General features: G+C 43.8%; 94 protein-coding genes, 1 tRNA gene, 1 other RNA gene, 2 pseudogenes and 1 riboswitch. Of the genes and pseudogenes, 84 read left to right on the forward strand and 14 right to left on the reverse strand.

Annotated features, from left to right (window positions below):
• Nucleotides 1–195: 195 nt before the first annotated feature.
• The 5 genes from arcA (at nucleotide 196) to HMPREF9380_RS07015 (ending at nucleotide 6682) form a co-directional block, all read left to right on the forward strand.
• Nucleotides 196–1425 (forward strand): arginine deiminase, encoded by a 1230-nt coding sequence (gene arcA, locus HMPREF9380_RS07035; protein WP_002932852.1) that lies wholly within the window; start codon nucleotides 196–198, stop codon nucleotides 1423–1425.
• A gap of 50 nt (nucleotides 1426–1475) precedes the next feature.
• Nucleotides 1476–2492, forward strand: a complete 1017-nt coding sequence (gene argF / locus HMPREF9380_RS07030; protein WP_002900826.1) for an ornithine carbamoyltransferase — start codon at nucleotides 1476–1478, stop codon at nucleotides 2490–2492.
• A 166-nt stretch (nucleotides 2493–2658) separates the two neighbouring features.
• The gene (gene arcC / locus HMPREF9380_RS07025) at nucleotides 2659–3606 is read left to right on the forward strand and encodes a carbamate kinase (protein WP_002932855.1); all 948 of its coding nucleotides are present in this window, start codon (nucleotides 2659–2661) and stop codon (nucleotides 3604–3606) included.
• A gap of 205 nt (nucleotides 3607–3811) precedes the next feature.
• A complete protein-coding gene (locus tag HMPREF9380_RS07020) occupies nucleotides 3812–5323 on the forward strand; it encodes a YfcC family protein (protein ID WP_002932857.1) in 1512 nt (503 codons plus the stop codon).
• Between the two features lie 21 nt (nucleotides 5324–5344).
• Entirely contained in the window at nucleotides 5345–6682 is a 1338-nt protein-coding gene (locus HMPREF9380_RS07015; protein ID WP_002932858.1) for a dipeptidase, read from the forward strand.
• Nucleotides 6683–6821: 139 nt separating this feature from the next.
• Here HMPREF9380_RS07015 and HMPREF9380_RS07010 read toward each other — a convergent pair whose 3' ends face one another.
• Genes HMPREF9380_RS07010 through HMPREF9380_RS07000 form a run of 3 tightly spaced genes read right to left on the reverse strand, consistent with a single transcriptional unit; the run spans nucleotide 6822 to nucleotide 8526 of the window.
• Nucleotides 6822–7292 (reverse strand): arginine repressor, encoded by a 471-nt coding sequence (locus HMPREF9380_RS07010; protein ID WP_002896068.1) that lies wholly within the window; start codon nucleotides 7290–7292, stop codon nucleotides 6822–6824.
• Between the two features lie 16 nt (nucleotides 7293–7308).
• On the reverse strand, nucleotides 7309–8337 hold the full coding sequence (gene queA, locus HMPREF9380_RS07005; protein WP_002932862.1) for a tRNA preQ1(34) S-adenosylmethionine ribosyltransferase-isomerase QueA: 1029 nt from the start codon (nucleotides 8335–8337) through the stop codon (nucleotides 7309–7311).
• Between the two features lie 9 nt (nucleotides 8338–8346).
• The gene (locus HMPREF9380_RS07000) at nucleotides 8347–8526 is read right to left on the reverse strand and encodes a hypothetical protein (protein WP_002897949.1); all 180 of its coding nucleotides are present in this window, start codon (nucleotides 8524–8526) and stop codon (nucleotides 8347–8349) included.
• A 134-nt stretch (nucleotides 8527–8660) separates the two neighbouring features.
• Between HMPREF9380_RS07000 and nagB the strand changes: the two genes are divergently transcribed.
• The 27 genes and pseudogenes from nagB to HMPREF9380_RS06870 all read left to right on the forward strand — a co-directional run bounded on the left by nagB (nucleotide 8661) and on the right by HMPREF9380_RS06870 (nucleotide 33506).
• The gene (gene nagB / locus HMPREF9380_RS06995) at nucleotides 8661–9368 is read left to right on the forward strand and encodes a glucosamine-6-phosphate deaminase (RefSeq protein ID WP_002932867.1); all 708 of its coding nucleotides are present in this window, start codon (nucleotides 8661–8663) and stop codon (nucleotides 9366–9368) included.
• 150 nt (nucleotides 9369–9518) lie between these two features.
• Nucleotides 9519–10874 (forward strand): DUF1958 domain-containing protein, encoded by a 1356-nt coding sequence (locus tag HMPREF9380_RS06990; RefSeq protein ID WP_080555437.1) that lies wholly within the window; start codon nucleotides 9519–9521, stop codon nucleotides 10872–10874.
• 94 nt (nucleotides 10875–10968) lie between these two features.
• Nucleotides 10969–12138, forward strand: coding sequence for an MFS transporter (locus HMPREF9380_RS06985; protein ID WP_002932868.1), 1170 nt, complete (start codon nucleotides 10969–10971; stop codon nucleotides 12136–12138).
• Nucleotides 12139–12250: 112 nt separating this feature from the next.
• A complete protein-coding gene (locus tag HMPREF9380_RS06980) occupies nucleotides 12251–13201 on the forward strand; it encodes a competence protein CoiA (RefSeq protein ID WP_002932869.1) in 951 nt (316 codons plus the stop codon).
• 170 nt (nucleotides 13202–13371) lie between these two features.
• The gene (locus HMPREF9380_RS06975) at nucleotides 13372–13758 is read left to right on the forward strand and encodes a DUF1310 family protein (protein WP_002932870.1); all 387 of its coding nucleotides are present in this window, start codon (nucleotides 13372–13374) and stop codon (nucleotides 13756–13758) included.
• A gap of 1 nt (nucleotide 13759) precedes the next feature.
• The gene (locus tag HMPREF9380_RS06970; protein WP_002932871.1) at nucleotides 13760–13945 is read left to right on the forward strand and encodes a hypothetical protein; all 186 of its coding nucleotides are present in this window, start codon (nucleotides 13760–13762) and stop codon (nucleotides 13943–13945) included.
• A gap of 129 nt (nucleotides 13946–14074) precedes the next feature.
• Nucleotides 14075–14461 carry a DUF1310 family protein gene (locus tag HMPREF9380_RS06965; protein ID WP_002932872.1) on the forward strand — a complete coding sequence of 129 codons (387 nt, stop codon included), beginning with the start codon at nucleotides 14075–14077 and terminating at the stop codon, nucleotides 14459–14461.
• 167 nt (nucleotides 14462–14628) lie between these two features.
• Nucleotides 14629–15015 carry a DUF1310 family protein gene (locus tag HMPREF9380_RS06960; RefSeq protein ID WP_002932877.1) on the forward strand — a complete coding sequence of 129 codons (387 nt, stop codon included), beginning with the start codon at nucleotides 14629–14631 and terminating at the stop codon, nucleotides 15013–15015.
• Nucleotides 15016–16656, forward strand: a pseudogene (locus HMPREF9380_RS0110990) (hypothetical protein). It begins immediately after the preceding gene.
• A complete protein-coding gene (locus HMPREF9380_RS06955) occupies nucleotides 16653–17027 on the forward strand; it encodes a hypothetical protein (RefSeq protein WP_002932880.1) in 375 nt (124 codons plus the stop codon). Before HMPREF9380_RS0110990 ends, HMPREF9380_RS06955 begins: the two are co-directional and overlap by 4 nt.
• A gap of 35 nt (nucleotides 17028–17062) precedes the next feature.
• On the forward strand, nucleotides 17063–17371 hold the full coding sequence (locus tag HMPREF9380_RS06950; protein WP_002912043.1) for a hypothetical protein: 309 nt from the start codon (nucleotides 17063–17065) through the stop codon (nucleotides 17369–17371).
• A 162-nt stretch (nucleotides 17372–17533) separates the two neighbouring features.
• Nucleotides 17534–19336 (forward strand): oligoendopeptidase F, encoded by a 1803-nt coding sequence (pepF, locus tag HMPREF9380_RS06945; protein WP_032907283.1) that lies wholly within the window; start codon nucleotides 17534–17536, stop codon nucleotides 19334–19336.
• Between the two features lies 1 nt (nucleotide 19337).
• Nucleotides 19338–20021 (forward strand): O-methyltransferase, encoded by a 684-nt coding sequence (locus tag HMPREF9380_RS06940; RefSeq protein ID WP_002932885.1) that lies wholly within the window; start codon nucleotides 19338–19340, stop codon nucleotides 20019–20021.
• Between the two features lie 118 nt (nucleotides 20022–20139).
• A complete protein-coding gene (gene prsA, locus HMPREF9380_RS06935; RefSeq protein ID WP_002932886.1) occupies nucleotides 20140–21165 on the forward strand; it encodes a peptidylprolyl isomerase PrsA in 1026 nt (341 codons plus the stop codon).
• 140 nt (nucleotides 21166–21305) lie between these two features.
• Entirely contained in the window at nucleotides 21306–21887 is a 582-nt protein-coding gene (locus HMPREF9380_RS06930; protein WP_173361587.1) for an LURP-one-related/scramblase family protein, read from the forward strand.
• 38 nt (nucleotides 21888–21925) lie between these two features.
• Nucleotides 21926–24544, forward strand: a complete 2619-nt coding sequence (alaS, locus tag HMPREF9380_RS06925) for an alanine--tRNA ligase (RefSeq protein WP_002932897.1) — start codon at nucleotides 21926–21928, stop codon at nucleotides 24542–24544.
• Nucleotides 24545–24785: 241 nt separating this feature from the next.
• A complete protein-coding gene (gene argC, locus HMPREF9380_RS06920; protein WP_002932900.1) occupies nucleotides 24786–25808 on the forward strand; it encodes an N-acetyl-gamma-glutamyl-phosphate reductase in 1023 nt (340 codons plus the stop codon).
• 17 nt (nucleotides 25809–25825) lie between these two features.
• Nucleotides 25826–27019, forward strand: coding sequence for a bifunctional glutamate N-acetyltransferase/amino-acid acetyltransferase ArgJ (gene argJ, locus HMPREF9380_RS06915; RefSeq protein ID WP_002932902.1), 1194 nt, complete (start codon nucleotides 25826–25828; stop codon nucleotides 27017–27019).
• A gap of 11 nt (nucleotides 27020–27030) precedes the next feature.
• Nucleotides 27031–27768, forward strand: coding sequence for an acetylglutamate kinase (argB, locus tag HMPREF9380_RS06910; protein ID WP_002932906.1), 738 nt, complete (start codon nucleotides 27031–27033; stop codon nucleotides 27766–27768).
• 2 nt (nucleotides 27769–27770) lie between these two features.
• The gene (locus HMPREF9380_RS06905) at nucleotides 27771–28913 is read left to right on the forward strand and encodes an acetylornithine transaminase (RefSeq protein WP_002932909.1); all 1143 of its coding nucleotides are present in this window, start codon (nucleotides 27771–27773) and stop codon (nucleotides 28911–28913) included.
• A gap of 147 nt (nucleotides 28914–29060) precedes the next feature.
• The gene (locus HMPREF9380_RS12140) at nucleotides 29061–29393 is read left to right on the forward strand and encodes a hypothetical protein (RefSeq protein ID WP_002921810.1); all 333 of its coding nucleotides are present in this window, start codon (nucleotides 29061–29063) and stop codon (nucleotides 29391–29393) included.
• 18 nt (nucleotides 29394–29411) lie between these two features.
• Nucleotides 29412–29621, forward strand: coding sequence for a helix-turn-helix transcriptional regulator (locus tag HMPREF9380_RS06895; RefSeq protein WP_002896031.1), 210 nt, complete (start codon nucleotides 29412–29414; stop codon nucleotides 29619–29621).
• Nucleotides 29622–29718: 97 nt separating this feature from the next.
• Nucleotides 29719–30483: a DUF3169 family protein gene (locus HMPREF9380_RS06890; protein ID WP_002932915.1), complete on the forward strand. Its 765-nt coding sequence runs from the start codon at nucleotides 29719–29721 to the stop codon at nucleotides 30481–30483.
• A gap of 28 nt (nucleotides 30484–30511) precedes the next feature.
• Nucleotides 30512–31054: a DUF3267 domain-containing protein gene (locus HMPREF9380_RS06885; RefSeq protein ID WP_002932917.1), complete on the forward strand. Its 543-nt coding sequence runs from the start codon at nucleotides 30512–30514 to the stop codon at nucleotides 31052–31054.
• Entirely contained in the window at nucleotides 31051–31752 is a 702-nt protein-coding gene (locus HMPREF9380_RS06880) for a CPBP family intramembrane glutamic endopeptidase (protein WP_002932918.1), read from the forward strand. The genes HMPREF9380_RS06885 and HMPREF9380_RS06880 overlap by 4 nt, the downstream gene beginning before the upstream one ends.
• A gap of 21 nt (nucleotides 31753–31773) precedes the next feature.
• Complete coding sequence (locus HMPREF9380_RS06875) at nucleotides 31774–32427, forward strand: CPBP family intramembrane glutamic endopeptidase (RefSeq protein WP_002932925.1); 654 nt, start codon at nucleotides 31774–31776, stop codon at nucleotides 32425–32427.
• A gap of 161 nt (nucleotides 32428–32588) precedes the next feature.
• Nucleotides 32589–33506, forward strand: coding sequence for a diacylglycerol/lipid kinase family protein (locus HMPREF9380_RS06870; protein ID WP_002932927.1), 918 nt, complete (start codon nucleotides 32589–32591; stop codon nucleotides 33504–33506).
• Nucleotides 33507–33617: 111 nt separating this feature from the next.
• On the opposite strand, the gene nrdF is transcribed toward HMPREF9380_RS06870, so the two are convergent.
• The 3 genes from nrdF to nrdH all read right to left on the reverse strand — a co-directional run bounded on the left by nrdF (nucleotide 33618) and on the right by nrdH (nucleotide 37271).
• Nucleotides 33618–34577, reverse strand: coding sequence for a class 1b ribonucleoside-diphosphate reductase subunit beta (gene nrdF, locus HMPREF9380_RS06865; RefSeq protein WP_002900761.1), 960 nt, complete (start codon nucleotides 34575–34577; stop codon nucleotides 33618–33620).
• 155 nt (nucleotides 34578–34732) lie between these two features.
• Nucleotides 34733–36892, reverse strand: coding sequence for a class 1b ribonucleoside-diphosphate reductase subunit alpha (nrdE, locus tag HMPREF9380_RS06860; RefSeq protein ID WP_002932932.1), 2160 nt, complete (start codon nucleotides 36890–36892; stop codon nucleotides 34733–34735).
• 160 nt (nucleotides 36893–37052) lie between these two features.
• Complete coding sequence (nrdH, locus tag HMPREF9380_RS06855; protein WP_002897920.1) at nucleotides 37053–37271, reverse strand: glutaredoxin-like protein NrdH; 219 nt, start codon at nucleotides 37269–37271, stop codon at nucleotides 37053–37055.
• Nucleotides 37272–37867: 596 nt separating this feature from the next.
• Here nrdH and HMPREF9380_RS06850 point away from each other — a divergent pair.
• From HMPREF9380_RS06850 to HMPREF9380_RS06715, 28 genes are all read left to right on the forward strand, one after another.
• Nucleotides 37868–38131 carry a phosphocarrier protein HPr gene (locus HMPREF9380_RS06850; RefSeq protein ID WP_002896017.1) on the forward strand — a complete coding sequence of 88 codons (264 nt, stop codon included), beginning with the start codon at nucleotides 37868–37870 and terminating at the stop codon, nucleotides 38129–38131.
• Nucleotide 38132: 1 nt separating this feature from the next.
• On the forward strand, nucleotides 38133–39866 hold the full coding sequence (gene ptsP / locus HMPREF9380_RS06845; protein WP_002896016.1) for a phosphoenolpyruvate--protein phosphotransferase: 1734 nt from the start codon (nucleotides 38133–38135) through the stop codon (nucleotides 39864–39866).
• Nucleotides 39867–40100: 234 nt separating this feature from the next.
• Nucleotides 40101–41525 carry an NADP-dependent glyceraldehyde-3-phosphate dehydrogenase gene (locus HMPREF9380_RS06840; RefSeq protein ID WP_002900753.1) on the forward strand — a complete coding sequence of 475 codons (1425 nt, stop codon included), beginning with the start codon at nucleotides 40101–40103 and terminating at the stop codon, nucleotides 41523–41525.
• A 385-nt stretch (nucleotides 41526–41910) separates the two neighbouring features.
• Complete coding sequence (glgB, locus tag HMPREF9380_RS06835) at nucleotides 41911–43821, forward strand: 1,4-alpha-glucan branching protein GlgB (protein ID WP_002932948.1); 1911 nt, start codon at nucleotides 41911–41913, stop codon at nucleotides 43819–43821.
• A 6-nt stretch (nucleotides 43822–43827) separates the two neighbouring features.
• Nucleotides 43828–44970, forward strand: a complete 1143-nt coding sequence (locus HMPREF9380_RS06830) for a glucose-1-phosphate adenylyltransferase (RefSeq protein ID WP_002897914.1) — start codon at nucleotides 43828–43830, stop codon at nucleotides 44968–44970.
• Nucleotides 44960–46099 (forward strand): glucose-1-phosphate adenylyltransferase subunit GlgD, encoded by a 1140-nt coding sequence (gene glgD / locus HMPREF9380_RS06825; RefSeq protein ID WP_032907288.1) that lies wholly within the window; start codon nucleotides 44960–44962, stop codon nucleotides 46097–46099. The genes HMPREF9380_RS06830 and glgD overlap by 11 nt, the downstream gene beginning before the upstream one ends.
• Nucleotides 46096–47526, forward strand: coding sequence for a glycogen synthase GlgA (glgA, locus tag HMPREF9380_RS06820; protein ID WP_002932950.1), 1431 nt, complete (start codon nucleotides 46096–46098; stop codon nucleotides 47524–47526). The genes glgD and glgA overlap by 4 nt, the downstream gene beginning before the upstream one ends.
• 212 nt (nucleotides 47527–47738) lie before the next feature.
• Nucleotides 47739–50135 (forward strand): glycogen/starch/alpha-glucan phosphorylase, encoded by a 2397-nt coding sequence (locus HMPREF9380_RS06815; protein WP_002932951.1) that lies wholly within the window; start codon nucleotides 47739–47741, stop codon nucleotides 50133–50135.
• Between the two features lie 142 nt (nucleotides 50136–50277).
• Nucleotides 50278–50778, forward strand: a complete 501-nt coding sequence (locus HMPREF9380_RS06810) for a phosphatase PAP2 family protein (RefSeq protein WP_002932954.1) — start codon at nucleotides 50278–50280, stop codon at nucleotides 50776–50778.
• 124 nt (nucleotides 50779–50902) lie between these two features.
• Nucleotides 50903–51844 carry a mannose-6-phosphate isomerase, class I gene (gene manA, locus HMPREF9380_RS06805; RefSeq protein WP_032907290.1) on the forward strand — a complete coding sequence of 314 codons (942 nt, stop codon included), beginning with the start codon at nucleotides 50903–50905 and terminating at the stop codon, nucleotides 51842–51844.
• Between the two features lie 264 nt (nucleotides 51845–52108).
• Nucleotides 52109–52309, forward strand: a complete 201-nt coding sequence (locus HMPREF9380_RS06800; RefSeq protein WP_002896005.1) for a F0F1 ATP synthase subunit C — start codon at nucleotides 52109–52111, stop codon at nucleotides 52307–52309.
• Between the two features lie 35 nt (nucleotides 52310–52344).
• Complete coding sequence (gene atpB / locus HMPREF9380_RS06795; protein ID WP_002896002.1) at nucleotides 52345–53061, forward strand: F0F1 ATP synthase subunit A; 717 nt, start codon at nucleotides 52345–52347, stop codon at nucleotides 53059–53061.
• Nucleotides 53062–53079: 18 nt separating this feature from the next.
• Nucleotides 53080–53574, forward strand: coding sequence for a F0F1 ATP synthase subunit B (gene atpF, locus HMPREF9380_RS06790; protein ID WP_002932967.1), 495 nt, complete (start codon nucleotides 53080–53082; stop codon nucleotides 53572–53574).
• On the forward strand, nucleotides 53574–54110 hold the full coding sequence (locus HMPREF9380_RS06785) for a F0F1 ATP synthase subunit delta (RefSeq protein WP_002932970.1): 537 nt from the start codon (nucleotides 53574–53576) through the stop codon (nucleotides 54108–54110). The genes atpF and HMPREF9380_RS06785 overlap by 1 nt, the downstream gene beginning before the upstream one ends.
• A 15-nt stretch (nucleotides 54111–54125) precedes the next feature.
• Nucleotides 54126–55631: a F0F1 ATP synthase subunit alpha gene (gene atpA / locus HMPREF9380_RS06780; protein WP_002895997.1), complete on the forward strand. Its 1506-nt coding sequence runs from the start codon at nucleotides 54126–54128 to the stop codon at nucleotides 55629–55631.
• Nucleotides 55632–55646: 15 nt separating this feature from the next.
• On the forward strand, nucleotides 55647–56528 hold the full coding sequence (locus HMPREF9380_RS06775; RefSeq protein ID WP_002932972.1) for a F0F1 ATP synthase subunit gamma: 882 nt from the start codon (nucleotides 55647–55649) through the stop codon (nucleotides 56526–56528).
• A 38-nt stretch (nucleotides 56529–56566) separates the two neighbouring features.
• Nucleotides 56567–57973, forward strand: coding sequence for a F0F1 ATP synthase subunit beta (gene atpD, locus HMPREF9380_RS06770; protein ID WP_002895993.1), 1407 nt, complete (start codon nucleotides 56567–56569; stop codon nucleotides 57971–57973).
• A gap of 7 nt (nucleotides 57974–57980) precedes the next feature.
• Nucleotides 57981–58403 carry a F0F1 ATP synthase subunit epsilon gene (locus HMPREF9380_RS06765; RefSeq protein ID WP_002904155.1) on the forward strand — a complete coding sequence of 141 codons (423 nt, stop codon included), beginning with the start codon at nucleotides 57981–57983 and terminating at the stop codon, nucleotides 58401–58403.
• 176 nt (nucleotides 58404–58579) lie between these two features.
• Nucleotides 58580–58810: a DUF1146 family protein gene (locus tag HMPREF9380_RS06760; protein WP_002895990.1), complete on the forward strand. Its 231-nt coding sequence runs from the start codon at nucleotides 58580–58582 to the stop codon at nucleotides 58808–58810.
• A gap of 67 nt (nucleotides 58811–58877) precedes the next feature.
• Nucleotides 58878–60158: a UDP-N-acetylglucosamine 1-carboxyvinyltransferase gene (gene murA, locus HMPREF9380_RS06755; RefSeq protein WP_002917491.1), complete on the forward strand. Its 1281-nt coding sequence runs from the start codon at nucleotides 58878–58880 to the stop codon at nucleotides 60156–60158.
• Entirely contained in the window at nucleotides 60151–60333 is a 183-nt protein-coding gene (locus tag HMPREF9380_RS06750) for a DNA-directed RNA polymerase subunit beta (protein WP_002895988.1), read from the forward strand. The genes murA and HMPREF9380_RS06750 overlap by 8 nt, the downstream gene beginning before the upstream one ends.
• A gap of 58 nt (nucleotides 60334–60391) precedes the next feature.
• Nucleotides 60392–61252, forward strand: a complete 861-nt coding sequence (locus tag HMPREF9380_RS06745; protein ID WP_002932978.1) for a DNA/RNA non-specific endonuclease — start codon at nucleotides 60392–60394, stop codon at nucleotides 61250–61252.
• A gap of 176 nt (nucleotides 61253–61428) precedes the next feature.
• Entirely contained in the window at nucleotides 61429–62148 is a 720-nt protein-coding gene (locus HMPREF9380_RS06740; protein ID WP_002932981.1) for a matrixin family metalloprotease, read from the forward strand.
• Between the two features lie 4 nt (nucleotides 62149–62152).
• Entirely contained in the window at nucleotides 62153–62518 is a 366-nt protein-coding gene (locus HMPREF9380_RS06735; protein WP_002932983.1) for a hypothetical protein, read from the forward strand.
• A gap of 99 nt (nucleotides 62519–62617) precedes the next feature.
• The gene (locus HMPREF9380_RS06730) at nucleotides 62618–64513 is read left to right on the forward strand and encodes an ABC-F family ATP-binding cassette domain-containing protein (RefSeq protein ID WP_032907293.1); all 1896 of its coding nucleotides are present in this window, start codon (nucleotides 62618–62620) and stop codon (nucleotides 64511–64513) included.
• 45 nt (nucleotides 64514–64558) lie between these two features.
• Nucleotides 64559–64915: a hypothetical protein gene (locus tag HMPREF9380_RS06725; RefSeq protein WP_002932987.1), complete on the forward strand. Its 357-nt coding sequence runs from the start codon at nucleotides 64559–64561 to the stop codon at nucleotides 64913–64915.
• 4 nt (nucleotides 64916–64919) lie between these two features.
• Nucleotides 64920–65783: an Rgg family transcriptional regulator gene (locus tag HMPREF9380_RS06720; protein ID WP_002932988.1), complete on the forward strand. Its 864-nt coding sequence runs from the start codon at nucleotides 64920–64922 to the stop codon at nucleotides 65781–65783.
• Between the two features lie 78 nt (nucleotides 65784–65861).
• A complete protein-coding gene (locus HMPREF9380_RS06715) occupies nucleotides 65862–67043 on the forward strand; it encodes an MFS transporter (RefSeq protein ID WP_032907295.1) in 1182 nt (393 codons plus the stop codon).
• A gap of 18 nt (nucleotides 67044–67061) precedes the next feature.
• Here the strand turns inward: HMPREF9380_RS06715 and HMPREF9380_RS06710 are convergent, their stop codons facing one another.
• Genes HMPREF9380_RS06710 through murT form a run of 3 tightly spaced genes read right to left on the reverse strand, consistent with a single transcriptional unit; the run spans nucleotide 67062 to nucleotide 69466 of the window.
• Entirely contained in the window at nucleotides 67062–67319 is a 258-nt protein-coding gene (locus HMPREF9380_RS06710) for a LapA family protein (RefSeq protein ID WP_002902722.1), read from the reverse strand.
• 18 nt (nucleotides 67320–67337) lie between these two features.
• Entirely contained in the window at nucleotides 67338–68123 is a 786-nt protein-coding gene (gene gatD, locus HMPREF9380_RS06705) for a lipid II isoglutaminyl synthase subunit GatD (RefSeq protein ID WP_002932990.1), read from the reverse strand.
• Nucleotides 68123–69466: a lipid II isoglutaminyl synthase subunit MurT gene (gene murT, locus HMPREF9380_RS06700; RefSeq protein WP_002932991.1), complete on the reverse strand. Its 1344-nt coding sequence runs from the start codon at nucleotides 69464–69466 to the stop codon at nucleotides 68123–68125. The genes gatD and murT overlap by 1 nt, the downstream gene beginning before the upstream one ends.
• Before the next feature lie 232 nt (nucleotides 69467–69698).
• On the opposite strand from murT, the gene cdaA reads away from it, so the two are divergent.
• The 7 genes from cdaA to HMPREF9380_RS11910 all read left to right on the forward strand — a co-directional run bounded on the left by cdaA (nucleotide 69699) and on the right by HMPREF9380_RS11910 (nucleotide 76190).
• Nucleotides 69699–70547, forward strand: a complete 849-nt coding sequence (gene cdaA, locus HMPREF9380_RS06695; RefSeq protein ID WP_032907297.1) for a diadenylate cyclase CdaA — start codon at nucleotides 69699–69701, stop codon at nucleotides 70545–70547.
• A complete protein-coding gene (locus HMPREF9380_RS06690) occupies nucleotides 70535–71299 on the forward strand; it encodes a CdaR family protein (RefSeq protein WP_002902728.1) in 765 nt (254 codons plus the stop codon). The genes cdaA and HMPREF9380_RS06690 overlap by 13 nt, the downstream gene beginning before the upstream one ends.
• A gap of 94 nt (nucleotides 71300–71393) precedes the next feature.
• Nucleotides 71394–72746, forward strand: coding sequence for a phosphoglucosamine mutase (glmM, locus tag HMPREF9380_RS06685; protein WP_002932996.1), 1353 nt, complete (start codon nucleotides 71394–71396; stop codon nucleotides 72744–72746).
• 128 nt (nucleotides 72747–72874) lie between these two features.
• Nucleotides 72875–74410, forward strand: coding sequence for an Ig-like domain-containing protein (locus HMPREF9380_RS06680; RefSeq protein WP_002932998.1), 1536 nt, complete (start codon nucleotides 72875–72877; stop codon nucleotides 74408–74410).
• A gap of 117 nt (nucleotides 74411–74527) precedes the next feature.
• Nucleotides 74528–74656, forward strand: coding sequence for a DUF4044 domain-containing protein (locus HMPREF9380_RS11420; RefSeq protein ID WP_002895969.1), 129 nt, complete (start codon nucleotides 74528–74530; stop codon nucleotides 74654–74656).
• Nucleotides 74657–74706: 50 nt separating this feature from the next.
• A complete protein-coding gene (gene obgE, locus HMPREF9380_RS06675) occupies nucleotides 74707–76017 on the forward strand; it encodes a GTPase ObgE (protein ID WP_002933001.1) in 1311 nt (436 codons plus the stop codon).
• Between the two features lie 11 nt (nucleotides 76018–76028).
• Nucleotides 76029–76190, forward strand: a complete 162-nt coding sequence (locus tag HMPREF9380_RS11910; RefSeq protein ID WP_002895966.1) for a hypothetical protein — start codon at nucleotides 76029–76031, stop codon at nucleotides 76188–76190.
• A gap of 86 nt (nucleotides 76191–76276) precedes the next feature.
• Here the strand turns inward: HMPREF9380_RS11910 and HMPREF9380_RS06665 are convergent, their stop codons facing one another.
• Together HMPREF9380_RS06665 and HMPREF9380_RS06660 are read right to left on the reverse strand one after the other, a co-directional pair.
• Nucleotides 76277–76828: an ECF transporter S component gene (locus HMPREF9380_RS06665; protein ID WP_002933004.1), complete on the reverse strand. Its 552-nt coding sequence runs from the start codon at nucleotides 76826–76828 to the stop codon at nucleotides 76277–76279.
• A gap of 13 nt (nucleotides 76829–76841) precedes the next feature.
• Nucleotides 76842–77813, reverse strand: a complete 972-nt coding sequence (locus HMPREF9380_RS06660) for a nucleoside hydrolase (protein WP_002933007.1) — start codon at nucleotides 77811–77813, stop codon at nucleotides 76842–76844.
• 120 nt (nucleotides 77814–77933) lie between these two features.
• Nucleotides 77934–77978: riboswitch (PreQ1 riboswitch) on the reverse strand.
• Nucleotides 77979–78110: 132 nt separating this feature from the next.
• Here HMPREF9380_RS06660 and HMPREF9380_RS06655 point away from each other — a divergent pair.
• From HMPREF9380_RS06655 to whiA, 4 genes are read left to right on the forward strand one after another with little or no spacing between them, the layout of a single operon-like run.
• A complete protein-coding gene (locus tag HMPREF9380_RS06655) occupies nucleotides 78111–78491 on the forward strand; it encodes a RidA family protein (protein ID WP_002929929.1) in 381 nt (126 codons plus the stop codon).
• Between the two features lie 55 nt (nucleotides 78492–78546).
• The gene (gene rapZ, locus HMPREF9380_RS06650) at nucleotides 78547–79437 is read left to right on the forward strand and encodes an RNase adapter RapZ (RefSeq protein ID WP_002933011.1); all 891 of its coding nucleotides are present in this window, start codon (nucleotides 78547–78549) and stop codon (nucleotides 79435–79437) included.
• Nucleotides 79434–80411 (forward strand): YvcK family protein, encoded by a 978-nt coding sequence (locus HMPREF9380_RS06645; protein ID WP_002895961.1) that lies wholly within the window; start codon nucleotides 79434–79436, stop codon nucleotides 80409–80411. Before rapZ ends, HMPREF9380_RS06645 begins: the two co-directional genes overlap by 4 nt.
• A complete protein-coding gene (gene whiA, locus HMPREF9380_RS06640) occupies nucleotides 80408–81319 on the forward strand; it encodes a DNA-binding protein WhiA (RefSeq protein WP_002933012.1) in 912 nt (303 codons plus the stop codon). Before HMPREF9380_RS06645 ends, whiA begins: the two co-directional genes overlap by 4 nt.
• A 33-nt stretch (nucleotides 81320–81352) precedes the next feature.
• On the opposite strand, the gene HMPREF9380_RS06635 is transcribed toward whiA, so the two are convergent.
• Nucleotides 81353–82321 (reverse strand): NAD(P)/FAD-dependent oxidoreductase, encoded by a 969-nt coding sequence (locus tag HMPREF9380_RS06635; RefSeq protein ID WP_002933013.1) that lies wholly within the window; start codon nucleotides 82319–82321, stop codon nucleotides 81353–81355.
• Nucleotides 82322–82432: 111 nt separating this feature from the next.
• Nucleotides 82433–83749 carry an FAD-containing oxidoreductase gene (locus HMPREF9380_RS06630; protein ID WP_002933014.1) on the reverse strand — a complete coding sequence of 439 codons (1317 nt, stop codon included), beginning with the start codon at nucleotides 83747–83749 and terminating at the stop codon, nucleotides 82433–82435.
• A gap of 189 nt (nucleotides 83750–83938) precedes the next feature.
• On the opposite strand from HMPREF9380_RS06630, the gene HMPREF9380_RS06625 reads away from it, so the two are divergent.
• From HMPREF9380_RS06625 to rpsU, 6 genes are all read left to right on the forward strand, one after another.
• Nucleotides 83939–84295, forward strand: a complete 357-nt coding sequence (locus HMPREF9380_RS06625; protein WP_002933015.1) for a DUF1304 domain-containing protein — start codon at nucleotides 83939–83941, stop codon at nucleotides 84293–84295.
• Between the two features lie 114 nt (nucleotides 84296–84409).
• Nucleotides 84410–84787, forward strand: a complete 378-nt coding sequence (locus HMPREF9380_RS06620) for a BlaI/MecI/CopY family transcriptional regulator (RefSeq protein ID WP_002933016.1) — start codon at nucleotides 84410–84412, stop codon at nucleotides 84785–84787.
• A 15-nt stretch (nucleotides 84788–84802) separates the two neighbouring features.
• Nucleotides 84803–86260: a M56 family metallopeptidase gene (locus HMPREF9380_RS06615; protein ID WP_002933018.1), complete on the forward strand. Its 1458-nt coding sequence runs from the start codon at nucleotides 84803–84805 to the stop codon at nucleotides 86258–86260.
• Between the two features lie 377 nt (nucleotides 86261–86637).
• Nucleotides 86638–87369, forward strand: a complete 732-nt coding sequence (locus HMPREF9380_RS06610) for a polyphosphate polymerase domain-containing protein (protein WP_002906906.1) — start codon at nucleotides 86638–86640, stop codon at nucleotides 87367–87369.
• A gap of 11 nt (nucleotides 87370–87380) precedes the next feature.
• Complete coding sequence (locus HMPREF9380_RS06605; protein WP_002933020.1) at nucleotides 87381–88064, forward strand: DUF4956 domain-containing protein; 684 nt, start codon at nucleotides 87381–87383, stop codon at nucleotides 88062–88064.
• A 147-nt stretch (nucleotides 88065–88211) separates the two neighbouring features.
• Nucleotides 88212–88388 carry a 30S ribosomal protein S21 gene (gene rpsU, locus HMPREF9380_RS06600; RefSeq protein WP_000048054.1) on the forward strand — a complete coding sequence of 59 codons (177 nt, stop codon included), beginning with the start codon at nucleotides 88212–88214 and terminating at the stop codon, nucleotides 88386–88388.
• A 113-nt stretch (nucleotides 88389–88501) separates the two neighbouring features.
• Here rpsU and mscL read toward each other — a convergent pair whose 3' ends face one another.
• Nucleotides 88502–88885, reverse strand: a complete 384-nt coding sequence (mscL, locus tag HMPREF9380_RS06595) for a large conductance mechanosensitive channel protein MscL (protein ID WP_002933021.1) — start codon at nucleotides 88883–88885, stop codon at nucleotides 88502–88504.
• 154 nt (nucleotides 88886–89039) lie between these two features.
• On the opposite strand from mscL, the gene dnaG reads away from it, so the two are divergent.
• The 7 genes and pseudogenes from dnaG to HMPREF9380_RS11430 all read left to right on the forward strand — a co-directional run.
• A complete protein-coding gene (gene dnaG, locus HMPREF9380_RS06590) occupies nucleotides 89040–90824 on the forward strand; it encodes a DNA primase (protein ID WP_328270366.1) in 1785 nt (594 codons plus the stop codon).
• A gap of 2 nt (nucleotides 90825–90826) precedes the next feature.
• The gene (gene rpoD, locus HMPREF9380_RS06585; protein WP_002933023.1) at nucleotides 90827–91939 is read left to right on the forward strand and encodes an RNA polymerase sigma factor RpoD; all 1113 of its coding nucleotides are present in this window, start codon (nucleotides 90827–90829) and stop codon (nucleotides 91937–91939) included.
• A gap of 118 nt (nucleotides 91940–92057) precedes the next feature.
• Nucleotides 92058–92396 (forward strand): metal-sulfur cluster assembly factor, encoded by a 339-nt coding sequence (locus HMPREF9380_RS06580; protein ID WP_002933024.1) that lies wholly within the window; start codon nucleotides 92058–92060, stop codon nucleotides 92394–92396.
• Nucleotides 92397–92477: 81 nt separating this feature from the next.
• Nucleotides 92478–92826: a transfer-messenger RNA gene (gene ssrA, locus HMPREF9380_RS11425) on the forward strand.
• 166 nt (nucleotides 92827–92992) lie between these two features.
• On the forward strand, nucleotides 92993–93832 hold the full coding sequence (locus tag HMPREF9380_RS06575) for a DUF695 domain-containing protein (RefSeq protein WP_002933026.1): 840 nt from the start codon (nucleotides 92993–92995) through the stop codon (nucleotides 93830–93832).
• A gap of 38 nt (nucleotides 93833–93870) precedes the next feature.
• Nucleotides 93871–93958: transfer RNA gene (locus tag HMPREF9380_RS06570), tRNA-Ser, on the forward strand.
• A gap of 158 nt (nucleotides 93959–94116) precedes the next feature.
• Nucleotides 94117–96665: pseudogene (locus HMPREF9380_RS11430) on the forward strand (accessory Sec-dependent serine-rich glycoprotein adhesin); the annotation flags it as partial.

The following is a 96665-nucleotide window of genomic DNA, read 5'->3' on the forward strand; positions in this document are numbered from 1 at the left end:
CAAAAATATATAATGCATAAATATTCAAGAAAACGCTTTAAAGAAGAATATTATAAAAATAAAAATAGAAAAAAGCAAAGGATTTGGCATTTGCAATGTAGACTTTTTCTTGAAAGCGGTAGCATTAAATGCTAGAATAGTACATGTAAACGGGCTTAGAAAAACCTAAACCGCAAAGAAAAAGGAGGATAGTAGATGTCTACACATCCAATTCGTGTTTTCTCAGAAATTGGAAAACTGAAAAAAGTTATGTTGCACCGTCCTGGCAAGGAGTTAGAAAACTTGCAGCCGGACTACTTAGAACGTCTTCTTTTTGACGATATTCCTTTTTTGGAGGATGCACAAAAAGAACATGATAACTTTGCTCAAGCGCTTCGTAATGAAGGAGTTGAGGTGCTCTATCTTGAGCAGCTGGCTGCTGAGTCACTGACTTCTTCAGAAATCCGCGAGCAATTCATCGAAGAATATCTGGAAGAAGCCAATATTCGTGGCCGTGAAACCAAGAAGGCTATTCGCGAACTGCTCCGTGGTATCAAAGATAACCGAGAGTTGGTTGAAAAAACGATGGCAGGAGTTCAAAAAGTTGAATTGCCAGAAATTCCTGAAGAAGCAAAAGGCTTGACGGACTTGGTGGAATCTGATTATCCATTCGCTATTGATCCAATGCCAAACCTTTACTTCACACGTGACCCATTTGCTACGATTGGTAATGCTGTATCGCTCAACCACATGTATGCAGATACTCGTAATCGTGAAACTCTCTACGGTAAATACATCTTCAAATATCACCCAGTATACGGTGGAAATGTTGAACTTGTATATAACCGTGAAGAAGATACACGTATCGAAGGTGGGGATGAACTGGTTCTTTCAAAAGATGTGCTGGCGGTTGGTATTTCACAACGTACAGACGCAGCTTCTATCGAAAAACTCTTGGTCAATATCTTCAAGAAAAATGTTGGCTTCAAGAAAGTTTTGGCTTTTGAATTTGCCAACAACCGTAAGTTCATGCACTTGGATACTGTCTTCACTATGGTTGACTATGACAAGTTCACGATTCACCCAGAAATCGAAGGCGATCTTCGCGTTTACTCTGTGACTTATGTTGATGATAAACTTAAGATTGTTGAAGAAAAAGGTGATTTGGCAGAAATCTTGGCAGAAAACCTTGGTGTAGAAAAAGTTCACCTGATTCGCTGTGGCGGTGGCAATATCGTAGCTGCTGCGCGTGAGCAGTGGAACGACGGTTCTAACACCTTGACCATCGCACCTGGTGTAGTAGTAGTGTATGATCGTAATACAGTTACTAACAAGATTTTGGAAGAATACGGCTTGCGTTTGATCAAGATCCGCGGAAGTGAATTGGTTCGCGGTCGTGGTGGACCACGCTGTATGTCTATGCCGTTTGAACGTGAAGAAATTTAGAAATCCAGTATTTTACTGATACTCAAAGAATAGAAAGAGGAAATAATAGAATGACACATTCAGTATTCCAAGGACGTAGCTTCTTAGCAGAAAAAGACTTTAGCCGTGCTGAGTTAGAATACCTTATCGGTCTTTCAGCTCACTTGAAAGATTTGAAAAAACGCAATATTCAACACCACTATCTTGCTGGCAAGAATATCGCTCTCTTGTTTGAAAAAACATCTACTCGTACTCGCGCAGCTTTTACAACAGCGGCTATTGACCTGGGAGCACATCCAGAATACCTTGGTGCTAACGATATCCAGCTTGGCAAGAAAGAATCTACAGAAGATACTGCTAAAGTATTGGGCCGTATGTTTGACGGGATTGAATTCCGCGGCTTTAGCCAACGCATGGTAGAAGAATTGGCAGAATTTTCAGGTGTTCCAGTCTGGAATGGTTTGACTGACGAATGGCACCCAACTCAAATGTTGGCTGACTACTTGACTGTTCAAGAAAACTTTGGCCGTCTGGAAGGCTTGACATTGGTATACTGTGGTGATGGACGTAACAATGTTGCCAACAGCTTGCTGGTAACAGGAGCTATACTTGGCGTCAACGTTCACATCTTCTCACCAAAAGAACTCTTCCCAGAAAAAGAAATCGTTGAATTGGCAGAAGGCTTTGCGAAAGAAAGCGGCGCACGTATCCTCATCACTGAAGATGCTGACGAAGCAGTTAAAGGTGCAGACGTACTTTACACAGACGTTTGGGTATCTATGGGTGAAGAAGATAAGTTTGCAGAACGCGTTGCCCTCCTCAAACCTTACCAAGTAAACATGGATTTGGTGAAGAAGGCTGATAATGAAAACTTGATTTTCTTGCACTGCTTACCAGCATTCCACGATACAAATACTGTTTACGGTAAAGATGTCGCTGAAAAATTCGGTGTAGAGGAAATGGAAGTAACAGACGAAGTCTTCCGTAGCAAATATGCTCGTCATTTTGACCAAGCAGAAAACCGTATGCACACAATCAAAGCGGTTATGGCTGCAACTCTTGGAAACCTCTACATTCCAAAAGTATAATCTTATATAAGAAACCGTCTACCAACAGCTATGAGGGCTGCGACTAATAGCTTTAGTCCGGTCCTCTTTTATATGATAAGAAATGATCATTTTCTTATTGAAAATTAAATAATCTACTAAAATAAATTGGAAGCGCATTCATTGAAGCGCATTTAAGGAGAATTTAATGGCAAATCGTAAAATCGTTGTAGCCTTGGGAGGAAATGCCATCCTTTCATCTGACCCATCAGCGAAAGCACAGCAGGAAGCCTTGGTGGAAACTGCTAAACACTTGGTGAAATTGATTAAAAACGGGGATGACCTTATCATTACCCATGGAAATGGTCCACAGGTAGGGAACTTGCTGCTGCAACAGTTGGCAGCAGACTCTGAAAAGAATCCTGCCTTCCCACTAGACTCTCTTGTGGCTATGACAGAAGGCAGCATAGGCTTCTGGCTGCAGAATGCTTTGCAAAATGCTCTCTTGGATGAAGGTATCGAAAAGAATGTTGCTTCTGTTGTGACGCAAGTAGTAGTTGATAAGAACGATCCAGCTTTTGTCAATCTCAGCAAGCCAATCGGTCCTTTCTACTCAGAGGAAGAAGCAAAAGCGGAAGCTGAAAAGAGCGGAGCGACTTTCAAAGAGGATGCTGGCCGTGGTTGGCGAAAGGTCGTTGCTTCACCAAAACCAGTCGATATCAAGGAAATTGAAACGATCCGTACGCTTTTGAATCAAGGTCAAGTAGTAGTAGCTGCGGGTGGCGGCGGAATTCCTGTCGTCAAAGAAGAAAATGGCCATCTTACTGGTGTTGAAGCCGTTATTGACAAAGATTTTGCTTCTCAACGCTTGGCAGAGTTGGTTGATGCTGACCTCTTTATCGTCTTGACGGGTGTGGACTATGTCTTTGTTAACTACAACAAACCAGATCAAGCAAAGCTGGAGCATGTGAATGTTGCTCAGTTGGAAGAATACATCAAGCAAGAACAATTTGCTCCAGGCAGCATGCTTCCAAAAGTAGAAGCAGCTATCGCCTTTGTCAATGGCCGTCCAGAAGGTAAAGCAGTTATCACATCTCTGGAAAATCTTGGTGCTCTGATTGAGTCTGAGAGCGGCACGATTATTGAAAAAGGCTAGGCATAGAACTGATTGAAAGTCGATAGCAGCTGAAATCTGTCGCTGCTGCAAGTCTTTTCCTGAAAATCTTTGATTATTTTCAAAAACACTGGCTTTTTCAATGTTAATATGGTAAAATAAAAACAAAGTAAGCGTTTTCTTGTTTGCTCATACAGGGGAATGCAGGTTCGTAACCTCGTTAAAAAATTTTTAGGAGGGAATACAAATGAGTGAAAAAACAAAAAAAGGGTTTAAGATGCCTTCATCTTACACCGTATTGTTGATAATCATTGCCATTATGGCAGTTCTGACTTGGATTATCCCAGCAGGGGCTTTTGTAAAAGGTGTTTATCAGCCTCAGCCACAAAATCCACAAGGGATTTGGGATGTCCTGATGGCACCGATTCGTGCAATGCTGGGTACGCATCCAGAGGAAGGATCCTTGATCAAGGAAACTACTGCAGCGATAGATGTTGCCTTCTTCATCCTCATGGTCGGTGGTTTCCTTGGTGTTGTCAATGAAACTGGCGCTTTGGATGTGGGAATTGCCTCTATCGTTAAGAAGTACAAGGGTCGCGAAAAGATGCTGATTGTTGTCTTGATGCCTCTCTTTGCTCTTGGTGGTACTACCTACGGTATGGGTGAGGAAACCATGGCCTTCTATCCGCTTTTGGTACCGGTGATGATGGCGGTTGGTTTTGACAGTCTGACTGGGGTGGCTATTATCCTGCTTGGTTCGCAAATCGGATGTTTGGCTTCTACGCTAAATCCATTTGCAACGGGTATCGCTTCAGCGACTGCTGGTGTTGGTACCGGTGAAGGGATTGCTCTCCGTCTTATCTTCTTGTTTGTCATGACAGCTCTCAGTACTTGGTTTGTTTATCGCTATGCGGATAAAATTCAAAAGGATCCGACCAAGTCACTGGTTTACAGTACTCGCGAAGAAGATTTGAAACACTTCAACGTTGAAACTTCTTCATCTGTTGAGTCAACACTGAGCAAAAAGCAAAGACTTGTCTTAGTATTGTTCATTTTGACATTTGTCCTTATGGTATTGAGTTTCATTCCTTGGACAGATCTCGGTATTACTATCTTTAAGGACATCAATACCTGGCTGACAGGTCTTCCAGTACTCGGTAAGATTGTTGGTTCATCTACTTCCGCACTGGGAACTTGGTACTTCCCAGAAGGAGCTATGCTCTTTGCCTTCATGGGAATCTTGATTGGTGCTGTTTACGGTCTCAAGGAAGACAAGATTATCTCAGCTTTTATGAACGGTGCAGCTGACCTGCTTAGCGTAGCCCTGATCGTAGCAATCGCTCGTGGTATTCAAGTTATCATGAATGACGGTATGATTACAGACACAATTCTCAACTGGGGCAAACAAGGACTCAGCGGTCTGTCATCACAAGTATTCATCGTCTTGACCTACATTTTCTACCTGCCAATGTCCTTCCTTATCCCATCATCATCTGGTCTGGCCAGTGCAACTATGGGAATCATGGCTCCGTTGGGAGAATTTGTCAATGTCAAGGCAAGCTTGATCATCACAGCTTACCAGTCTGCTTCAGGTGTGCTGAACCTAGTTGCTCCAACTTCTGGTATCGTTATGGGAGCTTTGGCACTCGGACGTATCAATATCGGCACTTGGTGGAAATTTATCGGCAAGCTGATTGTAGCTATCATTGCTATCAGTATTGGTCTCTTACTCCTAGGAACTTTCTTACCGTTCCTATAAGCTAGAAGCTGAGGTGATTCCATGAAAAATTTTATAACGGAAGAAGTTAAAGAAGATTTTCTTGAATCTTTGAAAACAATCGTTTCTTATCCTTCAGTACTGAATGAAGGTCAAAATGGAACACCTTTTGGACAAGCTATCCAAGATGTCCTAGAAAAAACTTTAGAAATCTGTCGGGGGCTAGGTTTTACAACCTACCTCGACCCTAAAGGTTATTACGGATATGCAGAAATCGGTCATGGAGCTCAGCTCCTGGCCGTTCTCTGTCATTTGGATGTTGTTCCATCAGGTGATGAGTCGGACTGGCAGACGCCGCCTTTTGAAGCCACTGTCAAAGATGGCTGGATTTTTGGTCGTGGGGTGCAGGACGACAAGGGACCTTCCATGGCCGCTCTTTATGCTGTAAAAGCATTGCTGGACAGTGGAGTGGAATTTAAAAAGCGGGTTCGCTTTATCTTTGGTACAGATGAGGAGACACTTTGGCGTTGTATGGGTAGATACAACCAGCTAGAAGAGCAGGCTACACTTGGCTTTGCACCAGACTCTTCCTTCCCTTTGACCTATGCTGAGAAGGGGCTTCTGCAGCTTAAGCTAGAAGGACCTGGCTCTGATACTTTAGAGCTCGAAGCTGGTCAAGCTTTTAATGTCGTTCCTGCCAAGGCTTCCTATTCAGGCAGCCTACTAGAGTCAGTCGTCACAGGGCTGGAAGATTTAGGCTATGAATATAAGCGAACGGCAGAAGAAGTAACGGTTATCGGCTTGCCTAAGCACGCCAAGGATGCTGCCCGAGGAATTAACGCCATTATTCGCCTAGCTAAGGTCTTGCAGCCCTTGGATTCGCATCCGGCTCTTGTCTTTCTGGCTCAGGCGGTTGGTGAAGATGCGACAGGCAGCCATCTCTTTGGGGCTGTGTCTGACGAACAGTCGGGCTTTCTTTCCTTTAATGTTGCCGGTCTTACTTTAACCTCTGACCGCTCTGAGATTCGGATTGACATGCGGGTTCCGGTCTTGGCAGACAAGGACAAGTTGGTTGAAAAGCTGGCAGAAATAGCCAGTCAATACGAGCTGACCTATCAGGAGTTTGATTACTTGGCTCCGCTCTATGTACCATTGGACAGTGAGTTGGTCAGCACCCTGATGGCAATTTATCAGGAGAAAACAGGAGACAACAGTCCAGCTATGTCTTCTGGCGGAGCGACCTTTGCTCGTACGATGCCTAACTGTGTTGCCTTCGGCGCTCTCTTTCCAGGAGCCGACCAGACAGAGCATCAGGTCAATGAACGATTGCGCTTAGATGATCTATATCGGGCCATGGATATTTACGCGGAAGCCATTTATCGTTTGGCTACAACACCTTAAATGCTGACTTTTTAAAACCCTCTTCAAATCTTATTTATACTGCCTTGCTCTGGTCAAGTATGGCTTGCTGATTTGCTAATGGGTTTCATTGAGACAAAAATCGTAAATAGAAAAAGCTGAGGTAATGTTGTCTCAGCTTTTATTTACTAAAGAAGAATGGTGGGGTGAATTCCTTGAGCTTCTCAAAGCAGTCAAGAGCCCCTTGATCATCTTCGCAGATAATCAGACAGACGTCATCACCGCAGACAGTAGCAACAATCTGTGGCAGCTCTAGAGCGTCTAAGATTGCACCGAAAGATTGAGCCAACCCAGGCAGGGTTTTCATGACGACTTGATTTTGAACTGGCCGCAGCATGACCAAAGCATCCTCCATATAGAAACGAAGGCGTTTTTCCCAACGGGATGGTGCGATGCTATTGATGATATAGTAGGAAGTATCGTTCTCACTGACCTTGACCAGATTGAGTGCTTTCATATCTCGTGAAAGAGTGGACTGGGTTACAATGACGCCGTTTGCTTCCAAATGCTCCTGAAGTTCTTGCTGGGTATGGATTTTTTTCTCCATGATTAAGGAGCGGATAAGACGGTGTCTGCTTTCAATTTTATTCATAAATTTTCACCTATAGTTATTTGATAAACATAGCATCACCAAAGCTGAAGAAGCGATAGCGCTCAGCAATAGCGTGTTCATAAGCTTCAAGTGTTAAGGAACGTCCGGCAAAGGCAGAGACTAACATGACCAGAGTTGACTTGGGCAGGTGGAAGTTGGTTGAAAAAGCATCAACGACCTTCCAATCGTATCCCGGCTTGATAAAAATATTAGTCCAGCCAGAGTCAGCCTGAATCTGACCCTGGAATTTACTGCCAATCGTCTCCAAGGTGCGGATAGATGTCGTGCCGACTGCAATGACACGTCCGCCATTTGCCTTGACCTGACGCAGTGTCTGGGCAGCTTCCTCGGACAGACTGTAAAATTCGGAGTGCATCTCGTGATCATCTAAGCTGTTTACAGAAACCGGTCGGAAAGTTCCTAGTCCGACATGAAGGGTTAGATAGACCAACTTGACTCCCTTGGCTGCAATCTGCTCCAATAGCTCCTCTGTGAAATGAAGTCCAGCAGTTGGCGCAGCAGCAGAGCCGTTTTCTTTGGCATAGACAGTCTGGTAGCGTTCGCGGTCTGCCAGTTTTTCGTGGATATAAGGCGGCAGCGGCATTTCTCCCAAACTTTCCAAGACTTCTAGGAAAATCCCTTCATAGCCAAAGCGTACGATTCGACCGCCATGGTCAAGCTCCTCTACCACAGTAGCAGTTAAGCGGCCATCGCCAAAGGAAATGTGAGAACCTACTCTGAGGCGCTTGGCTGGCTTGGCTAGCACTTCCCAATCATCGCCCTGGGTATTTTTGAGTAGCAGCAGCTCGACATGGCCCCCTGTCTCAGGCTTGATACCATAAAGGCGGGCAGGCAGGACACGTGTATTATTCATAACTAGGGCATCGCCGGGCTGGAGCTGATCAATAATCTGGTCAAAGTGCTGGTCGGAGAAGGCTCCCGTTTCTTTATCGACCACAAGTAAGCGGGAAGCATCCCTTTTTTCTAAAGGCGTTTGAGCAATCAGCTCTTCGGGCAAGTCAAAATCAAAATCAGCGGTATTCATTGTATCTCCTTATATTGTTTTCATCAGCCAGAGTAGATAGGCAGCGAGTAGAAAGGGACTAGCTGTAAGCAAGCCGCCCAAAATCAAACTTACAATCTGCCAGCCTGGTTGTTTTTTCATGAGGAAACTCAGGCTGCAGAGTAAGACTCCGACTAAAAATAAAATCAATAAAACAATCAGTAAAAACATGTCTCTATTATAACACGATTTGCTGCAAAAGGAAGCGAGCATGACTAAAAAGTATGTCTATTTTGCAGACTTTTTCTTGACAAAAATTGGTCTATACCATATAATAAAATTAAGAAAAGAAGTGGAGGTAGAAAATGAAAATTATTCAAGTGGAAAACCAAGTAGAAGGTGGAAAAGTGGCTCTCGAACTGCTCAAGGAAAAACTAGCTCAGGGAGCAAAAACGTTGGGATTAGCTACAGGTAGCAGCCCAGAAGGATTTTACAAGCAGATCGTTGAGAGTGACCTTGATTTTTCAGAGATATTCAGTGTCAATCTGGATGAATATGTTGGTTTGCAGGAGGACGATCCTCAGTCTTATCGCTATTTCATGAATCAGCACCTCTTTAACCAAAAGCCTTTTAAAGAAAGCTTCCTGCCTAATGGCGCAGCGAAAGATTTAGAAGCAGAAGTGGCGCGGTACAATCAGCTTCTCGCAGAGCATCCTGCTGATTTGCAGATTTTGGGAATTGGTACGAATGGCCATATCGGCTTTAATGAGCCGGGAACTAGTTTTGACAGTCAGACTCACTTAGTGGATCTGACACCGTCCACCATTCAGTCCAATGCTCGATTCTTCGACAAGATGGAAGATGTTCCGACTCAGGCCATTTCCATGGGGATTGGCAACATTCTCAATGCTAAGTCCATCATTCTCTTTGCTTACGGTTCAGCTAAGGCCAAGGCTATAGCAGGGACTGTTGAGGGTGAGGTGACGGAGGAGCTGCCTGGCAGTGCTCTCCAGAAGCATCCAGATGTTGTGATTATCGCTGATAAGGAAGCGCTTAGCTTGTTAAATCACTAAGATTTTAATGCTATTGCTATAAAACTGGTTTTGCCAGATAAAAGTCTCTTAATTTCCTATCTATTTTTTAGGTAGGATTTTTAGATTTATGGTTAACTTTGCGTAAAATATGATATACTAGATAGGTATAATTGTTCTTTGGAGGATCCTGTGAAGAAAAAGCTTTTGTTATTGGGAATTGCGTTCCTGACCTCTTTAGCGCCACTAGCTGCTAGGGCTGATGAATTGGTGGATATGGCTAAAAAGATGTATCCGCATGATAATGTTCAGGCGATTAATCGTCCCAAGTCTTCTCTCGTTATTGACGGCAGTACAGGTGATGTTGTCTGGGAGGATAATGTCGATGAGGTGCGTGATCCCGCTAGTATGAGTAAGCTCATGACGCTTTACTTGGTCTTTGAAGCGATTAAGGAAGGAAAAATCAGCGAAAAGACGGTCATTACAGCTACACCTCAGGATCAGGCTACCGCTAATATTTATGAAATTTCTAATAATAAAATTGTCGCTGGTGTGGATTATACCGTATCTGAGCTGATTACCATGACAATCGTGCCTTCATCCAATGCGACAACCGTTATGCTGGCCAATTATTTATCGGACAATGATCCAGATGCTTTCTTGGATCGGATGAATGCCAAAGCTCAAGAGCTGGGCATGACGAATACCAAGTGGTTCAATGCCAGCGGTGCAGCAGCGGTTTCTTTTAAGGGCTATTATAACCCCCAAAACTACGATAATTATGCCAGCAATCAGACAACAGCCCGTGATTTGGCGATTCTGGCTTACAATTTTGTCAATCACCATCCTGAGATTCTAAACTACACTAATAAAGCCAAGGTTACGGTTAAAGCTGGAACTCCTTACGAGGAGACCTTTGAAACCTATAATTACTCCCTGCCGGGTGCTAAATACGCACTCAAGGGCGTAGATGGTATGAAGACGGGCTCTAGTCCTAACGGTGCTTTCAACTATATCGCGACCATTAAGCGTGGAGATCAGCGCATGATTGCTGTGATTATGGGAGTCGGTGACTGGTCTGACCAAGACGGTGAGTATTACCGCCATCCTTTTGGTAATGCTTTGATTGAGAAGGCTTATGCGGACTACGAGTACAAAAAACTCTTATCCAAGGGTGAGCAGGAGATTGATGGACAGAAATATAAGCTGCCTGAGGATTTCTACGCTACTGTTAAAAAGGGAACCGAGCCTAAAGTCAAGGTTGAAAATAATGTTCTCAAGGCTGAGAATGGCTTGAAGACCTTGTCTAGCAAGATCTCTGATGAAATGAAAGTCGAGAAAGTTGAGAATCCAGTTGCTCAGGCTATTGAGAATGTGACTGGCAGCAAGTCGGAAAGCAAGCCTTGGTATGGTGTGTTCTTCAGCGATAAGATGTTAATTCTGTTGCCTGTTGGCATTCTGTTGATCATTCTGTACTTTGAATACCGCAGTCGCCAAAAACGCAAGGCTGCAAAGCAGGAACGCCGTAGAAATACAGATGTTGAATAAAGGGAATGTCCTCTGTCACATACGAACGGAATGACTTTTCAAGCTAAAACTCAGTTCTTTTGCTGAGTTTTCTTTCTGTTTTAAGGAGATTTTCATGCTAAAAAAGTTTCACAACAGCTATCTAGCTCATTTTTTACTCTTTAATTTTTTCTTTCTAGCCTATTCTCTTTTTTCGACTCTGATATCAGTCTATATGCAGGACTTAGGCTATTCTAATGCCCAAGTATCTATGGTAGTGTCAGCTTCCTTCTTTGCTTCCATGTTGGCTCAGCCGCTGTTTGGGATTCTCAGCGATGCTTTGGGGATTAAAAAGATCTTCCTTTTTAGCTTTCTAGTTATGATGGTTGGGGCTGTATTTTTCATGAAAGCGACTCAGCTTTGGCAGTTACTGGTCTGGTATAGTCTGGTCCTCATGCTGGTTAACGGGGTCAATCCAGTCATGGATGTTCTGGCAGCTCAAAGTCCTTATACTTATGGTAAGATTCGGATTTGGGGGACCATTGGCTATGCTTTAGGCTCTCAGCTGGCAGGATTGATCTATCAAAGAGTCGCACCGCAGGCTATTTTCCCAGTCTTTATTGGCATGATGCTTATCAGCAGCATAGGACTTTTGGGAATCCAGCCCAAGCACGACCGAGCAGCCCTAGAAAGCAGGAATACCCGCAAGCAGACAGGTCTGGGGAAGCTCTTGACCAACAAAACCTATCTCTTTTACCTGCTTTTGGTCGCCCTTTACTCTGGAGTGGGGAATACTGGTCATACCTATATCCCTGCCATGCTACAGCATAGTGGCTTAGAGGTGGATATGGCTTCGACTGTTGTTGCCCTATCAGTTCTGGTTGAAGCGCCTTTTATCTTTTATTCCTATCTCTTTATGGACAAGATTTCGATGAAGAAGCTTCTTTATATCTGTTTGGGAATCATCTTTCTCCAGTACAGCGTTTATGCCTTGGAGCTAGGTTTGATTTCGAAAATCGGGATGACTCTTTTTTCCAAGCACGTGACGGGCATGGTTTTGATTATGGTGACCCTAAAAATCGTAGCCAGCTTGGTCGATGAAAAATACCTAGTTACAGCCATTGCTTTGGTCCAGACAGCCCGCAGTCTAGGAACCATTCTCATTCAAAATCTGGCCGGCCACTTTCTGGACAGTTGGGGCTACGAAGGAATGAACCTCTTTCTAGCAGCTATTATCTGCTTAGTCTGTCTCCTGGCCCTCTTTCTAAAATTGCCAGAACGAAAAGGAAACCAATTATTTGGATAATGAAAAACGAGTCGGAGAGATGTTCTCTTGACTCGTTTTTTTGTCTAGATAGTTTCTCTGTCTTTTTGCGAATATTTTAGTAAATGAGAGAAATTTTAGAGGGGGCTAGGATATGTTTGTGGCGAGAAATCATAAGGGGCTTTTGTGTAATGCTCTGGAGGAGAAGATTGAGAAGGGGGCTGATTTCGTCTGCCCGGCTTGTTCAGGGGCAGTCCGTTTTAAAAAAGGGAAGGTTATGAAGCCGCATTTTGCGCATGTTTCGCTAGAAGAGTGTAGTTTTTATAGGGAAAATGAGAGTGCTGAGCACCTCAACCTTAAGGCGGAGCTTTTTCGCTGGGCTGTCCAGACAGAAGAAGTTGAGGTGGAGGCTTTTTTACCTGCTCTGCAGCAGATTGCTGATTTGCTGGTTGATAAAAAACTGGCTCTTGAAGTCCAGTGCAGTTCTCTAAGAATAGAACGACTGCAGGAACGGACGCTTTCTTACCGCCAGCATGGCTATCAGGTCCTCTGGCTCTTGGGGCGAAAACTTTGGCTCAAGGATTCCCTAACCCGCCTGCAGAAGGATTTTCTCTATTTTAGTAAAAATATGGGCTTTCATATCTGGGAGCTGGATCAAGAAAAGCAAGTTCTGCGTCTCAAATACCTGATTCACGAAGATCTGCATGGAAAAGTCCAGCACAAGACCAAGAACTTTCCTTTTGGTCACGGCCGGCTTTTGGATATTTTGCGTTTGCCCTTTCAAAAGCAGGAGATGAATAGCTTTCTAGCTCAGCAAGATCCGCAGATCTGCAATTATATCCGCCATCAGCTTTATTACCAACAGCCTAGATGGATGCGGCTGCAGGCTCAGCTCTATCAGGCTGGAGATAATCTCTTGACTAAGACTGCAGAGGATTTTTATCCACAGGTTCGGCCGATACAGGCTGCCTCCTTCTGTCAGATAACTACTGACCTGACTGACTATTACCAGCAGTTTGAGAACTATTATGCCAATCTCCAGCAAAAAAATCTGCAAATTGTTTATTCACCGGCCTTTTATGAGATGATAAAAGAAAATTGCTAAGTATCGTTAGTTTCTCATTGATGAAGCCATCAACTTTTAGCTATCCTTTCAGTTTTATAATATTTAAGAATCCTGTATAATATAATAAAGTAATAAGTTAGATAGTTAAAAATTCTAAATCGTGCTAATCCAGTAGGCTTTAGAAAATATGAGAAGTGAAAGGTGCTATCATGAAGAAAATTTTTGTCATTTTTCTGACTATCATCACACTCAGTTCAGCTATGTTTTTAGGAGGGTGCAGTATGCTAAACAGTCGGTCAGAAAAAGAAGAAATGATTCAGATTGCGGAGAGTAAAAAGATGAAGAAAGCCTTGGAAAATTTTCTCAAAGGTTTAGATTCTAAAGCTTTGACACCAGAAGGAAAGATTAAATCCTATGAAATTCAAAAGGATAAGTTAGATTATAATCCCATGGGTGGACTAAATGTTTACATAATTATTAATGGGAATGAAGTTTTGAATATTGATATGACTGTTCAGGAAGAAGATACTGGAGAATATGAAGTTGTATCATATGGTATTCCACAAGAATTGAGTGAGTTATTAGAAGAGGATTAACATGGCTAATAATGCAGAGTACAATGATAAGCAGAATGTTGCAGCAGCTTTGGTAGAGTATCGTGAATTAGAATTTGGGAGAAATTATTCAATAGCAGGTAAGAATGGATACATTGGTAATCTTTCTCAGGTATACGACAATGTAAATCGCCATGAAGAACAAATTTTTATCTTTATGAATCTTTAAAAATAATTCCGCCTTCATATTCTTTGGAAAAATAGTATAACAATTAATATAAGTCGTTAATCTAAATGTGGCTTGTCATTTTCGTTAAGACATTAGCTTTACCAAAGATGAGAAGCGAAAGGAGCTGTCATGAAGAAAATTTTTGTAATCTTTCTGAGTATCATTATGCTCAGTTCAGCTATGTTTTTAGGAGGCTGCAGTATGCTAAATAGTCGTTCAGAACAAGAAGAAATGCTTCAGATTGCGGAGGGGAAGAAAGCGCAGAGAGCAATAGAAGAATTACTAAGACAGGAAGATCCTAAAGCATTGACAGAGGAGGGGATTATAAAAGAATATTCAATTAACAAAAATGAATTAGACTATAATCCAATGGGGGGATTAATCATTGAACTTATAATCAATGATGACCCAGAATTAACTATTAAAACAACATTGATGGAAGAGTCTGATGGGAAGCTAGAACATACAGGATATGTAATCTCTGGTGAGCTTGCAAAGAAGTTGAGGGGAGAATGACATGACATATGATAAAGAATTTTATATTTATGAATCTCCGATGATTCCGTTTTCATATTCTCGATAAAAATAGTATAATAATCAATATAAAACATTAATCTAAATCTAGTTTCCCATTTTTGCTAAGGATCCAGCTTTAGCAAGGATGAGAAACGAAAGGAGCTGTCATGAAGAAAATTTATGTAATATTTCTGAGTATTCTAACGCTCAGTTCTGGCATGATTTTAGGAGGTTGTAGTATGGTAAACAGTCATTCAGAAAAAGAAGAAATGATTCAGATTGCAGAGAGTAAAAAGATGAAGGAGGCGATTGAGAATGAGTTGAGAGCACTAGATCCTAAAGCTCTGACAGCAGAAGGGAAAATTAAATCTTATGAAATTCAAAAGGATAAGTTGGAGTACAATCCTATGGGAGGAATGTTGGTTTATGTGGTTCTCAATAATGATCATGAGTTAAATATGAGTATGACGGTATTAGAAGAAAAGACGGGTGAGTATAGAATAGCGAGTTATTTTGCATCTGATGAACTTGACAAACTTGTTGGAGGTATATAAATGGATGGCTACTTAAATCCTATTGATGGCACAGGATATACTGATAGACAAAATGTAGATATTGCTATGTTTGAATATGCCAAAGATATAACTGTTGGAAAAAAAGCTAAAGTTGGTGATGTTGGCTACATAGGCACCGTCTCTCAAATTTACGACAATGTAAATGGCCATGAAGAGCAGGTCTATGTGCTAACTAATAAAGAAAGTGGCTTAACAGAAGCTGAAATCCAAGACTCTAATGGGAGTTTGCGTGGTGCTGTTCCCTACTCAGCTTCGGATGCTGAGCGTGCTCAGGTGCAGGATGTGACAGTCATGATGCAGGGCTCTCAGACCAAGACTCACACTCCTAAGTTGATCCACGATACTGTTACGGATTGGCTGCCTACAGACTTTGTGACGGCGTCTCACCGTCTGGGACCTGTAGGTGCAGTAGAATATGCTACCCCTTTCGTTTATCGTCATTCAAAAAATATTATTACTCAAAAAAGCCGAGAAGAACTAGATAAGGCAGATCGAGACGTAAGTAATAAGATAGGAAATGTAGTCGGAATCTTTAATAAAGATGCTGGTCAAGCAGTGAAGCAGAGCCTTAATTCTTTCAATAAAAATCCCTTTAATGAGCTGAGGAAGAATGTTATATCAAATCTTGCAGGTGTTTCTGGCGGAACTTTCACGACAGGAATTGCTGCACCAAATATTATGGTAGCTGCTAGTTATCTCAAACAGACACAAGAGTTTCCTCCTGCTCAGTTTAAGGATGCGGCTAAGCATCTTAAGGAAACCATTCGTAAGTATCCGAATGCCAAGATTGATCTTTACTGACACTCTTTGGGTTCTATGGATATCCAGTATGCTCTATCCACTCTGACAGAGGAGGAGATGCGCCATATTGGCACTGTCCATATCTACAATGGCCCCAATATCTATCCTCTCTTAACCAAGGAACAGCAGGAAAGACTGGATAGTGCTAAGTATAAGATCTTTAATCATATCGACCATAAGGATATCGTCAGCTTAGGCTACAGCTTATCTGGCAGTGAAAATGCTGCTGGCATTGTACGCCATATTGCGACTGTCGAAAAAGAAATCGGCGATCAGCATATGATGGAGGGCTATATCTACGATAAAAATAAAAATTTTGTGCTTATGGATGGGACGGGTAAGACGACTATCAAGGATACCATCAAAGCAAATATGATTCCTTACCAGAATATGAAGAAGTATCTGTCTAAGGGGGGATTTAGCAGTAATGAAAAGATTTATCTGGACAGTGTTCAAGCCCAGGCAACTGTTCAAAATTTAGTAAATGTGACCAAACTAGGCTATGACACGTTGCAGCAGGCTAGAGATCAGGTTGTTAGCGAAGCGGAAAAGCTAGCAGAGCAGTTGGGAAAGGTTCCTCAGGGCTTCAGTCTTAGTCCAGACGAGGTGACTGCAGCCTATCAGGCTGGAGGTGCAGATTATCAATCATTGGTCGGATCTTTACAAGAGCACTTTGAAAGTCGATTGTCTAAATTTCAGATGCTTCTAACTATCTTTGAAGTTTTGCAAGGTCAGATTGAAGCTGGAATTGAGCAGCTGCTGGCTAAAGATCAGACATTAGCAGGAGATTTTGAGCAATGGAACCAAATCAATCAATGAAGCAGGATATAGCTAAAAAAGAAAAAGAGTTGGAGGAGCTTTACTCAGAACTTCAGCGTGAACGTTTGAAGATTGATAAAGAACGAGATATCATACTATCTAAGAAAAAAGCTTTTTCCGACATGCTACAAGAAGAGTATGAAATGGCGACTGCTATTTTACGGAAACAAGAAAGGGACACTAGTATCGAATGGCAAGCTTTAAATCAGTATATAGAATCCTATGATGTGTTGGCAGAAGAGGCTAGCAGCGAGGAATTGAAAAATCTTGATTTAAAAGATGAGAAAGTTTTGGAAACATTCTCTAAGCAGAGACGCCGTTCAGAATGGGAAATTGAAGATAGCTATTGTCGCCTTCGTGATTCTAAATAAATTTGCTGTTTAGAGTAGAGGAAAGGAAAAAGTCTATGTTTATATCAGAAATAGCTTCAGCACCAGTAAAAAGTTACTTTTCACCATCTAAAACAGCCGATTTGACAGAAATTAGGAAAGCAATAGAAAAGCAAATTATAACGAATGTTTTAGCTCCTCTTTTGTTAGCTCAAAAAAGCAGCCTTCAAAGCAATTATGATACTCTTTTTACCGATGTCGCAAAGACTGTTCAGGAGAGTGTGAAAGTAGCTGCAGATCAGATAGATAGCTCGATGAAAGGGCAATTTTCTAAAAAAGTTGTAAGCGTTATAGACAACAGCGGTACGAAATTTGAAGAAATTTAGCAATGAACTCTTTGGAATCTAATTTTTCTTTGGTCAGGAATTAGGTTCAAAGAGTTTTTTTATTAATTAAGTCTGTCTGCCTAGCTACTATGTGATTTTGGTACTTGAGTTTTATAAAAAGTGGAATTTTGTGATAGAATAGGGGAGTCGGAGGATTTTTTTATGGCAAAACAAAGAAATAAAATTGAAGAAAAATATACTTGGGATTTGAGTACCATTTTCCCAACAGATGAAGCCTTTGAAGCGGAGTTGGCGCAGGTTTCAGAAGAAGTGAAGAAAGCAGCTGGTCTGGCTGGGCATTTGCTGGATTCAGCGGATAGTCTCTTAACAACGACTGAAATCCAGTTGGACTTGATGCGTCGTATTGAAAAGCTTTATTCTTATGCTCACATGAAGAATGACCAGGATACACGTGTGGCTAAGTACCAAGAGTATCAGGCTAAAGGCATGACTCTTTACAGCGACTTTGGTCAAAGCTTTGCTTTCTATGAGCCAGAATTTATGGCGATTACAGAAGAGCAGTACCAAGCTTTCTTGGCTGAGCAGCCAGCCTTGCAGCAGTATCAGCATTATTTTGACAAGCTTTTGAAAAAGAAAGCCCACATCCTAACACAGCGTGAAGAGGAGCTATTGGCTGGTGCTGGTGAAATTTTTGGTGCAGCGGGCGAAACCTTTGCTATCTTGGATAATGCAGATATCGTCTTTCCGATGGTGCATGATGAAGATGGAAATGAAGTTCAGCTCAGCCACGGTAACTATATCACTCTGGTCGAGTCTAAGAACCGAGAGGTCCGCAAGGAAGCTTACGAGGCTCTCTACAGCGTCTACGAGCAGTATCAGCATACCTATGCTAAGACTTTGCAGACCAATGTCAAGGTTCACAATTACAATGCGAAAGTCCGCAAGTTCTCATCTGCCCGTGAAGCAGCCTTATCAGCTGATTTTATTCCAGAAAGTGTATACGATAGCTTAGTTTCAGCTGTCAATAAGCATTTGCCTCTTTTGCAGCGTTATATCGCTTTACGAGCAAAGATTTTAGGCATTTCTGACTTGAAGATGTATGATATGCACACACCTTTGTCAGAGACAGACTACAAGTTCACTTATGAGGAAGCCTTGGCTAAGTCTGAGGAAGTCCTGGCAATTCTGGGTGAGGATTATTTGAGCCGAGTGAGGACAGCTTTTTCAGAGCGCTGGATTGATGTTCATGAAAATCAAGGCAAGCGCTCAGGAGCATACTCAGGCGGTTCTTATGATACCAATGCCTTTATGTTGCTCAACTGGCAGGACACGCTGGATAATCTATTTACCTTGGTGCACGAGACAGGCCATAGTATGCACTCAAGTTATACCCGTGAGACCCAACCTTATGTTTACGGTGATTACTCTATCTTCCTAGCTGAGATTGCTTCGACGACTAATGAAAACATCCTGACAGAGAAGCTCTTGGAAGAAGTAGAAGACGATGCTACCCGCTTTGCTATCCTCAATCACTTCTTAGATGGCTTCCGAGGAACGGTCTTCCGTCAAACCCAGTTTGCTGAGTTTGAGCATGCGATCCACAAGGCTGATCAAGAAGGTCAAGTTTTGACCAGCGAGTTTCTCAATGAAGTCTACGCTGAATTGAACGAGAAATACTATGGATTGAAAAAAGAAGATAATCCACAGATTCAGTATGAGTGGGCACGGATTCCGCATTTCTACTATGATTATTATGTTTTCCAATATTCGACAGGATTTTCAGCGGCTTCTGCCTTGGCTGAAAAGATTGTCCATGGCAGTCAGGAAGACAAGGATAAGTATCTGGACTATCTCAAAGCTGGGAACTCTGACTACCCACTTAATGTAATCAAAAAAGCAGGTGTGGATATGGAAAAAGAAGACTACCTAAATGCTGCTTTTGCTGTCTTTGAGCGTCGCTTGGACGAATTCGAAGCCTTGGTCGAGAAGTTGGGACTGGCATAAGATGGTCGAGACTTATAATCAAAACTCCAATCCCAATATGCGTCGGCCGGTGGTCAAAGAAGAAGTCGTAGACTTTATGAGACAGCGTCTCCAGCCAGTCACTGGTGGCCTCAAAGAGTTGGAGGATTTTGCTAGAGTTGAAAATGTGCCCGTGATTCCTCATGAGACAGTGGCTTACTTCCGCCTGCTACTCGAAAGTCTCCAGCCAGAGAAGATTTTAGAAATCGGTACGGCTATTGGTTTTTCGGCCCTTTTGATGGCCGAGCATGCTCCTCAGGCTCAGATTACGACTATTGATCGAAATCCAGAGATGATTGAGCTGGCTAAGGTTAATTTTGCTAAGTATGACAGCCGTCAGCAGATCACTCTGCTGGAAGGTGATGCAATGGATTTGCTTGAGACACTGGATGATTCTTACGACCTTGTCTTTATGGACTCTGCCAAGTCCAAGTATGTGGTCTTTCTGCCCCAAATCCTCAAACGCCTTAATCCTGGTGGCCTGATCCTCATTGATGATGTCTTTCAAGGCGGAGATGTTGCCAAGTCTTTTGAGGACATTAAGCGTGGCCAACGGGCAATTTACCGAGGTCTGCATAGTCTTTTTGACGCAACTCTGGACAGTCCAGATTTGATTGCGAGCCTACTTCCCTTGGGAGATGGGTTGCTTATGATTAGAAAAAAATGAGATCTCTATTTTTTAACTAATATTTAAAAGTTTTTTGCAAAATTTTAGATATCAAATTAAAAATATGGTACAATAGAGAACGTTAAATTATTTAAGAATAAAGGAGTAAAAATCTATAATGAAGAAAAAAATTTTTGCAGGAGCTGTAACACTCTTGTCAGTCGCTGTATTAGCAGCATGTTCCAACTCAGAAGGCAAGGACATCGTGACCATGAAAGGAAATACGATTACTGTCAATGAATTCTACGATCAAGTGAAAAACAATGGTGCGGCTCAGCAGGTCTTGCTGCAAATGACTATCAAGGAAGTTTTTGGTGAAAAATACGGAAAGAATGTTACAGATAAAGAGGTTAACGAAGCATTTGATAAGATGAAAACTGCTTACGGTACATCTTTTGCGCAAGTACTTGCTCAAAGTGGACTAACCGAAGAAACATATAAAGACCAAATTCGAACAAATAAACTTGTTGAGTACGCTGTTAAAAAAGCTGCTGAAAAAGAGCTGACTGATGAAAATTACAAGGCTGCCTTTGAAAACTACACTCCGGAGGTAACAGCTCAAATCATTAAGATTGATAGCGAAGACAAGGCAAAAGAAGTCTTAGAAAAGACCAAGGCGGAGGGTGCAGATTTTAGTCAAATTGCTAAAGAGAACTCTACCGATACTGCCACTAAGGATAAAGGCGGAGAAATCAAGTTTGATTCTAGTTCAACTGATGTTCCTGATGCAGTTAAAAAAGCTGCCTTTGCTTTGGAAGAAAACAGCGTTTCAGATCTTGTAACTGTCCAGAATTCTCAATATTCAGCAAGTTATTACATTGTTAAGTTGGTTAAGAAGTCAGAAAAATCTTCTAACTGGAAAGATTACAAAGATAATTTAAAAAAGATTATTGTAGCTCAAAAAGAAAATGATACTAGCTTTATTCAGTCTGTCGTAGCTCAGGAACTTAAAGAAGCTAATATCAAAGTTAAAGATGATGCTTTCCAAAGCCTCTTTGCACAGTATATTGAAACAACTGGTTCTTCATCCTCAGCTTCTTCATCGGAAGCTTCATCAAATGCTACCAGTAGTTCAGACTCTGCTGAGTCTAGCTCAGCAGCTGAAAGTAGTTCAACAGAAGCTTCATCCTCAGCCGCAGAATAAGGTTGACGAAAAGAGAATAAGCAAGTATAATAAGACTGGTGAGAATTGATTTTTCAAGTTCTTAGTTCAGAGAATTGGCGGTGCTGCGAGCCATCTGAGACGGGGAATCATGCTACTCATCTTGAAAAATAGAATACGAAATGAGAATGACAAGTTCATTGAATGAAGGTGGTACCGCGGTTTTTCGCCCTTCGGACAAGGAACTTGTCTTTTATGTTGACTATGGAGGTAGCATAATGAAAACCTATCTTGTCAAACAGAAATTTCGCTTAGGCGGCGAACGCTTTGATATCAAGGACGATCGAGGAAATGTGGATTATCAAGTGGAAGGCTCTTTCTTCCAGATTCCTAAGACCTTTACTATCTATGATAGTCAGGGTCAAATCGTCAGTCAGATTACCAAGACCCTTTTAACCCTCCTGCCCCAGTTTGAGATCAAACTCAGCAGTGGGCATAGCTTTTATATCCGTAAGAAATTCTCTTTTTTGCGTGATAAATATAAATTTGATAATTTGGGTCTTCGAGTTGAAGGGAATATCTGGGATTTAAACTTTTGTCTGCTGGATGACAGCAATCAAGTCGTTGCAGAGATTACCAAGGAGCTCTTCCATCTAACCTCTACTTATCAGGTGAATGTCTATGATGAGGCTTATTCAGATTTGGTCATTTCCCTCTGTGTCGCTATTGATTATGTCGAAATGCTGGAAAGTTCGTCCTCGTAATGCAATTATTTTTAGAAAAAAATTAAGGAGAAAAATAAATGAAACAAATGTCAAGTGCTCAGGTTCGTCAAATGTGGCTGGATTTTTGGGCAACTAAAGGTCATGCAGTAGAACCATCTGTCAGCTTGGTGCCGGTCAACGATCCAACCTTGCTCTGGATTAACTCTGGTGTAGCAACCCTTAAGAAATACTTTGACGGAACCATTATTCCAGAGAATCCTCGGATTACCAATGCTCAAAAGGCCATTCGAACCAATGATATTGAAAATGTCGGAAAAACTGCCCGCCACCATACTATGTTTGAAATGCTGGGCAATTTCTCTATCGGCGATTATTTCCGTGATGAAGCGATTGAGTGGGCTTACGAGCTTTTGACTAGCCCTGAGTGGTTTGATTTTCCCAAAGACAAGCTCTACATGACCTACTACCCAGACGATAAGGACTCTTACAACCGCTGGATTGCTATGGGCGTTGAGCCTAGTCATTTGATTCCGATTGAGGACAACTTCTGGGAAATCGGTGCTGGACCTTCTGGGCCGGATACAGAGATTTTCTTTGATCGGGGTGAGGCTTTTGATCCAGAAAATATTGGGGTCCGTCTCTTAGAAGAAGATATTGAGAACGACCGTTATATCGAAATCTGGAATATCGTCTTGTCACAATTCAATGCTGACCCTGCTGTGCCTCGTAGTGAGTACAAGGAATTGCCACATAAGAACATTGATACGGGCGCAGGTTTGGAGCGTTTGGTCGCTGTTATCCAAGGGGCTAAGACCAACTTCGAGACCGACCTCTTTATGCCAATCATTCGTGAAGTAGAAAAACTGTCTGGCAAGGTCTATGACCAAGATGGCGACAATATGAGTTTCAAGGTTATCGCAGACCATATTCGTTCGCTTTCCTTTGCCATTGGTGATGGCGCACTCCCTGGAAATGAAGGCCGTGGCTATGTCCTTCGTCGTCTGCTCCGCCGTGCTTCAATGCATGGTCAAAAATTGGGTATCAATGAGCCATTCCTTTACAAACTTGTACCAACTGTGGGCAAGATTATGGAAAGCTACTACCCAGAAGTTCTTGAGAAGAAAGACTTTATCGAAAAGATTATCAAGAGTGAGGAAGAATCTTTTGCTCGTACTCTGCACTCTGGTCAACACTTTGCAGAAACAATTGTGGCAGATTTGAAAGCTAAGGGACAAACTGTTATTGCTGGTCAAGATGCCTTTAAACTCTACGATACTTACGGTTTTCCGCTGGAGTTGACTGAAGAAATTGCTGAAGAAGCAGGCATGACTGTGGACCGTGCTGGCTTTGAAGCGGCTATGAAAGAGCAGCAGGATCGTGCGCGTGCTTCTGTCGTCAAGGGTGGCTCAATGGGCATGCAAAATGAAACCCTGCAGGCCATCACCGTAGAGAGTGCCTTTAACTACGAAAAAGAAGAGCTGACAGCTGAACTCCTTGCTATTGTAGCGGATGATGCAGCAGTGGAGTCTGTTGAGACAGGCACAGCTGCCCTCATCTTTGCAGAAACGCCATTCTACGCAGAAATGGGTGGTCAGGTGGCCGACCACGGTCAAATCTTTGATGGAGCAGGCAATCTGGTAGCGCAAGTTACGGATGTACAAAAGGCACCAAATGGTCAGCCGTTGCATACTGTAGAAGTTTTGGATCCTCTGGCTCTGGGTCAAAGCTATAAACTGGAAATTGACCACAGCCGTCGCCATCGTGTGATGAAAAATCATACGGCAACTCACCTTTTACATGCAGCCCTGCATAATGTTCTTGGTAACCATGCAACCCAAGCAGGCTCTCTGAACGAAGTAGAATTCCTGCGCTTTGACTTTACGCATTTCCAAGCAGTGACAGCAGAAGAGCTGCGTGCTATCGAGCAAGAAGTCAATGAGAAAATCTGGGAAGCCCTTGCTATAGAGACAGTAGAGACAGATATTGACAAAGCTAAGGAAATGGGTGCCATGGCGCTCTTTGGCGAAAAATATGGTAAAGAAGTTCGTGTCGTAACCATCGGAGACTACTCTGTCGAGCTTTGCGGAGGAACCCACGTAGGCAATACTTCTGAAATCGGTATTTTCAAGATTGTCAAAGAAGAGGGGATCGGATCTGGAACTCGCCGTATCTTGGCAGTCACCAGCAAGGAAGCTTTTGAAGCCTACCGTGAGGAAGAAGAGGCGCTCAAGGATATCGCTGCGACTCTCAAGGCACCGCAAATCAAGGAAGTACCTCACAAGGTAGAAGCGCTGCAAGAGCAGCTGCGTCAACTCCAAAAAGAGAATGCAGAGCTCAAGGAAAAGGCAGCAGCAGCGGCCTCTGGTGAAGTCTTCAAGAATGTTCAAGAGGCAAATGGACATAGCTTTATCGCTAGTCAGGTCTCTGTGTCTGATGCAGGTGCCCTGCGTACCTTTGCGGACACTTGGAAGCAGAAGGACTATTCAGATGTTCTCGTACTGGTCGCAGCAATTGGAGACAAGGTCAATGTTCTTGCAGCCAGCAAGACTAAGGACGTACATGCTGGTAATCTGATTAAGGAATTGGCACCGATTGTAGATGGTCGAGGCGGCGGTAAGCCAGATATGGCTATGGCTGGTGGCAGCAAGCAATCAGCTATTCCAGACCTGCTAGCAGCAGTTGCTGAGAAGTTGTAATATGAGATAACAGATAGATGAAAAGGTCTGCTCTTTGGGCAGACTTTTTTCTGTGCTCTCGGCTCCCTTACTTCTCTGTATGAAAAGCAAATAGGCCGCTTTTCGGCAAGAAAGTATGAATTGTTTTAGAATAAATAATGATATTTTCAAAAATATTGCATAAAAATACAGAAAATACTTGACAAAGGGAAAATATACGAGTAAAATAAAACGCATATTTATACGGAGGTGTTTTAAAAATATGCGTATTTCGATTGTAGGAATTACTGGTTACTCAGGAATGGAACTCCTCCGTATTTTACTGCAACATCCGCAGGCAGAAGTCGTTGCCCTTCATGCCAGTCAAGATATGGAGGCTCTTGTGTCAGAGCTTTATCCTCATTTGAAGGGGATTTGCGACTTGAAAATAGAAGCTTTTGACAGTCAGGAAATAATGCGACGAGCAGATCTTGTTTTCTTTGCAACGTCAAGCGGAGTGGCTAAAGATTTGTCAAAAGACTTTGTAGAAGCAGGATTTCCAGTCATTGACCTATCTGGTGATCATCGTTTGCCAGAGAATATTTATAAAAAATGGTATCAGAAAGAGCCGGCTGAAGACTATGTTCAAAAAGCGTTTATTTATGGGCTGTCTGAATTTACAGATATCAGAGGGAAGCGATTTATTGCTAATCCCGGCTGCTATGCGACGGCTACAGAGTTGGCCTTGATTCCCTTGCTGCAGGCTCAGGCTATTGAGCTGGACTCCATTATTGTTGACGCCAAGAGTGGCTTGACTGGGGCGGGGAAAAATCCAGCTGCATCCAGCCATTTTGTTCATGTGCACGACAATTATGTGACTTACAAACTGAATCAGCATCAGCATATTCCTGAGATTGTGCAACAGTTGCAGCGTTTTGATAAGGGATTGCAGCAGATTCAGTTTTCAACTTCCCTCATTCCTGTCAATCGTGGCATCCTAGCGACGGTTTACAGCAAATTGAAAGAACCTTTGACTCGAGAAGAGCTGGCTGCTATTTACCAGGAATGCTATCAGGATAAGCCTTTTGTCCGTATTCAAGCTGCTTTGCCGAATTTGCATCAGGTTGTCGGTACTAATTATACAGATATTGGTTTTGACTATAATCCTGTGACAAATATTTTAACTGTCGTGGCTGTGCTGGATAATCTGATCAAGGGGGCTGCTGGTCAGGCAGTTCAAAATATGAATCTGATGCTGGGTTTCCCTGAAACAGATGGCCTGCTCAGTCAACCGTCCTATGTCTAGATGAGAAAGGGTTAGATATGAAGATTATTGATGGAACGATTGCCAGTCCGCTAGGCTTTTCGGCTGACGGTTTACACGCTGGCTTTAAGAAAAAGAAGTTGGATTTTGGTTGGATTGTGTCAGAAGTACCAGCCAGTGTGGCAGGAGTTTATACGACTAATAAGGTCATTGCTGCTCCGCTTCTAGTGACCAAAGCCTCAATTCAAAAGAGCCAGAAATTGCAGGCAATAGTGGTTAATTCTGGTGTTGCCAATTCCTGTACAGGCCAGCAGGGTCTGGACGTCGCCTATAAAATGCAGCGATTGACTGCCAAAAAGCTGAAGATTGAGCCCGACTTGGTAGGTCTGGCTTCTACAGGAGTCATCGGCGAGCAGCTTCCAATGGATGCTCTGAAAAATGGTCTTTCTCAGATTATGGTGAGTGGTAAGGCAGATGATTTTGCTGAGGCTATCTTGACGACGGATACTTGCACTAAGACCTGTGTAGTCACAGAAGAGTTTGGCTCAGACCTGGTGACTATGGCGGGGGTGGCCAAGGGCTCGGGCATGATTCATCCGAATATGGCGACTATGCTGGCCTTTATCACCTGTGATGCTAATATTTCCAGTGCTACCTTGCAAAAGGCTCTCAGTCAGCATGTGGAGACGACTTTCAACCAAATCACCGTGGATGGAGATACATCGACCAATGACATGGTATTAGTCATGGCGAACGGCTGCCGGCAAAATGAAGAAATTCAACCAGATACGGAAGAATTTGAAAAGTTTTCCAAGATGCTCCGCTATCTTATGGCTGACTTGGCTAAGAAAATTGCCAAGGATGGCGAGGGAGCGACCAAGTTGATTGAAGTCAATGTTCGGCATGCCAAGGATGAACAGAGTGGCCGTATGATTGCTAAGAGTGTCGTTGGATCTAGCCTGGTCAAAACGGCTATTTTTGGTCAAGATCCCAATTGGGGCCGAATCTTAGCAGCTATCGGCTATGCGGGAGCAGATGTCTCGGTGGATTATATTGATATTTGGATTGAAGGGATTCCAGTTATGCAGGCTTCTAGCCCTGTGGCTTTTGACCCCGAGGAGACTAGTGATGCCATGGCTGGAGAGCTGCTGACCTTGACCATTGACCTACACGATGGTGACGCTGAAGCTCAGGCCTGGGGCTGCGATCTATCCTATGATTATGTGAAAATCAATGCCCTCTATAGAACCTAAGGAGAAATGCAATGAAAGATGTGATTGTTATAAAAATTGGTGGTGTTGCTGCGCAAAAGCTGTCTGATAAGTTTATCAAGCAAATGCAAGCATGGATAGCAGCTGGTAAGAAAATCGTTGTCGTTCACGGGGGCGGTCTGGTCATAAATCAACTCATGAAAGAGCGCCAGCTGGCTACTCGCAAGGTTAAGGGGTTGCGGGTAACAGCTAAGTCTGACTTACCCATTATTGAGCAGGCCTTGCTAGGTCAAGTCGGCCGGACGCTGACACAAGAACTGAACGACTCAGATATTGAAAGCCTTCAGCTGGTTTCACATTTGGGAAAGACAGTTTCGGCGGACTTTATCGACAAAGACCTCTATGGCTATGTCGGTGATGTGACGGCCATTAAAACTGCCTATCTAGAGCAGCTGCTAGCTGAGGACATAGTCCCAGTGCTGGCTTCGCTAGGAGAAAATGCGGCTGGCGAGCTCTTAAATATCAATGCAGACTATATAGCAGCGGCAGTTGCCAGCAGCTTGCAGGCAGAGAAGCTAATCCTGATGACAGATATAGAAGGAGTTTTAGAGGATAAAAAAGTTCTGCCTCAGCTTCTGACCAGTCAGGTTTCCAAGAAGATTCAGACAGGTGTCATCAAGGGCGGCATGATTCCTAAGATTGAGAGTGCTGTTCAGACTGTGCTTTCCGGTGTCGGGCAGGTTCTGATTGGTGACAATCTTTTGACGGGCACCTTGATAGCAGAGGGATAACGATGACTTATTTATTTGAAAACTACAAGAGGGCACCTATTGAGTTTGTTAAAGCAGAGGGGTCCTATCTGATTGACAGTGAGGGAAAGGCTTATTTGGACTTTTCATCGGGGATTGGCGTAACCAATCTTGGCTTTCACCCGCAGGTCCAGCAGACTTTGATCCAGCAAGCAGGGCGCATCTGGCACAGTCCCAATCTCTATCTTAGCTCTCCGCAAGAGCAGGTGGCTCAGGAACTGGCAGGTTCTTATGATTATTTGGCTTTTTTCTGTAATAGCGGAGCAGAAGCCAATGAAGCAGCTATTAAGCTAGCCCGCAAAGCTACTGGCAAGCAAGGCATTATAACTTTTCAGCAATCCTTTCACGGTCGGACCTTTGGCGCTATGGCCGCAACAGGACAGGATAAGATTAAGGAAGGATTTGGTGATGGGGTGCCTCATTTCAGCTATGCGGTTTACAATGATCTGGCCAGCGTAGAAGACTTGGTCAATCAGGATACGGCAGCTGTCATGCTGGAATTGGTCCAAGGAGAATCAGGCGTTCATCCAGCAGAAGTAGCTTTTGTCAAAGACTTGGCTGATTTTTGCCAACGAGAGGGGCTTTTGCTGATTGTTGATGAGGTCCAGACAGGCATGGGGCGTACTGGCCAGCTTTATTCCTTTGAGCATTATGGGATTGTACCGGATATTGTGACGCTGGCTAAGGGTCTGGCCAATGGCCTGCCTGCTGGCGCCCTATTGGGAAAATCCAGCTTGGCTCCCGCTTTTGGACCTGGCAGTCATGGTTCTACCTTTGGTGGCAATAAATTAGCTATGGCAGCTGCCTTGGAGACCTTGCATATCATGAAAGAAGCGGGTTTTCTAGAAGAAGTCAGATCTAAGAGTGATATCTTATTGGAGAAGCTCCAGCTTGCTTTTCAGGACCATCCAAAGATTTTTGCTGTTCGCGGTTTGGGCATGATGATTGGGATTGAAACAAGTGCCAGTCTGTCAAGGATTGTTGAAGCCGCTCGTCAGAAAGGCTTGATTATCCTGACAGCCGGAGAAAATGTTATCCGTCTCCTGCCGCCTTTGACTATCAGCAGGGAGGAAATCCAGCAGGGGATTGCTATTTTGAAAGAAGTATTTTCCGAATTAGATGAATAAAGGAAAAGGATTCAGTGTGAGCTGGATTCCTTTTTTGTCTATGATAATGGTGTTCTTGACAATGATTATTATTTTTTTGACAAATATACTTGTCAAAAAGAAAAGAATCTGTTACAATAATTTTGAACAGGAAATGGAGGGACGCTTATGAATGCATTCTTATGGTTCTTGCTTCCGATGACTTTTATGGTTTTTATCTTTGGGATTGATTCTTCCAATAAGCTAAAACGGATGCAGGGACGGATAAAGTCTTTAGAAAGAAAAAGAAAGGGGAACAAAACAATGTCACAATTTTTAAAAGAAATGATTGGAAAGAAGCCGACAATTATGAGCGAGTCAATTGGAACCAATAACTGGCTGGTAAACTGGCTGGTAGTGGATGTGGATGAAGAATGGGTCAAGCTGAGCATGACAGATAAAAAAGGTCAGACCAAGACCAAGCTGATTCGTATTGAAGACATTCGGTCTATCGAGCTTTAGGAGAAGTGGGGGATTTTAATGAAATTAAGAAATCGACTCAAGGAGTTGAGGGCGCGTGACGGTCTCAACCAGACAGAACTGGCTAAGCTGGCCGGTGTTTCCAGGCAGACAATCAGCCTTATAGAGAGAGGCGAATATACCCCGTCGATTGTGATTGCCCTTAAGATTGCCCATATTTTCAATGAAAACGTTGAGAATGTCTTTCGGCTGGTGGAGGAAGCAGAATGAAGAACCAATTAAGATTCATTTCAACAGGAGCTAAAACAGTCCTTCAGCCTCAGCATTCTTGTATCATCTATTGTAAAAAAATAAAGGAGAAGAAGTCGTGAAAGAGCAAAAACGTATATCTACACAGAAAAGAGTTTTATATAATGTCCTTATATTTCTAGCTGGAGCTTTAATAGGTGGTCTGTCTATTTTGTTTTCTGAAACTGGTCTGCTAAAAAACATCAGTTGGTCGACTATTTTTTCTGTTCAACTGCTGCGCCAGCTAGGTAGGGCCAGCCTTATCATCCTCTATCCCTTGGTCTTTTTCTTGATTTATCGGACTCGTAAATACAATGAAGCCTATGAAAAAGAAGCAGATGAGGATAAGAATTATGAATGGTACCGGCTAACCTTTAAAAATCTGGAATATGCGACTATTGTCTTTAATATCAGCAGTGCTATCGTTCTTTTTACGATTTTAGTTGGAGTTGTTTTTATTGGAAATATTACTAATCATAAGAGCCCTCTTCAGTGGAGTTTTATAGATTATGCGATTGCCTTTCTTTATATTATTTTGCAAGTTGTCTTTTTAAAGACAGTTCAGAAGGTGCGGCACTATAAGCTATCAGCCTTTCCGACTACTGAGGAAATAAAAGAATTTGCCCTCTCTTATGATGAGTCAGAGCTGCAAGCCAATTATGAACAGTGCTATCTCATTCTCTTCAATGTAAATCAGAGACTTCTGCCAGCCCTCTATGTTATTTTAGGGATACTGGGAGCCTTCACACCTCTCAATGTTGTTTCTGGCTTTGTCGTCATCGTGGTAATCCATATCTATATCAATCTTATGTATTATCCAATGGTAAGAAAATATTTCAAATAAGCTTATTTCTCGATGAAAGGCGGAAATTATGAAACTACTGAAAGAACTTGATTTTATCCATAATAAAAAGGTCAATCTGGCTCTGAATATAACGGCTGTGCTGCTAATCTTCCCTTTTCTAGCCCTCTTTACCTGGATTGCCATTCTGATGTATGGCAAGGGCAGCGAAGTTTTTCATTTCTTTGACTTACTCTACCTCCTTGTTCTAATGGTCATCCATGAGCTGATCCACGGCTTTTTCTTCAAGGTCTTGGGAGATGAAAATACCAAGGTCAAGTTTGGTTTTAAGAGCGGCATGGCCTATGCGACCAGCCCAGGGAGTCGTTACAGTCGGAAAAGGATGCTTGTCATCATCCTGGCACCTTTCTTTCTGATTAGCCTAGCCCTGACCTTGATCTATGCCTTGCATATTCTGACTGCGACCTCTTATATCGTTCTTGCTAGCTTCCATGCAGCTGGCTGTGCAGGAGATTTTTTCCTCGCTGCCACTATTCTCCAGCAGAAGGGAGATATTGCTGTTGAGGATACGGAAGTCGGTATCAATATTTATCAAAAGGAGAATACAAAATGAACAACTTCAAATCAATTGCTTTAGGACTTGGAAAATGGATAGGCTTAATTGCTCTTAGCCTCCTTATAAATGTTGCTCCAATGCTATTCTTAAGGCTCGGGAAGAATTTACCTATTTATGCAGAAATCTTATTGGTAGCCTTGTATTTGATTTTAGTTTTCCTGATTTTTCGTGTCTTATGGCGGCGATATCAGAAGCATGTGCCTGAAGAAAAGAAGAAATTTAAACTGTCTGGCAAGGATATCGGTTTTGCTTTTCTATTCTTTTTCCTTGCCAGAGTGGCTGCTATTATCGGTGTTTATCTCAATCTCATCCTGAGCGGCAATTCCCAGACCAGTAATGACAGCGCCATACAAGGGCTGGGGGGAATGATGTCTTCGCAGCATATCTTCTTTGCCTTGCTCTTTGTTGCGACGATTGCTTTTATTGCTCCTATCATGGAAGAATTAATTTTCCGCGGTTTTGGGACTGCCTTCTTTTTCAAGAATAATCAAAAAGTTTTGGCTGCCATTGTGACTTCTGTAGTCTTCACTTTGCCTCATATCACTCAATTGACAGAGTTCCCAATTTATTTTGCACTTGGACTGGTTCTTTATTTATCCTATGCTCGTCGGGGGAATATAAAAGATTCCATGTTGGTTCATATCCTGAACAATCTCCCCATGGCTATAATACTGCTGCTAGCTATGTTTAAGTAAATCAATCTATAAGGAATCACTATGAAATTAAAAACTTTCTTTACTAATTTTGGCCTTTATATTCTTGTCCTCTTGGCCTATTTCTATATATTTTCGGATATAGTTCTCTTCACTATAGGTTCTCTGACAGGAGGAACTTCTCAACTATTGATTTTGCCGATTTTTGTCATACTTGCAAGTCTCTATTCTTTTGCCATGTGGAAATGGTACCAGAAAGATTTGAAACTGGAAATCAAAAATACCAAGCTAACCAGTTCTATCTGGCTTCCCATTATCCTCTTGCTTGCTTTTATCATCTTCCAGCAGCTCGTTCCTATTGAATCTTCTGCCAATCAGAACACTGCTGTACAGTTGATTCAGCAGCAGCCAGCCTTTGCTTTCCTATACATGGTAATCTTTGCTCCTATTCTCGAAGAGTTGCTGACACGAGGATTTTTGGCTAAGTTTCTCTTTCCCGACCAAAATAGCTTAGCGATAATCCTGCTTTATTTAACTGTATCTGCCAGCTTTTTCTCTCTTCTGCACATGCCGGGCAGTCTAGTCCAGTTTCTGGTTTACTTCATCTTGGGGGCAATCTTTGGCCTAGGCTATCTAGCTAAGAAGGACCTACGCTACTCAATGGGACTACATCTCGCCAATAACCTTATTGCCCTTGTTCTCATTGTCTTCTTTTAATAGAAAAACGAAATATAAGACAGTACTTCCAAAGTTAGGCAGAAAAATCTAACGGCAGAAGTGTTTTTCTGTGGAATGGAGTTTAAATACCAAACTGCTTTTCTGGTCTCTCGAAAGCCAGCAGTTTCAAATTCTTGTGAAAGTGTTTTCCAGATGGTATAATGAGCTATCAAATGAAAAGAGGTTTCCTTATGTCTAAAGTCCTATTAATTGTCAACCCTAGCTCGGGAGGCGAAAAAGCCAAGTCCTATGAAGACTTGGCAAGAGAAAAGCTGGCAGAATGTTTTGATGAGGTAGTGGTTAAGCATACTGAAAAAGGCGGAGACGCAGCAGCTTTTGCTAAGCAAGCCGCAGAAGACCATTATGATAGCGTCTTTGTCATGGGTGGCGATGGAACTGTCAATGAAGGAATCAGCGGCCTGGCTGAACTAGACTATCGTCCGACTTTTGGCTTCTTTCCACTAGGTACGGTCAATGACTTGGCGCGTGCTCTCGGCATTCCCCTAGACGCTGAAGAAGCTATCCAAAATCTGGATATCAATAAAGTCAAGCCACTTGATATCGGCAAGATTAATGACCAGTACTTTATGAATGTGGTTGCCATTGGAACTATTCCTGAGTCGATTAACAATGTGGATTCTGAAGACAAGACTAAGTGGGGCAAGTTTGCCTACTTTATCTCTGGCTTCAAGCAGTTGATGGATACTAGTTTTTACGAATTTCACTTGAAGATTGATGGAGAAGAGCGTACGATAAAGAGCAGTACACTCTTGATTGGCTCTACCAACTCAATCGGAGGTTTCGAGAGCATTCTCCCTGAAGCCACTGTCAATGACGGCTTGCTCCATCTCTTGTACCTTAAGGATAAAAATCTCTTGGACACTTTGGTTTCTGTTCCAGATTTGATTTTGGGCAATGGTGAAGAAAGTGACAATATCGAGTATCTGACCTTCAAGGAAATCACAGTTGAGTTGGCTGACAATAACGCAGAGCTCAGCGTTAACGTTGACGGAGATGAGGGCGACCAACTGCCAGTGACGATTCGTGTCTTGCCATCTCATTTGAATGTGTATTACTAATTATTTTGGGAAGATCAGAAAAGCTAGATGATGTTTGCTTTATCTGTTCTCCTTGCTAGTTTAGATTACAAACCCCCTCTTTCCGTATTTTGGAAAGAGGGGGTCTTTGTCTTATAATCCGTAATTATAGTCGTCATCCTGCATGGCTTCAACTTCGCCCAGCAGGTAGCCGTTACCCACTTGGGAGAAGAAGTCATGGTTGGAAGTACCGGTTGAGATACCGTTCATGACGATAGGATTGACATCGTCCGCTGAGTCTGGGAAGAGGGGATCCTGTCCCAGATTCATCAGAGCCTTGTTGGCATTGTAGCGCAGGAAGGTCTTGACCTCTTCGGTCCAGCCGACTGTGTCATACAGGCTTTCAGTATAGCCTTCTTCATTTTCATAGAGGGTGTAGAGCAGGTCATACATCCATTCTTTGAGTTTTTCTTGCTCGTCTTCTGGTAGTTCATTAAAACCTAGCTGGAACTTGTAGCCGATATAGGTTCCGTGGACAGACTCGTCACGGATGATCAGCTTGATAATCTCAGCAACGTTAGCCAGCTTGTTATTACCCAGATAGTAGAGCGGAGTGAAGAAACCAGAATAGAAGAGGAAGGTTTCCAAGAAAACGCTGGCTATTTTCTTTTCCAGAGCTGTACCATTCAGGTAAATTTCGTTGATAATCTCAGCTTTCTTTTGCAAGTATGGATTGGTGTTGGTCCAAGCAAAGATTTCATCGATTTCTGACTTGGTATTGAGCGTAGAAAAGATAGAAGAGTAAGACTTGGCGTGAACGGACTCCATAAATTGGATGTTGTTGAAGACAGCTTCTTCGTGAGCAGTGCGTACATCCTTGCGCAGAGCATCCACACCAGACTCAGACTGGAGGGTATCCAGCAGGGTCAGGCCACCGAAGACCTTGCCAACCAGGTCTTTTTCCTTGTGAGACAGCTTTCTCCAGTCATCCAGGTCATTGGATAGGGGAATCCGCGTATCCAGCCAGAATTGCTCAGTCAGTTTTTCCCAGGTGGACTTATCGATCACATCTTCGATAGCGTTCCAGTTAATGGCTTTGTAGTAAGTTTGCATTCTTTCTCCTTTAGTAGATGGTACGACCTGATGTGGCATCAGCTATCCCTTCTTGGATACTGTCCTAATGCTTCACGATTTTACCTTTCTGACAATGATGAGGAAAGTAAAATGTGACATGGTCGAATTTCCTTTTCTTTTTCTAAAATCTCTTGTTAGATGACACAGCTTTCACATTGGTTGGCACCTACTTCGCCGCCATCATCAGTGAAGGTGCGGACATAGTAGATGGACTTGATACCCTTATTGAAGGCATAGTTACGCAGGATAGAAAGGTCGCGGGTCGTCTGCTTGCTTTCTTTTTTCCATTCGTAGAGGCCTTTAGGGATATCGCTGCGCATAAAGAGAGTCAGGGAAAGACCTTGGTCCACATGCTCAGTTGCGGCTGCGTAGACATCGATAACCTTGCGCATATCCATGTCATAGGCGCTGGTATAGTAAGGAATAGTCTCAGTTGACAGACCAGCAGCAGGATAGTAGATCTTACCGATTTTCTTTTCTTGACGTTCTTCGATCCGCTGAGTAATTGGATGGATTGAAGCAGAAACGTCATTGATATAGCTGATAGAGCCATTTGGTGCAACAGCTAGGCGGTTTTGATGGTAGAGACCATCAGCCTTGACCTTGTCGCGCAACTCAGCCCAATCTTCTGCAGATGGGATAAAGATGCCAGCGAAGAGTTCTTTGACACGGTCAGACTTAGGAACAAATTCATCCGTCAGGTATTTGTCAAAGTAAGTTCCGTTAGCATAGTCAGATTTTTCAAAGTTATCGAAGGTCACGCCACGCTCGCGAGCGATATTGTTAGACTCAACCAAAGTCCAGTAGTTCATGAGCATGAAGTAGATGCTGGTGAACTCTACAGCTTCCGCTGATCCGTAATCGATCAACTGCTGAGCCAAATAACTGTGTAGCCCCATAGCACCTAAACCAAAAGTATGAGCTAGGCTATTTCCGTGATCGATAGAAGGCACAGCTGTAATGTGTGAACTATCAGTAACGAAAGTAAGAGCGCGAGTCATAGTTCGGATGGATTTTCCAAAGTCAGGCGAAGTCATCATGTTGACAACGTTGGTAGAACCTAAGTTACATGATACATCTGTTCCCAAGTGGAGATACTCTTGTGCATCATTCAAAAGACTAGGTTCTTGCACTTGCAGGATTTCAGAGCAAAGGTTACTCATGATGATTTTACCGTCAATTGGATTTGAACGATTAGCAGTATCGATGTTTACGACATAAGGATAGCCAGATTCTTGTTGGAGTTTAGAAATTTCTGTTTCCAAATCACGAGCCTTGATCTTGGTTTTAGTGATATTTGGATTAGCGACCAACTCATCATATTTTTCAGTGATGTCAAGGTAGGCAAATGGCACTCCGTACTCGCGTTCAACAGAATATGGGCTGAAGAGGTACATTTCTTCATTTTTGCGTGCTAATTCGTAGAACTTATCCGGAATGACAACGCCGAGTGAGAGGGTTTTAACCCGAACTTTTTCGTCGGCATTTTCTTTCTTGGTAGAAAGGAAGGCGATGATATCTGGGTGGAAGACATTGAGGTAAACAACCCCAGCTCCCTGACGTTGGCCCAACTGGTTAGAGTAAGAGAAGCTGTCCTCGAAGAGTTTCATAACAGGAACAACCCCAGATGCAGCTCCCTCATAGCCCTTGATAGGTGCTCCGGCTTCCCGCAGATTGCTGAGGGAAATACCGACCCCGCCTCCGATACGAGACAATTGCAGGGCAGAGTTGATGGAGCGACCGATTGAGTTCATATCATCTGTTACTTGGATGAGGAAGCAAGAAACCAATTCACCACGACGGGCCCGACCAGCGTTGAGGAAGCTTGGTGTAGCTGGTTGGTAGCGCTGGTGGATAATCTCATTTGCAATATCCTTGGCAATGGCTTCATCTCCGTTGGCAAAGTAGAGGGCGTTGAAGAGTACCCGATCTTCCATGCTTTCTAGATAGTATTCACCATCATTTGTCTTCAGTGCATACTGGTTGTAGAACTTATAAGCAGCCATGAAAGATTTAAACTTGAAATCTTGAGCATGGATAAAAGTAGTCAGCTCCTCGATGTATTCCGGAGAATAGAGCTGGATAAATTCCTTTTCCAAATAGTTTTCTTCTATTAAATATTTAATCTTTTCTGTGATAGAAGAAAATTGCTTGGTGTTTGGCTCAACGTTTTCTTTAAAAAAAGCTTTTAAGGCTTCTTGATCTTTATGAAGCATAATCTGACCATTAACTGGACGGTTGATTTCGTTGTTGAGTCGGAAGTATGTTACATCCTCTAAATGTTTGAGTCCCATGTTTTTCCTTTTCTATATAAATAAGATAATTAGCTAGCGGAAAAATATCCGCCTTACAAAAGAAACGGCCCCTATGAGCATAGGAGCTGCAGTTTGCCCTGATAATCTGTCTTTTAGTTTATCTCCCAATCAAGGCGCGCCGCCCTCAAAATAAACTACATTAAGACAGTTTTTTCAATTTACCAGGTTGGAAACCAGAAAATGCCTCAGTTGCTGTCTGAATCACAGGAGCAGCGTTGAAACCAAGATCTTTGACATGGTCAATGAATTCTGGCTGTTCATCCAAGTTGATTTCGCGGTATTCTACATGATTAGTATCTAAGAAGCGCTTGGTCATTTTGCACTGAACGCAGTTGTTTTTTGAGTAAATAGTTACCATTAAAAATTCCTCTAAACTTTCGTTTTTTCTTTTAAATAATACGAAACTAGTATATCTAAAAGAAAATAGAATGTCAATAGTTTTGAACTAAATATTGTGTGATATTTTGTTATAGGATAGATTACAATACAATATATAGTGATTGTATAAGCGGTGAAAAGAAGTGAAAAATTGCAGAAAAGGAGCAAAATGCTGATGCGGCAATGCTTAAACAAGTCTTAAAATGTTAGAAAAATGACTAGTAGCTTTTCCGCCAAAAACAAAAATCCAATATCTTGTGTTACAGAATTTAGGGAATCACTAGGAGGAGTGGAGGGGGAGTTTATATTCTTATTTTATAACAATTAGTTTCTATAAAATAAGAAATTTATGATTAAAAACTTGGTGGAAGCCATTTTTGAATAAAGCTTGGGGAATGTGGGATTTAGCTCGAAAATTCTCTCTTCAATATAATAAGAAGAGTTTTCATTTCCCAAGAAATATTTTGTAAGCGGGCTATAAAATTCTTGAAAAAGATTTCAAAAGGTGATATAATATCAACTTGTAAGGGTTATCACAATAACTCAAAAAGAATTATTTAAAAGGAGAGTCTAACTATGGCTTCTAAAGATTTCCACATTGTAGCAGAAACAGGTATTCACGCACGTCCAGCAACTTTGTTGGTTCAAACTGCTAGCAAATTCGCTTCAGACATCACGCTTGAATACAAAGGTAAATCAGTAAACTTGAAATCTATCATGGGTGTTATGAGTCTCGGTGTTGGCCAAGGAGCTGATGTTAAGATCTCAGCTGAAGGTGCAGATGCAGACGATGCCATCGCTGCAATCTCTGAAACAATGGAAAAAGAAGGATTGGCTTAATATGACAGAAATGCTTAAAGGAATTGCAGCATCTGACGGTGTTGCCGTTGCTAAGGCATATCTATTAGTTCAACCGGATTTATCATTTGAGACTGTTTCAGTCGAAGATACGAATGCAGAAGAGGCTCGTTTGGATGCAGCTCTTGAAGCTTCACAGAACGAGCTTTCTGTTATCCGTGAGAAAGCAGTAGATAGCCTTGGTGAGGAAGCCGCTCAGGTATTTGATGCTCACTTAATGGTACTTGCTGACCCTGAAATGGTTGGGCAAATCAAAGAAACAATCCGTGCGAAAAAGACCAATGCAGAAGCTGGTCTGAAAGAAGTAACGGACATGTTTATCACTCTCTTTGAAAACATGGACGACAATCCATATATGCAGGAACGTGCGGCAGATATCCGCGACGTGACGAAGCGTGTTCTTGCTAACCTTTTGGGCAAGAAATTGCCAAACCCAGCGTCTATCAATGAAGAATCAGTTGTGATTGCTCATGACTTGACTCCTTCTGATACAGCACAGCTGGATAAAAAATTTGTTAAAGCTTTTGTAACCAATATCGGCGGCCGGACAAGCCACTCTGCTATCATGGCTCGTACGCTTGAAATCGCGGCAGTATTGGGAACTAATAACATTACTGAGCTTGTAAAAGATGGCGATGTGATTGCAGCTAACGGTATCACTGGTGAAGTGATTATCAACCCAACTGAAGAGCAAATCGCAGCATTTAAAGCAGCTGGTGAGGCTTATGCTAAGCAAAAAGCTGAATGGGAATTGCTTAAGGATGCTCAGACTGTGACTGCAGATGGCAAGCACTTCGAATTGGCAGCCAATATCGGTACGCCAAAAGACGTTGAAGGTGTCAATGCTAACGGTGCAGAAGCAGTTGGTCTTTACCGGACTGAGTTCCTTTATATGGATTCTCAAGACTTCCCGACAGAAGATGAGCAGTATGAAGCATACAAGGCTGTGCTTGAAGGCATGAATGGAAAACCAGTTGTTGTTCGTACGATGGATATTGGTGGAGATAAGGAGCTTCCTTACTTCGATATGCCGCATGAAATGAACCCATTCCTTGGTTTCCGTGCTTTGCGTATCTCTATCTCTGAAACTGGCGATGCTATGTTCCGTACACAAATCCGCGCTCTCTTGCGTGCTTCTGTACATGGACAATTGCGCATCATGTTCCCAATGGTAGCCCTTCTAACAGAATTCCGCAAAGCTAAAGCGGTTTATGACGAAGAGAAAGCTAAGCTGCAAGCTGAAGGCGTTGCAGTAGCAGACAATATCCAAGTGGGGATTATGATTGAAATCCCAGCAGCAGCTATGTTGGCGGATCAATTTGCCAAGGAAGTAGACTTCTTCTCTATCGGTACTAATGACTTGATCCAGTACACTATGGCAGCTGACCGGATGAATGAGCAAGTCTCTTACCTCTATCAACCTTACAACCCATCTATCCTTCGCTTGATTAACAATGTTATCAAGGCAGCTCATGCTGAAGGCAAGTGGGCAGGTATGTGTGGAGAAATGGCCGGGGATCAAACTGCGGTGCCATTGCTCGTAGGTATGGGCTTGGATGAATTCTCTATGAGTGCGACTTCTGTTCTTCGGACTCGTAGCCTCATGAAGAAGCTGGATACGAAGAAGATGGAAGAACTGGCTCAGCGTGCACTGACTGAATGTGCAACGATGGAAGAAGTTCTTGAGCTTGAAAAAGAATATCTGGACTTCGATTAATCTGAAAATTAAGATCAGGGAGATTTTCCTGGTCTTTTTTAGTTTTCTTCAGGGCATAGTGAAGTTTGTGCAGAAAGTTGAAATCAAAGAAAACAGAAAATAAGCAGATCTAAATATGAACAAACTTAGATAATCTATCTTAATTGTGAAAAAATTCTTTAAATTTATAACTTTTGGTTGAAATTTTCAGAAAATTTGGTAAAATAATATTTAATAACATTTTGGAGGGGACAAGTGACACAATATAAAAACTATATAAATGGAGAGTGGAAAGTTTCTGAAAATGAAATTACCATCTCATCTCCTATCAACAATGAGATTTTAGGAACTGTGCCTGCCATGACTCAGACAGAGGTTGACTATGCGATGGCGAGCGCTCGTGCGGCTTTGCCAGCTTGGCGAGCTCTTTCAGCAGTTGAGCGTGCAGCTTATTTGCATAAGGTTGCGGATATTTTGGAGCGCGATCAGGAGAAGATTGGCGAAATTCTTGCAAAAGAAGTTGCCAAGGGTATCAAAGCGGCAGTCGGAGAGGTAGTCCGGACAGCAGACTTGATTCGCTATGCGGCTGAAGAAGGCATTCGTATTCATGGTCAGGTTATGGAAGGTGGCGGCTTTGAAGCTGCCAGCAAGAAAAAATTGGCTGTGGTTCGTCGTGAGCCTGTAGGAGTTGTACTGGCCATTGCGCCATTTAACTACCCAGTCAACCTGTCTGGTTCCAAAATTGCTCCTGCCCTTATCGGCGGAAATGTCGTGATGTTTAAGCCACCTACTCAAGGTTCAATCTCTGGTCTGCTCTTGGCTCAGGCTTTTGCTGAGGCTGGTCTGCCTGCTGGTGTTTTCAATACCATCACAGGACGTGGTTCAGAAATCGGGGATTACATCATTGAGCATAAGGAAGTAAACTACATTAACTTTACTGGCTCCACTCCAATCGGTGAGCGCATCGGTAAGTTGGCTGGTATGCGTCCAATTATGTTAGAATTGGGTGGTAAGGATGCTGCAGTCGTGCTAGAAGATGCTGACTTGGAGCATGCAGCTAAGCAGATTGTTGGCGGGGCATACAGTTATTCCGGTCAGCGCTGTACGGCTATTAAACGTGTCATTGTCATGGAGAGCGTAGCAGATAAATTAGCGGCGCTGATTAAGGCAGAGGTAGAGAAACTGACGGTTGGTGATCCCTTTGATAATGCGGATATCACACCAGTCATTGATAACGCATCAGCAGATTTCATCTGGGGCTTGATTGAAGATGCTCAAGAAAAGGGAGCGTCAGCCTTGACAGAAATCAAACGTGAAGCAAATCTCATCTGGCCTGCCTTGTTTGACCATGTGACACTGGATATGAAATTAGCTTGGGAAGAGCCATTTGGTCCTGTTCTTCCGATTATTCGTGTGACTTCCGTTGAAGAGGCTATTCAGATCTGTAACCAGTCAGAGTTTGGTCTTCAATCTTCAGTCTTTACAAATGATTTCCCTAAAGCATTTGAAATTGCTGAAAAACTGGAAGTGGGTACTGTACATATCAATAATAAGACCCAACGTGGTCCAGATAACTTCCCATTCCTTGGAGTTAAGGGATCTGGAGCAGGAGTGCAAGGGATTCGTTACAGTATCGAAGCGATGACACAAGTGAAATCCATTGTGTTTGATGTGAAATAATGAGAAAGGCGGCTTTGTGCGGCCTTTTTTCTTACCTTGATGAACTTGTAAATTTAACAAGATTATCGAACCATTTGAAAAGAATTAATCATTTATATGTTTAATTGCTTATTATTTTAAAATGTAAATTTACATATTGGTCTATATCTTTATGAAAATTTTCATCTTTTTCTTGTTTTGGATAGCTCCTATATTTAGCGAAAAAGGAATTAAAATATACTGAGAGGCACAAAATGCAGTGTTTTCTCTCTTATTTATTACTAATTTCAGCTAATGTTCGGTTTTAGTGATTTTCCGTAAGGATATTTGAAATTTACTTGAAAAAGAGATAAAAATAATGTAGAATAGTATTATAGAAAACGCTTACAAATAGAAAGGTGATTGCATGGATAAGAACGAAGCATTAAGAACCTTTACAACAGGTGAAAACTTTCATTTGCAGCATTATCTAGGGGCGCATCAGGAAGAAGTGGACGGCAAGTCTGGCTACTCATTCCGCGTTTGGGCGCCTAATGCTCAGAGTGTCCATTTGATTGGAGATTTCACCAATTGGTATGAAGAGCAGATTCCTATGGTCCGAAATGAAGCGGGCGTTTGGGAAGTCTTCACGGAGCTGCCTAAGGAAGGTGATATATACAAGTACAATATCAAGCGTAGCAGTGGTCAGGAAATTTTGAAAATTGATCCGCTAGCTATTTATCTGGAAGAGCGTCCGGGCACGGGAGCAGTCATTCGCACTATTCCTGAGAAGAAGTGGAAAGACGGTCTTTGGCTGGCACGCCGGAAGCGCTGGGGCTTCTTCTCTCGGCCGGTCAATATCTATGAAGTGCATGCTGGTTCGTGGAAACGCAATGAAGACGGCAGTCCTTATAGCTTTGCCCAGTTAAAAGAAGACTTGATTCCGTATCTGGTGGAGATGAACTACACGCATGTGGAATTCATGCCGCTTATGGCTCACCCGCTGGGACTTAGCTGGGGCTATCAGCTTATGGGCTACTTCGCCTTTGAGCATACCTATGGCACACCTGAGGAATTTCAAGACTTCGTCGAAGAATGCCACTTGAACAATATCGGTGTCATTGTGGACTGGGTACCAGGTCATTTCACTATTAATGATGATGCTTTGGCCTACTATGATGGGACACCGACTTTCGAGTATCAGGATCACGACCGGGCTCATAACTATGGATGGGGAGCTCTCAACTTTGATTTGGGCAAGAATCAAGTTCAGTCTTTCTTGATTTCCAGTATTAAATTCTGGATTGATTTTTATCATCTGGACGGAATTCGGGTTGATGCTGTCAGCAATATGCTCTATCTGGACTATGACAGCGGTCCTTGGCAGCCAAATAAAGATGGCGGTAATCGCAATTATGAAGGCTATTACTTCCTGCAACGCCTCAATACGGTTATCAAATTAGCCCATCCTGATGTCATGATGATTGCAGAGGAAAGCTCCTCAGAGACCAAGATTACTGGCATGAGAGAGCTGGGTGGTCTTGGATTTGACTACAAGTGGAATATGGGCTGGATGAATGATATCCTTCGTTTCTACGAAGAAGATCCGATTTATCGTAAGTACGATTTTAATCTAGTGACCTTCAGCTTTATGTACGCTTTCTCTGAAAACTTCCTCCTGCCATTCTCGCATGATGAAGTGGTTCATGGCAAGAAGAGTCTCATGCACAAGATGTGGGGTGACCGTTACAATCAATTTGCAGGGCTCCGCAACTTGCTGACCTATCAGATCTGTCATCCGGGCAAGAAATTGCTCTTTATGGGATCAGAATTCGGTCAGTTCCTAGAATGGAAGTCGGAAGAGCAACTAGAATGGTCTAATCTGGATGATCAGATGAACAAGAAGATGCAGGGCTTCACTGCTGCACTCAATGCCTTCTATAAAGACAATCGTCCGCTTTGGGAGATTGATCTGAGCTACGATGGCATCGAAATCATTGATGCGGATAATACCGATCAAAGTGTCCTCTCCTTCATCCGTAAGACAGAAAAAGGAGACATGTTAGTTTGTGTATTCAATATGGCACCGGTAGAGCGGAAGAACTTTACCATCGGTGTTCCAGTGGAAGCCATTTATGAAGAAGTATGGAACACTGAATTAGAAGAATGGGGAGGTGTTTGGAAGGAACATAATGAAACAGTTCAGTCTCAAGAAGGACTTTGGAAAGATTATCCACAGACCTTGACCTTTACGTTGCCAGCTCTTGGAGCCAGCATCTGGAAGATCAAGCGTCGGATTGCTCGAAAAAATGTTAAAAAAGATTCCACAAAGGAGTAATAGTCTATGAAGAATGAAATGCTAGCTTTGATTCTTGCCGGCGGGCAAGGAACTCGTCTTGGAAAGCTCACACAGAGTATCGCAAAACCTGCGGTACAGTTTGGCGGTCGCTATCGTATTATTGACTTCGCCTTGTCTAACTGTGCCAACTCCGGTATTCATAATGTCGGTGTCATTACTCAATACCAACCACTAGCTCTGAACAGTCATATCGGAAATGGTTCTAGCTGGGGGCTCGATGGTATTAACTCGGGCGTGTCCATTCTTCAGCCTTATTCTGCGAGCGAAGGAAATCGTTGGTTTGAAGGTACCAGCCATGCGATTTATCAAAATATCGACTATATTGACAGCATCAATCCTGAATATGTCCTGATTTTGTCTGGGGACCATATCTACAAGATGGACTATGATGACATGCTTCAATCTCACAAGGACAACAATGCCAGCTTGACAGTAGCCGTTCTGGATGTGCCTCTCAAAGAAGCCAGCCGTTTTGGTATTATGAATACAGATGCTAATAATCGGATTGTTGAATTTGAAGAAAAACCAGAACATCCTAAGTCAACCAAGGCTTCTATGGGGATTTATATCTTTGACTGGCAGCGTCTGCGCAATATGCTGGTAGCTGCTGAAAAGAGCAATGTGGATATGTCTGACTTTGGTAAGAATGTTATCCCTAACTACCTAGAATCTGGCGAAAGCGTTTATGCTTATGACTTTGCAGGCTATTGGAAAGATGTTGGTACAGTAGAGTCTCTCTGGGAAGCCAACATGGAATACATCAGCCCAGAAAATGCTCTGGACAGCCGCAATCGTCGCTGGAAGATTTATTCTCGCAACTTGATTTCTCCGCCAAACTTCATCAGTGAAAATTCCCATGTGGAAGATTCGCTGGTCGTTGATGGCTGTTTCGTTGACGGTACAGTAAAACACTCTATCCTTTCTACTGGTGCTCAAGTCAAAAAGGGCGCAGTCATTGAAGACTCTGTCATCATGAGTGGAGCTGTTATTGGCAAAGACGCTAAGATCAAGCGGGCCATTATCGGCGAAGGTGCTATCATCTCTGATGGTGTAGAGATTGATGGTACAGAGGAAGTATATGTTGTCGGATACAACGAGAAAGTGGGGGTACCAAAAGATGAAGATTGATAAATACTCAGCAATTTTAGGAAATACAGTCGGCTTCCATGATATGTCAACTCTGACAAATCATCGTCCAGTAGCCAGCTTGCCATTCGGTGGGAAATACCGCTTGATTGACTTCCCGCTTTCAAGTCTTGCCAATGCTGGTATCCGCAGTGTCTTTGGTATCTTCCAGCAGGACAATATCAGCTCTGTCTTTGACCATATTCGTTCGGGTCGTGAGTGGGGTCTGTCTACCTTGCTTAGCCACTATTACCTAGGAATCTACAATACCCGTGTAGAAAGCTCTACAGTCGGTGAGGAATACTATAAGCAGCTTTTGACCTACCTCAAACGTTCTGGTTCCAACCAAACGGTCGCTCTTAACTGCGATGTCTTGGTTAATATTGACCTCAATCAAGTTTTCCACTTGCACAATACAACAGAGCAGCCGATTACAGTTGTCTACAAGAAATTGCATAAGGAAAATATCTCGGATGTGAATGCTGTCCTAGATATTGACGAAACAGACCATGTCAGAGGGCATAAACTCTTTGATGGTCGAGAAGATGCTGAGCTCTTCAATATGTCTACAGACATCTTTGTGGTAGATACTCCTTGGCTGATTGAAAAGCTAGAAGAAGAAACTAAGAAAGAGCATCCCCAAAAACTGCGTTATGTCCTGCGTGATTTAGCGACTCAGGAAGGGGCATTTGCTTACGAATATACAGGCTATCTGGCGAATATATATTCTGTAGAGACCTACTACAGATCCAATATCGATATGCTGGAAAGTAAGAAATTCTACTCTCTCTTCAGTCCGAACCAAAAGATTTACACCAAGGTTAAGAATGAAGAGCCAACTTACTATGCTGAGTCTTCAAAAGTATCTCGCTCCCAGTTTGCGTCAGGAAGCATTGTGGAAGGTGAAGTCATCAATTCTGTGATTTCACGGAATACCAAGATTAAGACTGGAAGCAGTGTCAAACACAGTGTTCTCTTCCCTCGAGTGAAAGTTGGAGAAAATGCAACTGTCGAGTACGCGATTGTGGACAAGGGTGTTGAAATTGGCGAAGGAGTGGTGATTCGCGGAACTGCAGAAGACCCAATCGTAGTCAAGAAGGGCCAAAAAGTTACAGAGGACATAATTCGATGAAGATTTTATTTGCAGCAGCAGAAGGAGCCCCATTTTCTAAGACAGGTGGTTTGGGAGACGTTATCGGCGCTCTCCCCAAATCACTGGTCAAGGCTGGCCATGAAGTTGGTGTCATTCTGCCATACTATGACATGACTGATGCCAAATTTGGCGACCAGGTGGAAGACCTTTTCTATTTTGAAGTCAGCGTTGGCTGGCGCCGCCAGTATGTTGGGGTCAAGCGCCTGGTCTTGAACGGTGTGTCCTTCTATTTTATTGACAACCAGCATTATTTCTTCCGCGGCCATGTTTACGGGGACTTTGATGACGGTGAGCGCTTTGCATACTTCCAGTTAGCAGCAGTAGAGCTGATGGAGCGGATTGATTTCATTCCAGATGTTCTGCATGTTCACGATTATCATACAGCTATGATTCCTTTCTTGGTTAAGGAAAAATACCATTGGATTCAAGCATATCAGAATATCAAAACCGTCTTGACCATTCATAATTTGGAATTCCAAGGTCAATTCCCTGACAGCATGCTTTGGGAACTGTTTGGAGTAGGCTATGAGCGCTATGCAGACGGAACTCTGCGTTGGAATGACTGTCTCAACTGGATGAAGGCGGGCATTCTCTATGCGGACCGAGTGACAACTGTATCGCCAAGCTATGCAGGTGAAATCCGTACACCAGAATTTGGCTGTAATTTGGATCAAATTCTGCGGATGGAGTCCGGTAAGCTGGTCGGAATTGTCAACGGTATAGATACAGATATCTATAATCCAGAAACGGATCCGCTATTAGCCCATCACTTTGACAAATCTGACTTATCTGGTAAACTAGAAAACAAGCGGGCTTTGCAAGAACGGGTTGGTCTGCCTGTGCGTGATGATGTGCCAGTGGTTGGGATTGTTTCCCGTCTGACCCGTCAGAAAGGCTTTGACATGGTAGTGGAAGAGCTGCACAATCTCCTCCAAGAAGATGTGCAGATTATCCTCTTGGGAACAGGCGATCCAGCTTTTGAGCAGGCTTTCGCTTGGTTTGGTCATGCCTATCCTGATAAGCTTTCAGCCAACATCCTCTTTGATGTGACCTTGGCTCAGGAGATTTACGCTGCCAGCGATATTTTCCTCATGCCAAGCCGCTTCGAGCCTTGTGGCCTGTCACAAATGATGGCTATGCGCTATGGAACCCTGCCTTTGGTGCATGAAGTGGGTGGTCTGCGTGATACCGTAGAGCCTTACAATGTCTATACAGGACAGGGAACTGGCTTTAGCTTCAATAACTTTTCTGGCTACTGGCTGACTTGGACCTTCAAGGAGGCACTCAAGCTCTATGCCGATGACAAGGAAGCTTGGAAATCTCTGCAAGAGCAGGCGATGGAGAGAGACTTCTCTTGGGATACAGCCAGCAAGGCATACAGTGATTTATATCAATCACTTCTATAACATTTACTTTGGAATCAGTATAAAAAATCCTCTCTTGTCCATGGGACAAGGGAGGATTTCCGTGAGAATTACATTTTTATATATTATCATACTGTGTTGGAGCACTGTTTTTAGCTTGTGGCTGAAGTGAGCGATTCCCATCTTGATTGAAAAAAGTATTTCTACGTTTAAATCTGCTTCCCGCTATTAAGAAAGGGAGATAACCATCCACTATGGAACTAACAAAAGAACGTTTTATTCGAGATTTTAAGGATATTCTACATGAAAGACAGCTGATTAAGGTTGCCGATGCGACTTCAGTGGAGCTTTTTCAGGCTTTAGCCAGCACTGTCCGCAAGTATATCACGCCCCTGTGGCTAGAGCGCCGCAATCAGTTGATTGAGCAGCAGCAAAAGACAGCTTATTACTTTTCTATCGAGTTTCTTCCAGGACGCATGCTGGAAACAAATCTGCTCAACTTAGGTATCCTTGATACGGTTAAGGAAGGCTTTGCCGATTTGGGCGTTGACTTTGAAGATGTCAAGAATGCTGAGTATGACATGGCCTTGGGCAATGGCGGTCTGGGTCGCTTGGCGGCTGCCTTCATGGACTCGCTGGCAACCACTGGCTATCCAGGATTTGGAAATGGGATTCGCTATCGCTATGGCCTCTTTAAGCAACGCATCGTAGATGGCTATCAGGTAGAAATTCCTGATGCTTGGTTTGGCAGTCTGGGCAATGTCTGGGAGACCCGTAAGGACCATGATATTGTCGATGTTAAAATCTTTGGAAATGTTTCCCTCCATGCTAATGAAAAGGGCCGGATTGTGCCACTTTATGAGAATTCCAAAACCTTGCGGGCCGTTCCTTACGATGTGCCGCAGATTGGCTTTGGCAATGATAATGTCAATAATCTCCGGCTTTGGGATGTTGAAATTCCAGAGGAGCATGAACTGGACTATCCGACCATTGAGGCTCGTCGTCGGGTGCAAGACATCACTGCCATTCTCTATCCAGACGACTCTAGCTACGAAGGAAAAGAGCTGCGCCTGATCCAGGAATACTTCATGACCAGTGCAGGTCTGCAGACCATTATCAAATCCTACCTCAAGCAAGGTCGTCCGCTCAAAGATATTCATGAGAAGGTCTCTGTCCATATTAACGATACTCACCCAGCTGTTGCACCGGCTGAGTTTATGCGTCTCTTGGTGGATGAGTACGACCTGGAATGGGCAGATGCTTGGAATGCTACGGTTAAAACCATGAGCTACACCAACCATACCATTCTGTCTGAGGCCTTGGAAAAATGGGATGCAGAGCTTTTTAAGAATGTCCTGCCGCGGGTTTATCAGATTATCCTTGAAATCGACAACCGCTATGTAGCTGAAATGGCTGGGCGTGGCCTTGATCCGCAAGTCATCGAAAACACTCGGATTGTCAAAGATAATCAAATCCACATGGCTCACTTGGCTATCATCGGTGGTCATTCAATCAATGGTGTTGCTAAACTCCACACCGAATTGCTCAAAGAAGATACTTTGCGTGATTTCTACAGCATTTATCCAGAGAAGTTTAATAACAAGACCAACGGGATTATCCAGCGCCGCTGGCTGCAAATTGCTGACCAGCCTCTGTCAGCTGAGATTGATAAGCTGATTGGTAAGGGCTGGAGAAGTGATATCCATGAGCTGCGTAAGCTTTTGGAATTCAAGGATGATCAGCAAGTGCTGGGCGATTTTTATCGAGTGAAGCAAGAAGCCAAGGCTCGTCTGGCTGACTTCATCAAGGAATCAACAGGAGTAGAAGTTTCTACAGAAGCCATCTTTGATGTCCAGGTGAAACGCCTCCACGCCTACAAGCGTCAGCTACTCAACCTGCTTCATATCATCAAGCTCTACTGGGACCTCAAGGACAATCCTGACAAGGATATGGTGCCACGCGTCTTTATCTTCGGTGCCAAGGCTGCTCCAGGCTACCACTTTGCCAAGTCGGTCATTAAGCTGATCAATGAAGTAGCCAATCTGGTCAACAAGGATGAAAGCCTGCAAGGCAAACTCAAGGTTGTCTTCCTAGAAAACTACCGTGTCAGCCTAGCTGAGCTCATCATTCCTGCGGCAGATGTATCAGAGCAGATTTCTCTGGCTTCCAAGGAAGCTTCTGGTACTTCCAATATGAAGTTTATGATGACAGGTGCCATTACCCTGGCTACACTGGACGGAGCCAATATCGAAATCAAGGACGAGGTCGGTGACGACAATATTGTCATCTTTGGGATGGACAAGGACCAAGTTTACGAGCACTATGCCCGCCACGATTACTACTCACGCGGTGTCTATGAAAGCAATCCAGATATTCGCCGAGTGGTCGATACCTTTGTCAACGGCACCATTCCAAACGTCCGTGAAGAAGGATCTGAAATCTACGAAGCCCTCATTACCCACAATGACGAATACTTCCTCTTGGAAGACTTTCATGCCTATGTAGAAGCTCAAGAGAAGATTGATGCCCTCTATCGTGACAAAGAAAAATGGGCCCGCATGAGCTTGATTAATATCGCTACATCTGATAAGTTTACCTCAGATGATACCATTGAGCAATATGCCAAGGAAATCTGGAACTTAGAGAAATAATACTCCTGAGAAAACATGAACAATAAGAGATTGGGGTCTGGGCCTCAGTCTCTTTTGCTACCCATCTACCATCTTGTCTAGAAATATGCTATAGTAGAGAAAGTATGAGAATCCAACTTTTAGAAAAGCAGGGTAAGAAAGCATGAAAGACTACACGATTTTTTATCAACAATTAACGGCTCCTTTTCGCAGTCGCCCTCAGTGGCTGAAAGGGCTGGTTTACTTCAATAGGGGAATGACCCTCTTCATACCTATTGTTTATGGTCTCGTTCTAATCAGTGCCTTTCTGACGGAAGACTGGAAAGGGCTGCTTACTTTTTTCGTCTTACCAGCTATCGGATTTGGTCTGTTGTCAGCTATTCGTAAATGGCTGAATCAGCCACGACCTTACGAAAAATGGGCTATTCAACCCTTGTTGGCCAAGGATACATCAGGTAAATCCATGCCCAGCCGCCATGTCTTTTCGGCGACATTGATTTCCATGTGCTTGCTCTACTTTTTCTGGCTTCCGGGGCTTATCTGCCTCTTGCTTTCAGCAGGACTGGCCGCAGTGCGCGTGATTGGCGGCGTGCACTATCCAAAGGATGTGCTGGTCGGTTATCTTTGCGGCATTTGCTGGGGAGCTTTACTTTTTTTATTATAAAGGACCTGTTTTCAGCAGTGAGTAGACAAAGTGCCCATGCTATATTATAATGTAAGCAGTAACAACCGTTTCGACACCAAGGGCTATTCCTTGCTGGATGTTAAAAATATTTAAGGAGTCTACTATGTCAGAACCATTATTTCTACAGTCTGTGATGCAGGAGAAGATTTGGGGCGGTACCAAGCTGCGCGATGTCTTTGGATATGAGATTCCCAGCGACCATGTAGGGGAGTACTGGGCTATCTCGGCTCATCCTAATGGTGTATCAACCGTCAAGAACGGACGCTTTGCAGGCCAGAAGTTAGATGTTCTCTATGCCAAGCACCGTGAGCTTTTTGGCAATCGCCCAGAGCCTGTCTTTCCACTTTTGACGAAGATTTTAGATGCTAATGACTGGCTCAGTGTTCAGGTCCATCCTGATGATGCCTATGGACTAGAGCACGAAGGGGAGCTTGGTAAGACTGAATGCTGGTATGTCATTGCTGCAGACGAAGGAGCAGAGATTATTTATGGTCACAATGCCAAGAGCAAGGAAGAGCTGCGCCAGCAGATTGAGAGCAAGGATTGGGACCATCTTCTGACCAAAATCCCAGTCAAGGCTGGTGACTTCTTCTATGTACCAAGTGGCACCATGCATGCCATTGGTTCGGGGATTTTGATTTTAGAGACTCAGCAGTCCAGTGATACAACCTACCGTGTCTATGACTTTGATCGTAAGGATGATGCTGGCAATCTTCGTGAACTGCATTTGGAGCAGTCGATTGATGTTTTAACTATCGGTGAGCCAGCCAATAGCCGTCCTGTTACCATTCAGGCAGATAGTTTGACTTCTACTCTTTTGGTGGCCAATGACTTCTTTGCTGTTTATAAGTGGGATATCGCTGGTTCGGTTAATTTTAAAAAGACAGCAGACTATAGCTTGGTCAGTGTCTTGGAAGGTGTCGGTGAGCTAGAAGTTGGTGGTGCAGTTTATCCTCTTGAAAAAGGGGAGCATTTCATCCTGCCTAGCGATGTCAAAGAATGGACCTTGTCTGGGGATTTGCAGCTGATTGTCAGCCATCCATAATCATAGAAAAATCAAGAGCAAATAATCACTTTGCTCTTTTTTCTTTAAAAAACATATGAAATAAGTGAAATTTTAATCACTTTCTTCTTATTTATATAGCAGAATAGTTTGTATATCAACAATAATTCAATTGTTTTGACAGGAAAATTTATAAATCAAAAGAATGAAACAAAAAACGCTTACAATGGTGGCAAAAGATTGACTATTCGATATTTTAGGAGTAAACTAAGGAAGTAAATTTTAAAATATAAAGGAGAAGTCATCATGAATTTAACATATTTAGGACTTTGTTTGGCCTGCTTGGGCGTATCAATTGCTGAAGGTATGATTATGAGCAATCTATTTAAGGCAGCAGCTCGTCAGCCAGAAATTATCGGTCAATTACGAAGCCTCCTAATCTTGGGAGTAGCCTTTGTTGAAGGTACTTTCTTTGTAACGCTGGCTATGTCCTTTGTTATCAAATAAGAAAGGATTCTCTTTAGAAAAGGGGGTGTCATCTGTTGGAAGAAAGTATCAATCCAACTATCAATATAGGTCCTGTGACCTTTGATTTGACCCTGCTGGCCATGACTCTGCTGACGGTGTTTGTAACTTTTGGACTTGTTTATTGGGCAAGTCGAAAGATGACGATTAAGCCGTCAAGAAAGCAGAATGCTTTGGAATATATCTATGACTTTGTCATTGATTTTACCAAGGGAAACGTTGGCGAGCATTATATGAAGAATTACTCGCTTTTTCTATTCTCCCTCTTTCTTTTCGTAGCTGTGGCGAATAACTTGGGATTAATGGCTAAGGTTCAGACAACCAATGGTTTCAATCTCTGGACATCGCCGACAGCCAATCTCGCCTTTGACTTGGGCTTCTCTCTTTTAGTGACGGTATTCTGTCATGTAGAAGGAATCCGTCGTCAAGGTATAAAAGGATATCTAAAAGGTTTTGTGACTCCAGGTATCATGACACCCATGAATATATTGGAAGAATTTACCAATTTTGCTTCGCTAGCCTTGCGGATTTATGGGAATATTTTTGCAGGTGAAGTATTGGCTGGTTTGCTCTTGACTTGGGCACATCAAGCAGCGTATTGGTATCCGATTGCCTTTATTATGAACATGGTTTGGACTGGTTTTTCCATCTTTATTTCCTGTATCCAAGCCTATGTTTTTACCATGCTAACATCTATGTATCTTGGTAAAAAGATTAATGGTGAGGTAGAATAAAAAGAAAGGATAGATAAAATGAATATAACCGTAGGTGAAATTATTGGCAACTTTATCCTGATTGCCGGCTCCTTTCTTCTTTTAGTATTTCTCATTAAGAAGTTTGCTTGGGGCAATATTATCGGGATTTTAGATCAGCGTGCTCAAAAGATTTCAGACGATATTGATGGTGCAGAAGCTGCCCGTCAGAAAGCTGAAGACTTGGCGCAAAAGCGTGAAGAATCCTTGGCAGGAAGCCGTGAAGAAGCTGCTACTATTGTTGAAACAGCTAAAGAAACAGCTGAGAAGAACAAGGCTGGAATCCTAGCTAATGCAGCAGAAGAAGCAGGGCGCTTGAAGGCTAAAGCCAATCAGGAAATTGCCCAAAATAAGGCAGAGGCTATGAGCAGCATCAAAGGAGAAGTGGCTGACTTGACAGTGGCTCTGGCTAGTAAGATTTTGAGCCAGGAACTGGATAAGGAAGCTCAGAGCGAGCTCATTGACCGCTATATCAAACAGTTAGGAGATGCCTGATGGATAAGAAGCAATATGCAATCATTGAGAAATATGCTTTGCCTTTTGTTCAGACGGTCTTTGAAAAAGGTCAGCAAGAAGATGTTTTTGAAAAACTGAGTCAGATTAAGGCTGTTTTCGCGGAGACCGGCCTTGCTGACTTTTTGTCACATATCGGCATCAGTGACCACGAGAAAGAAAAGAGTCTGCGGCTCTTTCAAAACTCAGGCTCCCAGCTGCTTGATAATCTGATTGAAATCGTCATTCTCAATCATCGTGAGGACCTCTTTTATGAGATTGTGCTGGAGAGTCAGCACCAGCTTGAAAAGATCAGCAATGAGTTTGAGGTGACGCTGCGCTCTGTTCAGCCTTTGACAGCCGGTCAGAAGGAAAAGATTCGACCGATTATTGAGCAGAAAATGGGCCTAAAAGTCCGCTCGCTCAAGGAAGAATTGGACAGCAGCTTGATTGGCGGCTTTGCCATCTCTGCCAATAACAAAACAATTGATGCAAGCATAAAACGTCAATTGCAAGTCGTAAAAGAAAAATTGAAATAGAAAGTGGTGTGAATTTTGGCGATTAACGCACAAGAAATCAGCGCTTTAATTAAGCAACAAATTGAAAATTTCCAGCCAAATTTTGACGTCACAGAAACAGGGGTCGTCACTTATATTGGTGATGGAATCGCGCGTGCTCATGGTCTGGATAAGGCTATGAGCGGAGAGCTCTTAATCTTTGAAAATGGCTCTTATGGTATGGCGCAAAATCTAGAGTCGACCGATGTTGGGATTATCATCTTGGGAGACTTTACAGACATTCGTGAGGGAGATACCATTCGCCGGACTGGTAAAATCATGGAAGTTCCTGTGGGCGAGGCCTTGATTGGACGGGTTGTTGATCCGCTGGGGCGTCCTGTTGATGGACTTGGTGATATTGTCACGGACAAGACACGTCCGGTTGAAACACCGGCTCCGGGTGTCATGCAGCGTAAGTCAGTATCTGAGCCTTTGCAGACAGGTCTCAAGGCTATTGATGCCTTGGTTCCGATTGGCCGTGGCCAGCGGGAGCTGATTATCGGGGACCGTCAGACTGGGAAGACGACCATTGCTATTGATGCTATCCTGAACCAGAAAGGTCAGGATATGATTTGTATCTATGTGGCGATTGGTCAGAAAGAATCTACAGTTCGTACGCAGGTAGAAACGCTGCGTCAGTATGGTGCTTTGGACTATACGATTGTCGTGACAGCCTCTGCTTCACAGCCGTCGCCCTTGCTTTTCCTAGCGCCTTATGCTGGTGTAGCGATGGCAGAAGAGTTCATGTATAATGGCAAGCATGTTTTGATTGTCTATGATGACTTGTCTAAGCAGGCGGTGGCCTATCGTGAACTGTCCCTCTTGCTCCGTCGTCCGCCAGGCCGTGAGGCCTTTCCAGGAGATGTTTTCTATCTACATAGCCGTCTCTTGGAACGTTCAGCCAAGGTTTCTGATGAGCTGGGCGGTGGTTCAATTACAGCTCTGCCATTTATTGAAACGCAGGCAGGAGATATTTCGGCCTATATCGCGACCAACGTGATTTCAATCACTGACGGACAAATTTTCCTCAGCGACAGCCTGTTCAATGCTGGGGTACGTCCGGCCATTGACGCAGGTTCTTCTGTATCACGGGTTGGGGGTTCTGCCCAAATCAAAGCTATGAAGAAAGTAGCTGGAACCCTGCGTATCGACCTGGCTTCTTATCGGGAGCTGGAGGCCTTTACTAAGTTTGGTAGTGATTTGGATGCAGCAACGCAGGCCAAACTCAATCGTGGCCGCAGGACTGTAGAAGTCTTGAAACAGCCGATTCATGAGCCGCTGCCGGTTGAAAAGCAGGTCGTGATTCTCTATGCTTTGACCCATGGTTTCTTAGACAGTGTGCCAGTAGACGATATTCTGCGCTTTGAGTCAGAACTATTTGCCTACTTTGATGCACATCAAGAAAGCATTTATGAAACCATTCGGACAACGAAAGACCTTCCAAGTGAAGAAGTCTTGGATGCTGCCATTACTGAGTTTATTGACCAGTCTAGCTTCAAATAAGAATAGAGGTGTCAGATGGCAGTTTCATTAAATGATATTAAAAATAAAATTGCATCCACGAAAAACACCAGTCAAATCACCAATGCCATGCAGATGGTTTCTGCTGCTAAGCTGGGAAAATCTGAGGAAGCAGCTAAGAATTTTCAGGTCTATGCCCAGAAAGTGCGTAAGTTAGTTACGGATATGCTGCATGGCCACGAGGCAGAAAATGCCCGTCATCACTCGATGTTAATCAGTCGGCCAGTTAAGAAATCAGCCTATATCGTCATTACTTCTGACCGCGGGCTGGTAGGTGGCTACAATGCGACTATCCTTAAGGCTTTGATGGAGCTGAAAGCTGAGTACCATCCGACAGGAGAGGACTTTGAAGTCATCTGTATCGGAAGTGTTGGTGCTGATTTCTTCCGAGCTAGGGGCATTCAGCCGGTTTATGAGCTGCGTGGTCTAGCCGACCAGCCTAGCTTTGATGAGGTCCGTAAAATTATTAGCAAGACCATTGAGATGTATCAGAATGAGCTCTTTGATGAGCTCTATGTCTGCTATAACCACCATGTCAACAGTCTGACCAGTCAGATGCGGGTGGAGCAGATGCTGCCAATCATTGACTTGGATCCTAATGAAGCTGATGCAGATTATACGCTGAATCTGGAACTGGAGTCCAGTCGGGATTCTATCTTGGACCAACTGCTACCCCAGTTTGCAGAGAGCATGATTTACGGTGCCATTATTGATGCCAAGACGGCTGAGAATGCTGCCGGTATGACTGCTATGCAGACAGCGACAGACAATGCTAAAAAGGTTATCAGCGATTTGACTATTCAGTACAACCGCGCTCGGCAGGCTGCCATTACGCAGGAAATTACTGAAATCGTGGCGGGTGCAAGTGCCCTGGAATAAGGCCACAAATGAATTAGAAATTAAACGAGGGAAAAAACATGAGCTCAGGCAAAATTGCTCAGGTTATCGGGCCGGTCGTAGACGTTGCGTTTGCTGCTGGAGACAAGCTACCTGAGATAAATAATGCACTTGTAGTCTATAAAAATGATGAGAAAAAATCAAAAATCGTCCTTGAAGTAGCTCTTGAGCTTGGTGACGGTGTGGTGCGGACCATTGCCATGGAGTCGACCGATGGTTTGACGCGTGGTTTGGAGGTCTTGGATACTGGTCGTCCGATTTCTGTGCCAGTTGGCAAGGAAACTCTGGGGCGGGTGTTCAATGTCCTTGGGGATACTATTGACTTGGATGCGCCTTTTGCAGAAGATGCAGAGCGCCAGCCGATTCATAAAAAGGCACCGACCTTTGATGAACTATCAACTTCATCAGAAATCCTGGAAACAGGGATCAAGGTTATCGACCTCCTAGCTCCTTATCTGAAAGGTGGGAAGGTTGGTCTCTTTGGTGGTGCCGGAGTAGGTAAGACTGTCCTGATTCAGGAATTGATTCACAACATTGCCCAAGAACATGGAGGGATTTCTGTCTTTACGGGTGTTGGTGAACGGACGCGTGAAGGGAATGACCTCTACTGGGAAATGAAAGAATCTGGCGTTATCGAAAAGACCGCTATGGTCTTTGGTCAGATGAATGAACCGCCAGGAGCTCGGATGCGGGTTGCTCTTACCGGACTGACTATCGCCGAATATTTCCGCGATGTGGAAGGTCAGGACGTGCTGCTCTTTATTGACAACATCTTCCGCTTTACGCAGGCTGGTTCGGAAGTGTCTGCCCTTTTGGGCCGCATGCCGTCAGCCGTTGGTTACCAACCAACACTTGCAACAGAAATGGGACAGTTACAAGAAAGGATCACATCGACCAAGAAAGGTTCCGTTACTTCCATCCAGGCTATTTATGTGCCAGCCGATGACTATACTGACCCTGCGCCAGCGACAGCTTTTGCTCACTTGGACTCTACGACCAACCTAGAACGGAAATTGGTTCAGCTGGGGATTTATCCAGCTGTGGATCCACTCGCTTCCAGCTCTCGTGCCCTTTCACCAGAGATTGTCGGAGAAGAGCACTATGCAGTGGCAGCAGAGGTTAAGCGGGTCTTGCAACGTTATCATGAATTGCAGGATATCATTGCTATCCTTGGTATGGACGAGTTGTCAGATGATGAGAAGACGCTGGTTGCACGTGCGCGCCGGATCCAGTTCTTCCTGTCACAGAACTTCAATGTGGCGGAGCAATTTACCGGCCAGCCAGGCTCTTATGTACCAGTAGCTGAAACGGTTCGTGGTTTCAAAGAAATCCTTGAAGGTAAGCACGATAAGCTGCCAGAAGACGCCTTCCGTGGTGTGGGCTCCATCGAGGATGTATTGGCCAAGGCTGAGAAAATGGGATTCTAAGAGGTGAATGATGGCTCAAATGACAGTACAAATCGTGACACCGGATGGTCTTATTTATGATCACCATGCTGCATTTGTTTCCGTAAAGACCATTGATGGCGAGCTGGGGATTTTGCCCCGCCACATCAATACCATCGCTGTTTTAGAAGTGGATCAGGTTAAGGTGCGCCGGGTTGATGATGACAAGCATATCGACTGGATTGCGGTCAACGGCGGAATCATTGAAATTGCAGATAATGTCATTACCATTGTGGCAGACTCAGCTGAGCGTGAGCGAGATATCGACATTAGTCGGGCTGAGCGAGCTAAGCTCCGAGCTGAGCAAGAAATCGAAGAAGCACATGATAAGCATTTGATTGATCAAGAACGCCGGGCTAAGATCGCCCTGCAGCGGGCAATCAACCGGATCAATGTCGGAACAAGATTATAAGAAGCTATTTTGTCTAGATTGATGGAAGTCATCTTTCATCTGACGAGATTTGGTTTCTTGAATACAAACTGAATACGCAAAACTGAGGCAGGTCTGTCTCAGTTTTCTTTTCCAAAGAAAAAGGGCAGGACTGTTTAGTTCGTCTCTTATTCGGGTCTTGTGGTATAATAAAAGTTATGGTAGAAGTTGTTTTTAAATTATGCAGTCATTTGCTCTTTATTTTCTTTGCCTTTCATCTGCTGTCAACTGTTGTTGAGTGGGAGAGATTTTTCAAGGTTAATGCCGATAATGCGATGAAGATTCGCTTTTTGATTCTCTTGTTCAGTATTGCCTTGGGCTATTTAGTCAGCCTTTTTTTCATTGGTATTTACGATATGAGCCGGGCGATTTTTAACGGTACTTTATAAGGTCATATTTTTGATTTTATGGTATGATAGTATGGATGATTTTAAAAATTTAGAGTAAGGAATCGGTATGGAAAAAATTATTATTCAAGGTGGAGATAATCGCTTGGTCGGAAAGGTCAAGATTGAAGGAGCAAAAAATGCGGTCCTGCCTCTCTTAGCAGCGACAGTCTTGGCTAGCGAAGGTCAGTCTGTTTTGAAAAATGTTCCGGTCTTGTCTGATGTCTTTACCATGAACAATGTGGTCCGCGGTTTAAACACTCAGGTGGATTTTAATCAGGAAGAAAATACAGTTGTTGTGGATGCCACCCAGCCCTTGTCTGAGGAGGCGCCTTACAAATACGTCAGCAAAATGCGGGCGTCTATCGTTGTTTTGGGGCCAGTTCTGGCTCGTAATGGTCATGCTAAGGTTTCCATGCCAGGCGGCTGTACGATTGGCAGCCGGCCTATTGACTTGCACCTGAAGGGCTTAGAAGCCATGGGAGCTCAGATTACCCAGACAGCGGGTTATATCGAAGCGAAGGCAGAGCGACTCAAGGGTGCCCACATTTACATGGACTTTCCTAGTGTGGGAGCAACGCAAAACATCATGATGGCTGCAACGCTGGCTCAAGGCACGACAGTGATTGAAAATGCTGCTCGGGAGCCTGAAATCGTTGACCTAGCCCTCTTTTTAAATGAAATGGGAGCCAAGGTCAGAGGAGCAGGTACTGAGACTCTGACTATTGTCGGAGTGGATCAGCTGCGAGGGGCCAAGCATAATGTGGTTCAAGACCGTATTGAAGCAGGAACTTTTATGGTTGCTGCAGCTATGACCAGCGGTGACCTGCTGATTGAGGATGCCATTTGGGAGCACAATCGTCCCTTGCTTTCCAAAATGCAGGAAATGGGAGTGGAAGTGACAGAGGAAGATGAAGGGATTCGGATTCGTTCCGATGTTTCGAAGCTGAGACCGGTTTCGGTCAAGACCCTTCCTTATCCAGGCTTCCCAACGGACATGCAGGCTCAGTTTACGGCGCTCATGGCTATGGCCAAGGGCGAGTCTACGATGATTGAGACTGTCTTTGAGAACCGCTTCCAGCATCTGGAGGAAATGCGTCGGATGGGGCTGCACTCTGATATCATGCGTGATACAGCTCGTATCTGGGGCGGTGGCAGTCTTCAGGGAGCTGAAGTCATGTCAACTGACCTTCGGGCCAGTGCGACTTTGATTCTGATGGGCTTGATTGCTGAAGGCGAGACTAAGGTCAGCAAGCTCGTACACTTAGACCGAGGCTACTATAAATTCCATGAGAAATTGGCAGCCTTGGGAGCCAAAGTGAAGCGTGTAAAGGAAGAAGACGATGAGTGAAAATCTTAAATATTTAGGCCGGCAGATTGGCCTTGTTCTGTTGGTTCTCTTGGTAGCCGTGATTCTCTTTTTCGTGTCTCTGATGATTGGCTATAACATTATCGGAAACGGTAAGGGCTCAGTTTTTTCACCAGAAACCTGGCAAGAATTAATCGGGAAGTTTACTGGAAACTAGATCCTAGTCGAAAAGACTGGCTGAAATGAATCCAGTTTGCTAAGTTGAAAGAAAAAAGATGAAAAGAAAGACTAGTCAGAAAAGGAATTCTAAGAGCCTGCAAGGCTGGGCTGGGCTGACTCTGGCTTTGATTTTAGCTCTGGCTGGCTATTTCTGGGGACAGGAAGGTCAGCAGCCACTTCAGAGTCCAAATTCAGAAATCAGGGTTGGGCAAGTCCAAGATCAGGGCACTCCAAGTCAGGAACTGGCTGAGAGCGTTCTGACGGATGCTGTCCGAGCTCAGCTCAAAGGCAGCATTGAATGGAATGGAGCTGGCGCCTTTATCGTTAATGGTAATAAAACAGACTTGGATGCGGGGATTTCTAGTAAGCCCTACGCTGACAATAAGACCAAGTTTGTTCAAGGGAAAACCCTTCCGACGGTGGCGAATGCCTTTTTATCCAAGTCTACCCGCCAGTACAAAAAACGGGAAGAAACTGGAAATGCCAACACTTCATGGGTACCGGCAGGCTGGCATCAACTCAAGAACCTCCCTGGTGAGTACAATCATGCTGTGGACCGAGGACATCTCTTGGCCTATTCGCTGATCGGTGGTTTGAAGGGCTTTGATGCCTCCACTAGCAATCCTGCCAATATCGCTGTGCAGACGGCCTGGTCCAACCAAGCCAATGAAGGGGACTCGACAGGGCAGAATTACTATGAGACAAAGATCCGGAAGGCTTTGGATAAGAACAAGCGAGTGCGCTACCGGGTAACCTTGATTTATGCCACGGAGACTGATTTAGTGCCAGTTGGTTCTCATCTAGAGGCCAAGTCCAGCGATGGCAGTCTGGAATTCAATGTCTTTATCCCGAATGTGCAAAAAGGGATTCGTTTGGACTATAATAGTGGCAGGGTAAGTCAGGAGACGGGTTCTTAATTTTATACTCAAAAATGGATTTGCAAAGAGTATTCAATAGTATGAAAAGAAATGGTTGCAGATTTGTAGTCATTTTCTTTTATACTAATAGATGAAAGAAGGCGAATTTTTCAGTCTTCTTTAAGAAAGCGGTGGTAAAATCAACGTTCTCTTACAATCTAGTAAAGGAGGTTGCGATGAGACTTATTTTTAAAAGCATCCGGTTCCTCATGCGTCTGATTGGGCGCGTGGTTTGGGGACTTGCTTGGTCCTTTGTCCTGAGCTTTATGGTTATTGTCGGAATTTTCTATTTTACCACTTCGACAAAACCGGGTACAGAGGGACTGACGCAGGCTGTTCAGACAGCTGTTGGCAGAGTGGATCAATTTTTAAATCACCAAGGCATTTCCACGGGGCTTCACAGCAGTGAGGAGACGCAGACGGATCAGCTGACAGATGAGCATGCAACAACAGGGGCTCGTTGGGATCAGCCAAGCGCCACAATTTACATCGATACAAATAATGAAACCTTCCGTTCAGCCTATAAGGAGGCCATTGATTCTTGGAATCAAACAGGTGCCTTCACCTTTCAAATCATCAATGACAAAGACAAGGCGGACATTGTTGCGACGGAGATGAACGATGGCAATGTCAGTGCAGCTGGTGAAGCTGAGTCGCAGACCAATCTCCTAACCAAGCGGTTTACCCATGTCACGGTTCGCCTTAATAGTTACTACCTGCTGGACAGTCGCTATGCTTATTCTCATGAGCGGATTGTCAATACAGCAGCGCACGAATTGGGCCATGCTATTGGATTAGACCATAATGAGGAGGAGTCAGTGATGCAGTCAGCAGGCTCATTTTACAGTATCCAGCCGACAGATATCCAGGCTGTAAAAGACTTGTATCAATCGTAAGCCTATGTTAAAATCTATTTTTTATTTGATTCGACATTTTCCAGAGCAAGTTTTTCTCTTTGTTTTTAACTCAGGAATCTTTGTCTGGCTATGGAAAAGCGGTAATGAGATTGCTAACCAGCTAGGTGTGACAGCGGCTTGGGAAAATCATATTCCGGCGCCCATTCAGCTCTTCTTCGGCCAGAATATTGAGGCGGTTCAGGGCTTTTTTCACAATTCCGCCTTTATGTGGCTAGTCGGATCCATGATTATCCTTCTGGCTATTCGTATAATCAAGGGAATGATTAAATTTGTTGTCTTTGCGGTTCTGATTCTGCTGGGAATTTATCTGATTTTGCAGAATCAATCTATTCTCAATAGTTTTATGTAAGGCAGTCAGCTATGACTGTCTTTTTTCTTTTGGGGAGCTGAGTTCGCTTTCTCTTGAATTCTGATAGCTGTGCTTCTGGAAATCTGCTATAATGGTCTTATGATTATTTTACAAGCAAGCAAGATTGAGCGCTCTTTTGCAGGGGAGCTTCTTTTTGACAATATTAACCTGCAGGTGGATGAGGGTGACCGGATTGCCCTCGTCGGTAAAAATGGAGCTGGGAAGTCAACCCTGCTCAAGATTTTGGTGGGTGAGGAAGAGCCTACTTCTGGTCAGATCAATAAAAAACGAGACCTGTCTCTGTCCTATCTGGCTCAGGACAGCCGCTTTGAGTCGGAGAATACCATCTACGACGAGATGCTGCTGGTCTTTGATAGTCTGCGTCAGCAAGAGAAGCGCTTGCGGCAGATGGAACTGCAAATGGGAGAATTGTCAGGAGAAGAATTGACTGCTCTAATGACCCAGTACGATGAGCGGTCAGAGGACTTTCGCCAGAAAGGTGGTTTTACCTACGAGGCTGATATTCGAGCGATTTTAAATGGCTTCAAGTTTGACCAGTCTATGTGGCAGATGAAGATTTCTGAGCTTTCAGGCGGGCAGAATACCCGTCTGGCTCTGGCTAAGATGCTTTTGGAAAAGCCAGAGTTGCTGGTACTGGACGAGCCGACCAACCACTTGGATATCGAGACCATTGCTTGGCTGGAGACTTACTTAGTCAACTACAGCGGTGCCCTGATCATCGTCAGCCACGACCGCTATTTCCTAGACAAGGTTGCGACCATCACGCTGGACTTGACCAAGCATTCCTTGGATCGCTATGTGGGCAATTACTCTAGCTTTGTGGTCCAAAAGGAGCAGAAGCTGGCCACTGAAGCCAAGAACTACGAAAAGCAACAGAAAGAAATCGCTGCGCTGGAGGACTTTGTCAATCGCAATCTGGTCCGGGCCTCTACTACCAAGCGGGCTCAGTCCCGCCGCAAGCAGCTGGAAAAGATGGAGCGTTTGGACAGGCCGGAGACCGGCAGTCGATCGGCTAATATGACCTTCAAATCCGATAAGGTTTCGGGAAATGTTGTTCTAACTTTGGAAGACGCAGCTATTGGCTATGGCGAGGAAGTTCTATCGGAGCCAATTAACCTTGACATTCGCAAGTTCAATGCGGTCGCTATTGTCGGACCAAATGGGATTGGAAAGACGACCTTGATTAAATCACTAATCGGGCAAGTACCCTTCATCAGAGGCAAGGAACAGCTGGGGGCTAATGTGGAAGTGGGCTACTATGACCAGACCCAGAGTAAACTGACTGCCAGCAATACGGTACTTGATGAGCTATGGAATGACTTCAAGCTGACGCCAGAGGTCGAGATTCGCAATCGCTTAGGCGCTTTCCTCTTCTCGGGAGACGATGTCAAGAAGTCTGTCGGCATGCTATCGGGTGGAGAGCGGGCGCGTTTGCTCCTAGCCAAGCTGTCTATGGAAAACAACAACTTTCTCATCCTAGACGAGCCGACCAACCACCTGGACATTGACAGCAAGGAAGTGCTGGAAAATGCCCTAATTGACTTTGACGGCACCCTGCTCTTTGTCAGCCATGACCGTTACTTTATCAATCGCGTGGCCACTCAGATTATCGAGATCTCTGAGACAGGCTCTACCCTTTATCTGGGTGATTATGACTATTATCTGGAGAAAAAGGCAGAGCAGGAAGCCTTGCGTGAGGAGACGGAGCAGGCCAGTCCTGACAAGCCTGCCCCAGCCAATGACTATCAGCTTCAAAAGGAAAACCAGAAAGAACAGCGCCGGCTGGCTCGCCGCCTAGAGCAGCTGGAAGCGCAAATCGAGGACTTGGACAGTCAGATCAGTCAGCTACAGGAAGCCATGCAGGCCACTAATAATGCTGCCGAACTCATGGAGAGCCAGCAGCAAATCGACCAGCTGACTGCCGCCCAAGAAGAAGCCCTGCTCGAATGGGAAGAACTGGCAGAGAAGGTGTAGTATTTTTAGGGGCAGTCAGTCCGCCCGCTTTGAAAGGAGCTACTGATGACGACAGAAAACGATTGGATTATGCGGCAGATCAAGGGAGCGGCCAATATGCTTGGTTCAGCTCTGCGCCTAACAATCCAGCATTTAGATCTGGGGCAGTTTGAAGATGAGCAAGGCCGGCAGCTTGATGGAGCTGATTATTTGCAAGAGCTGCTGGAAAGCGAGCATTTTGCAGAGGCTGCTGATTTCGTTCAGGCCCAGATGAAGCGCCTGCCTTTCCATCAATATGAGATACTGGCGGACCAGTTCTTGCTTTATCTGGCCAGTCTGGAAGCCCCAGCAAAAGACCGGAATGGCTTGGATGAAGCCTATTTACAGGATTTGGAAAAGCAACTGAAGGAATTTAAGTGGTAAACAAATGGAAGATTTAGGCAAAGTTTTTCGTGATTTTCGTTTAAATGGGCATTATTCTTTGAAGGAAGCGGCGGGTCAGGTTTGCTCGACTTCTCAGCTGTCTCGTTTTGAGCTGGGTGAGTCGGACATGACCCTCTCGAAATTTTTAGATCTCTTGGATAATATTCATGTGACTCTTGAAAATTTTATGGACAAGGCACGGAATTTCCAGCAACATGAACACGTGGCCATGATGGGTAAGATTATCCCTCTTTACTACTCAAATGACATCAAGGGATTTCAAGACTTGCAAGCAGAGCAGTTGGAAAAGGCCAAGGCCAGCAGTGCGCCTCTTTACTATGAGCTGAATTGGATTTTGCTTCAGGGCTTGATTTGTCAGCGAGACAGTCAGTTTCACATGAGGCAAGAAGATTTAGATAAGGTGGCTGATTATCTTTTCCAAGTGGAAGACTGGACTATGTATGAGCTGATTCTCTTTGGCAATCTCTATAGTTTTTATGATGTGGACTATGTCTACCGTCTGGGCAAGGAAGTCATGGAGCGAGAGGACTACTACAAAGAAATCGGTCGCCATAAGAGACTAGTCTTGATTTTAGCGCTCAATTGTTACCAGCACTGTTTGGAAAGTCGTTCTTTTGATAAGGCTAGTTATTTTGAGGATTACGTAGAGAAAATCATTGGCAAAGGCATCAAACTCTATGAACGCAATGTGTTCCTCTATCTCAAGGGTTTTGCGGCTTATCAGAAGGAGCAGAAGAAGCAGGGCATCAAGCAAATGCAGGAAGCCATGCATATCTTTAAAGTGCTGGATTTACCTGAGCAGGTCGCCTATTATCAAGAGCACTTCGATAAGTTTGTAAAAGTATAATTTCCCAAATATGGGAAAAATATAGAACCTCCCTCCATTCCTGATACAATAGTTTCAGAAATGGAAGGAGGTATTTTTATGAATCGACAGGCAGCACAGCTGATTACACGGGCTGCTATTAATAAAATTGGGAATATGCTTTATGATTATGGGAATAGCATCTGGCTTGCTTCTTTGGGAGCTCTGGGACAGACGGTCTTGGGCATTTACCAGATATCAGAGCTAGTTACTTCCATCTTATTCAATCCTTTGGGGGGAGCTATTACGGACCGCTTTTCCAGACGTAAGGTGCTGATGGTAACAGATTTGATTTGTGCCGCTCTTTGTCTGCTGATTTCTTTTATTTCAAATGACCAGCTCATGATTGGAGCGCTGATTTTTGCTAATGTGGTTCAGGCTATAGCCTTTGCTTTTTCTAGGCCAGCTAATAAGTCTTATATTACCGAAATTGTGGACAAGGAAGACATCGTGGCCTACAATTCTCATCTGGAATTGGCCTTGCAGGTTATCAGTGTCTCAGCTCCAGTTTTATCTTTTATCGTGATGCAGTATGCAAATTTGCGCGTGACCCTTCAGCTGGATGCTCTTAGCTTCTTTCTGGCTTTTGCCTTGGTTTACTTTCTGCCTAATTATGAGCCAAGCAAGCAGAAGTCTCCCATCAATCTTGGCAATATCCTGAGAGATATCAAGGAAGGGCTAGTCTATATCCGTCAGCAAAAAGAAATCTTCTTTCTGCTCTTGGTAGCTTCTGCAGTCAATTTTTTCTTTGCGGCCTTTAATTATCTATTGCCTTTTACCGATCAGCTCTATGAAAAGACAGGCTCTTATGCAACTATTCTGAGTTTGGGTGCTTTAGGCTCAATCATCGGAGCCATTCTAGCCAGCAAGGTTAAGGCCAGTATGGGAAATCTACTCCTAGCTCTGCTATTGACAGGTATCGGAGTCGCAGTCATGGGCATCTCTACCTTGCTACCAGTTCATCCCTATTTTTCTTATTCTGGTAATCTGATCTGCGAGCTCTTTATGACTGTTTTCAACATTCATTTCTTCAGCCAGGTTCAGACCAAGGTGGACAAGCAGTATCTAGGCCGCGTTTTCTCAACGATCTACACGCTGGCAATTCTTTTCATGCCTCCTGCGACTTTTCTGATGACTCTTCTGCCGAGTGTCCACACCGTTTCCTTTCTTCTGATTGGTTTCGGAGTGATGGGATTGGCTTTGATTTCCTACCTTTATCAAAAGAGAATACAAAAAGACTAGGCTGGAATAATTTCCAACCTAGTTTTCTGTATGGGAATTTTTAAGTGCTTCTTTGGTTTTTTTAAGTTCTTTTTTCAGCGAGAAATTTTTTAACATGCTGATGAGAAAGGTCGTGACAGAGCCTAGGAGCACTGAGACCAAAATCAATATGATTAAGGGAAGTTTGAAGCTGAACAAGATAAAGCTAACATTGACGCTCTGCATATTGGCTAAGGAAATACCAGCAACCAATAGAATGGTAATTAAAAGCAGAATATAATGCAATTTTTCTTTCATGGTGATTCTCCTGTTTATCTATTCAAACTCGGCCTTGCTCTTGATATCTCCATATTCTTCTGGGATTTCTTGGGCTAGGATATCTTCATAAGCTGCTAGTTTAATATCTGATCCATACTTATTTTTCAGAGCGGTGGTCACCAGACGGTAGGCCAAGTTCGCATTGCGAGACAAGATAGGGCCATGGAAGTAGGAGCCAAAGACATTTTTATAATGAACACCCTCGCAACCATCCTCTTGGTTGTTGCCATTTCCATAGACAACTTTGCCCAGAGGTTTTTCATCGTCCGAGAGGAAAGTCCGTCCTTGGTGATTTTCAAAGCCGTAGTAGGTTTCATCGAATTCTTCGTTATGAATCTTGATGTCACCGATATAGCGGTTTTTGGTCTGGTTGAGGGTATAGTGACCCATGATGCCCAGACCTTCAATTCGACGGCCAGAAGCCTCGATATAGTATTGGCCTAAAAGTTGGAAGCCACCGCAGATGGCTAGCACTACGCCGTTTTCATTAATAAAGCTTTCCAAAGCTTCTTTTTTAGCTGGCAAGTCACGAGCCACGATCGTTTGCTCATAGTCTTGACCTCCGCCAAAGAAGACGATGTCGTAGCTATCCTTGTCAAAGTCATCTTCTAGAGAGACGATATCGACTTCAACCCTAGCGCCTAGCTTTTCAGCCACATACTTGAGCATGAGGACATTGCCGTTGTCGCCGTAGGTATTCATGAGATTGCCATAGAGATGAGCAACCTTTATATCATAGCAATAGTCCTGGTTTTCGGGAGAAGTGAGGGATCTGTATACCATTAGTTCATCTCCTTTCTGACCACTTGTCGTTCTGCCAGCAACTCGCGGAATTCCAGCATGGCAGTATAAGTAGCTAAGATATAGGCATGCTTAGTTTCTTGCTGCTCAATGGCCTTAAATACTGCTTCCAAATCTTTGACTTCGGTAATCTGATCTGCTGGATAGCCCGTTACCCGTAGTCGACGCGCTATCTCAGAGTGGCGAACACCACCTGCAATGACATGAGGAATCTCCATCTCTAAAATCTTCTCAAAGTCAGCATCCCAGATCCAGCTGGTATCAATGCCGTCTGCATAGTTGGCATTGAGCAGAACGGATAGGCTAAAGTCAAAAGGCGCAAGCCCAATCATATCCAGTGCTTGGGTCGCCCCGACCGGATTTTTAATCAAGACTAAGGTACATTCCTTGTCGCCGATTTTAAAAGTTTCCTGACGGCCAAAGACAGCCCGGCTCTTGTCAAAGCCAGTCTTGATAGTAGCTGGCTCGACACCAAAGAACTGAGCTACTGATACCGCTGCTAGAGCGTTATAGATATTGTAGAGACCGCCGATATTTATTTGATAGTCTTGACCATCAATGGTAAAGGCCGAGCGGTTATGCTCAAGTGTTTTGAGAGCGGTCAGGCTGTAGTCAAGCTTAGGACGCTTGAAGCCGCAGTCCTCACAGATATAAGCCCCCAGATTAGCATAGGTGTTGAGCTCGTACTTGAGGATATGCTCGCACTTGGGACAGAGGATGCCCTCTGTATTGTAGTGAGCTAGCTGAGCCTGATCTTTCTCGGTATCAAATCCATAGTAGCGGACAGGATTCTTTAGGCTGACTGAGTTAAAGAGGGGGCTGTCACCATTCATCAGTACAGTCGCTTGAGGCACTTTAGCTGCAGCATCCAGAATCATTTGGTAGGTCGTATAGATCTCGCCATAGCGGTCCATCTGGTCTCGGAAAATATTGGTAAAGACGAAGAGGCTAGGCTTGATATAATCACAAATCCGAGATAGGCTGGCTTCGTCTATCTCCAGCACAGCGATATTCTTGCCAGATTTGCCTTTCTTAGCTGTCAGGAATGTTGTCGTAATCCCAGTAATCATATTGGCACCGCTGGGATTAGTCACCACTTCTCCGAAGGCTTCCTTGAGAATACCCACTGTCAGAGCTGTAGTTAAAGTTTTACCATTGGTTCCGGTAATAACCACGACCTCATAGTTCTTTGCTAGGTTTTGCAAAATATTTTTATCAAATGTCAGGGCAACTTTCCCCGGCAGAGTCGATCCACGCCCCATTTTGCTGAGAACAAAGTGGGAGGACTTGCCTGCCAAGAGGCCCAAGGCTGTATTTATCTTCATAAGAAATATTTTATCATAAAAAAGTAAAGAAGGTTACAGAAAAATATTGACAAACGTGATATAATGGGTTGGTAAGTCTTTAAGCATTAAGACCCACTGTAAAATAAAAAGAGAGAAGTTAATTGAGTGAACTCTAATTACAAGATAAAATCAGGCTGTGACTAGATTTAATAAGTTCGATTTGTTGCTACAGCTGTTTGACTTTGCTTGTAGAGGAGTAGGAAGTCTAAGTATGAATTTTCAACAACTAACCAATCTCCAATATTGGGCCAGTTTGTTTTCGGACCCTTGGAGGATTGTAATTAATATTATTGACGTCGCTATCGTCGCATGGATTCTATATTATCTAATCAAGGCCATTGCTGGTACCAAGATTATGATTCTGGTCCGCGGGGTGCTCTTCTTTATCTTGGCACAGTTTTTTGCCAATATCATCGGCTTGACCACCATTTCTTGGTTGATCAATCAGGTCATCACTTACGGGGTCATTGCGGCCGTGGTGATTTTCTCGCCTGAGATTCGGGCAGGATTAGAAAAGCTGGGTCGAGCAACAGATATTTTTTCTGCGACGCCCATCAGTAACGAAGAAAAAATGATTCAGGCCTTTGTCAAGTCTGTTGCCTATATGAGTCCGCGGAAAATCGGGGCTTTGGTGGCCATTCAGGGAACCCGTACCTTGCAGGAATATATTGCGACAGGGATTCCCTTGGATGCAGATGTATCCGGAGAGCTACTAATCAATATTTTCATCCCCAATACGCCATTGCATGATGGAGCTGTCATCATAAAAAACAATAAGATTGCGGCTTCCTGTGCCTACCTGCCTCTGACAGAAAGCAGCGGCATCTCTAAGGAGTTTGGAACCCGGCACCGCGCAGCTATTGGCCTGTCTGAAGTATCCGATGCGTTTACTTTTGTTGTTTCAGAAGAAACAGGTGGGATTTCCACTACGCACAATGGAATTTTCAAGCATGATCTGACTTTGGATGAGTTTGAGATAGAGCTGAGAAAGGTCTTCTTATCAGAGCAGGACAAGCCAGCAGGTTTGAAAAAACGCTTCATGGGAGGATGGAAGAAATGAAAAAACGTAAAAAAATTCTTTATATCATCTCTTCGTTTTTCTTTGCCCTAGTGCTGTTTGTCTATGCAACCTCTAGCAGTTATCAAAACAATACTGGAGTTCGACAGGTCACATCTGAAACTTATACCAATACGGTTTCCAATGTGCCAATTGACATCAAATATGACAGCGAGAATTACTTTATCAGCGGCTTTACTTCTGAAGTTTCCGTCGCCCTGACAGGCTCCAACCGTGTCAATCTAGCCAGTGAAATGCAGGAAAGTACTCGGAAATTTCGAGTTGTAGCTGATCTTTCCAAGGCTACAGAAGGCACAGTCGAAATCCCTCTGAAAGTGGAAAACCTACCGAGCGGTCTGACTGCTACAGTCACCCCGCAGAAGATTTCGGTTAAGATTGGTAAAAAAGCCAGCAAGAAGGTTGAGGTCCGCTACCTCATCACAGACAGCCAAGTGGCTGAAAATGTGTCTATCAGTGGTGTGACCTTGGAAAATAAGGAAGCTACTGTAACAAGTGACGAGGAGACCCTATCTAAGATTGAGTCTGTCGTAGCTATTCTTCCGACCAATGTCATTATCACCGGCAACTACAGCGGAACAGCACCGCTGCAGGCTGTTGATGGTCAGGGAAATGTCATGCCAAGCGTGGTGACACCATTTGAAACGACTATGCGTGTCAACACTAAAACAGCAGACAGCTCAGGCTCGTCTTCCTCTAACAGTAGCTCAAATACGAGCTCATCAAATAAAAACTAAATAAAATTTTGAAAATAAACTTGGATGAAGTTGGCCTGCCTTGCTTGCAGCCTATATCCTTACATCCAGGTCTTATGAAAGGAAACTATTTATAATGGGTAAATACTTTGGAACCGATGGTGTTCGCGGAGAAGCAAATGTAGAATTAACGCCGGAATTGGCCTTTAAACTTGGCCGCTTTGGTGGTTATGTTCTGAGCCAGCACGAAAGTGAAGTGCCTCGGGTCTTTGTTGGCCGGGATACTCGAATTTCAGGAGAAATGTTGGAAAGCGCCTTGGTTGCAGGACTTTTGTCCGTTGGGATTCATGTCTATAAATTGGGTGTCATTGCAACGCCTGGTGTAGCTTATTTGGTCAAGTCAGAGAAAGCCAGCGCCGGAGTCATGATTTCTGCCAGCCACAATCCAGCTTTGGATAATGGTATCAAATTCTTTGGTGGTGACGGCTATAAGCTGGATGATGAGCGTGAGTTGGAAATCGAAGCTTTGTTGGACGCAGCAGAAGATACCTTGCCACGTCCGAGCGCCGAAGGTTTAGGTGACTTGGTGGATTATCCAGAAGGACTGCGCAAATACCAACAATATTTGGTTTCAACTGGCTTAGAACTAGAAGGAATGCATGTGGCCTTAGATACGGCCAACGGTGCGGCTTCAACCAGTGCCCGTCAGATTTTTGCGGATCTAGGCGCACAGTTGACGATTATCGGAGAAAATCCAGATGGCCTCAATATCAATCTGAATGTTGGCTCTACGCATCCAGAAGCTTTGCAGGAAGTAGTTCGTGAGTCTGGTGCAGCGATTGGTCTGGCCTTTGATGGAGATAGCGACCGCTTGATTGCAGTAGATGAAAATGGTGAGCTGGTAGATGGTGACAAGATTATGTACATCATCGGTAAGTACCTGTCTGAGAAAGGCGAGCTGGCGCAGAATACCATTGTTACGACTGTCATGTCTAACTTAGGCTTTCATAAGGCTTTGGATCGTGAAGGTATTCAAAAGGCTGTGACAGCAGTTGGCGACCGCTATGTAGTAGAGGAAATGCGCAAGAATGGCTACAATCTAGGTGGCGAGCAGTCTGGGCATGTTATCATCATGGACTACAATACGACAGGTGACGGTCAGCTTTCAGCTGTGCAATTGACCAAGGTCATGCAGGAAACAGGTAAAAAACTATCTGAATTAGCTTCTGAAGTAACCATCTATCCGCAGAAACTAGTCAATATCCGTGTGGAAAACAGCATGAAAGATAAGGCGATGGAAGTTCCAGCTATCAAGACGGTGATTGAGAGAATGGAAGCCGAAATGGCTGGCAATGGTCGAATTTTGGTTCGTCCGAGCGGAACAGAGCCTCTGCTGAGGGTCATGGCTGAAGCACCAACTGACGAAGAAGTAAATTATTATGTAGATACCATTGCTAATGTTGTTCGAGATGAAATTGGGATTGAGTAATAAACGTAAAGAAACTGAGACATAATGTCTTGGTTTTTTGGGTCTTAGTTGCATAATTAAACACTTTAAGGCAAAATGTTGCAAAAAAGACATGTAATTGGTATAATAAGCATTGAAAGGAGCATAAAATGAAAGATAAAAATAATATTTTTCTTAAAATTTTAATTTTATTAGCCGCTATTATTGTAGGTGGTCGTTTTGCTGCGAATGTTAATGCATCAGAAATTACTGAGTATACTAATGAAGTAATTATGACTAAGAACGGGGCACAAATAACTAAAGATACTACCGTTATTAGTAATGAAGCTTTGGAAGTTACAAGTAACTTTGCTTTTCCTGATTCTCAAGTAATTAGTTCTGGAGATACTTTGACATTTGCTTTGCCAAAAGAGTTAACTTTAATCACACCATTGAATTTTCAGGTCTTTGATGTGGTAAATGATAAAGGAGAAGTCGTTGGTTCAGCTAAAGCAGATCCAACAACTCAGGCAGTTACGGTCACTTTCTCAGACTACTTTACTCGATTGCCTGAGAATAAGAAAATGTCGTTGAGATTCAACGTAAAAGTTAATAATGAGACTGTACCAAATTCTACAGCACTTCAGTTCAGATTTGGTCAAACAGAGTTTTCTTTCCAATATAAAAAAGACGATGGTTCTGCTGGTGAGTATGAGATGAAATACGGCTATCAGGATAAATCCGATCCGAACATTGTTAAATGGCGTATTATCTTGAATGCAAGACAAGATATGCTTCGTGATATGGTAATTTCTGATAACTTTGGTGATGGCCTGACATTAGTTCCAGGAACACTGCGTGCAGTTCGTTATGCTCCTGTAGATGGTGGGATTCGTAATGAAGCACACTTGCTGAGCTTGCCTGTTTTGGATAATTTCACTAAAAAAGCAGTTCTCTCAAAAAATGACAAAGGCGAAGCTAATGGTTTTACCATTAATTTTGGTGATAACTACAATTGGCCAATGTACATTGAGTATTCTACTCGTGTGCCTGAAGGCACAAAAGTAGGAAGTGTGGTTAATAACCAGCTTTCTTGGACTGCAAGTAATTTTCCAACAGCTAGAACGATTACTAAATCAGTTCGTTTGGAAGAAGGTTCTGGTAATGGTAGTGCAGAAATTCAAAAGGATGTCCTAATTCACGCTAAGAAAATATTAGTAGGCGAGAAGAAATTAGAAAAAGGTCAGTTTACTTTCGGACTCTATGATGCGGATGGTAATTTGGTACAGACTGCAACTAACGAAGCTGATGGTTCGATTAACTTTAACGCTTTAAACTATAATGCTGAGGGTACTTATAGCTATACCATCAAAGAGATTCCTGGGGACAGTCCAGATTATATCTATGATGATAAGGAAGCTAAATTAACTGTTAAAGTAACAAATGTGAAAGGTGAATTCTTAGGTGCTGTTACTTATGATGCAGAGCCTACATTCACTAATACTTATCGAGCTCACGATCCTGGACAATCTAAAGAGAAAGATCCAAAAGGGGAAGATCCAAGTAGTCAAGAAACAGGAAAACCAGCTACTAAGAAAGTTTTACCAAAAACTGGTCAAGAAACGACACTTTGGCTGTCAGTTGCAGGTTTGGCAATCTTAGTTGGCTTTGGAAGCTATGTCTTTCTTCAAAAAAAGACTAGATAAAATTCAAAGGTTTTAAGAGTTTTCTCTTAAAGCCTTTTTACATACTTTTCCATTTGAAAAAACGGAGTAATCATGTTAGAATAGACCTAGTAATTTTTAAAGGATAGAGGTGTTATCGTGGCTTTTGGAGATAACGGACAACGTAAAAAAACAGGATTTGAAAAATTGACGATGCTGGTCGTGATTATCATGCTCATCGTGACAGTTGGAGCTATCTTTGCTTCCGCTCTCAGCGCAATCTTTTAATCCAAACGCTTCAGGGCGTTTTTTTAGACTAGAAAAAGAGAATAGAAAAAATGAGTATGTTTTTAGATACGGCCAAGATTCAAGTTAAGGCTGGCAATGGTGGCGATGGCATGGTGGCCTTTCGCCGTGAAAAATATGTTCCTAATGGCGGTCCTTGGGGCGGTGATGGCGGTCGTGGCGGCAATGTTGTTTTTGTTGTAGACGAGGGCCTGCGCACCCTGATGGATTTTCGCTACAATCGCCACTTCAAGGCTCAGTCTGGTGAAAAGGGTATGACCAAGGGTATGCATGGCCGTGGAGCTGAGGACTTGATTGTTCGTGTACCGCAGGGGACGACGGTTCGTGATGCTGAGACGGGCAAGGTGCTGACGGACTTGGTAGAAAATGGCCAAGAATTTATCGTAGCGCGTGGTGGCCGAGGTGGTCGTGGAAATATCCGCTTTGCAACGCCTAAAAATCCTGCTCCAGAGATTTCTGAGAACGGAGAACCAGGTCAAGAACGGGAGCTTCTGCTTGAGCTTAAGGTCCTAGCAGATGTTGGTCTGGTTGGCTTCCCATCTGTCGGAAAATCAACTCTGCTTAGTGTTATCACAGCAGCTAAGCCTAAGATTGGTGCCTATCATTTTACGACAATCGTTCCCAATCTAGGAATGGTTCGTACTCACTCTGGAGAGTCCTTTGCAGTAGCAGATCTACCAGGTTTGATTGAGGGAGCCAGCCAAGGGGTCGGACTGGGAACTCAGTTTCTCCGTCATATTGAGCGGACACGGGTCATCCTGCATGTCATCGATATGTCAGCTAGTGAGGGGCGTGATCCTTATGAGGACTATCTAGCTATCAATAAAGAGTTGGAATCCTATAATCTTCGTCTTATGGAGCGCCCGCAGATTATTGTTGCTAACAAGATGGATATGCCAGATAGTGCTGAAAATCTCAAGGTATTCAAAGAGAAATTAGCGGCTAATTATGATGAGTTTGCGGAGCTGCCACAAATCTTCCCAATTTCCAGTCTGACTAAGCAAGGACTTGCGACTCTCTTGGATGCGACTGCAGAGTTACTGGATAAGACACCAGAGTTCTTGCTTTATGATGAGTCTGAAATGGAAGAAGAAGCTTACTATGGCTTTGACGAAGAAGCACCAGCCTTTGAAATTTCTCGTGATGATGATGCGACTTGGGTGCTGTCTGGTGATAAACTTGAGAAACTTTTTAATATGACTAACTTTGACCGCGATGAGGCAGTCATGAAATTTGCCCGTCAGCTGCGTGGTATGGGCGTTGATGAAGCCCTTCGTGATCACGGAGCCAAGGATGGGGATTTGGTTCGCATCGGCAAGTTTGAGTTTGAATTCGTTGACTAAGGAGGCTTGCAATGGGTGATAAACCAATATCCTTTCGCGATGAAAATGGAAACTTTGTCTCTGCAGCCGACGTCTGGAATGCAGAAAAGCTAGAAGAGCTCTTTAATAAACTCAACCCTAAGCGCAAGCTGCGTCTGGAAAGAGAAGCATTAGCGAAAGCAGAAGAGGAATAAGATAAAAAGCAGCTAAGCAGGAAATAATCCTAGTCAGCTGCTTTTTAGCGCTAAAGATGTATTCGTTAAGGTAATTAACCTTTGTTTTAAGCAAAGATTTTAGGACTAACTGCTTTTATTCGAGGGAGAGCAGCTAGGCAGACACCTAGAACGATAAGCTTGTCTGCATAGTCAGTTAGTATTTGGACGAGGACGATACTAAGGACGGGGTTGACTCCCATTCCCCGCAGGGCTTGGACGATGAGACTGGATCCGCTGGATGTTATGCCTCCGAAGAGCAGGACAGTGATTGCAGAGGCTACTAGGGTACCCGGAAGGGCTACCAATAGGGTTTTCCAGAGAAGACTGAGCTTTAAGCTTCCTTTTTCTTTAAAAAACCAAGCTGCTGAAAGAGCGATGATGATAGCGACTGGCGAGTAGTAGAGAGAAAAGATATCGGTTGTCATCCAGCCAATGAGGGCGCTGAGAAAGGCAACGCCAGCCCCAGCAAGAGGCCCTAAAGTCAAGCTAGCCAGAATCGTTCCAAAGGTATCTAGATAGACAGGTAATTTCAGAAATAGTGCAATATTAGCTCCCACGTAGTTAAGAGCGATACAGATAGATAAGAAGCTTAGGATAAGGGGTGTTGATTTTTTCATGATAAAGTTTTCCTCATAAAAATGATGATAGGTCTTGAGCAATCGTTTCCTTAGGCTGATTCAGGAGAATGGCTAAGAAGTTTTGGAAGAAGAGTGAGGGACTGACTTGAGTTGCAATATAGGCATTGGCTGGTTTATGATAGAAGTCATAAGCATCAACCACAGTCTGTCCAAGAGCAATGCCTTCGGTTACGACTTCAACATAGGAGTCGAAGCCCGCACAAAGGTCCTCATACAGAAAATGAGCAATAGCCAGCGGATCGTTGATGACACAGCCGATGATGTGCTCGTATTCCCAGTGAAAGTCCCAGTAGAAACGCGTGATACGGCCGACAAACTCAGCTACTTCTGGCTGCAGGAAACGCATGTACTCTAATAGATTGGGGGTGAGGACGATGGCGCGTGTGACATCTAGTCCAACCATCTCGATTTTTCGGCCTAACTTTTGATAGACAAATTGAGCGGCGTGTGGGTCACACCAGTAGTTATACTCGGCTACAGGTGAGCAGTTGCCATGAGATTTGTAGCTGCCGCCCATACTGACAAAGCGTTTGATATGTTTTCCAATTTGGGGATTTTGCTTTATTGCCATTGCTAGATTAGTCAATGGTCCTAAGGTGATAAGGGAAGTGTCCTGAGCCTTTTGGAAATAGGTAGCCAGAAATTCAGAGGCTTTCTGAGGCTGGGGCTGACAATTGCTTGTTCGATTGATTCCGCTCTCGCCTAAACCATCCATACCGTGGGTATCCTGGGCTGAAACGAAATCGCGGACTAGAGGCTTGTCTGCCCCTGCATAGACTGGTATATCTAGCCGGTTCAGTTTTTCTAATATTTTAAAGGCATTTTCAACACCAAGGTCTACTGGGACATTTCCAGCAACGATGGTCAGTGCTACAACTTCTAGATCGGGATGCTGAATGGCATAGATTAGAGCTAGACTATCATCTATACCAGGGTCGCAGTCGATAATGACTTTTCTTTTCATGAGTTCTCCTTTGCCTATATAAAAATGAGGTTGAGACAATCGGTCCCAACCTCTTAACTGTCTGACTAATCGAGGAGACAGCAAAAAAACTATGCGCAAGACATTTTATATACAATATAAAGGCACTTAGTTTTTTATTCTGGGAAGTTTTCGAACCAGTCCAAAACCGAGGTTTTGATTTCTCTGTTTTTCTATCATAAATAAAAATAAGGAAAAAGTCAATGGGAGTAAGCCTAACATGGCCACCCCCATCTTTTTATGGTATAATGAAAAAAATAAGTAGGAGAAGTGATAATTATGGCAAAAACGATTCATACAGATAAAGCACCAGCAGCGATTGGACCTTATGTTCAAGGAAAAATTGTCGGCAATCTTTTGTTTGCGAGTGGGCAGATTCCCCTGTCTCCTGAGACTGGAGAAATCATTGGGGCAACTATTGAAGAGCAGACCCAGCAGGTACTGAAAAATGTTTCAGCCATTTTGGAAGCCGCTGGAACAGATTTTGATCATGTGGTCAAGGCTACTTGCTTCTTGAGTGATATCAATGATTTTGTGGCCTTTAATGAAGTTTACAAAACAGCCTTTACAGAAGCATTTCCAGCTCGTTCAGCAGTCGAAGTTGCTCGTCTGCCTAAGGATGTGAAGATTGAGATCGAGGTTATTGCCGAGATTCTCTAAAAAAGAGCGGGGGAAAACCACTCTTTGACAGATTCTATCTGATGAAAGGATTATTATGTCTGAGAAGAAAATTCAGCTTATCATTGTGACTGGAATGAGCGGGGCGGGGAAAACCGTAGCCATTCAGTCTTTTGAAGACTTAGGTTATTTTACCATTGATAATATGCCGCCAACTCTGGTGCCGAAGTTCTTGAAGCTAGTCGAAGGGACCACTGACAATGATAAATTGGCTCTGGTTGTCGATATGCGCAGCCGTTCCTTCTTTTTGCAAATCCAGAACGTTTTGGATGAATTAGAGCAGAATGAGAATATTGATTTTAAGATTCTTTTCCTAGATGCGGCGGATAAGGAGTTAGTGGCTCGTTACAAGGAAACGCGTCGCAGCCATCCGTTGGCAGCTGATGGAAGGATTTTAGATGGGATTAAACTGGAGCGCGAACTTTTAGCCCCTCTGAAGAATCTTAGCCAAAATGTTGTGGACACAACAGATTTGACACCACGGGAGCTCAGAAAGACCATCTCTGAGCAATTCTCAAATCAGGACGAGATGCACAGTTTCCGTATTGAAGTCATGAGTTTTGGTTTCAAATACGGTCTGCCTTTGGATGCAGACTTGGTCTTTGATGTGCGCTTTCTGCCCAATCCCTACTATATGACTGAGCTGCGCAATCAGACAGGCTTGGACAAGGATGTCTTTGACTATGTCATGAACCATGCCGAGTCAGAAGAATTTTATCAGCATCTGCTGGGCTTGATAGAGCCGATCTTGCCAGGCTATCAGAAGGAAGGTAAGTCTATCCTGACTATTGCTGTGGGCTGTACGGGTGGTCAGCACCGCAGTGTAGCCTTTGCTCAGCGCTTAGCAGATGATTTGGCTAAAAATTGGCCGGTCAATGCCAGTCACCGCGACAAAAACCGTCGGAAAGAAACGGTGAACCGCTCATGAGAAAGCCAAGAATTACAGTCATTGGCGGTGGAACAGGAATTTCAGTTATTTTAGACAGCCTACGTAAAAAGGACGTAGAAATTACAGCCATTGTCACAGTAGCAGATGATGGAGGCAGTTCTGGTGAGCTGCGGAAAAACATCCAGCAGCTGACTCCGCCAGGTGACCTTCGAAATGTTCTGGTAGCCATGTCTGACATGCCAAAATTCTATGAGAAGGTCTTCCAGTATCGCTTTGCGGAAGGAGATGGCGTTCTAGCGGGGCATCCCTTGGGCAATCTGATTATTGCCGGCATTTCCGAAATGCAGGGCTCAACCTATAATGCCATGCAGCTTCTGACCAAGTTCTTCCACACGACAGGCAAAATCTATCCTTCTAGCGACACCCCCCTAACTCTGCATGCTGTGTTTGCAGATGGGACGGAAGTTGTCGGTGAAAGCAATCTGACCAGCAAGAGCGGGATGATTGAGCGGGTCTATGTTACCAATACCTATGATGACAAGAAGCCTGCTGCCAGTAAAAAGGTAGTCGAGAGCATCTTAGAAAGCGATATGGTGGTTCTGGGACCAGGTTCACTATTTACCTCTATCTTGCCTAATCTCGTTATTGAGGAAATTGGCCAAGCTCTTCTAGACACCAAGGCAGAAGTGGCCTATGTCTGCAATATTATGACCCAGCGAGGCGAAACAGAGCATTTTTCAGACAGCGATCACGTCCAAGTCCTGCACCGTCATTTAGGCAGGAAGTTTGTAGATACAGTCTTGGTTAATATCGAACCTGTCCCTCATGAGTACATGGACAGCAACCAGTTTGACGAATATCTGGTACAGGTGGAGCATGATTTTCAAGGCTTACAAGAGCAGGTTCCGCGCGTTATTTCTTCGAATTTTCTGCGTTTGGAAAATGGCGGAGCTTTCCATGATGGTGAGTTGGTTGTTGACGAATTGATGCAGATTATACAGGTACGCAAATGAGCTTTACAGTAAAAGTAAAAGAAGAACTGCTGAGTCTGGCAAGCAGAGATAAAAATGAGCTGTCAGCCATGATTAAGATGTCTGGCAGTTTGGGCTTGGCCAGCAGTGGTTTGACCCTGTCTGTCACAACAGAAAATGCCAAAATTGCCCGCCATCTCTATGAGTTGCTATCTGACCTTTATCAGGTCAAGTCAGAAATCCGCCACCATCAGAAGACTAATCTGCGCAAGAACCGTGTATACACAGTATTTCTGGATCAGAAAGTGGAAGAAATCCTATCTGACCTGCACTTGGCTGACTCCTTTTTTGGTATCGAGGCCGGGATTGATCAGACCATTTTGTCAGATGACGAAGCTAGCCGAGCCTACCTCCGGGGAGCCTTTCTCTCAAATGGCAGCATGCGAGAGCCAGACTCAGGCAAGTACCAGCTGGAAATCTTGTCCGTTTATCTGGATCATGCTGAAGATTTGGCTGCCTTGATGCGGCGTTTTCTGCTGGATGCCAAGACCATTGAGCGTAAGAAGGGGGCTGTCACTTATCTGCAGCGGGCTGAGGACATCATGGATTTTCTCATTGTCATCGGTGCTATGGAAGCCATGGCTGAGTTTGAGTCTCTTAAGCTCATGCGGGAAGCGCGCAATGACCTCAACCGTGCTAATAATGCGGAGACAGCGAACATCGCTCGCACGGTTACAGCCAGTATGAAAACCATCAACAATATTGCCAAAATCAGCGACAATATTGGTATCGAGAGTTTACCTGTAGACCTGCAGGAGGTAGCCCAGCTTCGTATCCAACATCCAGACTACTCCATCCAGCAGCTAGCTGATAGTCTGAGCCGGCCACTGACTAAGAGCGGCGTCAATCATCGCTTGAGAAAAATCAATAAAATCGCAGATGAATTATAAAAGCTGCTGAGCTTGAGCTCGGCAGCTGTTTTTTTATAGGCTTGTAGAATGTTTGGGTTGGACTTTTTGCTCAGGATAGATATGGTTAATGGCATTGTTGACAGCAGTAGGTGCCTCACCTAACCCAGTCGCAATCAAGTCAATCTTTCCCTCGTAGCTGCAGCAGTCACCAGCTGCATAGATACCTGGCACGGAAGTTTCTTGCTTGCTATTGACCAAAATTTTGTGACGGTTGAGCTCCAAGCCCCAATCTTTGAGATTGCCGACAGAGGATTTAAAACCGTAGTTGACAAAGAGGTGATCCAGAGGCAGAAGCTGACTTTCCTCTCCTTTAACTTGGCTGATTTCCAAGTGGGTTATCTTGCCATTTTCACCAACCAATCGACTCGGTACAAATGGTGTCTTAATCTCAACGCTAGAAGCCTTGAGTTCTTCCACACTATGCTCTAAAGCCCGGAAGTTGTCCCGACGATGAACCAGGCTAGTTTCTGCGATTTTTTCAAAAGCTAGTGCCCAGTCAACAGCCGAGTCGCCGCCGCCCAGAACAACAACCTTTTTGCCTGCGTACTGGCTGATGTTTGAAACGTGATAGTGAAGGTTGCTGTAGCTTTCAGCATCATCTAGCTCTAAAGCTCTCGGTTTGAAGGCGCCGCCTCCCATGGCGATGATGATGGTTTTGGTCTGATGCTGAGCTTGAGAAGTCGTGATGGTAAAGCCATCATCCGCTTTGACGATATCCAGCACTGTTTCATTGAGGCAAATCTCAGTCTGGAAAGTTTCCAGCTGCTCAATCAGACGCTGTGTCAACTCTTCGCCACTTAGATTGGTAAAGCCAGGGACATCCAGAATCTTCTTCTCTGGATAAAGAATAGCCGGCTGACCGCCCAGCTGAGGCAGGGAATCAATGATTTTAACCTTGGCTTGGCGCAGATGAGCGTAAAAAGCTGCGAATAGGCCAACTGGACCGCCACCGACAATCGTAATATCATACAGTTCAGACATAATCTTCCTCAATCTTTTTAAAATAAACTAGCATTATTGTACCACAAAAAGGGATTGAAATGTAAGTAAATGTTTTAAAGGCATCTTAAAAGCCCCATTAGGGGCTTAAAATTAGATAGCAAATAAATCATTGAGGTTTTCAGCCAGAGTTGGATGAGTGAAGATTTGTTTGCTCAAGTAGGTGTAAGGAATCTTATTATCCATGGCTACAGTCAGGATATTGATAATTTCCTGAGCTCCAGCTGAGAAGATAGTTGCTCCGACGATTTCCTTGGTTTCAGTGTTGACAACAGCCTTGAAGGCACCGCGTAAGTCAGCATTGACATGTCCACGAGGCATTGCTGCGACAGGAATCTCCTTCACTGCAATCGGCAATCCTTGCTCTTGGGCTTCCTTTTCAGTCAATCCGATTTGAGCCAAAGGCGGTGTGATGAACATGCTGGTAGGGACGTTCTTACGGTCTTCCAGTGTGTAGCTGCCATCGCCAGCCAGATAGCTATAAAGGATGCGGAAGTCATCCAGTGAGATATAAGTGAACTGCAGACCGCCATTGACATCGCCCGCTGCAAATACACCAGGTACAGATGTTTCCAAGTGCTTATCGACCTTAATCGCTCCGCGCTCTGTCAGCTCGATATCTGTATTTTCCAGCTGTAGTGGTTCAATATTGGGCTTACGGCCGGTAGCATAGAGAAGGGCATCGAAGCGGAATTCTCCAGATTCTGTCACAACTACAACTTCGTCACCATCATTTTTGACCTGTGTGGTACGTACATTTTGTAAGAGTTGGATTCCGTCTTCTTCCATGTACTGCTTAGCTAGAGCAGCGATAGAAGGCTCTACTCGAGGGAGAAAGACAGGAGCAGCATCCAGTACAGTTACTTGACTGCCCAATTTATTGTAGAGTCCAGCAAATTCTAGGCCGATGTTACCGCCGCCCAGAACTCCTAAACGTTTAGGAAGTTCCTTCAGATTTTGGATGCCAGTTGAATCGTAAACATTTTTAGTATCAGTCAGTCCTGGAATTGGCAGGACATTGGAAACAGCACCGGTATTGATGACAATAGTTTCAGCAGTCAGTTCCTCTTTCTCATCGCCAGCTGTGATTTCAATGACTTTATTGGAAAGGAAATGAGCTTCCGCATCAATGATGTCAACACCAGCACCACCGATTGCTGCGTAGTTCTTCCCGTTGAGACGGCTGGTTACAGCATTCTTTTCAGCCATGACTTGGTCGAAAGCCAGGCCTTTTTCAGCTGCGACAAGCAGGGTCTTGGTTGGGATGCAGGCGATATTGATACAGGTTCCCCCGTACATAGCCTTGCTTCGCTCAATCAAAGCAACTTTTTTTCCTTGAGCCGCCATTTTGGCTGCCAATGTTTTACCGGCTTTCCCAAAGCCGATGACAATTAAATCATAGGTTAACATAATTTACCTCCATTTTTCAAAAAAGATTGTATCACATCTAGTCAGAAATTGCTGATTTCTGCTACGCTTTTTTTCTTCAGTATTTTTAGTGTTTATTTTTATACAGAATGTCCATTTTTGAGCAATGTTTTCGCAGTTCCAGTCAGTCTGTGTTATACTAAGTTTCATTATTTATTTTAGGAGGGCAAAATGTCTATTATTACACTGATTTTGGCAAGCTTGGTTGCCTTAGAATTTTTCTACATCCTGTACTTGGAGACCATCGCGACGACTTCTGCAGCGACAGCTCGGGTTTTCGGTATGTCGCAAGAGGAGTTGGAGCAGCAGTCGGTCAATACACTTTTCAAAAACCAAGGAGTTTATAACGGATTGATAGCTGTTTTGGTCTTGATTGCGGCCTTTGTACAGCCTAGTTCGTTTTGGCTGGGAATTTTTATGGTTTATATCATCTTGGTGGCAGCTTACGGTGCAGTGACCAGTGACCCCAAAATCCTGCTTAAGCAAGGAGGGCTGGCTATGCTGACCCTGCTTAGTTTATTTTTCTAATAGAGTGAGGAAAATTGATTTCCCACTCTTTTTTTATATAATGATTGACTTTTTTATTAGACAAGTGTAGAATAAAATTAGAAATAGCATTAATTTAGAAAGTGCGTGGGAACGATGAAAAGATCTATTAAACGTTTGCCGGACGGGGAATTTACTATTTTAAAAGTAATTTGGCAGCTGCCTGCCCCAACGACCTCTGCCCGTATCATGGAAAAGCTGGGACCAGACAATCACTGGAAGCCTCAGACTTTGCTGACAGTCTTGGCTCGCTTGACTGAAAAGGGCTTTTTAGAAAGTGTCCGCAAGGGGCGTGAAAGGCAGTATACAGCCTTGATCTCAGAAGATGAGTATCTGGAAGTTGAGGCTTCGGATTTCTTGAAACGTCACAGCGGCCGTTCTATGGGCGGGTTTGTCAAAACACTTTTTTCTTCTAACTCCTTTTCGGAAAATGAATTGGATGAGCTGCGCAGTTTGCTCAACCAAGGAAAGTAGGATGGAGGGATAAGCATGAAACAGTTCCTTCTTTCTTTTCTGCTGACCAGTTTGTCGACATCCATTTTGGTGCTTTTGCTTAGTCTGCTTTTTACGGCCTTTAAGACTAAGATTTCGGTCAGAGTGAAGTATTTTATTTGGTTTTTGATATTGCTGAGTTTTCTGTTTCCGTTCCGTCCCCAATTTGGCTCAGGCCTGATTCGGCTGAATACAGGATCGGTAGTTCAGACAGCAGTGACTGCCACCCAGACAGGTGGTGCTCAGGGCGCTTCTCCAGCAGTTGAAAAAGTTGCCCAGCCAAATCTATGGGAGGCTTTTCTGGGCTTACCTTGGTTTGAAATTCTCTTTGCCATCTGGCTGATTGGCTTTGTCTTTAGTATTGGAAGATATGCTTATTCTTATATTCGCTTCAGAAAGATGCTGAAGCGCTGGGGCACGGAGTTTCAGGACGAAGAAGCGATGGCTCAGCTACAGGCTGTTCAACAGGAGATGCGAGTTAAGGGCCGGATTCATCTGCTCCACTATCCTATGTCCCAAAGTCCTATGCTGCTAGGTTTCAGAGATATTTTAATCGTGCTGCCAGAGTTGGACTACACGGAGGAAGAGCTGCAGCTGATTTTCAAGCATGAGCTGACCCACTATAAGCACCGCGATGTTTTAGTTAATCTTTTGGGAATTTTTGCCAAGAGTCTGCACTGGTTTAACCCGGTTGTCCGCTTTGCCTGCCGTGAAACTCAGGAAGCAGGAGAAATGTACTGTGACTATGATGTTCTGAGCAGTAGAGATACAGAGTATCGGACTTTCTACGGCGAAACGATTCTGACCATGATAGACCGCAGTAAGAAGACTCCAATTGCTCTGACAACCTGCTTTTACTCTGACAAGTTTAATCTCAAGCGGCGGATTGTCGGTATCATGGATAACCGCCTGCCTAAGAGGTTTCTGTCTGCTGCTTTTGTAGTGGCCGTTCCTCTCCTTTTGCTCTTGACTAGCTCGGTCTTTGCTCTAGAAAGTCCAGCTGCTCAACAAAGCAGACCTGTTGCAGGACAAAAACAGTCTCAAGGGCTCAGTCAGCGTCAGGCACTAGCATCCGTCTTAAAAGAGCTGTCTCTTTCTGAAACAGATATTAAAGATTTACAAATTTCGCGTGAGAAAGACACCTATAAAATCCGCTTCTCTCACGGGCAAACAGCTCATGAAACCATTGTCAATGCTAAGGATGGAAAACTAATCCAATCCAAACAGCATACCATTGTCGAAAAGACAGTAACAGTTGAAAAAGAAGTCAGTCCATCCTCGTCTGCTGCATCAACTCCAGCTGATAACAGCTCTACTGCAGGTGCAGGAAATACGGGAGCAGCGGGCTCTACTGGAGCCAGTACAGCGACTGTTCAAACTCCGTCTCAGCACAGTTCCTCTCATACGACAGACACCGATGATCCGGACGATGATGATGACCATGATGACGATTAAATAAAGGATTCTGCCAGTTTAAGTTTCTTAAAAGCTTAGACTGGTAGAATTTTATTATCTTCTCAAAGGGGGATTTGACAATCCTCCAAGAGCAGTTTGTCATCAGTTTATCTTTATTTTAGGTCGATTTTGCTTACAGTTTGTACTTCGTTTCCTAATGCTAAAAAAACTGAAAGATTATTTATCTTTTTTCTTGACATTCATAAACGACAATTGTAGAATATACTTATAAACTACATTTGTAGAATGTTTTTGAAAAATACTGCTTGGAAAGGAGAAGAAAGCAAAGCCTATCCAGACGCTTGTAGGATGCAGAGCGGAAGCTCTATTTCTTTTAAAAGAACAAACTACATTTGTAGAATCAAAGGAGAATTCAAATGAAACAAAAGCAAATCCAAACAAATTTCCAACGAATCGAAACGAAGTATATTCTTGACCGAGCAATGCTAGCTCGTCTTGAAGCTGACATGAGACCTTACCTCACCGCAGATGATTATGCGACATCAACCATTTCCAATGTGTATTTTGATAATGATGAGTTCCAGATGATTCAGGATTCCATTGCCAGAAAAGGCGGTCGCGAAAAAATGCGGATGCGGACTTATGCTGAGCAGCCAAATGATGATAGTCAAGTTTTCTTAGAAATCAAGAAGAAACGTGATGAAGTAGGCTTCAAATATCGTTTGGTTTCTAATCCTCTCTCCGTGACCAACTATATTGTGAATGGTGTGGCAGACCATACTATTTCTGATGACCGGGTCAAGGCAGAAGTGGAGCAGTTACAGGAGCGCTATATAGACTTGAAGCCAAAAATGGTGATTAGCTATGACCGCTACTCTATGAGAGGATTGGAAGATAAAAAGGTACGTGTGACAGTTGATTCCAACATCCGCTACCGAGATTATGATGTAGACTTGGCTTTAGGCCGCTATGGACTGCCCTTGCTGGATGACGACAAGGTGATTATGGAAATCAAGGTTCCTGGTCAATATCCTCAGTGGTTGGCTGATATTCTGAATAAATACGGTCTTGAAGACCAGTCCTTTTCAAAATACGGCAATGCCTACCTGAAAACTAAAGAAAGGCTGACTCAAACAGTCAAGGCCTAAGGAGGTAGTTTATGCTTAATCAGTTATTTAACAGTATCTACTCCTCTACGGAAGTCAAGATAAATCCTTTAGCATTGATTTTTTCACTAGCAACTAGTGTGGTTTTAGGAATTATCTTGGCCAAGGTCTATAAGCGCCAAACCATTTATACCAAGGAATTTGTCGTCACCCTCTCCCTTTTGCCAGCCATTATTTCCATTATCATCTTCTTGGTTAATGGAAATCTGGGTACCAGTGTCGCCGTAGCAGGGACTTTTAGCTTGATTCGCTTCCGGTCGGCTGCAGGTGGCTCCAAGGAGCTCTTAGCTATCTTTATGGCGACGGCTATCGGGATTACAACAGGGATGGGCTTTGTAGCACTGGGAATTGTCTTTACTCTAGCTATTTCAGGCATCTGGATGCTCTTTGAAAAGATGAGCTTTACTTCAGTCAGTCCGACCAGACGTTATGTCCAGGTTCAGGTTCCAACTGACTTTGACTACGAAGTACTCTTTGATGCTATCTTTGAAACGATTTGTAAATCAGCTGAACTGACCTCTCTCAAGTCGGTTGAAAAGAAGTCTATTAAGCTAGACTATGTTGTTGACTTGAATCCTGACATGACTGACAGGGAGCTCATTCAGCAGTTCCTGTTCTATGATAAGGTGCAGGACATTTCCCTTTCCAAAGCTGCTAAGAAGCGTAAAACCCTCTAAGCAAAAGAAGACCAGCTGCAGCAGAGCAGTTGGTCTTCTTGTTTGTATCATAAAAAGGAGCTACATCATACTTACAGAAAATACTTGACACTCTTTTCTATATGTGGTATGATTATATAGATTTTGGACTTGAAGGGAGTGAAAAAAATGTCAAAAACAGTAGTACGCAAGAATGAATCACTTGATGATGCACTTCGTCGTTTCAAACGTGCGGTTACTAAAGCTGGTACTCTTCAAGAAACACGCAAACGTGAATTCTATGAAAAGCCTTCTGTAAAACGCAAACGCAAATCAGAAGCAGCTCGTAAACGTAAAAAATTCTAATTGAACAAAAAAGCAGACTCCGGTCTGTTTTTTGTTTTCGCTCTTTGGAGAGAAGAGGATGATCATGAGCAACAGGCAAGAAAAAAACACTGATTTTCATCAGTGAATTCTCTTTATTTTTTCTCAGCCAACAAAGCTTTGATTTCTTGCAGGACTTCCAATTCAGTTGGTCCAGCTGGCGCTTCTTCAACTTCTTCCTTCTTCTTAGCAAGGCTTTGTGCTTTTTCAGCAGACTTGACGATGAAGAAAAGAACAGTACCGATTACCAAGAAGTTAATCACGGCGCTCAAGAAGTTACCATAAGCGATCCCATTCCATTTCAATTGAGAAATTTGCTCCAATTTTGCAGCTTTCAAAATTGGGTTGAGGAAGAGAGGAGTGATTACGTCAGTAATCAATGAAGTGACGATTGCTCCAAAGGCGTTGGCGATGATCACACCGACTGCCAAATCAATCACGTTCCCGCGCAGCAAGAATTCTTTAAGATCCTTTAACATTCTTTCTTTCCTTTCAAGAATTTATTAATGAGATTATATTATAGCTTATTTATATGACATCCTCAAGATATTTGCTTGTCAAATATTTTACATTTGCATCATTTTAGTATAAAATATAGAATGATATTCTATGATAAATTGGAGGTATTGTCTCTTGATTGATAAAGAAATCATTTCTGAAATTAAAAACAGCGTCAATATCGTCGATGTCATAGGAGAAACGGTGGCCTTGACTAAGGCTGGACGGAATTTTCTGGGACTCTGTCCCTTTCATGGCGAAAAGACGCCCTCTTTTAACGTTGTAGAGGACAAGCAGTTTTATCACTGTTTTGGCTGCGGCAAGTCGGGCGATGTCTTCAAATTCATTGAGGATTATCGAGGCGTTTCCTTTATGGAAGCTGTTCAGATTGTAGCAGAGCGGGCAGGGATTCCCTTGGCTGTAGAGACAGCGGGCAATGACCGACCGAGACAAAGCCATCCGCACCAGGCTCTCTACGATATCCATACCGAGGCAGCGAAATTTTACCATGCGGTCCTGATGACGACCAAGATGGGAGAGGAAGCGCGGGCTTATCTCTACCAGCGCGGGCTGACAGATGATGTTCTTAAGCATTTTCAAATCGGGCTGGCTCCTAATGAGGGCAATTATCTTCATAAGAGTATGGCTGGTAAGTTTGATGAGAATACCATCATGAACTCGGGCCTCTTCAATCTGGCGGAGAATAATCTGGTCTATGATGCCTTTCAGAACCGAATTATGTTTCCCCTAACCAATGACAGTGGACAGGTTGTAGCCTTTTCCGGACGGATTTGGCAAGAGGCGGCTTCAGATGGTCATCAGGCCAAGTATAAAAACAGCCGCAGCACCGCTATTTTCAATAAAAGCTACGAGCTCTATCACCTAGATAAGGCCAAGCCGGTTATCAAGAAGAGCCATGAGGTTTATCTGATGGAAGGCTTTATGGATGTGATTGCGGCTTATCGGGCCGGGATTGAAAATGCAGTGGCTTCTATGGGAACTGCTCTGACGCCTGAGCATGTCCAGCACCTGAGCAAGTATTGCAAGAAGATTATCCTGTCTTACGATGGAGATAGGGCTGGGCAAGCAGCGACTGCTAAGGCCTTGGATGAGCTGAGAGATATGACGGTGGAAATTGTTCGGATTCCTGATAATTTGGATCCGGATGAGTTTCTTGCTAAAAATTCTGAGGAAGACTTGCAGCATTTGCTGAGCAAAACGCGAATAAGTAATGTGGAGTTTCTGCTGCATCATCTGAAACCAGATAATATTGAAAATCTACAGGCTCAGATTGAGTTTGTAGAGAAGATGGCGCCGATTATTGCGAAGACCAAGTCCATCACAGCTCAGAACTCCTATATTTACATGCTGGCTGAGTTGCTGCCGGACTTTGACTATCAGCAGGTGGAGCAGACGGTGAATAACAGTCGTCTGGCTGAGCGCTCTAGTCGCAGTCAGGAGGCGCCGATTCAGCAGTCTCAGGCAGTCGTCATGCAGTTTTCGCCGTCGAACCGGCTGACTCGTCTCATGAGGGCGGAAAATCATATCTTCCACCGCATGCTGCATCATCCTTTGATTTTGAACCAATATCGGCTGAGAGAAGACTTTGTCTTTGACTCGGAAGAATTGCAGACCTTGTATGAGATTTTGCTGGCAAATGGTGAGGTGACACCGCAGGATTTGTCCCAGCTGCCGGATCATGTCCAGCAGGCTTGGTACCGAGTCTTGGAAGAAGACTTGCCGGATGAGGTTTTGGAAGATGAATTGAAAGAAGTGGAAGAAACCAGAGAGCGGGAGATATTGCGCAAGCATAATCAGTTTATTAGTAAAAAGATTCGAGAAGCCTCTCACAGCGGAGATACGGATACAGCCCTGTCCGAGCTAGAGCGCTTGATTGAGCAAAAAAGAAGAATGGAGTAGGAATGGCTACAAAACAAAAAGAAGTAACAACATTTGACGTTCAAATTGCAGAATTTATCCGCAACCACAAGCAGACAGGGGTTGCGACAGATGATGAAATCAATGACCAGCTGGTCATCCCTTTCACTTTGGACGCTGATGGAATTGAGGATTTGCTGCAGCGCATTCAGGATGCTGGCATCTCAATTACAGATAAGGAAGGAAATCCCAGCGCGCGCGTCTTAAATAACGAAGAGGAAGAAGCGGAGTTGACGGATGAAGAACTCCTAGGTAGCAATTCAGCTAAGGTCAATGATCCAGTCCGCATGTATCTGAAAGAAATCGGGGTTGTGCCCCTTCTCAGCAATGAAGAAGAGCAGGAACTGGCTATCTTGGTAGAACAGGGAGACTTGGAAGCCAAGCAGCGTCTGGCTGAGGCCAATCTTCGTCTGGTTGTTTCCATTGCTAAGCGTTATGTCGGCCGTGGTATGCAGTTCCTTGATTTGATTCAAGAAGGAAACATGGGGCTGATGAAAGCCGTTGATAAGTTTGACTACACCAAAGGATTTAAGTTTTCAACTTATGCGACTTGGTGGATCCGTCAAGCCATTACCCGTGCGATTGCTGACCAAGCTCGGACCATTCGGATTCCGGTCCATATGGTGGAAACCATTAACAAGCTGGTCCGCGAGCAACGCAATCTCTTGCAGGAATTGGGTCAAGACCCGACGCCAGAGCAAATCGCTGAGCGTATGGATATGACCCCAGACAAGGTTCGTGAGATTCTCAAGATTGCTCAAGAGCCTGTTTCTCTGGAGACGCCTATCGGTGAGGAAGATGACAGTCATCTGGGAGACTTTATCGAAGATGAAGTGATTGAAAATCCAGTCGACTATACTACTCGTGTCGTCCTTCGTGAACAGCTGGATGAGGTCTTGGATACGCTGACAGACCGCGAGGAAAACGTCTTGCGTCTGCGCTTTGGTCTGGACGATGGAAAAATGCGGACACTAGAAGATGTCGGCAAGGTCTTCAATGTAACCCGCGAGCGGATCCGCCAGATTGAAGCCAAGGCCCTGCGTAAACTTCGCCATCCAAGCCGCAGTAAACCACTCAGAGACTTTATTGAAGATTAAAAAGTTAAGAGCAAGGAGGGGCAGAGCAGGAAAGCGTCAAGTCGGCAATCCTAGCTGCAAAGAAAAGCCTCCTCAAGCTAACTTGAAATTTCTGCTATATCTATAAGGAGGATATTGTATGTCAGAAAAAAAATACACCCCTGAAGAAGTTGAAAAGATTAAAACGCGTATTTTAGAGAGCTTGGAGCAGGTCATCGACCCAGAGTTGGGGATTGATATTGTCAATCTAGGTCTAATCTATGAAATCCGTTTTGATGAGACCAATGGGGAAACGGAAATCGATATGACCCTGACAACCATGGGGTGCCCTCTGGCGGATCTTCTGACGGACCAGATCTATGATGCCATGTCAGATGTTCCAGAGGTTACCAAGACGGATGTTAAGTTGGTTTGGTACCCTGCTTGGACGGTGGAAAAGATGAGCCGCTATGCTCGGATTGCTTTGGGGATTCGCTAAGAACTGATAGTGAGTGCTGGCCTGCTGTATGCAGGCTTTTGCTTTTTTTAGTAGATTCTGTTATAATGTTCCTATTGTCTTGGGGTCGTTACGGATTCGACAGGCATTATGCGGCACATTTTGCAACCCATCTAGCGGATGTAAAACGCCAGTTAAATATAACTGCAAAAAATAACAATTCTTACGCTTTAGCTGCCTAAAAACCAGCCAGCGTGACCCGATTCGGATTGCTTGTGTCTGATGACAGGTCTTATTATGAGCAAGCTACGGCAAGGTCTAGTCTAGGGATTTTGCAAGAGATTGATAGACTCGCTTGACTTGGGCTTGAGCTATGTGTCAAAGTGAAGTTAAACCAATACATAGCCTATGGTTGTAGACAAATGTGTTAGCAGATGTTTGGACGTGGGTTCGACTCCCACCGGCTCCATTATTTTAAAATCCTTCTAAAACGTTGAGAAATCAGCGTTTTTTGCTTTTACGATCTTCAGGAAATCTTGATTTCTATCTGAAAAAGTAATACAATGATGTTAGTGACGACAAAGGAAATATTTGTATTTCTATTGGGTTGATTTCATAAGTATTAAGGGAAGTTTGATATGAGTTTTTTTAAGAATCTGTTTGGTAAGAAGCAAGAGGAAGAGAAAGTAGAAAAGGTTGAAGAAGCAGTGCTTGATGTGCCTTCTGAAGATACTTTTCCGAGTGAGTGGGGCTCTTTCTCAACCTATATAGATGACAAGTTGGCTAGTATCCGTCTGAATCTAGCTTTGGCTGATGAGGCACCCTATCCTCTCTATGCTTATGCTATGAGGCTCAAGGTAACGCTCCTCCAGTACGATGGGGAGACAGGTTTTCCATCTAGTGATGAGTTTAAAGAGCTGAATGTGATTGAGGATCGGCTTTCTGAGGCTTTAGGGCAAGTCGGTGGCATTCATGTTGGTGTGATTACGACAGATGGAAATATTGAGTTTTACTACTATCTGCAAGACAAGAAAAGCCATCTGGAGCCAATTTCGAACGTGATGCGCGACTTTCCAGATCGCCGCTATGACTCGGCAACCCTAGAAGACGAGGAATGGAATCAGTACTTTGACTTTCTCTATCCTAATGAATACGAGTATCAGACAATTCTTAACCAGCGGGTCTGGTACCAGCTAGAGCAGGATGGCGATGATCATAGTCAGGAGCGCGAGATTGACCATTGGGCCTATTTTGCTTCGGAGGAAGATCGAGATGGTTTCCTAAAGGATGTCGAAGAGCTGGGCTATAGCCTCGTATCTGCTGAAAAGATAGAAGATGCGGACAAACCATATCAGCTGCACGTGATTCGTATGGATACGACAGAAATCTTTGATTTGAACCAAAATGTTTGGACTTTGGTTGAATTTGTGAAAAAATTTAACGGAAACTATGGCGGTTGGGGCTGCAATGTGGTATAATGGTTAAAGTTTTGAGAAAGCTGGGCTTTCTCTTTTGTGGAAGATTACTCAAGAGGCTTAAGAGGCTGTGTTGGAAACGCAGTAGGCGTGTAAAAGCGTGCGTGGGTTCGAATCCCATGTCTTCCGTTCAATTCAGAAACGCTTCGGCGTTTTTTTGCTATTCTAGACTTTTTTATAATTTTCACATAATTGTAATAAAGGATTCTGCCCTTTTTTATTAGCTTGTGATAAAATAGAACAGTATAATATTTTTAATAGTGATAAGATTATTATGAGGGGAATACATGTTTTTTAAACGCCAAAAAGGTAAGTATCATGAAGTAGAGCGTGTGACTCGTTTTAAGCTGATTAAATCGGGTAAGCATTGGCTGCGTGCTGCGACATCACAGTTCGGCCTTTTTAGATCAATGAAGGGGGGGAGGCCTTTCATCGATCGAGCTCAAGGTAACGGAAGAACAAGTTACCGATAAGAAGAGCGGCATAGACTTTTTGAGGGGCATTGTCGCCACGGGAGCCGTGCTGGGCGGAGCTGTTGTGACAAGCACAACTGTCCATGCAGAAGAAGGTCAGGCTCTGGAAAAGGTCATTGACACGACAGACGTTTTAGCGACACGTGGTGAAACAGTTTTAGGAGAAGAAAGCAGTGCTGCTGAAGCAGCAACCGCAACGGCAAGCTCACATACTGAGTCAGAGTCTCTATCTGATACATCCTCAGCCAGTGCTAGTGCTTCTGTCAGTGTGTCTATCTCTGCCAGCATCTCAGCTTCAGAGTCAATGTCACAGTCTAACTCTGCCTCTATCAGTGCCAGCGCATCTCAGTCAGTCTCAGATTCCTTAAGTGTATCTGAGTCTCTTTCAGTATCTTCAAGTACATCTGATTCAGTGAGTGCAAGCGCTAGTGCATCAGAGTCAGTCTCTGCCAGTCAGTCACCTATCTCTTCTACATCGGAGAGCGGGGCTTCTACAAGGAGCCAGAAACAAGCATCAGAAGCTTCTAGCCAGACAGGTCGGAGAAGAACGCGTCGGGCAGTAATTGAAGCTGGTCCTAATGTTGAATATCATGATGTAAAAGGGGACATGATTCAAAGTGTCACAACAAGTTTTGATGATACTACTCGACTTTTGACTTGGACGATTAACCTAACACCAAGACAAGTGAAGTCTAATCTTGGTGCACTAGTATCTATAAGTGGTAATCAGGAAACTCGTACAGTAACGATAAACGGTAAAAATGCTGCAAATGGTGGAGTCTACAATTCAGGCGGCGCTTGGAATCTGTATACTGGTGAATCTGTTAACAATAATGTTCTCAGAATTACTACTCAAGTAAACGATACCGGTGGGGAAGTCAAACTTGGACTCCGCTTAGTAACAAGTGATAAAAAAATTACCAATACAAACCTACCGCTTGAGTTTGAACAAGTTGCTGCTACGACAAATGGAAGTTGGGATAAAGCAGGATATAACACAACGGTTGTTGAAAAGGACACAGAAAGACCAGTTGTTGATGTTCCAAGTGAAATTACTGTTTATCGTGGTGAGTCATTTGAATATTTTGCGACAGTAACAGATAATTCAAATGCTTTTGATTTGGCTAAAACGGTTGTTCGCTGGTTATATAATAACCAACCTGGTAGAGGCACTGAATGGTTGCAGTATTCTGTGACTCAAGTAGGGAATCAGTTAAAAGTTAGAATTTTTGGTAATGTTCCAATAGACACAACAATTGGTGATTACACTCGTTATGTTGTAGCTACGGATGCCGCGGGAAATGTAAATGTAACTCGGAAAGAAATGGATGATGCTGCGAAGGTAGCTGAAGTCAATGGTCAGTTTAAACTGATTATTCGATTTAGAATTAAGACACCCGAAAATACCGTATTTGTCAATAATCCAAATCAATTAACAGAAGTAGAAAAAAATTTAGTTCGTGAAGCTGTCAAGAAGAGCAATCCCGATTTAAGAGCTCAAGATGTTTTAAATTCCAATTACGTCACTGGTATTACTGTCTCAAACAATGGTACAACGACTATCACATATAGAGATGGTAGAAAAGACATTATTGACGGAAGTAAATTTATTGATACAAGAGATGGAAGTACTTCCAAATCTGCAAGCACCTCCGCATCCGTCAGTGCCTCTACCTCAACAATCGAATCTATTGCGGAAAGTAAGTCAGCCTCTGCTAGTGCCTCAACTTCAGCAAGCAGTTCGGCGTCTACGAGTGCTTCTGTGTCAATTAAGACCTCTGCGTCCACTAGCGCATCGGTAAGTGCTAGTACTTCGGCTTCCACGAGTGCGTCTACAAGCGCAAGTACGTCTGCGTCGACTAGCGCGTCCGTAAGCGCAAGCACCTCCGCATCAACGAGTGCGTCTGTAAGTACAAGCACCTCAGCGTCCACGAGCGCGTCGGTAAGTGCAAGTACCTCAGCCTCAACAAGTGCGTCAGTGAGTGCAAGCACCTCAGCGTCGACAAGTGCATCTGTATCTGCAAGTACTTCAGCGTCGACGAGTGCGTCCGTAAGCGCAAGTACGTCCGCGTCCACTAGCGCCTCAGTGAGTGCAAGCACGTCCGCATCGACAAGTGCGTCCGTAAGCGCAAGTACCTCAGCCTCGACGAGTGCGTCGGTATCCGCAAGTACCTCAGCCTCGACGAGTGCATCTGTGAGTGCAAGCACCTCAGCGTCTACTAGCGCGTCTATGTCTGCAAGTACGTCTGCTTCAACGAGCGCGTCTGTGTCTGCAAGCATGTCCGCGTCTACTAGCGCATCCGTGAGCGCAAGTACGTCCGCATCGACGAGTGCGTCGGTATCTGCAAGTACGTCCGCGTCCA

The organism is Streptococcus sanguinis SK49 (assembly GCF_000212815.1).
Lineage (GTDB): Bacteria > Bacillota > Bacilli > Lactobacillales > Streptococcaceae > Streptococcus > Streptococcus sanguinis_C.

Bases quoted from the DNA above. Each gene is read 5' to 3' on its own strand.
- atpF (WP_002932967.1), top strand. From the start codon at position 53,080: ATGAATATAACCGTAGGTGAAATTATTGGCAACTTTATCCTGATTGCC.
- HMPREF9380_RS06710 (WP_002902722.1), bottom strand. From the start codon at position 67,319: ATGAAAGAAAAATTGCATTATATTCTGCTTTTAATTACCATTCTATTG.
- HMPREF9380_RS06575 (WP_002933026.1), top strand. From the start codon at position 92,993: ATGAGTTTTTTTAAGAATCTGTTTGGTAAGAAGCAAGAGGAAGAGAAA.
- HMPREF9380_RS06725 (WP_002932987.1), top strand. From the start codon at position 64,559: ATGACGACAGAAAACGATTGGATTATGCGGCAGATCAAGGGAGCGGCC.
- HMPREF9380_RS06905 (WP_002932909.1), top strand. From the start codon at position 27,771: ATGACTTATTTATTTGAAAACTACAAGAGGGCACCTATTGAGTTTGTT.
- mscL (WP_002933021.1), bottom strand. From the start codon at position 88,885: ATGTTAAAGGATCTTAAAGAATTCTTGCTGCGCGGGAACGTGATTGAT.
- HMPREF9380_RS06875 (WP_002932925.1), top strand. From the start codon at position 31,774: ATGAAATTAAAAACTTTCTTTACTAATTTTGGCCTTTATATTCTTGTC.
- argF (WP_002900826.1), top strand. From the start codon at position 1,476: ATGACACATTCAGTATTCCAAGGACGTAGCTTCTTAGCAGAAAAAGAC.
- HMPREF9380_RS06620 (WP_002933016.1), top strand. From the start codon at position 84,410: ATGAAAAGATCTATTAAACGTTTGCCGGACGGGGAATTTACTATTTTA.
- argB (WP_002932906.1), top strand. From the start codon at position 27,031: ATGAAAGATGTGATTGTTATAAAAATTGGTGGTGTTGCTGCGCAAAAG.
- HMPREF9380_RS06975 (WP_002932870.1), top strand. From the start codon at position 13,372: ATGAAGAAAATTTTTGTCATTTTTCTGACTATCATCACACTCAGTTCA.
- HMPREF9380_RS06950 (WP_002912043.1), top strand. From the start codon at position 17,063: ATGTTTATATCAGAAATAGCTTCAGCACCAGTAAAAAGTTACTTTTCA.
- nrdF (WP_002900761.1), bottom strand. From the start codon at position 34,577: ATGCAAACTTACTACAAAGCCATTAACTGGAACGCTATCGAAGATGTG.
- HMPREF9380_RS06965 (WP_002932872.1), top strand. From the start codon at position 14,075: ATGAAGAAAATTTTTGTAATCTTTCTGAGTATCATTATGCTCAGTTCA.
- gatD (WP_002932990.1), bottom strand. From the start codon at position 68,123: ATGGTATACAGATCCCTCACTTCTCCCGAAAACCAGGACTATTGCTAT.
- glgD (WP_032907288.1), top strand. From the start codon at position 44,960: ATGAAGATTGATAAATACTCAGCAATTTTAGGAAATACAGTCGGCTTC.
- HMPREF9380_RS07015 (WP_002932858.1), top strand. From the start codon at position 5,345: ATGAAAAATTTTATAACGGAAGAAGTTAAAGAAGATTTTCTTGAATCT.
- HMPREF9380_RS06810 (WP_002932954.1), top strand. From the start codon at position 50,278: ATGAAAGACTACACGATTTTTTATCAACAATTAACGGCTCCTTTTCGC.
- HMPREF9380_RS06940 (WP_002932885.1), top strand. From the start codon at position 19,338: ATGGTCGAGACTTATAATCAAAACTCCAATCCCAATATGCGTCGGCCG.
- HMPREF9380_RS06745 (WP_002932978.1), top strand. From the start codon at position 60,392: ATGAAAAGAAAGACTAGTCAGAAAAGGAATTCTAAGAGCCTGCAAGGC.
- argJ (WP_002932902.1), top strand. From the start codon at position 25,826: ATGAAGATTATTGATGGAACGATTGCCAGTCCGCTAGGCTTTTCGGCT.
- HMPREF9380_RS06870 (WP_002932927.1), top strand. From the start codon at position 32,589: ATGAGCTATCAAATGAAAAGAGGTTTCCTTATGTCTAAAGTCCTATTA.
- HMPREF9380_RS06715 (WP_032907295.1), top strand. From the start codon at position 65,862: ATGAATCGACAGGCAGCACAGCTGATTACACGGGCTGCTATTAATAAA.
- murA (WP_002917491.1), top strand. From the start codon at position 58,878: ATGGAAAAAATTATTATTCAAGGTGGAGATAATCGCTTGGTCGGAAAG.
- HMPREF9380_RS06830 (WP_002897914.1), top strand. From the start codon at position 43,828: ATGAAGAATGAAATGCTAGCTTTGATTCTTGCCGGCGGGCAAGGAACT.
- HMPREF9380_RS06730 (WP_032907293.1), top strand. From the start codon at position 62,618: ATGATTATTTTACAAGCAAGCAAGATTGAGCGCTCTTTTGCAGGGGAG.
- obgE (WP_002933001.1), top strand. From the start codon at position 74,707: ATGAGTATGTTTTTAGATACGGCCAAGATTCAAGTTAAGGCTGGCAAT.
- HMPREF9380_RS06955 (WP_002932880.1), top strand. From the start codon at position 16,653: ATGAAGCAGGATATAGCTAAAAAAGAAAAAGAGTTGGAGGAGCTTTAC.
- HMPREF9380_RS06655 (WP_002929929.1), top strand. From the start codon at position 78,111: ATGGCAAAAACGATTCATACAGATAAAGCACCAGCAGCGATTGGACCT.
- whiA (WP_002933012.1), top strand. From the start codon at position 80,408: ATGAGCTTTACAGTAAAAGTAAAAGAAGAACTGCTGAGTCTGGCAAGC.
- nagB (WP_002932867.1), top strand. From the start codon at position 8,661: ATGAAAATTATTCAAGTGGAAAACCAAGTAGAAGGTGGAAAAGTGGCT.
- HMPREF9380_RS12140 (WP_002921810.1), top strand. From the start codon at position 29,061: ATGAATGCATTCTTATGGTTCTTGCTTCCGATGACTTTTATGGTTTTT.
- HMPREF9380_RS06970 (WP_002932871.1), top strand. From the start codon at position 13,760: ATGGCTAATAATGCAGAGTACAATGATAAGCAGAATGTTGCAGCAGCT.
- arcC (WP_002932855.1), top strand. From the start codon at position 2,659: ATGGCAAATCGTAAAATCGTTGTAGCCTTGGGAGGAAATGCCATCCTT.
- HMPREF9380_RS07020 (WP_002932857.1), top strand. From the start codon at position 3,812: ATGAGTGAAAAAACAAAAAAAGGGTTTAAGATGCCTTCATCTTACACC.
- HMPREF9380_RS06815 (WP_002932951.1), top strand. From the start codon at position 47,739: ATGGAACTAACAAAAGAACGTTTTATTCGAGATTTTAAGGATATTCTA.
- HMPREF9380_RS06765 (WP_002904155.1), top strand. From the start codon at position 57,981: ATGATGGCTCAAATGACAGTACAAATCGTGACACCGGATGGTCTTATT.
- glgA (WP_002932950.1), top strand. From the start codon at position 46,096: ATGAAGATTTTATTTGCAGCAGCAGAAGGAGCCCCATTTTCTAAGACA.
- HMPREF9380_RS06980 (WP_002932869.1), top strand. From the start codon at position 12,251: ATGTTTGTGGCGAGAAATCATAAGGGGCTTTTGTGTAATGCTCTGGAG.
- HMPREF9380_RS06680 (WP_002932998.1), top strand. From the start codon at position 72,875: ATGAAAGATAAAAATAATATTTTTCTTAAAATTTTAATTTTATTAGCC.
- HMPREF9380_RS06645 (WP_002895961.1), top strand. From the start codon at position 79,434: ATGAGAAAGCCAAGAATTACAGTCATTGGCGGTGGAACAGGAATTTCA.
- murT (WP_002932991.1), bottom strand. From the start codon at position 69,466: ATGAAGATAAATACAGCCTTGGGCCTCTTGGCAGGCAAGTCCTCCCAC.
- HMPREF9380_RS06750 (WP_002895988.1), top strand. From the start codon at position 60,151: ATGAGTGAAAATCTTAAATATTTAGGCCGGCAGATTGGCCTTGTTCTG.
- glgB (WP_002932948.1), top strand. From the start codon at position 41,911: ATGGATAAGAACGAAGCATTAAGAACCTTTACAACAGGTGAAAACTTT.
- HMPREF9380_RS06760 (WP_002895990.1), top strand. From the start codon at position 58,580: ATGGTAGAAGTTGTTTTTAAATTATGCAGTCATTTGCTCTTTATTTTC.
- HMPREF9380_RS06735 (WP_002932983.1), top strand. From the start codon at position 62,153: ATGTTAAAATCTATTTTTTATTTGATTCGACATTTTCCAGAGCAAGTT.
- HMPREF9380_RS06625 (WP_002933015.1), top strand. From the start codon at position 83,939: ATGTCTATTATTACACTGATTTTGGCAAGCTTGGTTGCCTTAGAATTT.
- manA (WP_032907290.1), top strand. From the start codon at position 50,903: ATGTCAGAACCATTATTTCTACAGTCTGTGATGCAGGAGAAGATTTGG.
- glmM (WP_002932996.1), top strand. From the start codon at position 71,394: ATGGGTAAATACTTTGGAACCGATGGTGTTCGCGGAGAAGCAAATGTA.
- HMPREF9380_RS06690 (WP_002902728.1), top strand. From the start codon at position 70,535: ATGGAAGAAATGAAAAAACGTAAAAAAATTCTTTATATCATCTCTTCG.
- HMPREF9380_RS06740 (WP_002932981.1), top strand. From the start codon at position 61,429: ATGAGACTTATTTTTAAAAGCATCCGGTTCCTCATGCGTCTGATTGGG.
- HMPREF9380_RS06880 (WP_002932918.1), top strand. From the start codon at position 31,051: ATGAACAACTTCAAATCAATTGCTTTAGGACTTGGAAAATGGATAGGC.
- pepF (WP_032907283.1), top strand. From the start codon at position 17,534: ATGGCAAAACAAAGAAATAAAATTGAAGAAAAATATACTTGGGATTTG.
- HMPREF9380_RS06665 (WP_002933004.1), bottom strand. From the start codon at position 76,828: ATGAAAAAATCAACACCCCTTATCCTAAGCTTCTTATCTATCTGTATC.
- HMPREF9380_RS06580 (WP_002933024.1), top strand. From the start codon at position 92,058: ATGTCAGAAAAAAAATACACCCCTGAAGAAGTTGAAAAGATTAAAACG.
- HMPREF9380_RS06930 (WP_173361587.1), top strand. From the start codon at position 21,306: ATGAGAATGACAAGTTCATTGAATGAAGGTGGTACCGCGGTTTTTCGC.
- rpsU (WP_000048054.1), top strand. From the start codon at position 88,212: ATGTCAAAAACAGTAGTACGCAAGAATGAATCACTTGATGATGCACTT.
- HMPREF9380_RS07010 (WP_002896068.1), bottom strand. From the start codon at position 7,292: ATGAATAAAATTGAAAGCAGACACCGTCTTATCCGCTCCTTAATCATG.
- prsA (WP_002932886.1), top strand. From the start codon at position 20,140: ATGAAGAAAAAAATTTTTGCAGGAGCTGTAACACTCTTGTCAGTCGCT.
- queA (WP_002932862.1), bottom strand. From the start codon at position 8,337: ATGAATACCGCTGATTTTGATTTTGACTTGCCCGAAGAGCTGATTGCT.
- rpoD (WP_002933023.1), top strand. From the start codon at position 90,827: ATGGCTACAAAACAAAAAGAAGTAACAACATTTGACGTTCAAATTGCA.
- HMPREF9380_RS06850 (WP_002896017.1), top strand. From the start codon at position 37,868: ATGGCTTCTAAAGATTTCCACATTGTAGCAGAAACAGGTATTCACGCA.
- nrdH (WP_002897920.1), bottom strand. From the start codon at position 37,271: ATGGTAACTATTTACTCAAAAAACAACTGCGTTCAGTGCAAAATGACC.
- HMPREF9380_RS06885 (WP_002932917.1), top strand. From the start codon at position 30,512: ATGAAACTACTGAAAGAACTTGATTTTATCCATAATAAAAAGGTCAAT.
- cdaA (WP_032907297.1), top strand. From the start codon at position 69,699: ATGAATTTTCAACAACTAACCAATCTCCAATATTGGGCCAGTTTGTTT.
- arcA (WP_002932852.1), top strand. From the start codon at position 196: ATGTCTACACATCCAATTCGTGTTTTCTCAGAAATTGGAAAACTGAAA.
- HMPREF9380_RS06775 (WP_002932972.1), top strand. From the start codon at position 55,647: ATGGCAGTTTCATTAAATGATATTAAAAATAAAATTGCATCCACGAAA.
- HMPREF9380_RS06630 (WP_002933014.1), bottom strand. From the start codon at position 83,749: ATGTTAACCTATGATTTAATTGTCATCGGCTTTGGGAAAGCCGGTAAA.
- HMPREF9380_RS06985 (WP_002932868.1), top strand. From the start codon at position 10,969: ATGCTAAAAAAGTTTCACAACAGCTATCTAGCTCATTTTTTACTCTTT.
- HMPREF9380_RS06720 (WP_002932988.1), top strand. From the start codon at position 64,920: ATGGAAGATTTAGGCAAAGTTTTTCGTGATTTTCGTTTAAATGGGCAT.
- HMPREF9380_RS06785 (WP_002932970.1), top strand. From the start codon at position 53,574: ATGGATAAGAAGCAATATGCAATCATTGAGAAATATGCTTTGCCTTTT.
- HMPREF9380_RS06960 (WP_002932877.1), top strand. From the start codon at position 14,629: ATGAAGAAAATTTATGTAATATTTCTGAGTATTCTAACGCTCAGTTCT.
- HMPREF9380_RS06605 (WP_002933020.1), top strand. From the start codon at position 87,381: ATGCTTAATCAGTTATTTAACAGTATCTACTCCTCTACGGAAGTCAAG.
- HMPREF9380_RS07000 (WP_002897949.1), bottom strand. From the start codon at position 8,526: ATGTTTTTACTGATTGTTTTATTGATTTTATTTTTAGTCGGAGTCTTA.
- HMPREF9380_RS06615 (WP_002933018.1), top strand. From the start codon at position 84,803: ATGAAACAGTTCCTTCTTTCTTTTCTGCTGACCAGTTTGTCGACATCC.
- alaS (WP_002932897.1), top strand. From the start codon at position 21,926: ATGAAACAAATGTCAAGTGCTCAGGTTCGTCAAATGTGGCTGGATTTT.
- nrdE (WP_002932932.1), bottom strand. From the start codon at position 36,892: ATGGGACTCAAACATTTAGAGGATGTAACATACTTCCGACTCAACAAC.
- ptsP (WP_002896016.1), top strand. From the start codon at position 38,133: ATGACAGAAATGCTTAAAGGAATTGCAGCATCTGACGGTGTTGCCGTT.
- atpD (WP_002895993.1), top strand. From the start codon at position 56,567: ATGAGCTCAGGCAAAATTGCTCAGGTTATCGGGCCGGTCGTAGACGTT.
- HMPREF9380_RS06660 (WP_002933007.1), bottom strand. From the start codon at position 77,813: ATGAAAAGAAAAGTCATTATCGACTGCGACCCTGGTATAGATGATAGT.
- HMPREF9380_RS06610 (WP_002906906.1), top strand. From the start codon at position 86,638: ATGAAACAAAAGCAAATCCAAACAAATTTCCAACGAATCGAAACGAAG.
- argC (WP_002932900.1), top strand. From the start codon at position 24,786: ATGCGTATTTCGATTGTAGGAATTACTGGTTACTCAGGAATGGAACTC.
- HMPREF9380_RS11910 (WP_002895966.1), top strand. From the start codon at position 76,029: ATGGGTGATAAACCAATATCCTTTCGCGATGAAAATGGAAACTTTGTC.
- HMPREF9380_RS06800 (WP_002896005.1), top strand. From the start codon at position 52,109: ATGAATTTAACATATTTAGGACTTTGTTTGGCCTGCTTGGGCGTATCA.
- HMPREF9380_RS06895 (WP_002896031.1), top strand. From the start codon at position 29,412: ATGAAATTAAGAAATCGACTCAAGGAGTTGAGGGCGCGTGACGGTCTC.
- rapZ (WP_002933011.1), top strand. From the start codon at position 78,547: ATGTCTGAGAAGAAAATTCAGCTTATCATTGTGACTGGAATGAGCGGG.
- HMPREF9380_RS06635 (WP_002933013.1), bottom strand. From the start codon at position 82,321: ATGTCTGAACTGTATGATATTACGATTGTCGGTGGCGGTCCAGTTGGC.